The sequence below is a fragment of the Brevibacterium sp. CCUG 69071 genome (assembly GCF_021023135.1).
GTDB lineage: Bacteria > Actinomycetota > Actinomycetes > Actinomycetales > Brevibacteriaceae > Brevibacterium.
Window position 1 is genome coordinate 630,794 of record NZ_PGFV01000002.1, and the last position, 115,343, is coordinate 746,136.

At 66.6% G+C, this 115,343-nt stretch carries 104 protein-coding genes, 2 tRNA genes and 1 pseudogene (2 of these 107 running past the window's edge); 67 read left to right on the forward strand and 40 right to left on the reverse strand.

The features are described from left to right. On the reverse strand, positions 1-111 hold the beginning of the coding sequence (locus tag CV023_RS08085; protein ID WP_230744956.1) for a siderophore-interacting protein. Its footprint begins 711 nt before the window's first position; only the first 111 of its 822 coding nucleotides appear in the window; its start codon is at positions 109-111; the stop codon falls past the left edge of the window. 148 nt (positions 112-259) lie between these two features. Further along, entirely contained in the window at positions 260-1,591 is a 1,332-nt protein-coding gene (locus CV023_RS08090; RefSeq protein WP_230744957.1) for a glutaminase, read from the reverse strand. Between the two features lie 295 nt (positions 1,592-1,886). Between CV023_RS08090 and CV023_RS08095 the strand changes: the two genes are divergently transcribed. After that, positions 1,887-2,732 (forward strand): hypothetical protein, encoded by an 846-nt coding sequence (locus CV023_RS08095; RefSeq protein ID WP_230744958.1) that lies wholly within the window; start codon positions 1,887-1,889, stop codon positions 2,730-2,732. Between the two features lie 17 nt (positions 2,733-2,749). Continuing rightward, complete coding sequence (locus tag CV023_RS08100; protein ID WP_230744959.1) at positions 2,750-3,502, forward strand: hypothetical protein; 753 nt, start codon at positions 2,750-2,752, stop codon at positions 3,500-3,502. Between the two features lie 27 nt (positions 3,503-3,529). Here the strand turns inward: CV023_RS08100 and CV023_RS08105 are convergent, their stop codons facing one another. The 6 genes from CV023_RS08105 to CV023_RS08130 form a co-directional block, all read right to left on the reverse strand. Further along, entirely contained in the window at positions 3,530-3,853 is a 324-nt protein-coding gene (locus CV023_RS08105; protein ID WP_230744960.1) for an antitoxin, read from the reverse strand. Positions 3,854-3,917: 64 nt separating this feature from the next. Beyond that, positions 3,918-5,162: a M20 family metallo-hydrolase gene (locus tag CV023_RS08110; RefSeq protein ID WP_230744961.1), complete on the reverse strand. Its 1,245-nt coding sequence runs from the start codon at positions 5,160-5,162 to the stop codon at positions 3,918-3,920. After that, complete coding sequence (nhaA, locus tag CV023_RS08115) at positions 5,159-6,406, reverse strand: Na+/H+ antiporter NhaA (RefSeq protein ID WP_230745183.1); 1,248 nt, start codon at positions 6,404-6,406, stop codon at positions 5,159-5,161. Before nhaA ends, CV023_RS08110 begins: the two co-directional genes overlap by 4 nt. 143 nt (positions 6,407-6,549) lie before the next feature. After that, a complete protein-coding gene (locus CV023_RS08120; protein ID WP_230744962.1) occupies positions 6,550-6,699 on the reverse strand; it encodes a hypothetical protein in 150 nt (49 codons plus the stop codon). An 11-nt stretch (positions 6,700-6,710) separates the two neighbouring features. Continuing rightward, on the reverse strand, positions 6,711-8,222 hold the full coding sequence (locus CV023_RS08125; RefSeq protein ID WP_230744963.1) for a SulP family inorganic anion transporter: 1,512 nt from the start codon (positions 8,220-8,222) through the stop codon (positions 6,711-6,713). Positions 8,223-8,302: 80 nt separating this feature from the next. Next, the gene (locus CV023_RS08130; RefSeq protein ID WP_230744964.1) at positions 8,303-9,031 is read right to left on the reverse strand and encodes an LmeA family phospholipid-binding protein; all 729 of its coding nucleotides are present in this window, start codon (positions 9,029-9,031) and stop codon (positions 8,303-8,305) included. A gap of 164 nt (positions 9,032-9,195) precedes the next feature. On the opposite strand from CV023_RS08130, the gene CV023_RS08135 reads away from it, so the two are divergent. Next, the gene (locus CV023_RS08135; protein WP_230744965.1) at positions 9,196-10,116 is read left to right on the forward strand and encodes an SCO6745 family protein; all 921 of its coding nucleotides are present in this window, start codon (positions 9,196-9,198) and stop codon (positions 10,114-10,116) included. A 13-nt stretch (positions 10,117-10,129) separates the two neighbouring features. On the opposite strand, the gene orn is transcribed toward CV023_RS08135, so the two are convergent. Next, positions 10,130-10,735, reverse strand: coding sequence for an oligoribonuclease (gene orn / locus CV023_RS08140; protein WP_284934613.1), 606 nt, complete (start codon positions 10,733-10,735; stop codon positions 10,130-10,132). A gap of 180 nt (positions 10,736-10,915) precedes the next feature. Between orn and CV023_RS08145 the strand changes: the two genes are divergently transcribed. The 3 genes from CV023_RS08145 (at position 10,916) to CV023_RS08155 (ending at position 15,228) form a co-directional block, all read left to right on the forward strand. Next, entirely contained in the window at positions 10,916-12,535 is a 1,620-nt protein-coding gene (locus CV023_RS08145; RefSeq protein WP_230744966.1) for a hypothetical protein, read from the forward strand. A 60-nt stretch (positions 12,536-12,595) separates the two neighbouring features. Next, positions 12,596-13,555 carry a tetratricopeptide repeat protein gene (locus CV023_RS08150; protein WP_230745185.1) on the forward strand — a complete coding sequence of 320 codons (960 nt, stop codon included), beginning with the start codon at positions 12,596-12,598 and terminating at the stop codon, positions 13,553-13,555. Between the two features lie 65 nt (positions 13,556-13,620). Beyond that, a complete protein-coding gene (locus tag CV023_RS08155; protein ID WP_230744967.1) occupies positions 13,621-15,228 on the forward strand; it encodes a hypothetical protein in 1,608 nt (535 codons plus the stop codon). A gap of 81 nt (positions 15,229-15,309) precedes the next feature. On the opposite strand, the gene CV023_RS08160 is transcribed toward CV023_RS08155, so the two are convergent. Together CV023_RS08160 and CV023_RS08165 are read right to left on the reverse strand one after the other, a co-directional pair. Beyond that, positions 15,310-15,702, reverse strand: coding sequence for a hypothetical protein (locus CV023_RS08160; RefSeq protein WP_230745186.1), 393 nt, complete (start codon positions 15,700-15,702; stop codon positions 15,310-15,312). A 62-nt stretch (positions 15,703-15,764) separates the two neighbouring features. After that, the gene (locus tag CV023_RS08165; RefSeq protein WP_230744968.1) at positions 15,765-16,115 is read right to left on the reverse strand and encodes a hypothetical protein; all 351 of its coding nucleotides are present in this window, start codon (positions 16,113-16,115) and stop codon (positions 15,765-15,767) included. Between the two features lie 124 nt (positions 16,116-16,239). On the opposite strand from CV023_RS08165, the gene CV023_RS08170 reads away from it, so the two are divergent. The 10 genes from CV023_RS08170 (at position 16,240) to CV023_RS08215 (ending at position 29,620) form a co-directional block, all read left to right on the forward strand. After that, a complete protein-coding gene (locus tag CV023_RS08170) occupies positions 16,240-17,451 on the forward strand; it encodes a cysteine desulfurase family protein (RefSeq protein ID WP_230744969.1) in 1,212 nt (403 codons plus the stop codon). Next, on the forward strand, positions 17,448-18,641 hold the full coding sequence (mnmA, locus tag CV023_RS08175) for a tRNA 2-thiouridine(34) synthase MnmA (protein ID WP_230744970.1): 1,194 nt from the start codon (positions 17,448-17,450) through the stop codon (positions 18,639-18,641). The genes CV023_RS08170 and mnmA overlap by 4 nt, the downstream gene beginning before the upstream one ends. Before the next feature lie 168 nt (positions 18,642-18,809). Continuing rightward, positions 18,810-20,825, forward strand: a complete 2,016-nt coding sequence (locus CV023_RS08180) for a S9 family peptidase (RefSeq protein ID WP_230744971.1) — start codon at positions 18,810-18,812, stop codon at positions 20,823-20,825. After that, positions 20,818-21,981 (forward strand): hypothetical protein, encoded by a 1,164-nt coding sequence (locus CV023_RS08185; RefSeq protein ID WP_230744972.1) that lies wholly within the window; start codon positions 20,818-20,820, stop codon positions 21,979-21,981. Before CV023_RS08180 ends, CV023_RS08185 begins: the two co-directional genes overlap by 8 nt. Further along, the gene (ligA, locus tag CV023_RS08190; RefSeq protein WP_230744973.1) at positions 21,978-24,239 is read left to right on the forward strand and encodes an NAD-dependent DNA ligase LigA; all 2,262 of its coding nucleotides are present in this window, start codon (positions 21,978-21,980) and stop codon (positions 24,237-24,239) included. The genes CV023_RS08185 and ligA overlap by 4 nt, the downstream gene beginning before the upstream one ends. 132 nt (positions 24,240-24,371) lie before the next feature. Then, positions 24,372-24,914 (forward strand): hypothetical protein, encoded by a 543-nt coding sequence (locus tag CV023_RS08195; protein WP_230744974.1) that lies wholly within the window; start codon positions 24,372-24,374, stop codon positions 24,912-24,914. Positions 24,915-25,121: 207 nt separating this feature from the next. Then, a complete protein-coding gene (gene gatC / locus CV023_RS08200) occupies positions 25,122-25,427 on the forward strand; it encodes an Asp-tRNA(Asn)/Glu-tRNA(Gln) amidotransferase subunit GatC (RefSeq protein WP_230744975.1) in 306 nt (101 codons plus the stop codon). Then, the gene (gatA, locus tag CV023_RS08205) at positions 25,427-26,926 is read left to right on the forward strand and encodes an Asp-tRNA(Asn)/Glu-tRNA(Gln) amidotransferase subunit GatA (protein WP_230744976.1); all 1,500 of its coding nucleotides are present in this window, start codon (positions 25,427-25,429) and stop codon (positions 26,924-26,926) included. The genes gatC and gatA overlap by 1 nt, the downstream gene beginning before the upstream one ends. Next, positions 26,923-28,404 carry an Asp-tRNA(Asn)/Glu-tRNA(Gln) amidotransferase subunit GatB gene (gene gatB / locus CV023_RS08210; protein WP_230744977.1) on the forward strand — a complete coding sequence of 494 codons (1,482 nt, stop codon included), beginning with the start codon at positions 26,923-26,925 and terminating at the stop codon, positions 28,402-28,404. The genes gatA and gatB overlap by 4 nt, the downstream gene beginning before the upstream one ends. A gap of 169 nt (positions 28,405-28,573) precedes the next feature. Continuing rightward, positions 28,574-29,620, forward strand: coding sequence for a hypothetical protein (locus CV023_RS08215; protein ID WP_230744978.1), 1,047 nt, complete (start codon positions 28,574-28,576; stop codon positions 29,618-29,620). A gap of 63 nt (positions 29,621-29,683) precedes the next feature. Here the strand turns inward: CV023_RS08215 and def are convergent, their stop codons facing one another. Then, complete coding sequence (gene def / locus CV023_RS08220; RefSeq protein WP_230744979.1) at positions 29,684-30,256, reverse strand: peptide deformylase; 573 nt, start codon at positions 30,254-30,256, stop codon at positions 29,684-29,686. A gap of 445 nt (positions 30,257-30,701) precedes the next feature. Here def and cysK point away from each other — a divergent pair, with 445 nt between their 5' ends. The 7 genes from cysK (at position 30,702) to ilvD (ending at position 37,916) form a co-directional block, all read left to right on the forward strand. Beyond that, on the forward strand, positions 30,702-31,628 hold the full coding sequence (cysK, locus tag CV023_RS08225; RefSeq protein WP_230744980.1) for a cysteine synthase A: 927 nt from the start codon (positions 30,702-30,704) through the stop codon (positions 31,626-31,628). 211 nt (positions 31,629-31,839) lie between these two features. Continuing rightward, the gene (gene epsC / locus CV023_RS08230) at positions 31,840-32,511 is read left to right on the forward strand and encodes a serine O-acetyltransferase EpsC (protein ID WP_230744981.1); all 672 of its coding nucleotides are present in this window, start codon (positions 31,840-31,842) and stop codon (positions 32,509-32,511) included. 140 nt (positions 32,512-32,651) lie between these two features. Then, the gene (locus tag CV023_RS08235; RefSeq protein ID WP_230744982.1) at positions 32,652-33,830 is read left to right on the forward strand and encodes an LLM class flavin-dependent oxidoreductase; all 1,179 of its coding nucleotides are present in this window, start codon (positions 32,652-32,654) and stop codon (positions 33,828-33,830) included. Further along, positions 33,827-34,552, forward strand: a complete 726-nt coding sequence (locus CV023_RS08240; protein ID WP_230744983.1) for an NAD(P)H-dependent oxidoreductase — start codon at positions 33,827-33,829, stop codon at positions 34,550-34,552. The genes CV023_RS08235 and CV023_RS08240 overlap by 4 nt, the downstream gene beginning before the upstream one ends. A 2-nt stretch (positions 34,553-34,554) precedes the next feature. After that, on the forward strand, positions 34,555-35,019 hold the full coding sequence (locus tag CV023_RS08245) for a MarR family winged helix-turn-helix transcriptional regulator (protein ID WP_230744984.1): 465 nt from the start codon (positions 34,555-34,557) through the stop codon (positions 35,017-35,019). 111 nt (positions 35,020-35,130) lie between these two features. Continuing rightward, positions 35,131-36,072: a 2-hydroxyacid dehydrogenase gene (locus CV023_RS08250; RefSeq protein WP_230744985.1), complete on the forward strand. Its 942-nt coding sequence runs from the start codon at positions 35,131-35,133 to the stop codon at positions 36,070-36,072. A 131-nt stretch (positions 36,073-36,203) separates the two neighbouring features. Continuing rightward, the gene (gene ilvD, locus CV023_RS08255; RefSeq protein WP_230744986.1) at positions 36,204-37,916 is read left to right on the forward strand and encodes a dihydroxy-acid dehydratase; all 1,713 of its coding nucleotides are present in this window, start codon (positions 36,204-36,206) and stop codon (positions 37,914-37,916) included. Between the two features lie 188 nt (positions 37,917-38,104). Here the strand turns inward: ilvD and CV023_RS08260 are convergent, their stop codons facing one another. Further along, positions 38,105-39,562, reverse strand: coding sequence for a hypothetical protein (locus CV023_RS08260; protein ID WP_230744987.1), 1,458 nt, complete (start codon positions 39,560-39,562; stop codon positions 38,105-38,107). Between the two features lie 101 nt (positions 39,563-39,663). Here CV023_RS08260 and CV023_RS08265 point away from each other — a divergent pair, with 101 nt between their 5' ends. Then, positions 39,664-40,605 carry a D-2-hydroxyacid dehydrogenase family protein gene (locus tag CV023_RS08265; RefSeq protein WP_230744988.1) on the forward strand — a complete coding sequence of 314 codons (942 nt, stop codon included), beginning with the start codon at positions 39,664-39,666 and terminating at the stop codon, positions 40,603-40,605. A 101-nt stretch (positions 40,606-40,706) separates the two neighbouring features. Here CV023_RS08265 and CV023_RS08270 read toward each other — a convergent pair whose 3' ends face one another. Both CV023_RS08270 and CV023_RS08275 read right to left on the reverse strand, forming a co-directional pair. Next, on the reverse strand, positions 40,707-41,528 hold the full coding sequence (locus CV023_RS08270) for an aldo/keto reductase (RefSeq protein WP_230744989.1): 822 nt from the start codon (positions 41,526-41,528) through the stop codon (positions 40,707-40,709). Positions 41,529-41,736: 208 nt separating this feature from the next. After that, positions 41,737-42,255, reverse strand: a complete 519-nt coding sequence (locus CV023_RS08275) for an adenine phosphoribosyltransferase (RefSeq protein WP_230745187.1) — start codon at positions 42,253-42,255, stop codon at positions 41,737-41,739. Positions 42,256-42,388: 133 nt separating this feature from the next. Here CV023_RS08275 and CV023_RS08280 point away from each other — a divergent pair, with 133 nt between their 5' ends. Next, positions 42,389-42,952, forward strand: a complete 564-nt coding sequence (locus CV023_RS08280; protein WP_230744990.1) for a protein-L-isoaspartate O-methyltransferase family protein — start codon at positions 42,389-42,391, stop codon at positions 42,950-42,952. Here CV023_RS08280 and CV023_RS08285 read toward each other — a convergent pair. From CV023_RS08285 to CV023_RS08295, 3 genes are all read right to left on the reverse strand, one after another. Next, on the reverse strand, positions 42,939-43,427 hold the full coding sequence (locus CV023_RS08285) for a hypothetical protein (protein WP_230744991.1): 489 nt from the start codon (positions 43,425-43,427) through the stop codon (positions 42,939-42,941). The two genes, CV023_RS08280 and CV023_RS08285, sit on opposite strands and share 14 nt — an antisense overlap. A gap of 69 nt (positions 43,428-43,496) precedes the next feature. Beyond that, on the reverse strand, positions 43,497-45,305 hold the full coding sequence (locus CV023_RS08290) for an ABC transporter ATP-binding protein (protein ID WP_230744992.1): 1,809 nt from the start codon (positions 45,303-45,305) through the stop codon (positions 43,497-43,499). Continuing rightward, a complete protein-coding gene (locus CV023_RS08295) occupies positions 45,302-47,212 on the reverse strand; it encodes an ABC transporter ATP-binding protein (RefSeq protein WP_230744993.1) in 1,911 nt (636 codons plus the stop codon). The genes CV023_RS08290 and CV023_RS08295 overlap by 4 nt, the downstream gene beginning before the upstream one ends. Before the next feature lie 441 nt (positions 47,213-47,653). On the opposite strand from CV023_RS08295, the gene CV023_RS08300 reads away from it, so the two are divergent. From CV023_RS08300 to serA, 5 genes are all read left to right on the forward strand, one after another. Beyond that, positions 47,654-49,591 carry an acetolactate synthase large subunit gene (locus tag CV023_RS08300; protein ID WP_230744994.1) on the forward strand — a complete coding sequence of 646 codons (1,938 nt, stop codon included), beginning with the start codon at positions 47,654-47,656 and terminating at the stop codon, positions 49,589-49,591. After that, positions 49,588-50,100 carry an acetolactate synthase small subunit gene (gene ilvN, locus CV023_RS08305; protein WP_230744995.1) on the forward strand — a complete coding sequence of 171 codons (513 nt, stop codon included), beginning with the start codon at positions 49,588-49,590 and terminating at the stop codon, positions 50,098-50,100. The genes CV023_RS08300 and ilvN overlap by 4 nt, the downstream gene beginning before the upstream one ends. 169 nt (positions 50,101-50,269) lie before the next feature. Beyond that, positions 50,270-51,301 (forward strand): ketol-acid reductoisomerase, encoded by a 1,032-nt coding sequence (gene ilvC, locus CV023_RS08310; protein WP_230744996.1) that lies wholly within the window; start codon positions 50,270-50,272, stop codon positions 51,299-51,301. A 180-nt stretch (positions 51,302-51,481) separates the two neighbouring features. Continuing rightward, positions 51,482-52,774: a GNAT family N-acetyltransferase gene (locus CV023_RS08315; protein ID WP_230744997.1), complete on the forward strand. Its 1,293-nt coding sequence runs from the start codon at positions 51,482-51,484 to the stop codon at positions 52,772-52,774. A 132-nt stretch (positions 52,775-52,906) separates the two neighbouring features. Beyond that, entirely contained in the window at positions 52,907-54,499 is a 1,593-nt protein-coding gene (gene serA / locus CV023_RS08320) for a phosphoglycerate dehydrogenase (RefSeq protein ID WP_230744998.1), read from the forward strand. 111 nt (positions 54,500-54,610) lie between these two features. On the opposite strand, the gene CV023_RS08325 is transcribed toward serA, so the two are convergent. Next, positions 54,611-55,417, reverse strand: coding sequence for a phosphatase PAP2 family protein (locus CV023_RS08325; RefSeq protein ID WP_230744999.1), 807 nt, complete (start codon positions 55,415-55,417; stop codon positions 54,611-54,613). After that, entirely contained in the window at positions 55,414-56,265 is an 852-nt protein-coding gene (locus CV023_RS08330; protein WP_230745000.1) for an HpcH/HpaI aldolase/citrate lyase family protein, read from the reverse strand. The genes CV023_RS08325 and CV023_RS08330 overlap by 4 nt, the downstream gene beginning before the upstream one ends. A 290-nt stretch (positions 56,266-56,555) precedes the next feature. Between CV023_RS08330 and CV023_RS08335 the strand changes: the two genes are divergently transcribed. The 5 genes from CV023_RS08335 to CV023_RS08355 all read left to right on the forward strand — a co-directional run bounded on the left by CV023_RS08335 (position 56,556) and on the right by CV023_RS08355 (position 63,200). Next, complete coding sequence (locus tag CV023_RS08335) at positions 56,556-57,593, forward strand: 3-isopropylmalate dehydrogenase (RefSeq protein WP_230745001.1); 1,038 nt, start codon at positions 56,556-56,558, stop codon at positions 57,591-57,593. A gap of 265 nt (positions 57,594-57,858) precedes the next feature. Beyond that, positions 57,859-58,950, forward strand: coding sequence for a branched-chain amino acid aminotransferase (locus tag CV023_RS08340; RefSeq protein ID WP_230745002.1), 1,092 nt, complete (start codon positions 57,859-57,861; stop codon positions 58,948-58,950). A gap of 213 nt (positions 58,951-59,163) precedes the next feature. Further along, a complete protein-coding gene (locus CV023_RS08345) occupies positions 59,164-60,651 on the forward strand; it encodes an MFS transporter (RefSeq protein WP_442859929.1) in 1,488 nt (495 codons plus the stop codon). A 167-nt stretch (positions 60,652-60,818) separates the two neighbouring features. Next, positions 60,819-62,465: an HNH endonuclease gene (locus tag CV023_RS08350; RefSeq protein ID WP_230745004.1), complete on the forward strand. Its 1,647-nt coding sequence runs from the start codon at positions 60,819-60,821 to the stop codon at positions 62,463-62,465. Positions 62,466-62,561: 96 nt separating this feature from the next. Continuing rightward, positions 62,562-63,200, forward strand: coding sequence for a hypothetical protein (locus CV023_RS08355; protein WP_230745005.1), 639 nt, complete (start codon positions 62,562-62,564; stop codon positions 63,198-63,200). A 53-nt stretch (positions 63,201-63,253) separates the two neighbouring features. On the opposite strand, the gene CV023_RS08360 is transcribed toward CV023_RS08355, so the two are convergent. Continuing rightward, positions 63,254-64,051 carry a siderophore-interacting protein gene (locus CV023_RS08360; RefSeq protein ID WP_230745006.1) on the reverse strand — a complete coding sequence of 266 codons (798 nt, stop codon included), beginning with the start codon at positions 64,049-64,051 and terminating at the stop codon, positions 63,254-63,256. Between the two features lie 129 nt (positions 64,052-64,180). On the opposite strand from CV023_RS08360, the gene CV023_RS08365 reads away from it, so the two are divergent. The 6 genes from CV023_RS08365 to CV023_RS08390 all read left to right on the forward strand — a co-directional run bounded on the left by CV023_RS08365 (position 64,181) and on the right by CV023_RS08390 (position 70,299). Next, positions 64,181-66,331 carry a prolyl oligopeptidase family serine peptidase gene (locus CV023_RS08365; protein ID WP_230745007.1) on the forward strand — a complete coding sequence of 717 codons (2,151 nt, stop codon included), beginning with the start codon at positions 64,181-64,183 and terminating at the stop codon, positions 66,329-66,331. A 116-nt stretch (positions 66,332-66,447) separates the two neighbouring features. Beyond that, entirely contained in the window at positions 66,448-67,527 is a 1,080-nt protein-coding gene (locus tag CV023_RS08370; RefSeq protein WP_230745008.1) for a lipoate--protein ligase family protein, read from the forward strand. Further along, entirely contained in the window at positions 67,524-68,363 is an 840-nt protein-coding gene (locus CV023_RS08375) for a peptidase E (protein ID WP_230745009.1), read from the forward strand. Before CV023_RS08370 ends, CV023_RS08375 begins: the two co-directional genes overlap by 4 nt. Positions 68,364-68,404: 41 nt before the next feature. Continuing rightward, entirely contained in the window at positions 68,405-69,190 is a 786-nt protein-coding gene (thyX, locus tag CV023_RS08380; RefSeq protein WP_230745010.1) for an FAD-dependent thymidylate synthase, read from the forward strand. A 91-nt stretch (positions 69,191-69,281) separates the two neighbouring features. After that, positions 69,282-69,860: a CG0192-related protein gene (locus tag CV023_RS08385; protein WP_230745011.1), complete on the forward strand. Its 579-nt coding sequence runs from the start codon at positions 69,282-69,284 to the stop codon at positions 69,858-69,860. Positions 69,861-69,867: 7 nt separating this feature from the next. After that, positions 69,868-70,299 (forward strand): HIT family protein, encoded by a 432-nt coding sequence (locus CV023_RS08390; RefSeq protein WP_230745012.1) that lies wholly within the window; start codon positions 69,868-69,870, stop codon positions 70,297-70,299. A 12-nt stretch (positions 70,300-70,311) separates the two neighbouring features. On the opposite strand, the gene CV023_RS08395 is transcribed toward CV023_RS08390, so the two are convergent. The 3 genes from CV023_RS08395 to CV023_RS08405 form a co-directional block, all read right to left on the reverse strand. Then, positions 70,312-71,394, reverse strand: a complete 1,083-nt coding sequence (locus CV023_RS08395; RefSeq protein ID WP_230745013.1) for a zinc-binding dehydrogenase — start codon at positions 71,392-71,394, stop codon at positions 70,312-70,314. A gap of 64 nt (positions 71,395-71,458) precedes the next feature. Continuing rightward, positions 71,459-72,379: a 3-methyladenine DNA glycosylase gene (locus CV023_RS08400; protein WP_230745014.1), complete on the reverse strand. Its 921-nt coding sequence runs from the start codon at positions 72,377-72,379 to the stop codon at positions 71,459-71,461. Beyond that, positions 72,376-75,156 (reverse strand): ATP-dependent RNA helicase, encoded by a 2,781-nt coding sequence (locus CV023_RS08405; protein WP_230745015.1) that lies wholly within the window; start codon positions 75,154-75,156, stop codon positions 72,376-72,378. The genes CV023_RS08400 and CV023_RS08405 overlap by 4 nt, the downstream gene beginning before the upstream one ends. A gap of 73 nt (positions 75,157-75,229) precedes the next feature. Here CV023_RS08405 and CV023_RS08410 point away from each other — a divergent pair, with 73 nt between their 5' ends. From CV023_RS08410 to CV023_RS08430, 5 genes are all read left to right on the forward strand, one after another. Continuing rightward, complete coding sequence (locus CV023_RS08410; RefSeq protein ID WP_230745016.1) at positions 75,230-76,036, forward strand: fumarylacetoacetate hydrolase family protein; 807 nt, start codon at positions 75,230-75,232, stop codon at positions 76,034-76,036. A 129-nt stretch (positions 76,037-76,165) separates the two neighbouring features. Then, a complete protein-coding gene (gene gltX / locus CV023_RS08415) occupies positions 76,166-77,632 on the forward strand; it encodes a glutamate--tRNA ligase (RefSeq protein WP_284934614.1) in 1,467 nt (488 codons plus the stop codon). Then, a complete protein-coding gene (locus tag CV023_RS08420; protein WP_230745017.1) occupies positions 77,629-79,014 on the forward strand; it encodes an alpha/beta fold hydrolase in 1,386 nt (461 codons plus the stop codon). The genes gltX and CV023_RS08420 overlap by 4 nt, the downstream gene beginning before the upstream one ends. A gap of 202 nt (positions 79,015-79,216) precedes the next feature. After that, positions 79,217-79,288 (forward strand) — tRNA-Gln (locus CV023_RS08425). 37 nt (positions 79,289-79,325) lie between these two features. Next, positions 79,326-79,398 (forward strand) — tRNA-Glu (locus CV023_RS08430). Between the two features lie 239 nt (positions 79,399-79,637). Here the strand turns inward: CV023_RS08430 and CV023_RS08435 are convergent. Together CV023_RS08435 and CV023_RS08440 are read right to left on the reverse strand one after the other, a co-directional pair. Next, on the reverse strand, positions 79,638-80,390 hold the full coding sequence (locus CV023_RS08435; RefSeq protein WP_230745018.1) for a DUF4282 domain-containing protein: 753 nt from the start codon (positions 80,388-80,390) through the stop codon (positions 79,638-79,640). 115 nt (positions 80,391-80,505) lie between these two features. Beyond that, a complete protein-coding gene (locus CV023_RS08440; RefSeq protein ID WP_230745019.1) occupies positions 80,506-81,540 on the reverse strand; it encodes an aldose 1-epimerase family protein in 1,035 nt (344 codons plus the stop codon). Positions 81,541-81,658: 118 nt separating this feature from the next. Here CV023_RS08440 and galT point away from each other — a divergent pair, with 118 nt between their 5' ends. After that, positions 81,659-82,918, forward strand: a complete 1,260-nt coding sequence (gene galT, locus CV023_RS08445; protein ID WP_230745020.1) for a galactose-1-phosphate uridylyltransferase — start codon at positions 81,659-81,661, stop codon at positions 82,916-82,918. Next, complete coding sequence (galK, locus tag CV023_RS08450; protein ID WP_230745021.1) at positions 82,915-84,162, forward strand: galactokinase; 1,248 nt, start codon at positions 82,915-82,917, stop codon at positions 84,160-84,162. Before galT ends, galK begins: the two co-directional genes overlap by 4 nt. Here galK and CV023_RS08455 read toward each other — a convergent pair. The 6 genes from CV023_RS08455 to CV023_RS08480 form a co-directional block, all read right to left on the reverse strand. Continuing rightward, positions 84,150-85,271, reverse strand: a complete 1,122-nt coding sequence (locus CV023_RS08455) for an ABC transporter permease (protein WP_230745022.1) — start codon at positions 85,269-85,271, stop codon at positions 84,150-84,152. The genes galK and CV023_RS08455 overlap by 13 nt on opposite strands. Beyond that, a complete protein-coding gene (locus CV023_RS08460) occupies positions 85,268-86,236 on the reverse strand; it encodes an ABC transporter permease (protein ID WP_230745023.1) in 969 nt (322 codons plus the stop codon). Before CV023_RS08460 ends, CV023_RS08455 begins: the two co-directional genes overlap by 4 nt. Next, complete coding sequence (locus CV023_RS18995; RefSeq protein WP_230745024.1) at positions 86,233-87,750, reverse strand: sugar ABC transporter ATP-binding protein; 1,518 nt, start codon at positions 87,748-87,750, stop codon at positions 86,233-86,235. Before CV023_RS18995 ends, CV023_RS08460 begins: the two co-directional genes overlap by 4 nt. A 63-nt stretch (positions 87,751-87,813) precedes the next feature. Then, entirely contained in the window at positions 87,814-88,905 is a 1,092-nt protein-coding gene (locus tag CV023_RS08470; protein ID WP_230745025.1) for an ABC transporter substrate-binding protein, read from the reverse strand. Positions 88,906-89,070: 165 nt separating this feature from the next. Beyond that, positions 89,071-89,829, reverse strand: a complete 759-nt coding sequence (locus CV023_RS08475; protein ID WP_230745026.1) for a DeoR/GlpR family DNA-binding transcription regulator — start codon at positions 89,827-89,829, stop codon at positions 89,071-89,073. A 28-nt stretch (positions 89,830-89,857) separates the two neighbouring features. Next, positions 89,858-90,574 carry an IclR family transcriptional regulator gene (locus tag CV023_RS08480; RefSeq protein ID WP_230745027.1) on the reverse strand — a complete coding sequence of 239 codons (717 nt, stop codon included), beginning with the start codon at positions 90,572-90,574 and terminating at the stop codon, positions 89,858-89,860. 250 nt (positions 90,575-90,824) lie between these two features. Here CV023_RS08480 and leuC point away from each other — a divergent pair, with 250 nt between their 5' ends. From leuC to CV023_RS08515, 7 genes are all read left to right on the forward strand, one after another. Beyond that, positions 90,825-92,309, forward strand: coding sequence for a 3-isopropylmalate dehydratase large subunit (leuC, locus tag CV023_RS08485; protein WP_230745028.1), 1,485 nt, complete (start codon positions 90,825-90,827; stop codon positions 92,307-92,309). Positions 92,310-92,319: 10 nt separating this feature from the next. Then, positions 92,320-92,919 carry a 3-isopropylmalate dehydratase small subunit gene (gene leuD, locus CV023_RS08490; protein WP_230745029.1) on the forward strand — a complete coding sequence of 200 codons (600 nt, stop codon included), beginning with the start codon at positions 92,320-92,322 and terminating at the stop codon, positions 92,917-92,919. Positions 92,920-93,128: 209 nt separating this feature from the next. Next, the gene (gene murA / locus CV023_RS08495; RefSeq protein ID WP_230745030.1) at positions 93,129-94,445 is read left to right on the forward strand and encodes a UDP-N-acetylglucosamine 1-carboxyvinyltransferase; all 1,317 of its coding nucleotides are present in this window, start codon (positions 93,129-93,131) and stop codon (positions 94,443-94,445) included. Continuing rightward, positions 94,442-95,233 carry a lysophospholipid acyltransferase family protein gene (locus CV023_RS08500; protein ID WP_230745031.1) on the forward strand — a complete coding sequence of 264 codons (792 nt, stop codon included), beginning with the start codon at positions 94,442-94,444 and terminating at the stop codon, positions 95,231-95,233. Before murA ends, CV023_RS08500 begins: the two co-directional genes overlap by 4 nt. After that, complete coding sequence (locus CV023_RS08505) at positions 95,230-96,243, forward strand: NAD(P)H-dependent glycerol-3-phosphate dehydrogenase (protein WP_230745032.1); 1,014 nt, start codon at positions 95,230-95,232, stop codon at positions 96,241-96,243. Before CV023_RS08500 ends, CV023_RS08505 begins: the two co-directional genes overlap by 4 nt. A 9-nt stretch (positions 96,244-96,252) precedes the next feature. Beyond that, on the forward strand, positions 96,253-96,786 hold the full coding sequence (locus tag CV023_RS08510) for a YbhB/YbcL family Raf kinase inhibitor-like protein (protein WP_230745033.1): 534 nt from the start codon (positions 96,253-96,255) through the stop codon (positions 96,784-96,786). Positions 96,787-96,843: 57 nt separating this feature from the next. Further along, positions 96,844-97,959 (forward strand): D-alanine--D-alanine ligase family protein, encoded by a 1,116-nt coding sequence (locus CV023_RS08515; RefSeq protein ID WP_230745034.1) that lies wholly within the window; start codon positions 96,844-96,846, stop codon positions 97,957-97,959. Between the two features lie 85 nt (positions 97,960-98,044). Here the strand turns inward: CV023_RS08515 and CV023_RS08520 are convergent, their stop codons facing one another. Further along, complete coding sequence (locus CV023_RS08520) at positions 98,045-98,443, reverse strand: VOC family protein (protein ID WP_230745035.1); 399 nt, start codon at positions 98,441-98,443, stop codon at positions 98,045-98,047. A 103-nt stretch (positions 98,444-98,546) separates the two neighbouring features. On the opposite strand from CV023_RS08520, the gene CV023_RS08525 reads away from it, so the two are divergent. Then, positions 98,547-99,539 (forward strand): helix-turn-helix transcriptional regulator, encoded by a 993-nt coding sequence (locus CV023_RS08525; RefSeq protein WP_230745036.1) that lies wholly within the window; start codon positions 98,547-98,549, stop codon positions 99,537-99,539. Positions 99,540-99,599: 60 nt separating this feature from the next. Here the strand turns inward: CV023_RS08525 and CV023_RS08530 are convergent, their stop codons facing one another. Then, a complete protein-coding gene (locus CV023_RS08530) occupies positions 99,600-100,109 on the reverse strand; it encodes a DUF3515 domain-containing protein (RefSeq protein ID WP_230745037.1) in 510 nt (169 codons plus the stop codon). 32 nt (positions 100,110-100,141) lie between these two features. Between CV023_RS08530 and thiL the strand changes: the two genes are divergently transcribed. Genes thiL through rsmD form a run of 4 tightly spaced genes read left to right on the forward strand, consistent with a single transcriptional unit; the run spans position 100,142 to position 105,601 of the window. Then, positions 100,142-101,185 carry a thiamine-phosphate kinase gene (gene thiL, locus CV023_RS08535; protein ID WP_230745038.1) on the forward strand — a complete coding sequence of 348 codons (1,044 nt, stop codon included), beginning with the start codon at positions 100,142-100,144 and terminating at the stop codon, positions 101,183-101,185. Between the two features lies 1 nt (position 101,186). Further along, complete coding sequence (locus tag CV023_RS08540) at positions 101,187-102,845, forward strand: DAK2 domain-containing protein (protein ID WP_230745039.1); 1,659 nt, start codon at positions 101,187-101,189, stop codon at positions 102,843-102,845. Then, positions 102,842-104,989: an ATP-dependent DNA helicase RecG gene (locus CV023_RS08545; protein ID WP_230745040.1), complete on the forward strand. Its 2,148-nt coding sequence runs from the start codon at positions 102,842-102,844 to the stop codon at positions 104,987-104,989. Before CV023_RS08540 ends, CV023_RS08545 begins: the two co-directional genes overlap by 4 nt. A 6-nt stretch (positions 104,990-104,995) precedes the next feature. Beyond that, positions 104,996-105,601, forward strand: coding sequence for a 16S rRNA (guanine(966)-N(2))-methyltransferase RsmD (gene rsmD, locus CV023_RS08550; RefSeq protein WP_230745041.1), 606 nt, complete (start codon positions 104,996-104,998; stop codon positions 105,599-105,601). A 36-nt stretch (positions 105,602-105,637) separates the two neighbouring features. Here rsmD and ehuA read toward each other — a convergent pair whose 3' ends face one another. From ehuA to ehuB, 4 genes are all read right to left on the reverse strand, one after another. Next, positions 105,638-106,420 carry an ectoine/hydroxyectoine ABC transporter ATP-binding protein EhuA gene (ehuA, locus tag CV023_RS08555; RefSeq protein ID WP_284934782.1) on the reverse strand — a complete coding sequence of 261 codons (783 nt, stop codon included), beginning with the start codon at positions 106,418-106,420 and terminating at the stop codon, positions 105,638-105,640. A gap of 70 nt (positions 106,421-106,490) precedes the next feature. Next, positions 106,491-107,150 carry an ectoine/hydroxyectoine ABC transporter permease subunit EhuD gene (gene ehuD, locus CV023_RS08560; RefSeq protein ID WP_230745042.1) on the reverse strand — a complete coding sequence of 220 codons (660 nt, stop codon included), beginning with the start codon at positions 107,148-107,150 and terminating at the stop codon, positions 106,491-106,493. Beyond that, positions 107,147-107,938: an ectoine/hydroxyectoine ABC transporter permease subunit EhuC gene (gene ehuC, locus CV023_RS08565; protein ID WP_230745043.1), complete on the reverse strand. Its 792-nt coding sequence runs from the start codon at positions 107,936-107,938 to the stop codon at positions 107,147-107,149. Before ehuC ends, ehuD begins: the two co-directional genes overlap by 4 nt. A 42-nt stretch (positions 107,939-107,980) precedes the next feature. Beyond that, complete coding sequence (ehuB, locus tag CV023_RS08570; RefSeq protein ID WP_230745044.1) at positions 107,981-108,862, reverse strand: ectoine/hydroxyectoine ABC transporter substrate-binding protein EhuB; 882 nt, start codon at positions 108,860-108,862, stop codon at positions 107,981-107,983. A gap of 116 nt (positions 108,863-108,978) precedes the next feature. On the opposite strand from ehuB, the gene CV023_RS08575 reads away from it, so the two are divergent. The 7 genes from CV023_RS08575 to mutM all read left to right on the forward strand — a co-directional run bounded on the left by CV023_RS08575 (position 108,979) and on the right by mutM (position 114,018). After that, entirely contained in the window at positions 108,979-109,740 is a 762-nt protein-coding gene (locus CV023_RS08575; protein ID WP_230745045.1) for a GntR family transcriptional regulator, read from the forward strand. Then, positions 109,737-110,225, forward strand: a complete 489-nt coding sequence (gene coaD, locus CV023_RS08580; protein ID WP_230745046.1) for a pantetheine-phosphate adenylyltransferase — start codon at positions 109,737-109,739, stop codon at positions 110,223-110,225. Before CV023_RS08575 ends, coaD begins: the two co-directional genes overlap by 4 nt. After that, positions 110,222-111,409: an MFS transporter gene (locus tag CV023_RS08585; protein ID WP_230745047.1), complete on the forward strand. Its 1,188-nt coding sequence runs from the start codon at positions 110,222-110,224 to the stop codon at positions 111,407-111,409. The genes coaD and CV023_RS08585 overlap by 4 nt, the downstream gene beginning before the upstream one ends. A 187-nt stretch (positions 111,410-111,596) precedes the next feature. Next, positions 111,597-112,115 carry a YceD family protein gene (locus tag CV023_RS08590; protein ID WP_230745048.1) on the forward strand — a complete coding sequence of 173 codons (519 nt, stop codon included), beginning with the start codon at positions 111,597-111,599 and terminating at the stop codon, positions 112,113-112,115. 2 nt (positions 112,116-112,117) lie between these two features. After that, entirely contained in the window at positions 112,118-112,321 is a 204-nt protein-coding gene (gene rpmF, locus CV023_RS08595; RefSeq protein ID WP_230745049.1) for a 50S ribosomal protein L32, read from the forward strand. Between the two features lie 4 nt (positions 112,322-112,325). Continuing rightward, positions 112,326-113,030, forward strand: a complete 705-nt coding sequence (rnc, locus tag CV023_RS08600) for a ribonuclease III (protein WP_230745050.1) — start codon at positions 112,326-112,328, stop codon at positions 113,028-113,030. A 22-nt stretch (positions 113,031-113,052) separates the two neighbouring features. Further along, positions 113,053-114,018: a bifunctional DNA-formamidopyrimidine glycosylase/DNA-(apurinic or apyrimidinic site) lyase gene (gene mutM / locus CV023_RS08605; protein ID WP_230745051.1), complete on the forward strand. Its 966-nt coding sequence runs from the start codon at positions 113,053-113,055 to the stop codon at positions 114,016-114,018. Positions 114,019-114,087: 69 nt separating this feature from the next. Here mutM and CV023_RS19000 read toward each other — a convergent pair. After that, a pseudogene (locus CV023_RS19000) lies at positions 114,088-115,073 on the reverse strand (Abi family protein). A 95-nt stretch (positions 115,074-115,168) separates the two neighbouring features. Further along, positions 115,169-115,343 carry the 3' end of a hypothetical protein gene (locus CV023_RS08615; protein ID WP_230745052.1) on the reverse strand. Its footprint extends 311 nt past the window's final position, so the window shows 175 of its 486 coding nt (coding positions 312-486); its start codon lies off the right edge, out of view — the gene reads right to left on this strand; the stop codon is at positions 115,169-115,171.

Here is a 115,343-nt window from a genome sequence, read left to right on the forward strand (position 1 = left end):
GGTGATGCGGATGAGGTTCGGGGTGATCTCCTCGACCGCTTGGACGCTGAGGATGGCCTGGGGTTTCGGGGGACGAGCGGGACGCTGGTCCGGTGTGGCGGATGCCGTCATGGGGTTCCTTCCGTGGAAAAGCCCACGCCGAGGCGGTCGGAGGACCACCTCGGCGCTGAAGGGATTGTAAGGCTCACCTTATCAAAGGAATGCAACGGGATGGCGAGGGCCCGGGCAAGCATGACCCGGCGCTCACACGCTGAGGCGCTCACACGGAGCGGTCGGCCATCTCCCGCCGACGGTCGTTGCGGACCCGTTTGAGGCCTTTGACGGACTTGAGGGAATCGAGGATCTTAACGTCGGGCAGCGCCGAATCCGGGCCTTTGCACTTCATCATGTCCTCGGGATCCATGAGCACGACTCGGATGCCGTCCTCCTTGAGCCGCGACAGCGCCTCGGTGAGCATCTTGCGCGCGACCCCGTTGATCTCGTTGACTCGTCGCAGGTCGAGGATGAACACGTTCGTGCTGGTCGCGGGATCGTCCATGGCGCGGATGACGTTCTCCGACCCGCTCCACTGGATGAGTCCCTGGAGACTGCAGATGCGCACCATCTCACCGTTGTTGCCGACGAAGCGGCGGTCGCGGCGGATGATCGACCGCGCCGGTTCGGGAGCGTCCATGATGTGCAGGCTCAGCCGGTTCGACAGATCGCGGAAGATCTTCGCCCCACGCACGCTGGTCCCGTGTCGGTCCAACCTCGGCGAGAAGGTGGCGATGCCGACCTGACCGGGCATGACCCCGAATACGCCGCCGGAGACGCCGCTCTTGGCGGGAATCCCGATCTCCGTCATCCAGTCACCGGCCGCGTCGTACATTCCGCAGGTCATCATCACCGCGAGCACCTGCCGGTTGACCCGGGGTGAGAGCACCTGCTCACCGGTGATCGGGTTGAGACCGCCGCCGGCCAGGGTCGCCGCCATGATCGCAAGGTCTTTGACCGTGACGAGGACCGAGCATTGGGCGATGTATCCCTGCACCACGTCGTCCGGGTCGTCGAGGAAGACGTCGTAGGAGCGCAACATATTGGCGATGGCGATATTGCGGTACGCGGCCTCCCACTCGCCTGCGGCCGTGGATTCGTCGACCCGCAGGTCCCGGCCGGCGAAGCGGGAGAGTCCGGAGCGGGCGATCTCGGTGCGTTCGGCGAGGCTCGATCCGTCCTTTCCGAGGAGGGAGTGGATGGCCAGCGCCCCGGCGTTGATCATCGGGTTGAGCGGTTTTCCGGACTTCTTGTCGAGCGAGAGCTCGTTGAACTTCTCACCGCTGGGTTCGACTCCGACCATGTCGAGGACGGCCGGCAGTCCCGCCTGTTCGAGCGCGAGCCCGTAGATGAAGGGCTTCGACATCGATTGGATGGAGAACTCGAACTCCGAGTCCCCGGAGGTGTACTCGACCCCGTCGAGCGTGGAGATGCAGATGCCTAGCTTCTCCGGATCGGCGGCCGCCAGGTCCGGGATGTAGTCCGCATTCTCCCCGGAACGGTCGGACCGATGCCGGTTGAGGGTTTCGTCGAGGAAATCCGGGATGGGGGATCGCATTGCACCTCCTGATGTTTCGAGTGGATCTGTGGGCTCGCGTCGAGCTCTGGTCTCGCGCTGATCGTTCGGGTCGGCTGTCGGCGGTGTCGGGGGGCCGCGGAATCCGCAGGTCCCAGCTCCTGCCGCTCGGTTGCAGCCAGTGAGCTCGAAAAGCTCAGAGTGCCATTCTCACACAGACGACCGCCGAGGTCAGGCCGGTGGGTGTGCGTGGGCCCGCGCCGAACCCGTCACGCATGTTGCCGAACTGGCACGGCAGGGACGATCGCCGGACCGGGCGCGGAAATAGTCTGAGGCGATGCAGCCCAAGACCAGACTCATCCTCCTCGGCACGATCGCGGCCGCCTTGGTGATCGCAGTCGTCGTGGCCATCATGGTCAGAGATGCCGTCGAGCCGCCCTCCGGTACCAGCGAACGCCTGTCGGAGGAGGCGCTGACGCCTGAGGAGATCACCGCCGAGGTGACCCCGCATCCCGATGGCACCCTGCAGGTGCGCCAACGGCTGATCTTCGAGGCACCGCCCACCGGCGTCGCGGATCTGAGCTGGTGGGTCGGCGAAGACCAGCTCGGGTGGCGCGATGAGCCGGATCGGCCGCGCTATGTGCTCAAACCCCGGATCGTCGATATCGCCGCCGTGGAGCTGAGCACGGCGGCCGATTCGACGCAGGAGAATCCCGCCGTCAAGGTCGAACTCACGGTCGACCTCGACGATTCGAAGGCCCACGACCGTTTTCCCTCGACGAGATACATCTTCACCCGTCCGGACGTCGACGGTGGAAGTGCGACCGTCTGGGAGGCCGGACGGCACGTCATCGACTTCAGCTACACCCTCGACGAGGTGTACCTCGACATCGGCGGTCAGGCACTGTTTGTGCTGCCGCTGGGCTTTCCCGGGGAGTCCTCTCAGTCCCGAGGTGTCCGCAGCGTCACCCTCACCGACGGCGGAGAGATCCGCTGCCTGCCGTCGAATGGCACCTTCGAACCCGACGCCGACTGCGCCGGCCTCGATGACCGCAGAAGTGGACAGGACGGCCGAGAACTGACCTGGCGGCAGGAGAACGGAGTGAGGATCAAGGCGATCGGCTTCGCCCCGCCCGAGGGAATGCAGACCGCTCCGATCCCAGCACAAGAGAAGGTCAGCTGATGCCTCACACGACTCACATGTCTCACACTTCTCAACCGAAGACCCGGGCTGATGCCGCGACGAGGCGCCGCAGGGTGTCGATCGTCGCGGCGCTGTTCATCACTCTCATGATCCTCGGCGGACTCGTGATCGGCGAGGGGATGAACGCTCAGAGCGCCGACGCCGCACCCAATCCGTACCGGGGCAAGATAGCGACCCATCTCGTGACCATCGCCGCGGATGGGACCTATGACGTCGAGACGGTGCAGGTCATCGATATGGCCCTCGAGAGCGGCTATCCCTTCGGCGGGGAGATCCACGACGGCTTCCGGCTTCCCGACACCGAGGCACTGCTGCCGCCCTATCTGCGTGCCGAGTACTCTGATCCGTCGATCGTCATCGCCGGTCAACCCGCCGAGGTGGCCGTTGAGAAGGAGATCCACGCCGTCGATATCTCGGCCTTGGGCAAACTGCCGAAGGGGAAGACCGAAGGAACGGTCGACTACCGAGTCACCGGCGCCGCGGTGCCGGCCGCCAAACACGTCGACGTGTACTTCCGTCCCCTGGTCAGCGGCGACCTCATCGTGAAGTCGGAGGCCCCGATTCTGACAGCCCACTGCGAGGACTGGCCCCCGCAGGGCAGAACCTGCGGGGGCCAGGAGGGAGACGTCTGGACGTTCTCCAAGGATGAACTCAGGGCCTCCGATCGCACCGATGTCGAGGCCGTGCGGATCACGGTCGATGCGGATCCCGATGACCTGGTCGAACCGGTGATCGATACGGAGTACTGACGTCCGCGGACGCGAGATGCCCGATGCTCAGCGGTTTTCGGAGCGATCCGAATCGTTCGTGGAATTGCCCTGCTCGGGGTTGTCATTCCTGGTGGTCGAGTCGTTCCTGTTTTCTGCGTCGTTCTGATTCGGAGAATCGTTCCTGTCCGATCCGATCGCCTTGTCGGCGGCGTCGCGGGCTTTCTGGATCTTCTCCGTGTGTTTGCCGCCCGTGAGCGATTCGGCAGCTCCCGCGGCCTTGTCGAGGATCGAGTCGGTGACTTTCTCGGCCTTCTCGGAGTTGAGCTTGTCCTTGATCTTCGGGTCGTTGGCGAGGTTCTTCGCCTTGTCGAGGAATTTGTCGAATGCCATGTCGGCTCCTTCTTCGTGGGGTCTGTCGAGTCGAAGCCTAATCGCCGAGGCTGTGACCGGGCTGTCAGTGCCTCAGTGAACCGTCCAGGCGCAGCACCGTCTCCAGCAGCACCGAGATCCCCGGCAGGACGCCATCGAGTGCGGTGAACTCCTCGGGACAGTGGCTGCGCCCGTCGACGGAGGGAACGAAGATCATGCCGACCTGAGTCTTCGCGGCGATGATGCCGGCATCGTGTCCGGCGCCCGAGAACATTCTGGACCGGGACAGACCGAGCTCGGCTGCCGCCTCGGTGATGGTCGCGGTGATCGGCTGGTTTAGGGGTACGGGAGCGTCATCAGTGGTCCATTCGATCTCCATCGTGACCCCGCGCCTATCGGCCTCCTGCCCGGCGGCCTCGGTGAGCCGTCGCGCCGCTTCGTGCAGCCAGGAACCGTCGGGGCCGCGGAATTCTCCCTCGACGACAGCGTTCTCACTGACGACGTTGACGGCTTCGGGGGTGAACCTGATCTGCCCGGAAGTGCCGCGGGTGTTCGTTCCCGATTCGGCGATCGACTCCACGGCGAGGACGGTTCCGGCGGCAGCACATCCGGCATCGGCGCGGACACTCATGCTCGTCGTTCCCGCATGGTCTTGACGGCCGGTGAACAGAGCCCGGAAATGGTTGATCCCGGTGATCGTCTCGACGACTCCGATCTGGGCTCCGCCACGTTCGAGTTCGGGACCCTGCTCGATATGGAGTTCGAGGAACGCGGTGACATTCGTGAAATCGAAGCCGGAGGTCAGAAACTCCTCGGGGTCGATCCCGGAGTCCGGCAGAGCCTGGGCGAGAGTGCGACCGGTGGAGTCCGTGGCCGCCAGGGTGGAACGGTCGACCAGACCCGTCATCGCCCGAGAGCCCAAGCAGAAGAATCCGAAGTCATTGGGCTCTTCATTGAAGAACACGACGATGACGAGGTCATGGTCGAGTCGGATGTCGTTCTCGCGCAGCAGTCGGACGACCTCGATGGCGCCGAGCACGCCGGTGATCCCGTCGAAGCGGCCGCCGCCGTCGACGGTGTCGGTGTGGGAGCCGAGCATGATCTGCCGACCGCCGAGACGCCCGGGCAGCACGCCGATGACGTTGCCGGCACCGTCGACGCGGGTGGTCAGTCCCGCCTGTCTCATCAGTGAGCGAGCGAAGTCACGACCGGCGATGTCCTCCTCGCTCAGCGCCCGACGGGTCCATCCCGGCCGTGTCGAATCGGTGAGGGTGGCCAGGTGGGTGAGTTCGGCGTCGAAGCGTTCGCGGACCGGGCTGATCGTGCTCATCGGTGAGCCTCTCGTTTCAAGGACTGTCGGCGGTAGTGCCGATTCCGGATGGTCAGTACGAGCGTAGCGAGCACCGCCGCGAGGAGCGAGGCGGTGAGGATAGCGACCTTCGCATGGTCGTGCTCGGCCGAGCCGGAGGCGAAGCTGAGCTCGGCGACGAGCAGGGACACGGTGAATCCGATGCCGGCGAGCAGACCGATGCCCATGAGATCGATCCACTTGAGGCTGGGATCGAGGGATGCGCGAGTGAACTTGCTGATCAGCCACGTGGAGGAGAGAATGCCCAGCGGTTTGCCGAGAACGAGAGCGGCGATGATGGCGAAGGTCAGCGGCTGGGAGAAGGCCTCGATCAGACCGGAGCGACCTCCCACGGCCACCCCGGCGGCGAAGAACGCGAACACGGGGACGGCGAATCCGCTTGAGAGCGGACGCAGGCGATGTTCGAGGATCTCGGCGAGACCCGGTGTCGCCTCGGCGGCGATTCCCGAATTTCCCCCGTCCGAGGCGAGCGGGACGGCCCGTCTCGGTTTCCGGGCGAGTACCGGGACCGCGAAGCCGAGGATGACTCCGGCGATCGTCGCGTGCACCCCTGAGGCATGCATGAACCCCCAGGCGACCACGCCCAGCGGCAGCAGGATCAGCCACGCCGCCCAGCCGTGTCGGCGGAAGAAGTCCGTGAACCTCCAAGTCAGGGCACCGAAGACAAGAGCCGCAGCCAGGGCGGCTGCCAGAGCGAGCAGACTGATCTCTTCGGTGTAGAAGACCGCGATGATGGTGATCGCCAACAGATCGTCGACCGCGGCAAGGGTGAGAAGGAAGACCCGCAGCGCTCCGGGCAAGTGTGAGCCGGCGAGGGCGAGCACGGCCACGGCGAAGGCGATATCCGTGGCGGTCGGAATCGCCCACCCGCCCAGCAGCTCCGGACTCGCGACGAGGAGGCCGGCGTAGATGACGGCGGGGATCAGCACCCCGCCGGCCGCCGCCGAGATCGGGACGATGGCGGTCGAGAAGCTGCGCAGGCTGCCTTTGGTGAACTCGACCTTGAGTTCGAGGCCGACGAGGAAGAAGAAGATCGCGAGCAGCCCGTCGGCTGCCCACTGCCCGAGGCTGAGCTTGAGATGCCAGGGTTCGAACCCGAGCTCGAAGTCCCGGATCGAGAAGTACGAACTGGAAGCCGGGGAATTGGCCCAGATCAGGGCCGCCACTGTGGCGGCGAGCAGGAGGGCGCCGCCGACGGTGTCCATGCGCAGGACGTTGAGAAGGCGGGAGGAGTGGGGTGCAGAAGATGCAGAGGTCACAGAAAACCCATTTCGTAGTCGGTCGACGGTGGATTCCGACCCGAAATGCGTGCAGAGGTGCCTGAGCGTCCAGGGGTGCCTGGGCGTGCTCAGAGGGCGGGCCGGAGTGGAACTCCGGCCGAAAATGGTGCGGTGCCAGACAGCATCTCGCCCCATGAGGTGATGTAGCCGTTGGTGCCCGGGTGCGGCAGGACCCACACCTTGGGTGCGAAGACGGCGGCAGGGGCTGGGCGTGACATCGCTGACAAGTCTAACCCAGCCCGCCCGAGAGTCGGGCGTGGATGGCTTCGGTGTATTCGTTCATCCCGCGCAGCTCCACCAGGGCGCCTCGGGCCTCATATTTCGTCACGATCGCGTCGAGGGCTGCGACCGTCGAGGCATCCCACACATGGGAGCGGCTCATATCGATGATGATGTGATCGGGGTCGTGCGAATAGTGGAACTGTGTGGTCAGGTCATTCGAAGAGGCGAAGAACAGCTCACCGGTGACCGAGTAGTGGACGTCCTCGCCACCGGGGGAGACCGTACGTTCGACGGTGACGAAGTGAGCCACACGGCGGACGAAGAGGACGCTGGCGACGAAGACTCCGATGACCACGCCGATCGCCAGATTCTCGGTGAGGACGACGGCGGTGACGGTGATGACCATGACAGCGGTCTCCGACTTCGGCAGCATCTTCAGCGTCGCCGGGCGGATCGAATGCCAGTCGAAGGTGTCGACGCAGACCATCATCATGATCGCCGCGAGCGCGACCATCGGGATCATGCCGACGATGTCGCCGAGGACGACGACGAAGAGCAGCAGGAAGGCTCCGGCCATGAACGTCGAGATCCGAGTCCGCGCTCCCGAGGCGCGGACGTTGATCATCGTCTGCCCGATCATCGCGCAGCCGCCCATCCCGCCGAAGAGGCCCGAGAGCATGTTCGCAGCACCCTGACCCCAGGATTCGCGGGTCTTGTTCGAGTGGGTGTCGGTGATCTCGTCGACGAGTTTCGCTGTCATCAGCGACTCCATCAGACCCACAAGCGCCATCGCCAGGGAGTACGGGGCGATCGTGCGCAGGGTCTCCCAGTTCAGCGGCACGTGCGGGATGAAGAGCTCGGGCAGACTGCGCGGCAGTTCGCCCTGATCGCTGACAGTGGGCACGTCGATGGCGAAGACGACGGCGATGCCGGTGATCAGAGCGATCGTGATCAGGGGTGCTGGCACGATCTTCGTCAGCCTCGGCATGACCACGAGGACGAGGATGCCCAGCCCCAGCAGCGGGTAGACCATCCACGGCACACCGATGACATGGGGCAGCTGGGCGGCGAAGACGAGGATCGACAGCGCATTGACGAAACCGACCATGACGCTGCGGGGGATGAAGCGCATGAGCTTCGCGACCCCGCAGACGGCAAGCAGGATCTGGAACACTCCGGCGAGCATCACCGTGGCGATGAACATGTCCATCCCGTGCTCGCGGGCGACCGGGGCGATGACGAGGGCGACGGCTCCCGTGGCCGCCGAGATCATCGCCGGCCGACCGCCGAGGAAGGCGATCGAGACGGCCATGATGAAGGCCGAGAACAGCCCCACCTTCGGGTCGACCCCGGCGATGATCGAGAAGGCGATCGCCTCGGGAATGAGAGCCAATCCGACGACGAGGCCGGCGAGGACCTCACGGGTGAGCAGCCTCGGCGACCTCAGTGCCGTGAGAACGGAGGGCTCGGGTCGGTAACGGCTCGAATCGTCGGCCACGGCTGGAATGGGTGTCGTCACCCGCGGAACATTACCCCATCGCCTGCGCGTATCTCAGGGCCGCCTGCACGTATCTCAGGGCCGATCCGAATCCACCCGGGTCAGGACAGTGAGACCCCGGTCCCGTGCAGGCTGACCTTGAGTCCGGCATCGATGGCCTCGATGTCCGTGAGTTCGAGGCCGGCGGGCAGGAAGTCGAGGTCGATGACGATATCGGAGATCGCCGAGGTGAGGAACCCCGGCAGCGAGGCGACGTCGACCTCGGCGGAACCGAGGCGGATCGTCGTCGCATTGACCACGGCCTGCCGGGAATCGGCCTGCGGGTCGATGCCGATGAGCAGATCCTGACCCAGCAGGGAACCCTTGAGGTACAGCTGGCCGCCGTCCGTGGTGAAGCTCATTCCCTCCGGCAGGGAGGTATGCTCGGCGGCGAGCGAATCGAGGGTGGTCAGGGGGAGTACGGCACTCGCCTCCACCGTGCCGACCGGTCGGGAGGTGTCGACGGGGACGTCGTAGAGTCGGGCGTCGACGTTCGTGAAGTCGACGTTCTCATAGCGGGCCTTCGCTGCAGTGACGTGAACGGAGTCGAGTTTCCCTCCGGCCATCTGCGTGAGCACGGGGAAGCCCTCGACGGAGACATCGGCTTCGCCGTAGTCCGTGAGGCTCTGCTCGATCCGTCGTTCGGTCGTGAAGTCGACGATTCGGTCGGCTGCGATCGCGCCGATGAGGAGAGTGAGGACGATGATGATCGCGGCGATGATGAGCTTCGTCCGCCGCGAGGTGCGGCGCCGAGGTTCGTGTGGGTACTCCAGGGTGCGCGCGGTCGTCATGGACACCATTGTCGCTGATCACGGCCGTCGATGCTCAACCGCCCCACTCGCATCAGCGACCGGGCCCCACACGCCGCAGCGATCTGCGCCTGCACAAGGCTGCGAGTCTGATCCGATGATGCGAGAGCGTGGACGCAGTCGGCGCCTGACCCTAGGATTGCGTCATGGACTCTCACCGCACGAGCAGCATCAGGACCGTCTCCGCCCGCCTCAACTCGTTCCACGCGGCGATCTACTTCTCCGACACGGTCGGTCGCGCCTACGCTGCACGCGGGCTCGAACCCGGTGTCGAGGGAAACATGGCGGCCCGGTCGGCACCTCTGGGACGGGTCAACGCTGGTGTCGTCAGCGCCGCCTACTACAACTACTCGCCGGCGTTCGTGGCCACGCTGATCCCGAGGCTGTGGGACATCGTCTCCCCGGACGACATGGTCACCACCCGCTTCGAAGCGGTCGCCGCGTTCATGGACGAGATCTATTCGACCCGCGATGACATCGCCCTCCTCACCGAGGCGGCCACGCAGCTGTCGACGGACCTGGCCCCGGTGCTTGAGAACATGGACTTCACGGGCCGGGCGCTGGCGTCGGCGACGGCCGATGCGATCGCCGGACACGAACCGCGCACACCTTTCGAGCGACTCTGGGACACTGCGACAGTGGCCCGCGAATTCCGCGGGGACGGCCATGTGGCATCCCTGGTCACGACAGGAGTGCCCGGCATCGATGCGCTTCTGCTCGACGTCGCCACCGGCGCCTCGTTCAGGCCTCGGGCCGCCCAGAAGACCCGCGGCTACACCGATGAGGAATGGGCCGCAGCGCAGTCACGGCTGGCCGAGGCCGGTCTGATCACCATCGGCCAGGACGAGCGCGGTCACGATCTGCCGGCCATCACCGAGGCGGGACGCGAGCTCAAGGAGCAGGTCGAAGTCCTCACCGACGGCACCGTCGCGCACGCCTGGTCGGTCCTCAGCGATGAGCAGATCGAGTCGATGCTGACCCCGAGCCGGAGCCTGATCAAAGTGCTCGCCCAAGCGGGAGCCTTCCCATCGACGATCTTCGCCCACCCCGAGAAGAAGGCGGGCTAAGGGAAAGCTCGGGTCAGCGCGGAATGCTGGCGGCCACCTCGGCGGCGATGGACTTCGCCTCATCGGAACTGGGGCCCTCGGCCGAGAACACGGCCTTCCGGTAGTAGTTGAGTTCGACGATCGAGTCGAGGATGTCGCCGAGGGCGCGGTGGTTGCCGTGCTTCTCCGGGGACTGGAAGTAGGCGCGGGGGAACCACTGCTTGGACAGTTCCTTGATCGAGGAGACGTCGATGATGCGGTAGTGCAGATGGTTGACGAGTTCGGGCATCTGCTTGGACAGGAACACCTTGTCGGTGCCCACGGAATTGCCGCCCAGCGGGGCCTTCCCGGACTCGGGAACATGCTTCTTCACGTACTCGAGCACCTGCGTCTGCGCCTCGGCGACGGTGGTGCCGGCATCGAGCTCGGTGATCAGCCCCGAGTTCGTGTGCATCTTGGTGACGAACTCGTTCATGTTCTCCAGCGCCTCGGCGGAGGGCCTGATGACGATGTCGATGCCGTCGTCGAGAGGGTTGAGCTCGAAGTCGGTGACGATGGCCGCCACCTCGATGAGTTCGTCCCTGACCTCGTCGAGGCCGGTCATTTCACAGTCGATCCATACAATTCTGTCGTTGCTCACCCGCCCAGCTTAGGGCAGGTGCCTGACACGAGGACATCTGCCCTGATCGCCGAGGCGGTTCTGTGGTTCTCGACACACGCTGAGTGTGCGCACAGAGGCAATGTCAAGGCAGTGACCTAAACTTGGAGAGTCCCCGTCGTTCGGGGTGCCGTTTTGCGTTGTCGAGGAAAGGGTTCGTACGTGCGCTACACACTTGCTGTGATTCTCATGGTGGTGGGTGTCGTTGTCGGAGGCCTCGGCATCCTGCAGAAGACTGTGTGGGCACCCGACGACACGATCACCGCCACTGCGCAGATCGACGCGGATTCTCCGGCCGTCGTCGTCGACCCGGGAATGCTCAATCTCTACGAAACCCCCGCGACCCTCAAGGTCGAAGGCTCAGGAGATCTCACGATCGCTCAGGCCCCGATCGAGAACATCGACGCCTGGACGGGCGAATCCGCAGTCGACCGGGTCACCGGCCTGGCCGAGGGCGGGGAGCTGACGACCAAATCCAAGGACGGCGAGAACACCGTACCCAACCCCGCAGGCGCCGACCTGTGGGAGTCTGAGGTCACCGGCACCGATGCCGTCACCCTCGACTGGTCCGATGACGCCAACCGCACCGGATTCCTCATCGCCGGAGACGGCGAAGCAGGACAGGTCAAGACCGTGACTCTGTCCTGGCCGAACCATGCCGAGACCCCATGGGCGATTCCGCTGATGATCATCGGCGGCGCCGTCTTCCTCGGCGGCATGGTCCTCCTCATCTTCGGCCGCAGCAGCGCGAAGAAGGAAGCCAACCGGCGCAAGGCCCGCCAGGAGCGTCGTCGCAAGCTCGCCGAATTCGGCACCGCCTTCGCGATCGTCCCCGTGCTCGCGCTCAGCGCCTGCGGGCCCGAAGAGCTGCCGACACCCGAGCCGTCGGAGGCCCCGAGCTCAGCGGCCGCCGGAGTCAGCGAGGGCCAGGTCAAGAGGATCCTCGACTCCGTGGCCGAGGACGTCAAGGCCGCCGATGACAAGACGGACAAGAAGAAGCTCGAGGAACGCGCCACAGGCCCCGCCCTCAAACAGCGCGAAGACGCCTACAAGGTCAAGGAGAAGGTCGAGAAGCAGAAGCTGCCGCCGGCCGTGGCCAGCGACGACATCGTCGTCAACTACACCGCCGCCACCGACACCTGGCCGCGGATGACGAGCCTGATCACCTCGGCGGGCGACCAGACCCAACTCCTCGTGCTCACTCAGGAGGAACCGCGCGCGGACTACAAGCTGTGGTCGCAGACTCAGCTGGTCCCCGGCACCGAACTGCCCGAGATCCCCGACGCCAGGCAGGGCTCCCAGCTGCTCGACCCCGGTGCCGACGGTTTCGTCGCCACCCCGGAGAAGGCCGTGGCGAACTACGCCAAGGCGCTCGGATCCGGGGCGGACAGCAAAGAGGCCAAGGGCTTCGAATCGGACAGCTTCTCGAAGTCGATCTGGGACAACCAGAAGAAACAGAAGGAGAGCGCCGAGGACGGCAAGGCCGAGGTGAAGTACAAGTACACCCCCGGAAAGGAGATCGTCGCCCAGGGCACCGCCGGAGACGAAGCTGTCGTCACCGGAGTCATCGAAGCCGAATCGACGATCACCCCCGAGTCGACCGGCGGACGGACCGGAACCCTGACGCTCTCGACCCCGCAGAAGGAGCTGACCGGTGAGGACAGCACCCAGAAGGCCGTGACGACGAAGACCACCCAGGTGCTCACATTCATCGTGCCCAAGGACGGAAAGGTCAGGCTGATCGGCGGAACCGAGACCCTGGCCGGAGCCGAACTCGGCTGATCCGAGCACTGCACATACGGCATCGAAGCGACATCGCGCAGCAAAGGAGACCACGTGTCAATGGATCCCTCGCAGGAGAACTCGCAGCAGAATCAGGGTCTTGACCTGTCTGCGGTGCGGAGTAAGAACCTGCCGACCGAACAGCAGCCCGGCGGACAGACGGGCGGTCCGGCCGGACAGCCCGGCGGTGCGGGTCAGGACCCGAACGCCGTGAACGTGCCCGCCCTCGTCTTCGACGTCGATGAGGCCAGCTTCAACGACGTCGTCGCGATCTCCGACAGAGTGCCGGTCGTCATCGACCTGTGGGCCGAATGGTGCGAGCCGTGCAAGCAGCTGTCCCCGATCATCGAACGCCTCGTCTCCGCATACAACGGTCGACTGATCCTGGCCAAGGTCGACGTCGACGCCAACCCGCGTCTGCAGCAGGCCTTCGGGGTGCAGTCGATTCCGAACGTCGTCGCGATCGTCAAGGGCCAGCCGGTGCCGCTGTTCCAGAGTGCGCTGCCCGAACCGCAGGTCAAGGCCTATCTCGACGAGCTGCTCAAGCTCGCCGGTGAGAACGGCGTGACCGGGCATGCCGTGGTCGCCGGCGCCGAACCCGAACCCGCGGGCCCCGCCCACCCGGAGGCCGAAGAGGCCCTGAGCAAGGGCGACTTCGACACCGCCGAGTCCCTGTTCAAGGCGGCACTGGCCGCATCGCCGGCCGATGACGAGGCGAAGTTCGGCCTCGCGCGCGCCGGCCTCGGCCGTCGCCTCATCGATCAGGACCCCGCACAGCTCATCGCCGCAGCCGATGCGAACCCGCAGGACGTCGAGGCCGCGAAGGCCGCCGCCGATGCCGAGGTCGTCGGCGGTGATCCCGCACATGCCTTCACCCGGCTGATCGCGCTGATCCGCACCTCCGCCGGAGACGAGAAGGAATCGTTGCGCCTGCGGGTCCTCGAACTCTTCGAAGTCCTCGGCGCCGATGATCCGGCCGTGGCCAAGGCACGCACCGCACTGATGAGGGCATTGTTCTGATCCAGATAGTCCGTCTCACCACAGCCATCCTGTTCGCGGTCGCGGCCATCGCGATCGGCGTTCTGGTGGGCTCGGCCCTGTCCGTCGTCGGCACCGACGAGGTGACCGAGACCGAGGCCTTCAAGGTCAAGGACGGCTCCTATGCGGTTGTCCTCGATGAGGCCATCGTCCCATACTCGGGGACGAACGTGACGGTCGAGGCCGAGAACACCGAAGGCAAGGAACTCTTCGTCGGGACGGCGAACGGCGTCGACGCTGACAGCTATCTCGACGGTGTCGCCCAGGAGCAGATCAGCGACGTGTCATTCCCCAATGAGGTCGTCCACCGGTCCATCCCCGGGGACCCGAAGCCCGAGACCGACATCGCCGACCGCGACTGGTGGATCAGCCAGGACACCGGCGAGAAGGTGACGAAGACCTTCGATCTCGACGCCGATCCGCAGGTGCTCGTGATCGCTCCCGCGAATGCCGATGACAACCTCGACGGCACCACCGTGGCGCTGAAGATGCGCGTGGCCGGTGTCTTCGGACTCAGCCTGCTCGGCATCGCCCTCGGCGTGATCCTCGCCGGCTTCGCCGTGTTCTTCTTCCTCCGCTGGTGGAGCGGACGCATCCGACCGCGGAAGAAGGATGCCTACCACGGTGACGAGAAGTCTCCGGAACCGCCTCGGCGCAGGGACGAGCGAAAGGCACGGTCGATGCGCATCGCCACGGCCGCGACACTGGGCTCCGGTCTGGCGCTGAGCGGCTGTTCGGCTCTGCCGGTCGCGCAGCCGCACACCCCGGAGAACACGCCCTATGAGCGCACGGCGATGCGCCCGGGTGAGGCCGGGAAGTTCATGACCGGATACACCGAGTCGCTGGACAAGATCCTCGGCGACGGCGGTACGGATCTCGACAAGATCCAGGGCGCGCCCCTGATCGACCGGACCCGGGCGCAGATCCAGATCGCGGACAAGGCCAAGCAGAAGCTGCGGGCACCCGACTTCACCGAGGTCGTCGCCGGCAGCCCGAGCTTCGAGGCGTACCCAATGTGGTTCTACGCCTTCGGCACCGCCGCGGAGGACTCCACCGAGGGTGATGAGCAGATGACGCAGGTGCAGCTGGTGACCCGCGAATCGGCTTCGGCCGAACCGATCGTGCGCAGCGCCTCCTATATCCCCAGTGACCAGATGCCCACGCTCATGGCCGACGGCAAGGGCGCAGTGGAGACCGCACCCGAGTCATTCGACGAGGAGCTCTCGACCACGGCGGACCAGGTCTCGTCCTACCTCGTCGACGGCAAGGATGAAGGCAAGGACGCCGAAGGACTCGGCGAGGGTGGTTTCAAGGGATTCCGCGACTATTTGGGCGACCTGCGGGACAAGGACTCCGGCTTCGACAAGGTCGATGTCGAGTGCAAACCGTATGAGGACCTCGACTTCGCGACGATGGCGCTGTCGACCGAGCACGGTGCGATCGGCATGGGCGAGGTGCGCTGCACCCTGACGATCAAAGTCCCCGACGACTACTCACTCGACCTCGGCGACACCGTCGAAGCGGTGAAGACGAACGACAAGGACGGCGACACCGTCAAGGTCGAGACCGCGCATCCCTATGTGCTGCTGAAGACCGACGACAAACTCAGCGCGGTCGCCACCGACTGGAATGTGCTGACCTCGCGCATCGAGTGACGCGCGGCGTCAGGGTGTTCGGTCCCGCGGCTCAGCCTCGGGGCCGGGGCCGGGACCCGAGGCTCAGCCTCGGTGACCTGCTCAGCCTCGGCGGACCCGCTTGTCGACGCGAGCGAGCCACCACAGGCCGATGAGCGGCAGGATCAGCGGAATGAACCCGTAGCCGATTCCGAAGCTCGACCACACGGACGGCTTCGCGAAGTCCTCCGGATGGGTGAAGCTGAGGATGCCGACGACGATGACGCCGACGAACTCGATCACGCAGGAGGCGATCGCGATCCGGTGCGAGGTCCGGTTGCCGATGACCAAGCAGATCGTCGCGAGAATGTAGATGACGGCGGCGATGACCGAGAGCGAGTACGCGATCGGGGCGACGTCGAACTCGCGGATCACCTGATAGCCGGCACGAGCCGTGGCCGAGAGCGCGAAGATCGCATAGACCGCGGTCAGGGCGCGGCCCGGCCCGGTGTGCATCGCGGAATAGGGGGAGCGGATCCCGATCGCCGCATCCTTCTTCTTCGCCCGTGAGCGTCCGTTCACTGCCAAATCTGGTCCATTCTCTCGATCATCACGATCACCGTCAGTCCACCCGCGGCGAGCACTCCCGGACCCCAGCGGCTGAGTTCTGCGAACGCCCAGAAGCCGGCGAGTCCGACCACGAGGATCGCGGTGAGGACATAGCCGAAGAACAGCAGGGGGTCGACATTCTCAGACGACCCGAATGCGGCGATCGAGACGATCAGCTGCGCGATGAGCAGCAGCAGGAGCAGCGCGGTGACACCGAGGAGCAGTCTGCCGGCCGGACGGTTGCGGATGGTTTCGACGATCGACCACACGCTGAGCACGGCTGAGACGGCATAGAGCACGAAGGTGAAAACGGTGAACACCCGGCCCAGTTTAGTCCGCCCGCACCGCCGTGGGGGATCCGGGCACCGTCGTGACCGGCGGGAACCGGGTGAGATGCGGCACTGCTCCTGGCCGAAGTCGGCCACACGGCCTAAAATCGAAAGGGTGCCCATCTATCTCGATCATGCCGCCACCTCGCCGATGCCCGCCGAGGTGCTCGACGTGTACACCGCGGAACTGGCCAGGCGCGCCAACCCCTCGGCCCTGCACGCCGTCGGACAGGCCGCTCGGATGCGCATCGAACAGGCTCGTGAGGACATCGCCGACGCGGTCGGCGCCGCCACCTCCTCGGAGGTCATCTTCACCTCCGGAGGCACCGAGGCCGACAACTTCGCACTCAAAGGCCTCTACCTGGCCCGCAACGGCGGCAGCTTCGACGCCCCCGCCCGGCCCCGCGTGCTCACCTCGACGATCGAACACCACGCGATCCTCGACTCCGTGGAATGGCTCGAGACCCAAGGCGCCGAGGTCGTCTCGCTCGATGTCGACGCCGAGGGCAGGCTCGATCTCGATGCCGCCCTGGCCGAACTGCGCCGCGAGCCCGAGCGCACCGCCGTGATCAGCATCATGGCCGCGAACAACGAGATCGGCACCATCCAGCCGATCGCCGAGATCGGAGCTGCGGCCAAGGAGCTCGGCGTGCCCTTCCACATCGACGCCGTCCAGGCTCTCGGGCAGATCCCGTTGGACTTCGCCGCACTCGGCGCCACCGCGATGACCATCACCGCCCACAAGATCGGCGGACCCGTGGGCATCGGCGCCCTCCTCCTCGACCGGGCCGCAGCGCCGGCCCCGATCCTCCACGGCGGAGGGCAGGAGCGCGGCGTCCGGTCGGGCACCCTCGACGTCGCGGGGGCCGTGGCCTTCGCCAAGGCCGTTGAACTGTCCACCGGAGATCTCGAGCACCGGGCCGCGGGATTCACAGCACTGCGTGATCGTCTCATCGACGGAATCGAATCGACGATCGACGGTGCCCGTCTCTCCGGTCGCCGAGGCAGGGGCCGGCTTCCCGCGAACGCGCACTTCACCTTCACCGGGTGTGAGGGAGATTCGCTGCTCTTCGGACTCGATGCCAGAGGCCTGGCCACCTCGACGGGATCGGCCTGCTCTGCCGGAGTCTCCCGGCCCTCCCACGTGCTGCTGGCCTGCGGCATGGATGAGGACACGGCCCGCTCAGCTCAGCGCTTCAGCCTCGGCCATGACACCATCGAAGCCGAGGTCGACGCCCTCCTCGAAGTGCTGCCGGCCGTCGTCGATCAGGCTCGCCGGGCCGGAATGGTCTCGGCCACCCCACGTTGGATGCAAGGAGCATCATGAGAATTCTCGTCGCCATGTCCGGCGGGGTCGACTCCTCGGTCGCCGCCGCCCGCGCCGTCGATGCCGGACACGAGGTCGTCGGCGTCCATCTGGCGCTGTCCCGCATGCCCGGAACCCTGCGCACGGGTTCGCGGGGCTGCTGCACGATCGAGGACTCCCGCGACGCCCACCGGGTGGCGGGCATGCTCGGCATCCCCTTCTACGTGTGGGACTTCTCCGAGCGGTTCAAGGAGGACATCGTCGATGACTTCATTGCCGAATACGCCGCCGGCCGCACCCCCAATCCGTGCATGCGCTGCAATGAGCGGATCAAGTTCGCCGCTCTCCTCGACCGTGCCCTGGCTCTGGGCTTCGACGCCATCGCCACCGGCCACTATGCCGAGGTGATCCGCGATTCCGAGGGCAACCCCGAACTCCACCGCGGCGAGGACCTGGCCAAGGACCAGTCCTATGTCCTCGGTGTGCTCACCGGTGAGCAGCTCGAACACTGCTACTTCCCGATCGGTGCCACCGCTTCGAAAGCCGAAGTCCGCGCCGAGGCGGCCGAACGCGGATTCTCCGTGGCCAACAAGCCGGACTCCTATGACATCTGCTTCATTCCCGACGGAGACACGAAGGCCTGGTTGGCCGACAAGATCCCGATGCGCCCCGGCCTGATCAAGGACGCCGAGGGCGAGGTCCTCGGGCAGCACGACGGTGCGATGACCTACACGATCGGGCAGCGCAAGGGCCTGGGCATCCAGAAGCCGGCCGCCGACGGCAAGCCGCGATTCGTCACCGGCCTCGACCCCGCCTCGAACACCGTGACCGTGGGTTCGCGGGCCGACCTCTCGGTCTCCCATCTCACCGGCATCCGCACCTCCTGGTGCGGTCCGGTCCCGGCCGACATCGGCGCCGAACCGGGCACCGCGATCGACTGCGAGGTCCAGATCCGGGCTCACAGTGACCCGGTCCCGGCCCGCGCCTGGCTCGGAGACTTCGTCGCCGAGGCACCCGAGCACGAAGTCAGCCCCATCGTCGACGAGGTCGAGGTGCCGGCGGCACGCCCCGCCGGCCAGCTCATGCACATCGACGTCGACGAAGAGCTCTCCGGCGTCGCCCCCGGCCAGACCATGGTCATCTACCGGGGCAGCCGAGTCCTCGGTCAGGCCACGATCGACCGCACCGCCAAGGACCGCCTCGGCGTCTGAGCAGCGTCTCCGATCGTGAGCCGCCCGGCGAGCGCAGGGCGGAGCATCGAGAGCCGACGTTGTGCAGTCTGCGCTCGACGCCCGGCTCTGCGCTCGAGGCTTGGCCCTTCGCTCGACGCCCGGTTGCGCGTTCGGGCCCGCGGTATCGGGGCGCGATAGTCTGGGAGTATGAAGGAATCTCCCCAGGATGTCGTCACGGCGCCGTACGGGACCTGGTCGTCGCCGTTGAGTGCCGCCGAGGTGGCCGCGGGTGCCGCGCCCATCTTCGATGCCGCCTTCCGCGGGGACGAGATCTTCTATTCGACGAAGGTCCCGGCCGAGAACTCGCGGACCGGACTGATGCGGACCTCGCTGTCGCACCCGGGGCTTTCGGAACAGGTGCTGCCGGCGGAGTTCAACATCCGCTCGGCCGTCCACGAATACGGGGGAGGGGCATGGGCTCTCGACCCCCGCAGTGAGGTCATCTACTTCGTCAACGCCCCGGATCAGCGGATCTGGCAGATCATTCCGGGACGCTCACCTCATGCGCTGACTCCGGACACCTCGGGGCGGATCCGCTACGGAGATCTGCACATGACTCCGTGGGGTCTGCTGTGTGTGCGCGAAGACTGCCGGTCGACTCAGCGGGAGCGGGCGATCGTCCTCATCACCCGGCACGGGACGACGAATGTGCTCTCCTGCAGGGCCCACTTCATGGCCTGGCCGAGGCTGAGCCCGGACGGCAGCACCCTGGCCTTCATCGGCTGGGAGCACCCGAACATGCCCTGGGATGCGACCACGCTGTGGCTCATCGACGTCCGCACCCCGGCCACGCCCATCCGCGCGAAGCTCTCCGGCGAAGAGGAGCACGCCGGTCAGAGAGTCTCCCTGCAACAGCCCGAGTTTTCCTCCGACTCCTCGCTCATCCTCGGCTCCGACCACGACGGCCGCTGGGCTCTCTACTCCCTCGACTTCTCTCCGGTCGCCGACACCGAGGCGGTTCGCGAGCCGGGGATTCAGCCGCTGTACCCCGAACTCGGGATCTCCAAGCTGCGGCCCGTCCTCGACACCGGTGCCGAGATCGGCGGGGCACTGTGGCAGCTCGGCGCCCGGTGGTATCTCAGGGATGCAGAGGAGATCTGGGCCCACTCACAGTCCGCGACGGCGACGCTGGTGCGCACGCCCGCCTCGTCGGAAGGAGCCGCCTCGTCGGAAGGGGCCGGCGGATTCGAAGAGGTCAACTCGACCGGGGAGACCTTCGGCAGCCTCGAACTCCATGACCTCGGTCGCACGCATCTGCTGCTGACGGCGAAATCGAGCGACCGCACCGGGGTGCTCTACGCCGTCGACCGGGCCACAGGACTCTACTCGGAGATCGCGCGGGAGCGTCTCGACGCCCACCACGACTACTACACACACCCCTACGCGACCGAACTCGGCGGGGTGCCCGTGGTGATCAACCCGCCGCACAATCCGCGCTTCGCCGCCCTCGACCGTGAACTCCCGCCCTTCCTCGTCTCGATCCACGGCGGTCCCACCGGCCAGGCCACCCCGGAGATGGCGGCGCGCACCAGCTACTTCACCTCCCGGGGAATCGGTGTGCTCGAGGTCAACTACGGCGGTTCGACCGGCTTCGGACGGCGCTGGCGTGAGCGCCTGGAAGGACAGTGGGGCATCGTCGACGTCGATGACACCGTCGCCGCCGTCGCCGGCCTCGTGGAGGCGGGTCTGGCCGATCCGAAGCGGATCGCGATCACCGGAGCCTCCTCCGGCGGATGGACGGTGCTCTCGGCACTGGCCTCGACCGATGTCTTCGCCTGCGGCACCTCGTACTTCGGAGTCACCGACCTCATGCGCTTCGTCGTCGACACTCACGACTTCGAGGCCCACTACATCGACGGCCTCGTGGGCCGCTGGCCCGACGCCCACGACGAATACATCACACGCTCTCCGGTCAGACGGGTCACCGAGATCAGCGTCCCAGTGGCCGTCATGCAGGGCGACCGCGACCCGATCGTCCCGCCCACTCAGGCCAAGGACTTCGTCGATGCCCTCGACTACGCCGGAGTGGAGTACATTTACCGTCTGTACAAGGGCGAATCCCATGGCTTCGTCCGGGCCGAGACCATCATCGATTCCCTGGAAAGCGAGTTCGGATTCTATGTCGACGTCTTCGGAATCCCGCGCAGCCGCCGTCATGTCTGAGGCGCTCCGCGGATCTGCCGGTTCGCAGCTTGGCGAGGCGGACGCGAGCGAGTCCGACCCGCAGACGCCGTCCCGAGTGCTCCCCGCGGCGACGACGACCGGCATCTGGATCCCCGGCCAGACCACGACCAATCCCGGCTACGACCACGCCACCAGCCCGGTCAGGCAGGCGGCCGCAACCGCATTCGACATCCTCGGCGATCAGCTCCCGCCCGTGCCGTTGAGCGCCCACCGCGCCGAGGACCGCTGGGGCGCCGATGCGATCGGTCGTGCCGTGAGTCTGCTCAGCGAACTCCACGTCGACCGGACCTCCTTCGGCTGGCGTCTGACCGCCTCGGCGGGCAAGGACGAACGTCTCGAGGACTCGGCCCTCGGCGAGGCCTTCGACGCGATCGCCGAATACGCCGAAGGCTTCACCGGTCAGATCCAACTCTCTCTGCCCGGGCCGTGGACGCTCGTGACCGCACTCAATCTCAGCTCGGGTTCCGCGGTGCTCGCCGACCACGGGGCACGCCGCGACGTCATTCAGGCCTACGCGTACGGCATCTCGGGCTTCGCCGAGAAGCTGCGCCGACTGGGAGTCCAGCCGACCGTCCGTCTCGTCGAGTCGCGGCTCCACCCCGTGCTCACCGGCACCTGGCCCACCGTCTCCGGATGGCGCACCTTGCCGGCCGTCGCCGAATCTCAGGTCTACGCCGCCCTCCAATCGACCCTGCGCCACCTGCCGCCGACCGTGCTGGCCTTGCCCGACCTGCGGTCCGTGCACCTGCGAGGCAAGGAGATCCCCGCCGCCGAGGTGGTCCGATCCACCGGTGCGAACGCCGTGTCAGTGCCGTTGGCTACCCTGAAAGCACATGGATGGGAGCAACTGGCCATGATCGCCGAGGCGGGGCTCGGGACCTGGCTGCACCTGCCCGTCGGAGCCGGATCGAGACCGCAGGAGGTGAAGCACTGGACGCAGCGCATCACCCAGCCGTGGACGCGCATCGGCATGGGGGCCGCCACCCTGCGCGATTTCGGGATGGTCTCCGGTCCGGAGCTGCCGCTGGGCCACCCGCCGCTGCTGGACGAGCACGCACCGACCACGAGCGACAGCAGCCAGGCCACGATGATGATCGCCGCTGGAGTGCGGCGTGCCCTTGAGGAGACCGAATGACCACGAAACCTGAGGACTCGGAACAGTCAGCCGCCGAGGCCGTCGCCGATGCGGATGGGCCGGACAAGGATCTCTCTGCAGCGGATTTCTCCGGCGCGGACTTCTCCGACACAGACCTCTCCGATGCCACCGCACGTGCCCAGGCCCACGCCGGGCTCGTCGAGCAGATCGAGAAGTACCGCGAAGCGTACTATCAGGATTCCCTGCTCGTCGCCGACGCCGAATACGATGACCTCGTCCACCGCCTCGAAGACCTCGAACAGGCCTATCCCGAGCTCGTCACCGACTCCTCACCGACGCAGACAGTCGGCGGAGTCGTCGACACCTCGACCTTCGACCCCGTCGAGCACATCGGACGGATGTACAGTCTCGACAACGTCTTCGACTTCGAGGAGCTGCGGGCCTGGTACGAGCGGACGCGGTCGGCGGTCTCGGCACGATCGAAGTTCCTCTGCGAACTCAAGATCGACGGACTGGCCGTCAACCTTCTCTACCGCGACGGCGAACTCGTCCGCGCGGCCACTCGCGGGGATGGCCGCATCGGTGAGGACATCACCGCCAACGTCCGCACCATCGCCGACATCCCGACCCGGCTCGACACGGACTACCCTCCGGCCGAGGTCGAGATCCGCGGAGAGGTGTTCTTCCCGCTGGAGAAGTTCACCGAACTCAACGCCTCCCTCGTCGCCGAGGGCAAGGCCCCCTTCGCGAACCCCCGCAACTCCGCGGCAGGATCCCTGCGCCAGAAAGACCCGGCGGTCACTGCCAGGCGGCCGCTGCACATGCTCGTCCACGGCATCGCCGTATGGACCCCAGCCGATGATTCGCATCCGGAGCCGGCCCACCAGTCGGAGGTCTACGAGGCCTTCCGCGACTGGGGCCTGCCGATCAGCGAGTACTACAAGGTGTTCGAGACCGTCGACGAGATCGAGGATTTCGTCGCCTACTACGGCGAGCACCGCCACGACGTGACCCACGAGATCGACGGCATCGTCATCAAGGTCGATGACATCGCCGTCCAGGAGACCCTCGGGTATACCTCCCGGGCGCCGAGGTGGGCGACCGCCTACAAATACCCGCCCGAGGAGGTCACTACGAAGCTGCTCGACATCCAGGTTCAGGTCGGTCGCACCGGGCGGGTGACTCCGTTCGCGGTGATGGAGCCGGTGACCGTGGCCGGTTCGACCGTGGAGAGGGCGACCCTGCACAACGGATACGAGGTCAAACGCAAGGGCGTGCTCATCGGCGATACCGTCACCCTGCGCAAGGCCGGTGACGTCATTCCCGAGGTGCTCGGACCGGTGGTGGCCCAGCGCGACGGCAGCGAGCACGAATTCGTCATGCCCACTGACTGTCCCTCGTGCGGAACGAAGCTCGGTGAGCAGAAGGAGGGCGACAAGGATCTGCGCTGCCCGAACTCGCGGTCGTGCCCTGCACAGTTGGCCAACCGCATCTTCTACCTCGCCTCCCGGGCCGCCTTCGACATCGAAGCGCTCGGTGAGGAGGCGGCACTGGCGCTGACTGCGCCGGCCGAACCCGAGCAGCCGCCGCTGACCTCGGAGGCCTACCTGTTCGATCTCACTGCCGACGACCTCGCCGAGGTCAAGATCTGGCGGAACAAGAAGGTCAAGGGAGTCGAAACGGGGGAGCGGGAACTTGTTCCCTACTTCTACACGCGCGGGACCGCGAAGAAGCCGAGCGCACCGAGTGCGAACACGAAGAAGCTCTTCGAGGAGCTGGAGAAGGCGCGTGATCAGGACCTGTGGCGGGTTCTCGTGGCTCTGTCGATACGGCACGTCGGACCGACGGCCGCGCGGACCCTGGCCGCACGCTTCCGCACTCTCGAGGCGATCCGCGCGGCCGACCTCGAGGAGCTCTCTGCCGTCGACGGGATCGGCTCGACGATCGCCGCGAGCCTGCGCGAGTGGTTCGCCGTCGATTGGCATATCGAGATCATCGAGGCTTGGGCCGCCGCCGGGGTCCGAATGGAGGACGAGGAGCAGGAAGCCGGGGCGCAGACCCTCGAGGGCCTGACGATCGTCGCCACCGGGTCGCTGTCCACCTTTACCCGCGACGGCATCAAGGAGGCGATCCTCGGGGCCGGAGGCAAGGCAGCGAGTTCGGTGTCGAAGAAGACCGACTATGTCGTCGCCGGTGAGAACGCGGGATCGAAGCTCGAGAAGGCCGAGTCCCTGGGCGTGCCGGTCCTCGACGAGGACGAGTTCCGGACCCTGCTGGAGACCGGCAGCCTCGGCTGAAGCAGCGGGTCCGGCCGGCGGCCGGCGGTCGGTGACCGGGCTCACGCTTCGCACCGACCCGTCACCGAACATCAAGCTGCGTCACAGCCGGAATCAAGTCGGGGGACAGTTTGCGGTGGGAGAGTGGAGGGCATGAAGTCGATTCCCCGGCTGATCGCCGGAACAGCCGTGGTTCTCGCCGCCGTCCTCACCGCCGCACCCGTGACCGCGGGCATCGCCGACCTCGTTCTCAATCCGGGCCAGCAGCCCGCCAAACGTGCGGCACCGTCGGCACTGCCCGGGGCGTCGACCGCCCCGACGGTGCTGAGCCGATACCGTGACGACGATGCCGACGAGGATACCGAGGGCGGATCCGGCACGTTCACGATCGTCTCCGATCGCGACTCTTCGGCTGAGCCGACCGCTGCCACCGAGCACACCGCCGCTACCGGCGCCACCGACGATTCTGCCGCTTCCGGCGCTCCCCTTGCACCTGTCGCCTCCTCGGCGCGGGCCGCCGGACTCGTCGCGCTCACCGCCGCCGACGCGAACTCCCGGGTCAGTGAACTCGCCGGCGACCTGCAGGCCGGAGTCGCGGCCGGGGAATTCTCCCAGGCCGACGCCGACCGTGTCCTCGGCGACCTCTCGAGCTACATCCGCGGCGAACGCACCTGGCCAGAGCGCACCGTCGCCTGACCAGCAGTCGCGGCACCACCTCGGCGAACGCCTGCCCGCGCTCTGCCCGCCTTGACGCCCTTCCGGCCTGACCTTGGCCCTGCCTCCCTGTCCCTGCCACACCGCCCCAGCACCGCCTCGGCGCAGCTCACATCGGACCGCCCCGAACCCGGCCGCGGGACGGACTAGACTGGGGGGCGAGCAAACAGAGACGATGAAAGGCAGGGAATGACGGAGTCCTCCGCAATCACCCCCGAGCAGGTCGAGCATTTGGCTTCGCTGTCTCGGATCGCCATGGGCGAGGACGAGCTGAACGCGCTCGCCGGTGATCTGACCACAATTCTTAAGAACGTCGCCAGGGTCAACGAAGTGGCCGGCGATGATGTGCCCGCAACGAGCCACCCGATCGCACTGACGAACGTGCTGCGCCCCGATGTCGTCGGTGAGACGCTGACCAGCGAACAGGCCCTGGCCTCGGCTCCGGCAGCGGCCGACGACAAGTTCCTCGTCCCCCAGATCCTCGGGGAGGAATGATGAGCGAACTGACCTCCAAGAGCGCCCTCGAACTCGCCGCAGGACTGAAATCCGGCGAGTTCTCCTCCGTCGACGTCACCCGGGCCCACCTCGACCGCATCCACGCCACCGAGGAGGACTTCCACTCCTTCATCACCGTCACCGATGAGCTCGCGCTCGAGACCGCGCAGGCCGTCGACGCCCAGCGTGCCGCCGGTGCCGAGGTCCACGCCCTGGCCGGAGTGCCCGTGGCACTCAAGGACCTCGTCGTCACCGAGGGCGTGCGCACGACCGCAGGCTCGAAGATGCTCGAGAACTGGGTGCCGCCCTACGAATCCACCGTGCACAAGAAGGTCAAGGCCGCCGGCCTGCCGGTGCTCGGCAAGACCAACCTCGACGAGTTCGCGATGGGGTCGACCACCGAGCACTCGGCCTTCGGCGACACCCGCAACCCGTGGAACCTCGAACACGTGCCCGGAGGCTCCTCCGGCGGTGCCGCTGCGGCCCTCGCCGGCTTCCAGGCGCCGCTGTCGGTGGGCACCGACACGGGCGGCTCCGTCCGCCAGCCTGCCGCCTTCACCGGCACCGTCGGCGTCAAACCGACCTACGGTTCGATCTCCCGCTTCGGCATCATCGCGATGGCCTCGAGCCTCGACCAGGTCGGCCCGATGGGCCGATCTGTCGCCGATGCCGCGGCCCTGCACGAACTGCTGGCCGGCCACGATCCGCTCGACTCGACCTCGCTGCCCGACGAGGTGGCAGGCTTCCTCAGCGCCGCCCAGACCTCTGATCTCAAGGGCAAGAAGCTCGGTGTGATCAAGCAGCTGCGCGGCGAGGGCTACCAGGACGGGGTTCGCGACGCGTTCTCCGCGGCCCTCGAGACCGCCGCGGCCGCAGGTGCCGAGATCGTCGAGGTCGACTGCCCGGCGATCTCCTATGCCCTCGACGCCTACTACCTGATCATGCCCTCCGAGGTGTCCTCGAACCTGGCCCGCTACGACGGCATGCGCTACGGCCTGCGCGTCGAACCCGAGTCCGGTCCCGTCACCGCTGAGACCGTCATGGCCGCCACTCGTGCCGCCGGCTTCGGCTCCGAGGCCAAACGCCGCATCATCCTCGGCACCTACGCCCTCTCGGCCGGCTACTACGACGCCTACTACGGTTCGGCGCAGAAGATCCGCACCTTGGTCCAGAACGACTTCGCCAAGGCCTTCGAATCATGCGACGTCCTCGTGTCCCCGACGGCACCGACGACCGCACTGAAGTTCGGCGCCGAGGCGGATGCCGATCCCATGGCCCTCTACCTCGGGGACGTCGCCACCATCCCGGCGAACCTCGCCGGCATCCCGGGGCTGTCCCTGCCCGCAGGTCTGGCCGACGGCCTGCCCGTCGGATTCCAGATCCTCGCTCCGGCCCGTGAAGACGTGAAGCTCTACGAGGTGGCCGGACCGCTCGAGGCGGCACTGGAATCGGCCGGCGGACGAGTGCTCGACACCCTCGCGGAAGGACTGCGGAAGTGAAATACGAAGAGGCGATCAAGAAGTACGATCCGGTCATCGGCATCGAGGTCCACGTCGAGCTCGGCACCGCGACCAAGATGTTCGACGCCGCCCCCAACACCTTCGGCGGCGGACCGAACTCGAACATCACCCCCACCTCCCTCGGCCTGCCGGGTTCCCTTCCCGTGGTCAACGAGAAGGGTGTGGAGTATGCGATCAAGATCGGCCTGGCCATGGGCTGCGAGATCGCCGAGACCTGCCGCTTCGCCCGGAAGAACTACTTCTACCCGGACGTGCCCAAGGACTTCCAGACCAGCCAGTCCGATGAGCCCATCGCCGCCGAGGGACAGGTCGAGGTCGAACTCGAGGACGGAACCCTCGTCACGGTTCCCGTCGAGCGCGCCCATATGGAAGAAGACGCCGGGAAGAACACCCACATCGGCGGTGCGACCGGACGCATCCACGGTGCCGACCACTCCCTGGTCGACTACAACCGGGCCGGGGTACCCCTCGTCGAGATCGTGACCCACCCGATCACCGGGACAGGGGAGCGGGCCCCCGAGGTGGCCGCCGCCTACGTTCGCACACTGCGTGACATCTTCCGTGCCCTCGGCGTCTCCGAGGCTCGCATGGAGCAGGGCAATGTCCGTGCCGACGTCAACGTGTCCCTGCGGGAGAGCCCCGAAGCACCTCTGGGCACCCGCACGGAGACGAAGAACGTCAACTCCTTCCGCTCGATCGAACGTGCCGTCCGCTTCGAGATCGCCCGCCAGGCGACCCGCCTCGAGGCCGGCGTATCGATCGTCCAGGAGACCCGGCACTTCCACGAGGACACCGGGGAGACCACCTCGGGGCGTCCGAAATCCGATGCCGATGACTACCGGTACTTCCCGGAGCCGGACCTCGTGCCGCTGACGCCCAGCCGCGAATGGGTCGAGGAGCTGCGGGCGAGTCTGCCCGAGCTGCCCGCGCAGAAGCGCCGCCGCCTCATTGCGGAATGGAGCTTCAGCGACCTCGAGATGCGCGATATCGTCAATGCCGGTCTGCTCGAAGCCATCGAGGACACCGTCAGCGCCGGAGCCAAACCGGCTGCGGCTCGCAAATGGTGGACCGGTGAGGTCGCCCGCCTGGCCAATCAGGAGGACAAGCACCCCACCGAGCTCGTCACCCCGGCCCAGATCGCGAGCCTGACGGGACTCATCGATGAGGGCAAACTCAACGACAAGCTCGCCAAGGACGTGCTCTCCGGCGTCGTCGCAGGCGAAGGCGAGCCCGCCGAGGTGATGAGTGCCCGCGGTCTCGAGATCGTCGAGGACACCGGTGCTCTGGAAGCCGCCGTCGACGAGGCGATCGCAGCGAACCCGGACGTGGTCGAGAAGATCAAGGGCGGGAAGATGCAGGCCATCGGCGCGCTCATGGGTCCGATCATGAAGGCCACCCGCGGTCAGGCCGACGCCGGAAAGGCCAAGGACCTCATCCTCGCGAAGCTGGGCGGCTGAGGACGACTCAGGATTGATCCAGCCACACCCTCTAGACTGTGCCACCAAGAGACTCATTCGAGTCTCAGGTACAGCGGGAGGGTGTGGCTGTTCGCATTCTTCCCGAGAATCGGCGTCGAGGTCGGCAGCCTCGAGGTGAGCGTGCACCACACGCGTGGAGGTGAGAGCCGTGGCTCAGTCGTGGAAGTCGCTGTGGAAGAGCGAGTGCGGGAAATCAGTCCCGATCTATCGCGTCCTCGTGCCCGAGAGCGTCAACGAGGACATCATTCGAGCCTGGAACGCCCGCGGCTACCGGTACACGGCCGGATCGCCGAGCGCGATCATGCTCACCGGCGGCATGAGCCGGAACTTCTTCCGCTCGAGCGTGATGTTCAAGGGCGGGACGGCCGCCGGCACCGCGGTGACCGCGGGCTTCGCCGCCCCCAGTGGTCTCGCCCTGCTGTCGGGCTTCGCCGATGCCGCACTGACCTTCGGCGCTCTCGGCGGAACCGCTGCAGTGGGCACGGGAGTCTTCGCTGCGGTCACGGCCCCGAAGTACCTGCGCGATCCGAAACGGCTGAGCCGGAAGAACCGTTCGAAGGTCTCACAGGCGAAGTGGATCACCCCCGCGAGCCTCGGCTTCCAACCCGGTCGCAAAGAGGGACGCGACACCGATGAGCAGCGTCTCTTCCACCTCGCCGTGACGATCGCCCGCAAGATCGTGAGGACACGGGCCTGGACCCATCCGATCCTGACAGAGCATGTCTCCCGCGTCGACCTCGACCACGCGGTGGCCTCGATCGGCATGCGCCTGCAGGAGCTGGTGCGCCTGCGCGAGGAAATCGAGAGCATCCGCGATGCGGGCACAGCGAAGTCCGTCGAAACCTACCTGTCCAAGCTCGCGGTGGCCTTCACCTCGATGGCCAATCGGGTGCGTTCGATGCACGAGTACTACGAGCGGCTGACCGAACTCGACCAGCAGCTCATGCTGCTGCACAATTCGGAGCGCTCCCGTGAACTCGGCGATCGCGTGCTCGACGTGCTCTCACGGACAGCGGCCGACGACTCGGCCGACTGGCAGTTCAGAGAACTGCGCATCGACGCCGAATCGCAGTCGTCGATCATCTCCGGTCTGGTCGCCGAACTCGATCAGACCGCCGATGACTTCGAGGACTTCGACACCCGCCTGGCCGCAGCCCAGCAATCCATCGAAAGCGCTCAGAAGTCCATCGAGTGATCACCGTCTGAGGCGGATGACCATCTGATACGGACGCAGGGTGTCTGTGTCCGAAGTCGGGTGTCAGTGACCGAAGGGATCCGGGTCGACTCCGGGCATCCACGACCGTCCCGGTTCGTTGTAGCCGTTCTCCGCCTGCGCCTTCTTCCACTTCTTCGACCAGCGCTTGTCGAGCCGATCGACATACAGCGTTCCCTGCAGATGGTCGTATTCGTGCTGCATGATGCGGGCGAACCACCCCTCGGCGCTCAGCGTCACCGGTGCGCCGGTCTCATCGACTCCGTTGACCGTGACGCGATCGGCCCGCTTGAGCGGGAAGTCGAGGCTCGGCACCGACAGGCACCCCTCGGTCTCCTCATCCGGGTCCGGGCGAGTGTCCGGGATCTTCGAGGCGATGAGCACCGGATTGACGAACGTGCCGCGCCGGCGCACTCCCGAATCGTCCTCGGCGTTGAAGACGAACATGGCTTTCCCGACCCCGATCTGCGGGGCGGCGAGGCCGACTCCATTGCTCGCATCGAGGGTCTCGTGCATATCGGCGACGAGGGCGGCGAGCTCCTCGTCGAAGTCGGTGATCTTCTCAGCTCGCCGGTGGAGGACGGGTTCGCCGCAGATGACGATGGGATGAATGGTCATGCGGACAATCGTATCGTTCTCCGCACCCGCGGCAGGAGCGTCCCCGGTGGTCAGAGACCGGCGGAGACCCGCCTCGGCGTCTCAGATCCGAAGTCACCGTCACCGGCGCCGAGGTGGGAGCCGGCACCCGGTTCTCGTGCGGGCTGAATCGCGACCGAGTCATATTGCTCAGCGGTTGAGCGTCGATTCCGGTCCCAGCACCGAGGCCCAACCGACGCCCTGTCAGCATATGACCTCATATGACCGGATATTTCGCCCCCAGCGAACAGTGATTGTTGAGCAACCGCCTGAGGAACATGCTCGGGGCTCGGGTGGTTATGATGGGTGCGAAGCGTCTCGTTTCACGAGATGAGATCAGCTGTTGAACCCTCCAGCTGGTGTTTGGGTGACGGTTGCGTCACAGCCTGCTGCGGCGGGCGAGCACAGAAGCGTGAAAGGACATATCTTGACCATCTTCAACAATGTCTCCGAACTGGTCGGCCGCACACCGCTGGTCCGCGTCAACAAGGCCAGCGAGCGCTCGGGCGCCGAGATCGTAGCCAAGCTCGAATCGTCCAACCCCGGCAACTCGGTCAAGGACCGCATCGGCGTGGCCATGATCGACGCAGCAGAGCAGTCCGGTGAGCTCAAGCCCGGCGGAACGATCGTCGAGGCCACCTCCGGCAACACCGGCATCGCGCTGGCGATGGTCGGCACCTCGCGCGGTTACAAGGTCGTCCTCACCATGCCCGAGTCGATGTCGAAGGAGCGCCGGGCCCTCCTGCGTGCCTTCGGTGCCGAACTCGTCCTCACGGACAAGGCTGCCGGGATGAAGGGCGCTGTGGAGAAGGCCGAAGAGGTCGCCGCCGAAGGCGCCGTGCTCGTGCGCCAGTTCGAGAACCAGGCCAATGTCGCCATCCACAAGGCCACCACCGGCCCCGAGATCCTCGCCGACACCGACGGCAAGGTCGACATCTTTGTTGCGGGAATCGGGACGGGCGGCACCATCTCCGGCGCCGGCGCGGCCCTGCGTGAGGCGAACCCCGATATCAAGATCGTCGCCGTCGAGCCCGCCGCATCGCCGCTGCTGACCGAGGGCAAAGCGGGCCCGCACATGATCCAGGGCCTCGGCGCGAACTTCATCCCCGGCATCCTCGACACCGAAATCTACGATGAGGTCGTCGATGTCGACAACGAGGTGGCCATCGAGCGCGCCCGCGAAGTTGCCAAGGAAGAGGGCCTGTTGGTCGGAATCTCCTCGGGTGCCGCCCTTTTCGCTGCAGAGAAGGTCGGAGCGCGTCCGGAGAACGCTGGCAAGCGAATCGTCGTCATCATCCCGAGCTATGGCGAGCGCTACCTGTCGACTCCGCTGTTCTCCGAATACCTCGACTGATCACAGCAGCACCGGTCGGTCGCCTGCGAGGTTGACCGATGAGTGGGTGAGGGCGTCAAACTTGTGTTTGACGCCCTCACGCTGTTGACGAGGCCGACACCGGCACCGGGATCGGTCGGGCTGGGCCTGGCCGGGTTGGGTCGGGCCGGGCTGGCCCGGCGAGCCGACGAGACGAATACCGCAACGAACCGAATGAGCGAGGACTGAACAGATGAAGGCACTGTGGACCGTGGCGGCAGCGGCAGTGGGGGCGGCAGCCTACGGGCTGAGCCGAAAGGACTTCCGGGCGGCGCTGCGCGAGGACCTCGACACCGTTCAGCGGCGCGATCCCGCGGCATCGAACGACTTCGTCTCCATCCTCTCCTACCCCGGCATGCATGCGATCTGGGCTCACCGCGGTCTCCACCGACTCTGGCAGCATGACGCAGGCAAAGTGCCCGCGCGGCTGATGTCCCAAGCGGTGCGTACGCTCACCGGTGTCGAGATCCACCCGGGCGCGCAGATCGGACGCCGCTTCTTCATCGACCACGCCAACGGAGTCGTCATCGGCGAGACCTCGGAGATCGGCGACGACGTCATGCTCTACCACCAGGTCACCCTGGGTGGGACCTCGATGGAGAAGACCAAGCGCCACCCGACGTTGGGCAATCACGTGCTCGTCGGGGCGGGCGCGAAGATCCTCGGCCCTGTCGTCGTCGGCGACAACTCCTCCGTCGGAGCCAACGCGGTCGTCGTCAAGGACGTGCCCAGCGATTCGAGCGCGGTGGGCATCCCCGCCAAGGTCCGCGAGAAGAAGTCGGACGCCCCGGCCAGCGTGGACGAGAAGAAGACCGCATCGCCCGAGGCGGATTTCCAGCTCATCGATCCCGCGATCTGGATCTGAGCACCTTCTGAGGCCCGGCGCAGGCCGCCGGGAATACTTTCACCGCCGTGTCTGTTAAAATTTCAACTAATTACTTCAAAACTGAAGCATTGGTTCGAAGGGAGCTCGCTCGCAACGGGCTCGGAGCAGAAGGAGCAGCCATGGAATTCGGAATCTTCACCATCGGGGATGTCACCACGGACCCCACCGACGGCACCAGCGTGTCGGAGCATCAGCGGATCAAGAACACGGTCGAGATCGCGAAGAAGGCCGAAGAGGTCGGACTCGATGTCTTCGCCACCGGTCAACATCACAACCCGCCCTTCGTCGCCCCCGCCAACCCGCCGGTTCTGCTGGCGAACATCGCCGCGCAGACGGAGAAGCTGAGGCTCTCGACGGCGACCACACTCATCACCACCACCGATCCCGTGCGCATCGCCGAAGACTACTCCTACGCGCAGCATCTCTCGGAGGGCCGTATCAGCCTGATCATGGGCCGCGGCAACACCGGGCCGGTCTACCCCTGGTTCGGCAAGGACATCCGTTCGGGCATTCCGCTGGCCGTCGAGAACTACAACCTCCTCTACCGCCTCTGGCGCGAGAAGAACCTCGACTGGGAGGGCAAGTTCCGCACACCTCTCAACGGCTTCACGGTCACGCCGACGCCGCTCGACGAGGTCCCTCCCTTCGTCTGGCACGGGTCGATTCGCAGCCCTGAGATCGCCGAACAGGCCGCGTACTACGGAGACGGCTTCTTCCACAACAACATCTTCTGGCCGACCTCGCACACCGCGCGCATGGTCCAGCTCTACCGCCAGCGCTACGAATACTACGGCCACGGCACTGCCAGCCAGGCCATCGTCGGACTCGGCGGTCAGGTCTTCATGCGCAAGAACTCGCAGGATGCGGTCAAGGAGTTCCGTCCCTACTTCGACAACGCCCCGGTCTACGGCCACGGACCCAGCCTCGAGGACTTCTCGACGCAGACTCCGCTGACCGTCGGCTCACCGCAGCAGGTCATCGAACGCACCCTGGGCTTCCGCGACTGGGCAGGCGACTATCAGCGTCAGCTCTTCCTCGTCGACCACGCGGGGCTGCCGCAGAAGACCGTGCTCGAGCAGCTCGACCTGCTCGGCGAAGAGGTCATCCCGGTGCTGCGCGAAGAGTTCGCCAAAAACCGTCCCGCCGAGGTGCCCGACGCCCCGACCCACGAGTCACTCGTCCTCCGCCACCGTGAGGGCAGGGACCCGATCCCCGGAGGCGGAGAGGGATCGCGCGCATTCGCCGATCGGCAGGCCCGCGCCGCCGAGGCCCAGGAAACAGGAGCAGAACGAGCATGAGTACACGCACCATCACCGTCCTCGCCGTCACCACCTCGCTGAGCGAAGACTCGAGCACGCTGAAGCTCTCAGACCGAATCCTCGCCGAGGCGGTCTCGGTGGGGGAGTCGACCGGCGTCACCGTGAGGACCGAGACCATCAATATCCGCAGTCTCGCCTCGGCGCTCACCGACATGGCGCTGACCGGGTTCCGGTCCGAGGCGCTCGAAGAGGCCTACTCCCGGGTCGCCGCGGCGGATGCGATCGTCACCGTCACACCCGTGTACAAGGTGGCTCCGGTCGGTCTGCACACGCTGTTCTGGCAGCTCATCGACGAGAAGTCCCTCGTCGGCAAGGCCGTGCTCATCGCCTCCACCGGCGGCACCCCGCGTCACTCCCAGGCCGGCGAGACCGCGCTGCGACCGATGCTGTCCTACCTCAAGGGCATCGTCGTCCCGACCACGGTCTTCGCGGCCACGGACGACTGGGGCAGCATCGAGGGCGGGCGCAGCCTCACCGCTCGAATCCGGCAGGCCGGCGAGGAGCTCATCGGCCTTGCCGGCGACCTGAGCGGGATCGCCGGTGCCTCGGGCCCAGCTCGCGCCGATGCCGCGGCTCGCGCCGACGCCACGGCGACCTCGACCGGCGAGTTCGGGCGAGCGACCGGTCGCCGTGCTCCCAGCATCGACGAGGAGTTCGACCCTGAGCGCATCACCCCCTTCGCCCAGTTGCTCGAGGGCTAATCATGACCGAGATCAGACTCGGCTTCGGCCGTGACGCCCTGGCGCAGCAGGCCTGGCGAACGTACTTCGAGACTTCCCAGCGCATCCGCCAGAACCTCGAGACCGAGCTCAAGGAGGACAGCGGGCTGGCCGTCAGCGACTACAACACGCTGCTCCTGCTTTGGGAAGCCCCCGAGCGGACGCTGACGATGAGTGCCCTGGCCAAGCGGCTCGTGTTCTCACCGTCTCGGCTCAACTACCGGATCAAGGTGCTCGAGGACGCCGGGCTGGTGACGAAGACCGAGTGTCCAGACGACAGGCGCGCCCACGATATCGCGCTCACTGACAGCGGTGCCGAGGCCTTCCTCACCGCCGGCCGGCGGCATCGGCAGACCATCGACGAGGTCTTCCTCTCCCATGTCAGCGACGAGGAACTCGAGGTGATCGGGCGGGTGTTCGCGCGAATCGGCAAGGCGCTTCCGGAGTAGGAGTGGAGTAGGACGCGGAGGCGTCTGCCGCCCGGGCCGCGAATGCGATCCATTCGTCTCACAGTGTCATGAGCCTCGAACACGGCCTGAGACTCATGACACAATGTGATCATGTCGATCAAGACCATTGCCTTTCCCAATTCCGAACTCCGCAATCGCGTCATCGCCCGGATTCCGGCACATCAGCGCGCCAATGTCGACCTGGTCGTCTACTCGGACACCGAGAAGTCGGCGAAACTGAGCAAGGATGACGTCGATGTCGTCATCCTGCCCTATATGGGTTCGGCGAAATCGATCGAGATCCTCGACGAGCTGCCCAACCTCAAGCTCGTCATCACCCAGACCACCGGCTACGATCCCGTGGCGCATCTGCCCGAGAAGGGCATCGAGATCGCGACCGCCTCGGGAGTGCACACCGGAGGCACCGCGGAGCTCGCTCTCGCCCTGACCCTGGCCAGCCTGCGCGGCATCGACGACGCGGTGCGCTCGCAGGTCTCGCGCACCTGGGACCATCGCCGCCACCGTTCCCTGCAGGACCGACGCGTGATGATCATCGGCGCCGGCGAGATCGGCGGGGCGATCGCCGACCGCTTCGCGCCCTTCGAGGTCGAGCTGACCCGGGTCGCCACCACCGCCCGCGAGGACGAGCGCGGCCAGGTGCACGGCATCGACGAACTGCCGCAGCTCCTTCCCCACACCGAGGTGGTCGTGCTCATCACGCCGCTGACCGAGGGGACGCACCACCTCGTCGACGCCGACTTCCTCGGCCGACTCCCCGACAACGCCCTCATCGTCAACGTCGCCCGCGGCAAGGTCGTCGATACTGATGCGCTGGTGGCCGAGCTGAGCACCGGTCGACTCCACGCCGCGCTCGATGTCATGGACCCCGAACCGCTGCCGGAGAGTCATCCGCTGTGGGGCACCCCGAACACGCTGATCACCCCGCACGTGGGAGGCGACACCTCGGCGTTCGAACCACGGGTCGTGCAGATCCTCGCCGAGCAGGTCCGCCGTCTCAACGACGGGGAGCAGCCGGTCAACCTCGTCAAATAGGTCACACGCGGATCACCTAATGCGGTCGGCCGTCGTCGTCTCGGCGGCCGGTCCTGCGACTGCTCTCAGCTGGGGTTCCACCATGCGAGAGTTTGGCATGCGAATGCTGACAGCGGGCGTAGAGTGCCTGCATGAGCATCGATACAGACACCGCCGCACCAGACATCAAACCCCGTTCTCGCGACGTCACCGACGGCCTCGAGGCCACCGCCGCCCGCGGCATGCTGCGGGCCGTAGGCATGGGCGACGATGACTGGGTGAAGCCCCAGATCGCGATCGCGACCTCGTGGAACGAGATCACCCCCTGCAACATGTCCCTGCAGCGTCTCGGCCAGGCCTCCAAAGAGGGAGTCCACGAGGCGGGAGGGTTCCCGCTCGAGTTCGGCACCATCTCCGTCTCCGACGGCATCTCGATGGGCCACGAGGGCATGCACTACTCCCTGGTCTCACGTGAGGTCATCACCGACTCCGTCGAGACCGTGATGAGCGCTGAGCGCCTCGACGGATCGGTCCTCATGGCCGGCTGCGACAAGTCGATCCCGGGCATGCTCATGGCCTCCGCCCGCCTCGGCCTCTCCAGCGTGTTCCTCTACAACGGCTCGATCATGCCGGGCACGGCGAAGCTCTCCGACGGCACGGAGAAGGAAGTCACCCTCATCGACGCCTTCGAAGCCGTCGGCGCCTGCCGCGCCGGCACCATGTCCCAGAGCGACGTCGACGCCATCGAACGGGCAGTGTGCCCCGGTGAGGGCGCCTGCGGCGGCATGTACACGGCGAACACCATGGCATCGGCCGCCGAGGCGATGGGCATGTCCCTGCCCGGCTCGGCCGCCCCGCCGGCCATCCACCGCAACCGCACGATGTTCGCTCGGAAGTCCGGCGAAGCCGTGGTCAACCTGCTCCGTCAGGGCATCACCACCAAGGACATCATCACGCGCGAATCGCTGCACAATGCGATCGCCGTGGTCATGGCCTTCGGCGGATCGACCAACGCAGTGCTCCATCTGCTCGCGATCGCTCACGAAGCCGGCGTCGAGCTGCAGCTCGATGACTTCAACCGGATCGGCGACAAAGTCCCGCACTTGGGCAACGTCAAGCCCTTCGGTCAGTACGTGATGAACGACGTGTTCAAGATCGGCGGCGTGCCGGTGATCATGAAGGCCCTCCTCGACGCGGGTCTGCTCAACGGCGACTGCCTGACCGTGACCGGAAAGACAGTGGCCGAGAACCTCGAGTCGATCAACCCGCCGGACCCCGACGGCAAGATCCTCCGGGCGCTGAACAACCCGATCCACGCCACCGGTGGTCTCACCGTGCTGCGCGGATCGCTCGCCCCCGAAGGTGCGGTCGTGAAGTCGGCCGGCTTCGACGCCGACGTCTTCGAGGGCACCGCCCGGGTCTTCGACCAGGAGCAGCCGGCCATGGACGCCGTACTGAACGGAGAGCTGAAGAAGGGCGACGTCGTCGTCATCCGCTATGAAGGCCCCAAAGGCGGTCCCGGCATGCGTGAGATGCTCGCGATCACCGGTGCCATCAAGGGTGCGGGAATCGGCAAGGACGTTCTGCTGCTCACCGACGGTCGCTTCTCCGGCGGCTCGACCGGTCTGTGCATCGGACACATCGCCCCCGAGGCCGTCGACGGCGGGCCGATCGCGTTCGTCGAGGACGGGGACAAGATCACCGTCGACATCGCCGCCCGCTCGATCGAACTCCATGTCGACGAGGAGGTGCTGGCCGAGCGCCGGACGACCTGGACGATCCCGGAGAACCACCGCCTGACCGGCGTGCTCGGCAAGTACGCGAAGCTCGTGCAGTCAGCTTCGACCGGAGCGGTCTGCTTCTGAGTCCAACCGGCCCCGTAAGGCCCGATGACACCGGTATGACCGGCTGATTCGGGCCACAGATCTCCGCCGAGGTGGTGCAGTCGAAGAGGCTGCACCACCTCGGCGTTTCTGTGCCCGTGTGCCGACCGGTAGATCGTCCGAGGCCGAGTGATCGGCCGAAGCCTAGGGATCGGCCAGGACCGGCGGACTCAGCCGGCCCTGACCGGCGCCGCGGCCGAGCCGTCCCGGATCCACCGCCTGGTCGGACGGACCATGAACCCCATGAAGACGAGTCGGATGACGACCATCCACGCCCACACGGTGACGGCCTCGCCGTGCCCGGTCAGGTCGATGACGAGGAGGCCGAGCACTCCGAGTCCGAGATAGGAGACGACCAGCGCGGACAGTCCCAGCTTCGGGCCGGAGGCGACCTTGAGGAACGAGAACAGGATCCCCGCCCACGGTTCGCACAGCACCTGCGCCGTGACGAGGAGCATGAGCGGCAGCGGGGAGATGTGGATGACCCCGGTGAGCATGAGGATGAGGGCGAGCACCCCCGCCGAGGTGGTCACCACCGAGGAGGAGAACGTGACCACCCGCAGGTCGGTGCGTCGTACGAGGCTCCCGGTCGCCTCGGCGGACCCAGTGACCTCGGTCGCCTCGGCGGGGGCGAGTCGGCTCTGCCGGCTCATCCGGCCGCCCACGATCCCGAGCTGCTTGATCGGGACGATGAGGGCGCGCATGAGGGAGACGATGAGGGCGACCATCGCCCCGTCGGCGGGGGAGTGGTGGGAGGCCACGGAGATCGCAACGGTGTAGGTGAGCAGGAAGACGAAGCCGTCGATGGTCGTGAGGAAGGCCGAGAGCGGGGAGAAGTCCCTCCAGCCCCGAGCGCGGCCGGGCCGGGCCGCCTGCCACAGGCCGGCCACGATGCCGATGCGGAATTCGCGCAGTCGACTCAGTCGCATGGCGACCGTGAGCAGTCGGACTGCCACGCTCGTGACGCCGATGAGGGCAAGCGCGATGTGGGCGTCGAGTCCGATGACGATGCCGACGATCGCCGAGGCGACCGTGAGTCCCGTGCTCAGCACCGAGACCCACAGTCCGAACCCATCCTGTGCAGCCGACTGGGTGAGTCCGGCGATGACCGCGGTCAGCGGACCGAGGAGGAGAACGACGAGGTAGGGCCACCAGTAGGGATAGAAATACTCGGGGGAGACGCCGAAGATGTGTGGTCCCCACAGGCTCAGGGCCAGGGCGGCCACGGCGACGATGGCCGTCATCGTCAGTGCCGGCCGGAATTCCGCAACGACGAGTGAACGGAGTTCGGCTCGGTCGGAGTCCACTTCTGACGGCTCCGAAACATCCACGCTCGCCTGCACCGACTCAGCCGATCCAGCCGACCCGTCCGATCCAGCCGACTCCCTCGTGGCCCGCAGCGCCCCGAAGGGCTTCGCGCTGCTCATGAGCGTGTGCACGGTGAATCCCGCCGAGGCGACCGAGATGAGCCCGAACACCGACCCCACCGCGCCGATCGTGATCGCGAAGTCCGTACCGTAGTGCGCGCGGGTGACGAGCAGGACGAAGAAGGCCGCGGAGAAGGAGATGAAGGACGAGAGTGCCGCGGTGAAGGAGCGGGCGACGTAGTTCGGGGCGAAGTACCGCATCTCAGCCGCGGCCGCGTCTCAGAGTGGTCGGTGGTCGCACACTCTCACCCTAACGGCTCTACGCTGGAGTGAACCCGAGAGCACCCGAGAAGAGGAGTGACATGCGCATCGTCGTTCTCGATGACTATCAGCAGGTGGCCGGCGGCTTCGCCGACTGGTCGCAGCTCGACGCCGAGGTCGAATTCGTCTCCCGCCCGATGGTCGATGACGATGACCTCGTACGGACCCTATCCGGCGCCGAGGTAGTCGTGGCCATGCGTGAGAGGACGGCGTTCACCGCCGCCCGGCTCGCCCGCCTTCCCGATCTGCGACTGCTCGTGACCACCGGACGGGTCAACGCCTCGATCGACCTCGACGCGGCCAGATCCCAGGGGGTCGTCGTCTGCGGAACCGAGTCGACGATCACCGCGACCCCGGAGCTGACCTGGGGGCTCATCCTCTCCGTGCTGCGCAGCATTCCTCTAGAGGATGCCGCGATGCGCACCGGAGGGTGGCAGTCCACGGTCGGTGGGGACCTCTTCGGGCACCGCCTCGGCGTGGTCGGTCTCGGTCGTCTGGGAACGCAGGTGGCCAGGGTCGGGGCGGCATTCGGGATGGACGTCGTGGCTTGGAGTCAGAACCTCGAGCAGGAACGGGCCGCCGACGTCGGGGCACATGCGGTGAGCAAAGAGGAGCTCTTCGCCACCTCCGATGTCGTCACCGTGCACTACAAGCTCAGCGAACGCAGCCGCAGCCTCGTCTCGAGTGCCGAATTCTCAGCCATGAAGCCGACGAGCATCTTCGTCAACACCTCGCGGGCCGGACTCGTGGACACCGATGCGCTCGTCGGCGCTCTGGAGACCGGGCAGATTCGCGGAGCCGGCATCGACGTCTACGACGAGGAGCCGCTGCCGGTCGACCACCCGCTGCGCTCGGCACCCCGCACGGTGCTCACCCCGCACCTCGGCTACGTCACCGCGGACACGTACTGCATCTTCTTCACCCAGGCGATCGAGGACATCGCCGCCTGGGCGGCGGGGGAGCCGGTCCGGGTGCTGGGCTGATCAGAGACGACGAAGCCGCCGGAGAGACTCTGCTCTCCGACGGCTTCGCTGTGGTTTGAGACCGAGGCTCAGTTCACCTCGGCTCAGGTCACTTCGGTGGTTCAGTTCACCTCAGCGGGGTCGGCCGACACACGTCCGCCGTTCTCGAGACCATCGATGGCGTTCACCTCGGCGTCGGTGAGTTCGAAGTCGAAGACGTCGAAGTTCTGGGCCATGCGCTCGCGGCTGTTCGACTTGGGGAAGACGACATGGCCCTTCTGCAGGTGCCAGCGGATGATGGCCTGCGCCCAGGACTTGCCGTGGGCGGAGGCGATCTCACCGATGACGGTGTCCGCGTAGTCGACCTTGCCCTGGCCCAGCGGACCCCAGGCTTCGATCTTGATGTCGTGTTCGGCCAGCAGCGGGCGGGTATCGACCTGCTGGAACTGCGGGTGGACCTCGATCTGATCGACGGCAGGGATGATCCCGGTGTTCAGAATCTCGGGCAGGAAGCGGTGGTCGAAGTTCGACACGCCGATCGAGGTCGTCAGGCCCTCATCGCGGTAGCCGGGGAAGGCTTCCCAGGTCTCAACAGAGTTCTTGTTCTCCGGGGTCGGCCAGTGGATGAGGTAGAGGTCGACGTGATCGAGGCCGAGCTTCTCGAGGCTCTCGCCCAGAGCTCGCTTCGACTCCTCGGCACCGTGGCGGTCGTTCCAGAGCTTCGTGGTCACGAAGAGCTCATCGCGGGCGATGCCGGACTTCGCGATCGCGCGGCCCACGCCCTCTTCGTTGCCGTAGACGGCGGCCGTGTCGATGTGGCGGTAGCCGACCTCGAGGGCGTCGGTGACGATGCGCTCGGTCTCCTCGGGATCGACCTTGAAGACGCCGAAGCCCAGCTGGGGGATCGTCTTGCCGTCATTGAGTGTGAGTGTGGGAACCGTCAAGGTGTACGCCTTTCGTCACGATTGTTCTGGTCCGGTCGGCGTCCGATATGGACGCCGCTGGTGAGCCAGGCGCCGAATCGGACGCCTGAACGAGAATATAACGCCGAGGTGGTGACTCCGTATTCCCGAGCGCTGGGACGAGTACCGTCCCTGCTCATCGGGACCTGTGAGCGAAGTACGAGACCTGCGGCTGAGCTGCGTGAACCGTTCAGTCGGTGAAGAGGGCGTGGACGTCGCCGGTGAGCTCTCGACCGCCGAGGTCGGTGAGTTCGAGGACGACGGCCGATCCGACGACCTCGGCGCCGAGGTCGGCCACCAGTGACTGGGCGGCGGTGAGCGTGCCGCCGGTGGCGAGGATGTCGTCGACGAGGAGGACGCGTTCGCCCTTCTCGAGCACATCGGGGCCTTCGATCGTGGCCGTGCCGTATTCGAGCGAGTAGGACACCGCTGCTGCGGGCTTCGGCAGCTTGCCGGCCTTGCGGATGGGCAGGATGCCCACACCGGTCATCGCGGCGATCGTTCCGGCGAAGAGGAACCCACGTGCCTCGAGGCCTCCGACGATGTCGAACTTGCCTGCGAAGGGAGCGATGAGCGCCTCGCTGACGGCACGGAGCGCGGGACCGTCGGCGAGCAGCGGTGAGATGTCGCGGAAGTTCACTCCCGGCTGAGGGTAATCAGGAATCGAGGTGATGAGGGTCTGCGCGCGGTCGAGTTCGGTTTTCGTCACGGGCCAACGATACCCGGTGGTGTAGGTGGGTTCGCGCTCGGCCTTGATATCCGGGGCGCAGACGCGCACGCTGTCGTACAGGGAACTCAATGCGACCGGATCGAGAATGGAGGGCGCGACCGTGGAGACCACGTTGGTCGAAGCACTGTCACGCATACCCAGAGCGCTGTTCCTGCCGGCCGGCGAACGCAGCCATGCCGGTGACGATGTGCCGCTGCCCATCGGGCTGGGTCAGACGAACTCACAGCCGAGCACCGTTGCCGACATGCTCGAGCTGCTGGATCCGCAGCCCGGAGAGCGGATTCTCGATCTGGGGTCAGGCTCCGGCTGGACGACGGCGCTGCTGGGTAGCCGTGTCGGAGAGCACGGGAACGTGATCGGTGTTGAGCGGCATGAAGAGCTGATACGACGCTCGCGGGAGGCTCTGACCGATCACGGGGTTGCGAATGCGAGGATCGAGGCGGCGACTCCCGGACGATTGGGGCTGCCGGAGTCGGGTCCCTTCGATCGCATCCTCGTCTCCGCCGGCGCCGAGACGCTGCCGACCGAACTGATCGAGCAGCTGAGGGTCGGGGGAGTCATGGTCATCCCTGTCGCCGGTGAGATGCTGCGAATCGTGCGCACCGGAACCCGCGGCGATGAGTACGCATCTACGAAGCACGGCAGATATCGCTTCGTTCCGCTCATCCGCGACTGATTCGAGATGCCCTCTGCCGTCGGACGAACCAGGTGATCGTCGAGACCAGCGCGACAAAGGCGATCGGAATGACCATGTAGAGACCTGATACCTCCCACTGCTTCGTCTTCCATGACCACGGCAGCAACGGGTGTCCGAGAGTCGCTTCGGCCACGACGAGTCCGCAGACAGCTGGAATGAAGACAGCGGCGAGCACCAGCCCCGACAGCGAGGTCTTCTCTGTGGTCTGGGCAGACGGAACCCTCAATTCGACGCCTCGCTTCCGTGCATAGCGCTGAGTCACGAAGCGGGGAATCTCGAACGAGGTCAAGACCACCACCAGGAGCCCCGCCCACCACAGCCCAGAGGCGATGAATAGCAGTGCGAGGGCGAAGGCCATCCATCTAGTCGCCGTATATCCGCGGGCCATCGCGGCCTCGATGATCCGACGTTCCTCGATTTCGTGTTCGACATCATTGTCGGACTCGGTATCCACGTGTGACCTCCTCATGGCCTCGATTCCTCCGCTGAACAACAACATACATTGCTGGGAAGCGCGAGTCGATCAGACCAACGAGTCCTTCCACGCCCGGTGGAGCTGGGCGAAGCGGCCGGTGCCGGAGATGAGCTCATTCGGTGTGCCGTCCTCGATGATCCGACCGGCATCCATGACGAGCACCCGGTCGGCGATCTCCACGGTCGAGAGTCGGTGGGCGATGATGATCGCGGTCCGCCCCTCGAGCACGGTGGCAAGAGCATTCTGGACCAGCCTCTCGGACGGGATGTCGAGGTGCGCGGTCGCCTCGTCGAGGACGACGACGGCAGGATCGGCCAGGAACACGCGAGCGAAGGACACGAGCTGCCGCTGCCCGGAGCTCAGCCGCCCGCCGCGCTTCTTCACATCGGTGTCGTAGCCGTTCGGCAGATTGCGGATATAGGCATCGAGACCCACCGCCGTGGCCGCGGCGACCACGGCCTCGTCATCGGCGTCCGGGTTGCCGATCCGGATGTTGTCCGCGATCGTGCCGGCGAACAGGAAGGACTCCTGCGTGACCATGACGACGTTGGCCCGCAGCTCGGCGTCGTCGAGATCCCGCAGGTCCACCTCGTCAATGGTGATCCGGCCCTCCGAAGGATCGTAGAACCGGGTGACGAGCTTGACGAGGGTCGATTTGCCGGCACCGGTGGCACCAACCAGCGCAACGATCTGCCCGGCAGGGATCCGCAGGTCGAAGCGGGGGAGCACGTCTTCGCCGTCGCCGTATGAGAAGCGGACATGGGTGAGATCGACCGAGCGGCCGGCGCCCTGCTCCCGGATCGGAAGGTGCGTGGGCTGGGATGGAGGAACCACCTCGGGGTCGGTATCGAGGACCGCTGCGATCTTCTCCAAGGCCGCCGAAGCGGACTGATAGAGGTTGAACGCCTGCACCAGTTCGTCGAGCGGTCCGTAGAAGCGGCGCAGGTAGAGGATGAACGCGGCGAGCACCCCGACCTGGGTCCAGCCCTCGATGACGAGCCACGCGCCGACGACGATGATCACCGTCTGGGTGACATTGCCGACCAGCCGGGTCCACCCGGCGAACCAGGCGACGCCGCGCAGCGCATCGGTATTCGCGTCGCGGTACTGCGAATCCTGCCGACGTAGGGTGCCGCGGCGATCGGGCTGACGGCGGTAGGCCTGCACCGCGCGGATCCCGCCCATCGTCTCGACGAAGTGGACGATGACCTTCGCGATCGATGTCCTCGTCCGCCGATAGGCGTTGCGCTGCGTCGAATGCGCGGCCTTCGTGATGAAGAACAGCGGGATGAACCCGACGAAGACGACGATCGCCAACGGCACATCGAGAACGACGAGGGTGACCGCGATGAAGACCATCTGCAGCAGCGCCAGTGCGGTCTCGAACAGGGAATAGGAGAGGAACTGTTGGACCGACTCCATGTCCGAGGTCTGCCGGGAGACCAGGCGGCCCGAGGTCGACTTCTCGTGATAGCCCAGGTCAAGGCGCTGCACGTGTGCGAACACGCGGGCGCGGAGAGTGAAGAGGATCTTCTGCGCCGTGATCCCGACCAGGCGCGTCGAGGTGAACGCCAGAATAGCCGAAGCCACTGCCGAGGCGATGAATGCGGCGATCGCGCCGATGAGCGGGCCCTTGTCACCGTCCACGGCGCGGGGAACCCCGTCATCGAGGGCAGCGGCGATGAACACCGGACCGATGACCATGGCCAGGGCGGTGAGGACGACGATGACGGCGAGGAAGATCGCCATCCCCAGGTGCGGGCGGACCATCGACTTCAGCAGTGCCCGGGCCTTGAGGGCGATGTCCGGAGGCAGCTGCTCGACCTCGTCGTCGCGATCCAGACGCGGCGTGCTCATTCGTCTCCTCCGTCCCTCGTATGGGCTTCCGTCATGCTGAGATCGCGGGACCCGCCGTCCCCGGCCTCCCGGATCACCTCGACCCGGTTGGTCGTGGCGGATGCGCTCGCCGAGGCGGTCCGTCCAGATCCTTCGACCGCGGATCCAGCCCGTCCCGGCTCCTCAGCTGCGGAGGCGACGGCGCTCGCCCCCATCAGCTCGCGATAGAGCGGAGAGGAGAGGAGCAGCTCCTCATGCGTGCCCTGTGCTGCGATCCGCCCGCCGTCGAGGACCGCGACGACGTCGGCGAGAGCCGCGGTCGAGGGACGGTGGGCGATGATGAGCGTCGTCGAATCGGGCAGGATCTCGCGCAGGGCCAGCTGCACCCGATCCTCGGTGTCGACGTCCACGGCCGAGAGCGGGTCGTCGAGGACGAGGATTCGCGGCTTGCCGATGACCGCGCGGGCCAGGGCCAGTCGCTGCCGCTGACCGCCGGAGAGCGAGAGTCCCTGTTCTCCGACCTGAGTATCCAGGCCTTCGGGCAGGTGGGAGACGAAGTCCTTCGCGGCGGCGATCTCGAGGGCCTGCCAGATCGCCTCGTCGTCGGAGCCCGGGGCACCCATCTCCACGTTCTCGGCCACCGAGGTGGAGAACAGGATCGGGTCCTCGAAGGACACCGAGACGAGGTGGCGCAGTTCGTTGACCGGCAGGTTCCGGATGTCGACGCCGTCGATGCGCACGACACCTCCGGTGACGTCCTGCAGGCGCGGTACGAGAGAGGCCAGAGTGGTCTTCCCCGACCCTGTCGCCCCAACGATGGCCATGGTCTGGCCGGGCTCGATGCGCAGGTCGAGACCGGACAGGGTCTCACGTTCGGTATCCGAGAAATGGAAGTCGACATCGTCGAAGACGAGCTCGCCGCGGTACTTCCCGACATCGGGGTCATCGACGAACCGACCGTCGGCGTCGGTGATGTCGCGCCTGATGTCGATGACCTCCCAATAGCGGGCCGCGGCCGTGAGCGACATGAGCGCATCGGCGAGGAGGAAGCCGAGCATCTCGATCGGCATTCGCAGCACCATCGAGATCGTCACTCCGGCCACCACGGTGCCCACTGTCGTCCATCCGGCGACGACGCCCCAGGTGCCGATCGCCACGATCGCCGCCTGGGCCAGGGTGGGCAGGAAGATGAGGACGGACCAGAACCACGAGTCGAGCTTGGCCTTGCGGACCTCCAGATCTTGGAACTTCGTCGAGACGAGGCCGAAGCGTGCAGCCGCCCAGGGGGAGCGGCCGAAGGATTTGAGGATGCGGATGCTCTGGATCGACTCCTCGACCTCGGTGGTGATCTCGCCGATCGTGTCCTGCGACCGGCGGGAGGCATCCCGATACTTCTTCTCGAAAATCGACACCGACACGATGGTCGGCACCGCCATGACGATCATGATGAGGCCGAAGACCGGCTGCAGGGAGGTGAGCATGATCGTGCCGACGAGGATGACGATCGGGGTCGAGGCGAGGAAGGGCAGACCGAAGGCGAAGAAGCGGCGCAGCTGCGAGAGATCGTTGGTCGCGCGCGAGAGCAGCTGGCCCGATTCCCAGGAGTCGTGGATGGCCACCGAGGTGTACTGCAGTCGATCGAACAGACGTGCCCGCCAGGTGATCTCCCAGGTCGAGACCACGGGCGCGACGATCATCCGTCTGGCCCACATGCCCACCGCCTCGACGATGCCGATGGCGAGGACGCCGAGCACCGGCCACCACAGTGCGGAGAAGTCACGCTCGGCGATCGGTCCGTCGATGATGTATCCGGTGATCATCGGCACGACCAGCTGGATCCCGTTGGCCAGCAGGGTGAGTACGAGCACGAAGGCGTACACCCCGATGCGAGAGCGGAGATCGGGCCAGAAGCGGAGGAGGGGGCGCACGAGACAAGAGCCTAGTGCGACGGCGTGTCGGAGTCTACGGATCGCACAATCGGGCTTCCCTTTTCTCTGACCGCTGAATCGCCGGGCCACGGACCGCCGTGCGGCAGGGCCAAGAGCCGCCGGACTGCTGGGCCACGGACCGTCAGACCGGCGGGCCCCGAACCGGTCACTCGCGGTCGCCGGCGAACCCCCGCCTCGGCGCCGGTCTCACCGATCAAGTATCCCTCATCCCGATATTCGAGACGATCGATTGCGAGGTTTGACACCCCGAACACGCGCGGTGAACTATTGAGCCATGAACAACCTTCTTGTCGTCGTCATTACCCAGCGCGCGGATCATCCGTAGCCTGTCGACACGACACGTTCCGCGCGCCCCTACCGAAACCGGAGGGGCTTTTTTCATGCGGGGACGAGAAGGAAAACCAGGAAGGATAGGAAACGATGGCAGCCACGCCCTCGGCCAAGGCGGCATCCGGGACTTCGCCCGGCGCCACCCCGGTCACCGCCACACCGTCCAGCATTCGGCGCACCACGACGCCGGAGGTCCTCACCGGCGCGCAGGCAATCGTCCGCAGCCTTGAGAAGCTCGAGGTCGAAACGGTCTTCGGACTGCCCGGCGGCACCATCCTCCCGACCTACGATCCCCTCTTCGAGACCGACAAGATCCGCCACATCCTTGTCCGCCACGAACAGGGCGCCGGCCACGCGGCCGAAGGATACGCGGCCGCCTCGGGCAAGCTCGGCGTATGCATCGCCACCTCCGGTCCCGGTGCGACCAACCTCATCACGGCCCTGGCCGATGCGCACATGGACTCGGTTCCGGTGCTCGCGATCACCGGCCAGCAGAGCTCGAAGCTACTCGGCACCGACGCCTTCCAGGAGGCCGACATCGTCGGCATGACGATGCCGGTGACCAAGCACAGCTTCCTCGTCACCCGGGCCGAGGACATTCCCGAGGCCATCATCAATGCCCACCACATCGCCACCACCGGGCGCCCCGGCCCCGTCCTCGTCGACATCACCAAGGATGCGCAGACCGGGACGGCGCCGTTCGTCTGGCCCGAGGAGCCGCAGCTGCCCGGCTACCGGCCCGTGCTCAAACCCCACGCGAAGCAGATCCGGGAGGCCGCGCGCCTGATCTCGGAAGCTCAGCGCCCGGTGTTCTACATCGGCGGCGGCGTCATCCGCTCGCAGGCGGAGAAGGAGCTGCTCAAACTCGCCGAGGCGACGAAGATTCCCGTGGCCACGACCCTGATGGCTCGGGGTGCGTTCCCCGATTCGCACCCCCAGCACCTGGGCATGCCCGGCATGCACGGCAGTGTGCCCGCTGTGACCTCGTTCCAGAAGTCGGATCTGCTCATCGCCATCGGCGCCCGCTTCGATGACCGGGTGACCGGCAATCTCGATTCCTTCGCGCCGAATGCGAAGGTCATCCACGCCGACATCGACCCGGCCGAGATCGGGAAGAACCGTGAGGTCGAGGTCGCCATCGTCGGTGACGCCCGCGAGGTGCTCTCCGAGATGCTCGTCGAGCTCAAGGGCAAGTTCCCCAAGGCCCTCGAGCGGGAGCGCGAGCCCTGGTGGCGCTTCATCGACCGGCTCAAGACGACCTACCCGCTGGGCTACTCCTCGCATGGTGAGCTGTGCGATCCGCAGTACGTGATCTCCCGGATCTCCGCACTCACCGGCCCCGAGGCGGTCTATGCCGCAGGCGTCGGCCAGCACCAGATGTGGGCCGCCCAGTTCGTCGAGTTCGAACGTCCGAAGTCGTGGCTGAACTCCGGAGGGCTGGGCACCATGGGCTACTCCGTACCCGCGGCCATGGGCGCCAAGGTCGCCGAACCCGACCGGGTCGTGTGGGCGATCGACGGCGACGGCTGCTTCCAGATGACGAACCAGGAACTGGCGACCTGCGCTCTCAACAACATCCCGATCAAGGTCGCGATCATCAACAACTCCTCCCTCGGTATGGTCCGCCAGTGGCAGACCCTGTTCTACGACGGCCGGTATTCCAACACCGACCTCAACACGGGCCATGAGACGATCCGGATCCCCGATTTCGTCAAACTCGCCGAAGCGTACGGCTGCGAGGCGCTGCGCGTCGATCGCAATGAGGACGTCGACTCGGCGATCGAGAAGGCGCTGTCGATCAACGACCGTCCGGTCGTCCTCGACTTCACGGTTCCGCCGGATGCGATGGTCTGGCCGATGGTCGCCGCCGGAGTCTCGAACGACGAGATCGAATACGCCCGCGGCGTCCGCCCCGAGTTCGACGGCGAGGGCGATGAGCAGGCCGAGGAGCAGATCATCGCCGAAGCCGGCGCAGAAGAAGACGGCACGGTTCGCTCCGTGGCTCAGATCGAAGGAGGCCTGGAATGAACAGCCGACACACACTCTCGGTCCTGGTCGAGAACAAACCGGGCGTGCTGGCCCGCCTGACCGGACTCATCGCCCGCCGCGGATTCAACATCCACAGCCTCGCCGTGGGTGTGACCGAACACGAGGGGCTCTCACGCATCACCGTCGTCGTCGACGTCGAGGATGTGCCCCTCGAGCAGGTGACGAAGCAGCTGAACAAGCTCGTCAACGTCATCAAGATCGTCGAGCTCGAGGCCGAGAGCTCGGTGCGCCGGGCCCACGTCATTTACAAGGTCAAGGCCAACGCCTCGACCCGACCCCAGGTGGCGTCCGCTGTGGACATGTTCCGGGCGAAGATCGTCGACGTCTCGACCGACTCGGTCAGCGTCGAGGTCACCGGTGAGCAGGGCAAGGTCGACGCTCTCCGCGACGTCCTCGAGCCCTTCGGGATCAAGGAGATCGTCCAGTCGGGCATGGTGGCCATCGGCCGCGGTTCGAAGTCGATCACCGATCGTGCCCTGCGGGGCTGAGCCGATAGGAGCCCCGCCGAGGCTTGGTCTTCCTCGCCGAGGCGGGGGCGACGGTCCGCGATCCGCGTTCCATTTCGTGGAACGGCAAGAATCTCAATAAATGAACTGCAGTACCGAACTGTGAAACAATGGGGGAGTACCCCCGAACTCTTGAAGGAGCTAAGAAACCATGGCAGCAGAACGCTATTACGACGACGATGCCGACCTGTCCGTCATCCAGGGCAAGAAGGTCGCCGTCATCGGCTACGGCAGCCAGGGCCACGCGCACTCGCTGAGCCTGCGCGACTCGGGCGTCGAGGTCCGCATCGGCCTCAAGGAAGGTTCCTCGAGCCGCGACAAGGCCGCTGCCGAAGGCCTTGAGGTCGGCACCCCCGCCGAGGTGTCCGCATGGGCCGATGTCATCACCATCGCCGCCCCCGACCAGGTCCAGGCCGAGATCTTCAACAACGAGATCAAGGATCAGCTGGCACCGGGCAAGACCCTCGTGTTCATCCACGGCTTCAACATCCGCTTCGACTACATCCAGGCACCCGAGGGCGTCGACGTCATCATGGTCGCACCGAAGGGGCCCGGTCACGTCGTTCGCCGCGAATACGTCGACGGACGTGGTGTGCCCGTGCTCGTCGCCGTCGAGGTCGACGCCTCCGGCAAGGCCTGGGACACCGTGCTCTCCTACGCGAAGGGCATCGGCGGCCTGCGCGCCGGCGGCATCAAGACCACCTTCACAGAGGAGACCGAAACCGACCTGTTCGGTGAGCAGACCGTCCTCTGCGGCGGCGTCTCCCACCTCGTGCAGTACGGCTTCGAGACCCTGACCGAGGCCGGCTACCAGCCCGAGATCGCCTACTTCGAGGTCCTCCACGAGCTCAAGCTCATCGTCGACCTGATGGTCGAGGGCGGCATCGCCAAGCAGCGTTGGTCCTGCTCCGACACCGCCGAGTACGGCGACTACGTCTCCGGCCCGCGGGTCATCACCCCCGAGGTGAAGGAGAACATGAAGGGCGTCCTCGACGACATCCAGAACGGCAAGTTCGCCGAGCGCTTCATGAACGACCAGAAGAACGGTGCGGCAGAGTTCAACGAGCTGCGCGCCAAGGAAGAGAAGCACCCGATCGAGTCGACCGGCCGCGAACTGCGCAAGATGTTCGCCTGGCTCAAGGACTCCGAGGACGACTACACCGAGGGCACTGCCGCTCGCTGATCAGTCGGGAGTTTGCGTACGCGGAGCACCGATCGCACCGAGACCCCGGGAGTCACACGATTCCCGGGGTCCCGCTTTGCCCTGTCACGGCCATGGCCGACCGGCCGGTCGGTGCCGCTCAGGCGCCGAACTCTGTGATGTGAACTATTCGCAGGGGTTGAAGTGGATTACTGTTGAGGGGTGACGAATTACAGATTCGAGAACTTCCAGCCAGCTTTCGACAAGACCACCGGGCAACCCGATGAGCGCACGAAGGGCTATTTCGCCTCGACGAGCGTGGGCTTCCACGATGTTCGGTCGACCGATCCCGCGCTGAAGAATCGTGTCGAACGCGCCATCGCCGACGGTCGCAACCTCACCGCGGTCTACGCCGATCAGGAATACGAGCACGCCCTCGACTCCTCGATTCCGGTCGCGACCTTCGCGTGGTTCGAGAAGCTCGTCAACGTCGGCGGCGGCCGGCTCGTCCCCGGTCACCTCATCACCTGGGTGACCGTCCGCCCCACCCATCGCCGGCGCGGCCTGCTGCGCTCGCTGATGACGACCGACCTCGCCGAGGCGAAGGCCGAGGGCTACCCGTTCGCCGCGCTGACCGCGACCGAGGGCGGAATCTACTCCCGGTTCGGCTTCGGGGTCGCCACCTGGGCGCACTCGATCGAGGTCGACACCTCCCCGGGCTTCAAGATGGTCCACGAACCCGACCGGCGCGTCGAGATGTGCCTGCCGAGCGAGCTGCGTGAACTCGCGCCGAAGATCTACGGCGAGTTCATGCGCACCTCACCCGGGGCGATGGAGCGCCAGCAGACCTACGTCGAACGCGCCACCGGTGCGCTCAACACCGACACCGGTGAAGAGGACCGCGGCGTGCGCGCCGCCCTGCACTTCGACGAGTCCGGTGAGCCCGACGGCTACGTGTCCTACAAGTTCGCAGGCTGGTCGAAGAACCCGCCGACGATCGACCTCATCGACTTCGTCGCCGTCACCGACGCCGCATACTCCTCACTGTGGTCGTTCCTCGCCGCCATCGACCTCTCGACGAAGGTGACCTTCGGCGAATCGGCCGAAGACTCGCCGCTGCCCTGGCTGCTCACCGACTCCCGCCGGGTCAAGACCGTGTCCACCGAGGACAACATCTGGATCCGCATCCTCGACGTCAAGGCCGCCCTCGAGGCCCGGCCCTGGTACGTGCCGGGAATGCTGACGCTTGAGATCGACGACTCGCTCGACCTCGCCGGCGGCCGCTACACGATCACCTCCGACGGTGAGAACGCCGTGGTCGAGAAGGCCCCGGACTCGGCTCAGGCCGACCTGTCACTGGGCATCGCCGAGCTCGCTTCCCTCTACCTCGGGGGAGCCGACCCGGTGATCCTCGTCCGGGCCGGTCGCATCGACGAGAACGTCCCCGGTGCGGCCGTGCGGGCCAGTGCCCTGTTCAGCCTCGGGCGGATGCCCTACTCGCCCAACGGGTTCTGAGGCGGGGTTCGCATCTGAGTCCCGGTCGGGCCCGTCTGCTGTCGCGGCGGGTTCCCAGATTCTGAGACTTTGTGAAAGCATTCACAAGGTCTCATAAGATGGACGCGTCCCGGACGCAACAGGAGGAATTCAGTGCCCAAGCCCATCGTGCTCATCGCCGAAGAACTGTCACCGGCCACGATCGATGCCCTCGGAGGAGACTTCGAGATCCGCCACACCGAAGGTGCTGACCGCTCCCAGCTGCTCGAGGCCATCGTCGACGCCGATGCGATCCTCGTCCGCTCGGCCACTCAGGTCGACGCCGAGGCGATCGGGGCGGCCAAGAGCCTCAAGGTCATCGCCCGCGCCGGAGTCGGACTCGACAATGTCGACGTCCCGGCAGCCACCTCGGCGGGTGTGATGGTCGTCAACGCACCGACCTCGAACATCGTCTCCGCGGCCGAGCTGACGATGGCCCACATCCTCGGCTCCGCACGCTACTTCGGTGCCGGCAACACCTCGCTCAAGGCGGGGGAGTGGAACCGTAAGAAGTACACCGGCGTCGAACTCTACGAGAAGACTCTGGGCATCGTCGGACTCGGCCGGATCGGCGGCCTCGTCGCCGAACGCGCGAAGGCCTTCGGCATGCGCCTGGTCGGCTACGACCCCTACATCACCCAGTCGCGCGCCGCGCAGATGGGCGTCGAGGTCATGGACCTGCCGGGACTGCTCGCGGTGTCCGACTTCGTCACCGTCCACATGCCCAAGACCCCGGAGACCATCGGCATGATCGGTGCCGAGGAGTTCAAGACCGCCAAGCCGGGCGCCCGGTTCATCAACGTCGCCCGCGGCGGCATCATCGATGAGGCAGCCCTCGCCGAGGCGGTCGCGAACGGCGAGGTCGGCGGCGCCGGCATCGACGTGTGGAGCACCGAACCCCCGGAGCACTCGGCACTCATGGAACTCGACGCCGTCAACGTCACGCCCCACCTCGGCGCCTCCACCGAAGAGGCCCAGGAGAAGGCCGGCGTGGCCGTCGCGAAGTCCGTGCGCAAGGCCCTGGCCGGGGAACTCGTCCCCGATGCGGTCAACGTCGCCGGCGGGGCCATCCACGAGGATGTGCGCCCGGGCATCCCCCTGGCAGAGCGCCTGGGACGGGTCGTCAACTCCCTCGCCGACTCCTCGGTCACCCACTTCAAGGTCGAGGTCAACGGCGAGATCGCCGACAAGGACGTCTCCGTCCTCAAGCTCTCGGCACTCAAAGGCCTGTTCAAGGACGTCGTGTCCGACCAGGTCTCCTACGTCAATGCCCCGCTGCTGGCTGAGGAGCGGGGGATCGGCGTCGAACTCAGCACCGATCCGTACTGCGAGTCCTTCCGCAACATCACCCGTCTGACCGCGACCACGAGCTCCGGGCAGCGGATCTCGGTGTCCGGCACCGTGACCGGGCCGAAGCTCGTGCAGAAGCTCACCGAGGTCAACGGCTACGATCTCGAGATCGAGCTCACCGACAACCTGCTCATCTTCCTCTACGAGGATCGTCCGGGCATCATCGGACAGCTGGGGCTCGCGCTCGGCGCCAATGAGATCAACATCGCGGGCATGCAGGTCTCGCCGTCCTCCGAGGGCAGCCAGGCGCTGTCGGTGCTCGCGGTCGACTCGGCGGTCTCCGAGGAGGTCGTCAAGGCCGTCGCCGGTGCGGTCAACGCCTCCGCGTTCAGCGCGGTGTCACTGACCGAGGACTGACCTCGGATATACCCGGTCGGGTCGGCCTCGGTTCGCGACCCGATCGGCGGCTTGATCGTCACGGTCAGATCTTCAAGCTTCGATCGTCAAGGCCCGGTCATCTCTGCAGAGTCATCTCTGCTGCGGAGATGGCCGGGCCTTCGCGTTCTGGGACTTCGCCGTCATCCACGTCCAGAGCTCATCGGCGAGCACGGCCGCCGAGATCCCGATGAGGGCGCCCGCGATCGTGTCCGAGAGCCAATGGACCTGCAGTGCGGTGCGCGACCACATCATGACAAGCACCCAGGCCAGCGCCAGAAGCATCGACCAGTGGAAGCGCAGGCGCGGCAGCGCGCCGTCACCGGGCTCATCGTGCGAGGTGAGTGTGAGCATGCGCGAGCGTGCGACGATGATCGCAAGGCTCACCGCCAGTGCCGCGGCGCCCATCGAATGCCCCGAGGGGTAGGACCAGCCGAGGGAGTCGTAGAGCTGATCGGTGGGTCTGATCCGGGTGACGAGCGCCTTGAGCAGCTCAGAGAGCCCGATGCCGATGAGCATCGCCGAGGCGAGGAATCCCGCGGTTCTGAAACGTCGGCATAGGACGAAGACGGCGGTCAGCAGACCGGTGCAGATCACGGCCCCGGTGCCCCCGCCGACCACGGCGAGGATCACCGCCAGATGGTAGGGGACGGTGCCGGGAGTGAGGCCGACGAGATCCAGCCACGTCCGGTCGACCGGTGTCGGGCCGACGACCTCGAGGTGCAGCCAGAGCCCGAAAGCGGCGACGAGCAGGATCGCGGGCAGTGTGGACAGGAGCAGCCACGTGGGCTGTCGGATCGTCTGCTGTGGCCGGTGTGCTGGTCCGACCGGCTCAGGCGGTTCGACCTGTTCGCCTGGTTCGTCCGGTTCGTTCGAGTCGGACGAACCTTCCGGACTCAAGCGTTCCAGAGGCCGTAGGTGTCGGCCAGGGAAGCGATCTTCTTCGCACGGGCCAGACGCGGCAGGTACGAGCCGTCGGTGATCTCCGAGCCGCCCTCGGCGGCCGCGAGCATCTGGCGGGCCCAGTGGCGTTCGTCCTCGCTCGGGCTCATCGAATCGTTGAGGGTGTTGACCTGGTCGACGGTGAGGACGAGCTTGCCGGTCATGCCCATCATGTGGGTCACCTCGGCGTCCTTGCGGACCTGCTCGTCATCGGCGTCGGCGGCCGAAGGACCGTCGATGGCACCGGGCAGCCCGCCCATGCGGGAGGCGATGGTCAGCCGCGAACGGGCGTAGGCCAGGGCCATGGGGTCACCGGAGAAACCGGTGTCCTTGCGGAAGTCATTCGTGCCGAAGGCGATGCGGAAGGTGCCGGGGGCCTCGGCGATCTTGGTCGCGTTCTCGACTCCGTGCGCGGATTCGAGGAGGGCGATGACGGGCAGGCCTGCCTTGGCGCGCATGGCGGTGTATGAGACCTGCTCCGGACGCTCGGTCTCGGGCAGCATGACTCCGCGCAGGCCGGGCAGCATGGCGACCGCAGCGAGATCGTCGTCCCAGAACTCCGAACCCATCTTGTTGATGCGCACCCACGCGGACATGCCGTTCTCGAGGGCACGGACGACGTTGTCGCGGGCTTCGAGCTTCTTGTCATCGGCCACGGAGGCTTCGAGATCGAAGATGACGGAATCCGCTTCGGAGGTCTGTGCAGGGGTGAACAGCTCCTCCTTCGCCGCATTGACGAGCAGCCAGGAGCGAGAGAGTTTGGCGGGAAGGGCTGCGGCTCGGGCGTTGCGGATGGTGTCTGTCAATGATCGACTTTCTCTCGGGAGACTGAAATTGCCGCCCCTGCGGGGTTTGTCGGGGTGCTATCTCCATCTTCGACTCTTCTGCGACGATTGTGTAGTCCGGAGCCGGGTTTGCGGCGTGAAATTGTTCATGTTCTCACTGTGCGTGGACCGTGCACCCACCGCGCCGCACCGTTCCCCGCGCAGATCCCCTTGCTGGCGGCCGTTCGGCCGCGGCTGGGCACAGCCCGACGGTGGTGTCCGAATAGTAGGACGTGCTAGTTGTATCGTGAGATGAGTTCTAGTCTGTGACCATGAAGTTCTCAATCGCAGTCATGCCCGGTGATGGAATCGGCAACGAAGTCGTCCCCGAAGGTCTCAAGGCCCTCCAGCGTGCCATCGAGGTCTCCGGCGACCCCGTGGAGCTCGAACTCACCGACTACACCGTCGGCGCCAAGCGCTGGCATGAGACCGGTGAGACGCTCACCGACGAGGAGCTCGAATCCCTGCGGGGCCACGACGCCATCTTCTTCGGCGCCTGCGGTGACCCGAGCGTACCGTCGGGAGTGCTCGAGCGCGGGGTCATCCTGAAGATGCGCTTCGGCCTCGGCCACGCGGTCAACCTGCGTCCCTCGAAGCTCTTCTCCGGTGTGACCAGCCCCCTGGCGAACCCCGGCGCGATCGACTTCGTCGTCGTCCGCGAGGGCACCGAGGGCTCGTACACCGGAATGGGCGGGTCGGTGCGGACCGACACCCCCAACGAGGTGGCCACCGAGGTGTCCGTGAACACCTGGTACGGCGTCGAGCGGGTCGTGCGCGACGCCTTCGAGCGCGCGCAGTCGCGGAACAAGAAGCTGACCTATGTGCACAAGCACAATGTCATGGTCCACGCCGGACACTTGTGGCGCCGCGTCGTCGAGAAGGTCGGCGCGGAGTACCCCGAGGTCGCCGTCAACTACGAGCACACCGACGCCTGCACGATCTACATGGTCACCGACCCCACCCGCTACGACGTCATCGTCACCGACAACCTGTTCGGCGACATCCTCACCGACCTCGCGGCAGCGGTCACCGGCGGCATCGGCCTGGCCGCCTCCGGCAACCTCAATGTCGAAGGCACCGCGCCGAGCCTGTTCGAGCCCATCCACGGCTCAGCTCCCGACATCGCCGGCAAGCAGATCGCCGATCCCACAGCCTCGATACTCTCGGCCTCGCTCATGGCCTCTCACCTCGGCCTCGACGTGGTCTCGAAGTCGATCGAGGCCGCAGTGGAAGCCGACCTCGCGGACCGCGACGGCACCAAGCGATCCACCGCCGAGGTGGGCGACGCGATCGCCGCCCGCTTGGGCTGAGGTCACTTCAGCTGAGCCCACTCGGGCCGAGCCTGGTTGGGCAGGGCCCAACTGGGCAGGGCTCAATTGGACCGAGCTCACGTGAGCCGAGCCCGGTTGAGAACCGGGGCCGAGCCTCTCTGTCGGTGACGACGGAACGTGGGGCCGCCTCGGCGAACGAACACACCCGACCGAACGGTCAGGAGCCATAACCCCGGTGCGACGTGCACCGGGGTGATGGACTACCCTGGCAGTGTCACTCATCACACATGAGAAAAGAGTTCCGATGACTGAATTTGTCGTTCTTAAGAATCTCCAGCCGCAACCCGAGCTGGTGCGCGAGAACATCAAGAAGGACCCCGGATTCGGGAAGTACTTCACCGATCACATGGCTCACATCCGTTACACGATCGACGATGGTTGGCAGGCTCACGAGGTCAAGCCATACGGTCCGCTCGTGCTCGACCCCGCGGCCGCGGTCTTCCACTACGCGCAGGAGATCTTCGAGGGCCTCAAGGCCTACCGTCACGCCGACGGCTCGGTATGGACCTTCCGTCCCGAACGCAACGCCGCGCGCATCAACCGTTCGGCCGAACGCCTCGCGCTGCCGCAGCTGAGCGAAGAGGACTTCATCAACTCGCTCAAGGCGCTGGTCTCGCTCGACCAGGCCTGGGTGCCGACGCCGGAGTCGGAAGCCGATGAGTCGAGCCTGTACCTGCGTCCGTTCATGATCGCCACGGAGCGATTCCTTGGCGTGAGGGCCAGCCACGAAGTCGATTACTACGTCATCGCCTCGCCTGCGGGACCGTACTTCGCCGGTGGCATCAAGCCGCTGTCGATCTGGCTCTCGACCACGCTCAAGCGGGCCGGTGCCGGCGGTACCGGCTTCGCCAAGTGCGGCGGCAACTACGCCTCCTCGCTGGTGCCGACCAACGAGGCCGCGGCCAAGGGCTGCCAGCAGGTGCTCTTCACCGATGCCGAGGAAAACAAGTACATCGACGAGCTCGGCGGCATGAACCTCATGCTCGTGACGAAGGATGGGAAGCTGCTCACCCCGGGCCTGAGCGACACGATCCTCGACGGGGTGACCCGTCGTTCGCTGCTCGATCTGGCACCGCAGCTCGGTCTCGAACCGGTGGAGCGGAAGATCGAGGTCGAGGAGTGGCGTGAAGGAGCGGCCAGCGGCGAGATCGTCGAGGCCTTCGCCTGCGGCACCGCCGCCGTGATCACCCCGATCAGCAAGCTCGTCAGCGAGGACTTCACCATCGACCATGGTGAGACCGCCGGCGAGAAGACCATGGAGCTGCGCAAGACGCTGCTCGACATCCAGTACGGTCGCGCCGAGGACACGAACAACTGGCTGGTGCGCCTGGCCTGAGGCTCGGACCTCGCGCTCTGAGCCGAGTTCGGAGCAGAGTTCTGGCGGGCACCGCTGACTGGGCAGACGCCGCTGACGGGGCGGGCATTGCGACATTGATCGCGGTGCCCGCCTTCGTCACATTCTGGCCACTGCACCCGCTCCGTGATCTCGGGCGGTCTCGACCGGCCTCCCATTTACTCAATTCTGCGTTAAATGGGGTACTGTGTGGTCGTGTCCACCACCACCTCGGCGTCTGTGCCGACCGCCTCCGAAGTCATCGCCCACCTGCCGTGGAAATGGCGCACCCAAGGTGCCATCTTCCTCATCGGCGGTCTGGGATTCATGTTCGACGCCTGGGACGTCGCGCTCAACGGATTCCTCATTCCGCTGCTCAGCGACCATTGGGACCTCAGCGTCGGCCAGGCCGCATGGATCGCCACAGCCAATCTCATCGGCATGGCCTTGGGCGCTTTCATCTGGGGAGGCGTCGCCGACGTCATCGGCCGGAAGAAGGCCTTCACTCTCACCCTCCTCGTCTTCTCGATCTTCACGATCGCCGGCGCGTTCTCTCCGGCCTTCGGGTGGTTCATCCTCTTCCGCTTCCTCGCCGGTTTCGGGCTCGGCGGATGCATCCCCGTCGACTACGCCCTCGTCGGCGAGTTCACGCCCAGCCGTCACCGTGGGCGGGTGCTGACCGCGATGGACGGCTGGTGGCCGATCGGTGCCTCGCTGTGCGCCTTCGTCTCCGCGTGGCTGCTCGGCTTCGGCGACTGGAGGCTGATCATGCTCGTTATGATCGTGCCTGCCCTGCTCACCGTCGCGGTGCGCTTCGGAATCCCAGAATCACCTCTCTATCTGGCCTCGGTCGGCCGTTATGCCGAGGCCGACGCCGTCATCGCCCGCCTGGTGAAGCGCACCGGCGCCGAGGTGAGCGAGTGGACCCATGACGCGCCCGGTGTCGCTGGTGGCATCGGTTCTGCTGGTGCCGGTGCTGCGGGCGCCGGCGGAGCTGCTGGTGCTGTCGGCGCCGCTGGTACCGCGAGTGCTGCGGGCGCCGGTCAATCTCCGTCTGCCGCCCCGGTCAGCAGGCATCTCCGAGCCGCCACCGGGCAGTTGGTCCAACTCTGGCAGCACTCGGCCAAGACGACTCTCGTCTCGTGGGCACTCTTCGTGTCCGTTCTTCTTGTCTACTACGCGGCACTGACATGGCTTCCCGGGATCCTCAAGAAACAGGGGTTGGCAGACCAGGCGGCGTTCCTGGTGACCGGTTCGATGACCGCGGTCGGCATCCTCGGCGTCGTGGTCTCTGCGCTCATCGTCGAGCGCTTCGGACGCAAGTGGGTGCTGGGTGTGACGTCGATCGTCGCGGCCGTGCTGCTCGTCGTCTCGGCGATGTTCATCGAGGCCTCCGGTGCCGAACTCACGTGGAGCGCGAGGGCAGCCATCATCGGCTTCGGCTTCGTCGTGCAGATCGCGATTCCGACGCTCTACACCTACGTCTCCGAGCTCTATCCGACGCGGCTGCGCGGTTCCGGCTTCGGCTGGGCCTCCGCCGCGTCGCGAGTGGCGACGGGCATCGCTCCGCTCGTATTCGGCGCCTTCATGTGGCCGGTGCTCGGACTGACGCTGACATTCGTCCTCACCGGACTGCTCGTCGTAGTCGCGGTCGTCCTCATGGGACTGCTTGCGCGTGAGACCACGGGGGAGCGGCTGAGCTGAGGTTCCCCGACTTCGCTCGGTCGGAATGGGAGGGCCGGCGGTGCCCTGTCGGAACGGGACTCTCCGCGCTCGTCCGCGCTGACCGGTTGTCCCCACTTTCGGCCCACTGACCTCGGGCGATGCTCGCCAGAAAAGTCATGTCAGTGCCGAGGTCTAGTCTGGTGGGCATGGAAGCAGAGACGGTTTCAGATACAGTCGCCGAGATACATCGGTGGCGTGAAGAACTGTCCTCTCTGCCGCCGGCGGCGACCGAGGCCGAGGCCATCGACCGGATCACCGCACTCGAGGAACTGAACTCGACAAGTGCCGCTATCCAAGCACGAGAAGCACTCACCCTCGACATGCTGCGCAGAAATCGCGAATCCGTGGACGGGATGCCGAGTATGAAGCAAGGGCGTGGGCTTGGGGCCGAGGTCGCCCTGGCCCGCCGGGTCTCACGGGCACGAGGCAGCGCCCTGCTCGGCTTCTCCCGCACCTTGATCATGGATATGCCCAACACCTTCGCCGCGCTGAAGAGCGGGACCATCTCGGAGGAGAAGGCGCGCATCGTGGTCAAGGAGACCACCTGGCTGCCCCGCGAGAAGCGACAGGAAGTCGACGAGCGGATGAGAGAGCGCCTCGCCGAAGTGGGTATCCGTCGTCTCGGCAACGAAGTCCGTGCGCTGGCGCAGAAGCTCGATCAGGAGGCGGCGGTCGATCATCTCGAACGACGCACCGAAGAGCGTACTGTGACCGTGCGTCCGGCACCGGGGAACATGGCCTACCTGACCGCGCTTCTGCCCATGCCGCAGGCGGTTGCGGCCTATGCGAACCTGAGCAGGTCGGCGCAATCCCTGATCGGGACCGGCCAGGCCGAGGGCAACTCGCAGTCCCAGCTCATGGCAGATCTGCTCGTTCAGCGTTTGACAGGGCAAGAGGGCGCCGAGGCGATTCCGACCGAGGTACATGTCGTGATGAACGAGAGCAGCCTCTTTGCAGCGGGTGAGGACCCTGCCTGGTTCCCCGGGTTCGGGCCGATACCCGCAGAGTCGGCCAGGAACTTCGTGGCCGCGAACGAAGCAGAGGTGTTTCTCCGCAGGCTCTACACGAGGCCCACTGACGGCCAGCTCGTCCGCATGGACTCGAGGCGCCGCGAGTTCACCGGACTGCTTCGACGTATGGTCATCATCCGCGACGATGTCTGCAGATCACCCTGGTGTGAGGCGCAGATCAAGCACGCCGATCATGTCGATTCCTTCGCCGGTGGGGGAGCGACCGGGTGGGACAACGCGTCAGGTCTGTGCGCAGCCTGCAACTACGCGAAGGAACTCACCGGCTGGCGCCACGAGGCAGCTGCCGACAGGCTGGTGGTCACCACACCCACCGGACACAAATATGGGGCCGGGACCCATGCGATCGCACCGCCGGATCCCAAATACGTCGAAGGCGAGGTAGTCGATGAGTTCGTCGTCGAGAGTTCGACCGGACCGCCGGGGCCGGAATCGACCGGACCGCCGGAGCCAGGTGCGACCGGCGCACGGGAGGTGGAACCACCTGGTCCGCCGGGGCCGGAAGCGCACGGGCCACCGGGACCAGAATCCGCCGGGCCGAAGAATTCGAATGTGCCCGACCAGCGCGATTCGGAAGCCATCCCGAGGTGGCTGACGATTCCCCGGTTCGGCAGGAAGCAGAGCTCGACTGTCGAAATCCTCGGTCGGACCATCGGCGTAGATATGTGGTTCAGGGAGGAATTGCGTCCTCGCCCCGACGGAGGACCGAGTCCGGCCGAGCGACTCCTCACCAGGCGATTGCAGGAAGCCGGACACCGAGAGTGATCAGGTCAGCAGCGAGAGAGACCAGGGCAGCGGGATGTGACGGAATGTCACCTCGAGTTCAATCAGCTGACCTTGGACATGGCTAGTGTGGGAGTTATGAACGATGTGTCCGCGACGGGGTCGTCCGGGATTCAGCCTGATCTCCCGGTCGAGCTCGTGTGGGGACTCCCCGGCGGACTGGGGCCGCATTGGGACCCTGTGAGTTCGACTGCCGAAATTCCAGGAGTGCTGCCGCCACCGAGCGAGGTCGAGTCACTCTATGGCGCCGCTGCCGCACTGCCGCCGCTGAATGAGGACCCGAAGTACGCGGCCCTGTTTGCCGACGTCTACGAGGTCTCGGTCCGCAACGGTCAAGTCCTCGCCGCTCTCACACGGTCGAACGGCCACCTGAGATCGTTCGCCTACGGACATTTCTGGTCCTGGCAGGAACAGAACTACTCATGGGCCTATGAATTGAACGAGAGCCTGGGCGATGCCGCCCCTCACCTCGAATGGACCTATGCGCTCAACCTGCTGGCGCGCGATCCCGACTGGAAGTCGACCGGGATCGGACGGCGCACCCTGGAAGGATGGCTCGGGGGTGTCAGCGGATACGCCTGCTGGCTGCAGACCGACGACATCGATTCGCCCGCTCGGCGAATCTACAGCAGCCTCGGGTTCGTCGAACTCGGACACGGACCGCAGGCACCGAACGGACAGCCGGGGCTCGTGATGTTCCGTCCGCCTGTACTCTGAATCGTGCTCTTGAATGCTGAACGCTGAACGCCGAACGCAGACCCGGCACCTGCTCAGCTCGGTGAGGCTTTGCCTACGCGCCAGTACCCGCAGAAGGTGATGTTCGACTTCGGGATGCCACGGTCGTTGACCAGGTGCCGCCGTGTGCCGGTGGCCAGAGCAGACTCCCCGACGGCGAAGGCATAGAGGCTCTCGGCAAGAGGAAGCCCACGCAGCGTGGGCAGGGCCTGCGAACCGGGGGGCGCGTCCGGATCGCGAATCACCCATCGGACGTCCATCCCGTCGGGTGCCTCGACGTCCTGCTTGTCACGTTCGTCGAAGATCTCGATGATGGCGTCGCCGACGGCCTCGCGAGGCATGTCCCGCAGAATTCCCAAGGCCGCCGGCATACCGCTCTCATCGGCGACGATGAGCGACTTCTCGGCCGGCAAGGGAGACCAGCCGCAGCCCTGATCGATCAGGGCGACCGGTGAGCCGGGTTGGGCAGTGGACGCCCACGGCCCCGCCACGCCCTCCGTGCCGTGGACGACGAAGTCGATATCGAGCTCGCCGGTGCCTTCGTGGAATTGACGGACGGTGTAATTGCGAATGACCGGGCGGGTGCCCTTGGGCAGAGTCAGGAACTTCAGCAGACCGCCGAATCCGAATCGCTGCGGCAGATTGTCGAGTCTGTCATTCGTCCGGACCGGGAGAGCCAGACGGAACCACTGATCGAAGCCTCTGTACGCAAAGCTGCCCAGATCTCCACCGGCCAGAGTCACACGGATGATATGCGGACTCACACGATCCGTCCGTTTCACCTCGGCGAGGATGAGCCCCGAATCGGAACGGGTGACGGAGACGGTGGGCATGATCGGTTCCCTTCGCTGCCGCAGAAGGTCCGACGGCAGAGATGAATAGGTGAGGCTTACCTTATGGACAGTAGGCAAAGCCGGTTTGAGAAGTCAACAGGGCCGACGATCAACCGATAGCATGACTCCATGCGCAACGATGGAGCACAGGACCTCAGCCCAGAACCCGAGGATGAGAACCTCTGGCTCGAAGATATCCACGGCGAGAAGCAGCTCGCATGGGTCAAAGAGCAGAATGCGAAGACGCTCGACCGCTTCCGCGACGGATTGTTCGACTCGCTCGCCGGTGACCTCCGCACGGCTTTGGACTCCGATGACCGGATCCCGATGGTCGCCAAACGCGGCGACCACTACTTCAACTTCTGGCGCGACAAGACCAACCCCAAGGGGTTGTGGCGTCGCACCACGTGGGAGAGCTACCTCACCGGTTCACCCGACTGGGAGATCCTGCTCGATCTCGACGAGCTCGGCCGCGTCGAAGAGACGCCGTGGGTGTGGGCCGGTGCCATGGTCCGACGCAGCGACCGCCGCAGGGCGCTCGTCCTTCTCTCACCCGACGGCGGGGACGCCCACCGGGTGCGCGAGTTCGATCTTCAGTCGAAGACCTTCGTCGACGGCGGGTTCGACATCCCTTCCGCCAAGACGCGTCTGGCCTGGCTCGACGACGACACTCTCCTCGTCGCCACCGAGACCGACGAAGACTCATTGACCACCTCCTCCTACCCGCGCCAGGCCCGGGCACTCAAGCGCGGACAGGACGTGAGCGAAGCGCAGATCGTCGCCGAGGTGCCCCGCGATCACGTTGCCATCTTCCTCGGCAGCGACATCGATCCCGGCAGCGACAACAGCGACCGAGCGGTCATCATCGACGCCATCGACTTCTTCAATACTTCAACGAGCGTCCTCGACATCGACGAACTCCGACTCATGGACGGCAGCACCACGGTCGAGCCATCGGCATGGGAGAAGGCACTGACCACCGTCGACGTGCCCACCGACGTGGAAGTCGGTGTCGAACGCGACTTCGTGCTCTTCCGCCCTCAGTCGGAGTGGAACAGTGAGACCGTCACGGTGCCCGCCGGAGGACTCGCGATCGCCGACATCGCCGAGGTGCGCGCAGGCACCATCGCCCCGCGCGTGATCTTCGCACCCGATGCTCACACCGCGCTGCAGTCCTTCACCTGGACCAGGGACTTCCTCGTCCTCGAACTGCTCTCCGATGTGCAGTCGGAGCTGGTCGTCCTCGACCCGAACGACGATTTCTCCGCCCGGCACCTGTCCGGAGTCCCCGCCAACCACATGGTCGGGCTCGGTGCCGTGGATCGACACGACGGGTCGACCGCCAACGACGTCTGGCTGATCAGCACCGGATTCCTCACACCGTCGACGCTGTCCCACGGCCGCCTCGGCGAGGACGGCTTCGACGCCGAGGTGATCAAGTCCGCCCCGGCGCTGTTCCCGGACGAGGGCCTCAGCGTCGAACAGCACTTCGCCACCAGCGCCGACGGCACGAAGGTGCCCTATTTCCAGATCGGGGCCGAAGGCCTCGAACTCGACGGTGCCAATCCCACCCTCCTCGACGGTTACGGCGGCTTCGAACTCAGCAGAACCCCCGCTTACTCGCCCGTCGTCGGCATCGGATGGCTCGGTCGAACCACCTCGGCGGGTCGACGCGGCGTCTACGTGCTCGCCAACATCCGCGGCGGTGGGGAATACGGGCCGGCATGGCACACCTCGGCGATGCGGGAGAACCGGATGCGCTGCTACGAGGACTACGCGGCAGTCGCCCGCGACCTCATCGACCGGGGCGTGACGAGTCCGACGAGCCTGGCCTGCGCCGGCGGATCGAACGGGGGACTGCTGGTGGGCAACATGCTCACCCAATATCCGCAGCTCTTCGGCGCAATCTCCTGCGGAGTTCCGCTGCTCGACATGCGCCGCTACACGAAGCTCAGCGCCGGCTACTCGTGGAAGGCCGAATACGGGGATCCGGACGTGGCCGAGGACTGGGAATTCATCCGCGCCTTCTCGCCCTACCACCTGCTCGCAGACGGCACCGACTACCCGCCCGTGCTGTTCTGGACGGCCACTTCGGATGACCGAGTCGGACCCGTGCAGGCGCGGAAGATGGCTGCCCGGATGCAGTCGAAGGGGATCGCGGACGTGTGGTTCTACGAAGACACCCAGGGTGGGCACGCGGCGGCCTCGGACAATGAGCAGACCGCATTCACGCGAGCATTGAGCTACCGCTTCCTGTGGAACACGCTGACAGGCGAGTGAGCAGGGGAGTGCCGGGAGGAATGGTCAGGGCGTGAGCGGGGAGTGGGCAGGACAGTGACGGCGCGAGTGAGCGATTTCACAGCCTCCGGGCGCCGCCCGAGCGTAGCGTTGGCATCATGACGAACGAGAATCAGCGCTTTCACGGCGAGTACAAGGTCATCGGCGGCAAACTCGTGGTCGCCGATGTGGAGACCGACGGCACGGTCATCACCGGGGTGAAGATCTCCGGCGACTTCTTCCTCGAACCCGAGGAGGCCTACTTCGATCTGGCCCCGGCACTCGTGGGGGCCAGCGTCACTGCGGACAACGCGGCCCTGCGTCAGCGTCTCGACGCCGCGCTTGCAGGCTATGGATCAGAGCTGGCCATGCACGGATTCTCCACCTCCGACATCGCCACGGTCGTCCGCCGTGCGCTCGGCTCGGCGGCGAACTTCACCGACTTCGACTGGCAGGTCATCCGCGGTGAAGTCCTGCCCACCCAGCTCAACGTCGCCCTCGACCAGGTGCTCCTCGAAGAGGTGGCCGCCGGCCGACGCAAGCCGACCCTGCGGTTCTGGGAATGGGAGGACACCGCCACCGTCATCGGCGCCTTCCAGTCCTACGTCAACGAACTGCGCCCCGAAGGCGTGGAGAAGCACGGAGTGCAGGTTGTGCGCCGCATCTCCGGCGGCGGAGCCATGTTCATGGAGGGCGGCAACTGCATCACCTACTCGATGTTCGTCCCACCAGCACTCGTCGCCGGGCTCGACTATGAGGAGTCCTACGTCTTCCTCGACCAGTGGGTGCTCGCGGCGCTGAAGAGCCTCGGTGTCGAAGCCTTCTACAAACCCATCAACGACATCTCGTCGACCGGGGGCAAGATCGGCGGCGCCGCCCAGAAGCGGCTGCGTGATGGGACTCTGCTCCACCACGCGACGATGAGCTATGACATCGACGCCGACAAGATGGTCGAGGTTCTGCGCATCGGGGAAGCGAAGATCTCCGACAAGGGCGTCTCGAGCGCGAAGAAGCGCGTCGACCCCCTGCGCAGCCAGACCGGTGAGGCCCGCAAGGACATCATCGACGTCATGGCCGCCACCTTCGCCGACCGCTACGGTGCGCACTACGACACCTACACCGAGGCGGAGCTGGAGAAGGCGCGCACCCTCGTGGCCGAGAAGTTCGGCACCGAGAAGTGGACGCTCAGGGTCCCGTGAGTCGACCCCACCCCGCCGAGGCGGTCGTGACCTCCGGCTCAGGGTTTCGCGGCAGGATCGTCGCCCTCGGCGGAGGTGGGTTCTCGATGTCGGTGACCGGGGAATCGGCGATCGATGATTGGCTGCTGGCGGCGGCAAACAGGCCTTTGCCCCTCGTCTGCTTCGTGCCCACCGCCTCGGGCGACAGCCCCGATTACACCCGCCGTTTCGAAGCCGCCTTCGCCGATCGTGCCGAGGCCCATGTGCTCTCACTGTTCGGGCAGAGCCCCTGGGACTACCAAGACCCGCGGATGCTGCTCGACATGGACCTCGTCTACGTCGGCGGCGGCTCGACGGTGAACCTGCTGGCACTCTGGCGTCGTCACGGCGTCGTCGAGATCATGCGCGAGGCCGCCGCCTCGGGCACGATTCTCGCCGGCATCAGCGCCGGAGCCAACTGCTGGTTCGAAGGCTCCTCCACCGATTCCTTCGGGCCTCTTGCCCCGCTCACAGACGGCCTGGGCTTCCTGCCCGGCAGCGTCTGTCCGCATTTCCACGGTGAAGCCGGACGGGCGGAGAGCTTCCGCACCTGGATCGCAGAACAGGCACTGCCGGGCCCCGGCCTCGGCATCGACGATGGTGCCGCCGTGGTCTTTGACGACGGGGTGGCCACCTCGGTGATCACGGAGTCCCCGGACGCACAGGCGCACTGGATCACGAGTCCGGGCCAGCCGATCGAGCCGGGCCAGCCGCCAGGGCCCGGTCAGCCGACTGCCTCCGACCGCATCACCGGACCGGACGAAACGATTGACCCGCAATTGCGGAATCACCTCGGCGAGCGGAGCCCTGAACTGTAGGATTGGGAGTCAACCACGTCGTCCCCTGCACGAGGAGAACCATGCGCCAGGTCGAACCGTCCGTAGAACTGCTCGCGAAGCCCAGCATCGACTGGGAGTCGATGAGGACATACCTCGACGAGGTGGGCGGAACGTCCTGGGCGGATCGAGTCGAAGAGGCCGATTCCCCCGACGCCGAGGATCTCCTCGAGTTCTCCGGACGCATGTGCTACCGGTCCTGGGAGCCCGGACTCAACCCGAACGTGTCCCGTGTGCGCACCGATTCCGCCCAGTACCTGGGTAATGTCATCGCCTCGCAGCACGGTTCCGTCCTCGAGCACGCGAACTTCACCTTCGTCCTCCACAACGTCTCCCGCGTCCTCACGCATGAGCTCATCCGCCACCGCGCCGGCTCCGCGTTCTCACAGGAGTCCCTGCGCTATGTGCGCCTGGCCGACATTCCGTTCTGGTTCCCCGAATGGGCCCGCGAAGACTCCGAGCTGATGGAGCGCAGCCTCAAGGTCCTCGATACCCTCGAGGAGCACCAGAAGTGGATGGCCGAGCACTTCGAACTCGACGAGGAGGGCACCAAGTTCTCCCACAAGAAGCACATGACCTCCTTCATGCGCCGCTTCGCGCCCGAGGGCCTGGCCACCGGCATCGTCTACACCGCGAACCTCCGCTCCCTGCGCCACGTCATCGAGATGCGCACCGCGAAGGGCGCTGAGGAGGAGATCCGGCTCGTCTTCAACAAGATCGGTGAGGCCATGCTCGAAGAGGCCCCGGCGATCTTCAGCGACTACGAAGTCGTCGACGGGGAATGGATCCCCGGCACCCGCAAGGCCTGAGCCCGGCACCAGCAGGGCTCGAACTCCAGCTGCAGGGCCCCAACTCCACCCGCAAGCCCCGAACGAAGCAAATACTGAGAAGGATCACGTCATGGCTGACATCCACACGGCACAGCTCGACCCGGGAAAGCTCGAGATCATCACCGAATGGGTGGCCGAGCAGGACTGGGCCGCTGGGCTCGATCTCGACGCCGCACCGCTGGAGAAGGTCAGCGCCTATCGGTTCGACGACCCGGCAGGCAAGGTCGGCCTCGAGGTCCACATCGTGCGCAGCGGCGACCGGACGCTCCAGGTGCCGTTGAGCTATCGCGAAGCCCCGCTCGAGGGCGCCGAAGAGCACCTCATCACGACCATGGAGCACTCGGTCCTCGGCACGCGCTGGGTCTACGCGGGAATGGGCGACCCGCTCTTCCGGCAGCGTCTCGACCACGCGATCGCCACCGCCGAGACCTCGGCGAAGCAGTACCGGGTCGACGCGGAGGGCAACAAGCTCGAAGAGATCACCGAGGTGGCCCACGCCTTCGGCACAGGCCCCCTGCCCGGAGCCGGCGACGTCGACCTGCTCCACGAACTCACCCTCGACTCTCCGCTCGAAGCCACCGAGGCAGGACTCCTGCTGGGCCGCTGGGAGGGCCAGCCGCATTCGGTCGTCCTCGCCGTGATGGTCTGAGGTCCGGGTGGCCGAGAACTGCATCTTCTGCCAGGTCGTCGCAGGTGAGGCACCGAGCGCGCCGATCGCCGAGACCGAGACGACCTTCGCGTTCATGGACATCCAGCCTGCCTCCGACGGGCATCTGCTCGTCATCCCGAAGGCCCACAGCACGGATCTGCTCGACATCCCGGCCCAGGATCTCGCCGAGGTGGCCCTCGAGTCCCAGCGGATCGCCCGATCCGTCGTCGAAATCTGGGGTGCCGACGGGGTCAACCTGCTCAACTGCTGCGGGGCCGATGCGTGGCAGTCGGTGTTCCACTTCCACATGCACGTCATCCCGCGCTACCGGGATCAGACGAAGGACCGGCTGCGCCTGCCCTTCGAACCCGGTGTGCCCGGCGACCACGAAACCATCAAGGCGCTGGCAGCCTCGCTGCGACCCGCGCTGGAGACGTGACCGCGACGACCATCACCGACCGAGGTCGATGATCGTCATCCCGGCCGCCGGACCCGCCACCGGACCGGCCGCGGGGCCGGCATTGTGGCCCATCGCCTCCATCGCGGCGGGCGCCTCATCGAGGCCGATGATGTGCGTGACCAGATCCTGAGGACGCAGGCTGCCGGCCATGACGAGCTCGAGGAGCTCCGGATACTCGGCCGCAGCCATCCCGTGTGAACCGAGGACGCTGAGTTCGAGCCCGATCACCCGCGGCATGTCGAACACCGGGGGACCGGCCAGCAGACCGATCTGCACGTGCCTGCCCAAAGGCGCCAGGGACCCGATGGCCGCCCGGATCGTGTCCTCCCGACCCAGCGCATCGACCGTCACGGCCACACCGTCGGGACAGTCAGCGGAGTACTGGGCGACCACCTCGGCGGACAGCTCGTCCGGGCTCAGGTCCGATGCGTTCACGGTCCTGCTCGCCCCGAGCCGGCGAGCCCGGTCGAGGGCGGCATCATTGACGTCGACGGCCACCACCTCGGCGCCGATCGCCCGCGCGATCATGATCGCCGAGAGTCCGACCCCGCCGCAGCCGAACACCGCGACAGTCTCACCGGCGTTGAGCTCGGCGCGCACCCGCAGCCCGTGGAAGGCGGTGGCGAACCGGCATCCCAACCCGACGACGCTCGCGGCGGGCAGATCTTCGGGCACTGCGACGAGGTTGACGTCGGCGTGGTGGATGACGACCTGATCGGCCCAGGAGCCGAAATGAGTGAACCCCGGCTGGGTCTGGTTCGGGCACACCTGCGCATTTCCGGACTCACACCATTGGCACGCCCCGCAGCCGCAGACGAAGGGCACGGTCACCCGCTGACCGACGTGGAAATCGCTGACGGACGATCCCGCCGAGGCGATCCGACCGACCAGCTCATGCCCGGGAACATGGGGCAGGGCGATCGTCGAATCATGACCTGACCAGGCATGATGATCGCTGCGGCAGACTCCGGTGGCTTCGACGTCGATGATGACGCCGGAATCGGGAGCCGTGGGGGAGGCGATCTCCCGGAGCTCGGGACGGACGGAGAACTCTTCGAAGACGATGGCACGCATAGCGACGATCGTAGACATGCTCACCCGGCGACGGCGAGCGCGTCCACGACGTGGTTGAGCCGCCTCAGCGCGGGTGCATTCCGGCTCCCGCGAGCGCATCGAGCAGACGCTGCCGCAGCGCTTGGGCCCGCGCGGAGAATTCGCGCTGCCGGGTCATGTATTCGGCCTTGCCCGCCGCGGTCTCGATGGCGACGACGCCGTAGCCCCAGCCGCGCAGGTCATAGGGGGAGGCCTCCATGTCGAGGGTCCGGATGTCGAGTGCCAGATCGAAGCAGTCGATGACGAGGGCCGACGGGGCGATCGGTCCGATCTTCATCGCCCACTTGTAGAGGTCCATTCCGGCGTGCAGACAGCCTGGCTGTTCGTTGGCGACCATGCCCTGTCTGCTCGGCTGCAGGGTGTTGAGCGGTCGGGCCGGTTCGGTGAAGAAGCGGAAGGCATCGTGGTGCGAGCACTGGATGCGATGGCCCTCGACCACAGCGTCGGTCTCGGCGGGACTCAGTCGCAGCGGCACCTGCTGATGCCGACGTTCCTCCTCGCTCAGCCGGTAGACCATCGCCCATTCGTGGATGCCGAAGCAGCCGAAGTTCGCCTCCCGGTGCAGGGTCGAGGCCAGCAGCGAGGCGATGAACTTCGCCCCATCGCCCCGGTCGGTGCGCCAGGACTCGAGGTCCACCTCGGCGAAGTCGCCTCTCGGGTCGGTCCGGTACCAGCGGCGGTCGAAGGCGGCGTGGTCATCCTCGGTCTCGAGTTCGAGGCGGACCCCGACGCCGGGATTCCACTTCGCCAGCTGCCCGACCTTGAACGGATAGTAGGTGAAGAGGAAATCCTCGACCGGGTGCTTCTCCCCGTTCATGCGGCGGGCGATGTGCGCCTCCGTGCGCGCGCTGACTTCGGCCTCGTGGTCATCGCGCAGGCTTCGCCACTCAGAAGCGGGCAGCACAGAACCGGCGCCGAGGCGGTCGAGGACAGATGCGGAAGTCACCGCTTCATTGTCCCAGACCGTTTGGTCCCGCGCATGGCGGGTGCGGTCAGAGGATCCTCCGGCCACGGGTGCTTCGGATAGCGACCGCGGTTCTCGGCCCTGACCTGGGCGTATGCATTGGCCCAGAAGGAGGCGAGGTCACTGGTCACCGCGAGAGGGCGGCGTGCGGGGGAGAGGAGGTGGAGGATGACCGGCACCCGGCCTTCGCACACGCTCGGCGTGGTCTGCCAGCCGAAGCACTCCTGGAGTTTGACCGCGAGCACCGGGCTCTCCGGGGCGGTGGCGCTGGCAGGGTCTCCGTCCTCGGTGTCGTCATCGGCGGGGTCGCCACCGCTATCGGTGTCGTTTCCGCCGGCGCTGCCATTGGTCACGGCCTGATCGGGATCCGGGTAGTCGAGGCGGATCCGCGACCCGGTGGGCACCGCGATCTCGGACGGGGCGAGCTCGTCGAGCCGGGCAGCCTCGGGCCAAGGCAGCAGGGTCCGCAGCGCGGAGACGAGATCGACCTTGGCCGGGTCAGACCCTTTCGCGATCCGGTCGAGTGCCGCCGGGCACCAGTCGGTCAGTGTTCGCGAGAGATGCGTCCACCGCACATCCGGCCACGGATCACCGTAGACGGCATGGAGGAGACCCATCCGGGCGCGCAGCGATTCGAAGGCCTCGGACGGTCGCAGCACTTCCCGGGCACCGCGTTCGGCGACCGAGGTGGCGATGGCCTCCCGCGCGAGCTCCGGTGTGGGCGTGATCGGGGTGGCCGTGAGTTCGATCCCGCCGAGGCGGCTGCGGCGGACCGCTCTCACCTTCCCTTTGGCGAAACTTGCGGACTCCTCGGTGACGAGCAGTCCGGCACCGGCGAGTTCGGCGGTGTCCTGGTCGATGACCGCGGCCGCCCTGATCACGGCTCGGTCGCCGGCGAGGCCGACCTCGGAGATCGCCAGCCACTCACTGCCCTGCAGCGAAGAGTCGCGGGGCAGCGTGGCCGCGGTTCCCGAGGCGAGCAGGTACTCCGACGCAGAGGAGCTGCGCAGCCTGGCGATCTGCAGCGGGAAGGACAGCGCGGCGACGAGGCCGAGATCGTCGGCGCGCAGAGACCGGTGCTCCGAGGTCGTGCGCCCCGAGTCGGAATCCCCGAACTCGGCGGCGAGTCCCGCGAACCGCTTGACGTCCTGGCCGAAGCGCGGGTCTCTGCTGCGCCGCAGAGACCTGAGCAGAGCGAGGAGGTCGGCCCCGGGAGCGCGCTGTTCGGATTCCATCACCGCGATCGCCTCGGCGGCTTCATGCGCGGACAGCATCGCCGCTCCGTCGAGGAGTCCCCGAGCCGACCACACGGAAGCCGGGATCCGCGCGATGGCACGCCCGAGTTCGGTGGGGGTCAGGCGCTCGCCGGCCTCAGGCTCGGGAGTCGCAAACCCGGCAGCCTCGGGCTCGACCGCGCCGAGCGCGCGCAGATTCTCCACGGCCAGCCGGTACGGTGCCACGGGCATCGGATCCGGCAGCAGGTTCGGATCTCCGCCCCACACGGTGACCGCGAGCACCGCCGCGGTGAGATCGCTCGTCGCGATCTCCGGCGGGGTGTGCTCGGGCAGACTCGCCCAGTCCGCTTCCGAGAGGCACCGGTAGGCGATGCCCGGGCCCAGACGTGCGGCGCGACCGGCCCGCTGCGTCCCCGAGGCCTTGGACTCCCGCTGCGTGACCAGGCCGGACATTCTCCGCCGCGTGTCCAGTCGGGGGCCGCGGGAGAGTCCGGAATCGACGACGATGCTCACGCCGGGCACGGTCAGTGCCGACTCCGCGACCGAGGTCGAGACGATCACACGACGACCGGCCGCCTCGGCGTGGGGTCGGAGGATCGCGTCCTGCTCCTTGGCCGGGGTGCGCCCGGTGAGGGTGTGGACGACAGGTCCGTCCGACCCGCCGTGCGACCCGTCCGACCCGCCGTTCGACCCGCCCGACCCGCCGCCTGGCCCGCCCGACGAACCGAACATCCGCGAGCGGACTCGGGACGCGATCTCCTCGACCTCCCGGGCGCCGGGGGCGAAGACGAGGACATCGCCCTCGGGGTGCGCGCCCACGGCGTCGACCGTCGTCGAGGCCACATGGTCGAGGAAATCCCTGGTCACCCCGCGGGCATCGAGACCTCGCCGCTGCGGAGGTGCCCAGCGCACCTCCAAGGGGTGGACTTCGGCAGTCACCGACAGATGGGTCGCGGGCGATTCCGGGGTGCCCAGACGCCGTGCCCAAAGTGCGGCGTCGAGGGTCGCCGACATCACCACGAGGCCGAGGTCCTCGCGCAGATCGATCATCTCCCGACACATCGCGAAGGTGAGGTCGGTGTCGAGCTGCCGTTCGTGCACCTCATCGAGGACGACGGCACCGACACCGGCCAGCTCGGGATCGCGCAGCAGGCGGCCCAGCAGCACGCCGGTGGTGACGAATTCGATGCGTGTGCGCGCCGATGTCCGCGCTTCGCCGCGAACCGTGAACCCGATGTCCTCGCCGAGGCGGGCCCCCGTCAGTCCCGCCAGCCGCCTGGCCGCGGCGCGGGCGGCCATCCGCCGCGGCTGGGTGACGACGACGCGACCGGGGCGCCGCTCGGCCACCAGCGGCGGCACCAGGGTCGTCTTGCCTGAACCGGGAGGGGCTTCGATGACCATGCGGGGGAAACGGCCCACCTCGGCGATTCTCATCTGATCGATGAGCGCGGCGGCCGGCAGACCGGATCCGATGCTCTCGAGATCGAAGGATCGCGGGCCTGGTGCGGATGGCGGATGGGACATGCACCCAGTCTCTCAGCTCGAGGCGGAAATCCCCGCGCGCGGACACCGGGGAGCACTGACTAGACTGGGGCACATGCGTATTGCCAGATTTGTGCACCAGGACGAACCCAAATACGGCGTCGTCGAAGGCGAAGTCCCTGCGATCGAGAACGGAGACTGGGACACAACGGGTCTCGAAATCGCCGTCCTCGACTCAGACCCCTTCTTCACTCCGGCTCAATCAACGGGTGAGAGGCTGAAGTTCGATGACGTCCGCCTGGTCTCACCGATCCTCCCGCGGTCGAAGATCATCGGCGTCGGACGCAACTTCGCCGACCACGCGGCCGAACTCGGCAACGAGGTGCCGGTGTCCCCGCTCTCATTCTTCAAACCGAACACCTCGGTGATCGGCCCCGGCGATCCCATCCGACTGCCCGCGATCAGCGAATACGTCTCCTACGAGGCCGAACTCGCCGTCATCATCGGCCGCGTCGCCAAGGGAGTGAAGGCCGAGAACGCCTTCGACCATGTCCTCGGCTACACCGCGAGCAACGATGTGACCCTGCGCGACATTCAGCGCTCGGACAAGCAGTGGACCCGGGCCAAGGGCTTCGACACCTCGAGCCCGCTGGGTCCGTGGATCGAGACCTCGCTCGAGGTCGACGACCTCGGGATCCGCTCCTGGGTCGACGGCGAACTCAAGCAGGACGGCACCACTGCGGACTTCATCTTCGACATTCCCACGCTCATCGAGCACCTGTCCGAGACGATCACACTGCTGCCCGGCGACGTCATCCTCACCGGCACCCCGGCAGGGGTCGGCCAGATCGTGGCCGGCAACCGCGTCGACATCGCCATCGAAGGCCTCGGCGTGCTCTCCAATCCCGTCATGGACGCCTGAGGAGACCCCCGCAGAACCGCCGGTCCCGGGCCGACCCCGGCATCGGCACCACAGCCACCGTCTTCCATCACCGCCACCGACTCACACCACTGCCACCGACTCGCACCACCCGAACACAGAAGGACAATCGTGAGCGTCAAAGTTCGTTTCTGCCCATCACCGACAGGCACCCCGCACGTCGGCATGGTCCGCACCGCCCTGTTCAACTGGGCCTATGCCAAGCACACCGGCGGCAAGTTCGTCTTCCGCATCGAGGACACCGACGCCGCCCGCGACTCCGAGGAGAGCTTCGGGCAGGTCCTCGAGGCGATGAAGTGGCTCGGCCTCGACTGGGATGAAGGCATCGACGTCGGCGGCCCCGACGGCCCCTACCGCCAGTCCCAGCGCGGTGAGATCTACGCCGACGTCATCGAGAAGCTCAAGGCCGGCGGTCACATCTACGAGTCCTACTCGACCAACGAGGAGGTCGAAGCCCGGCACAAGGCCGCCGGACGCGACCCCAAGCTCGGCTACGACGGCTACGACCGCGACCTCACCGAGGAACAGATCGCCGGCTTCCGAGCCGAAGGCCGCGAACCGGTGTGGCGCGTGCGCATGCCCGCCGAGGACATCACCTTCACCGACCTCGTCCGCGGGGAGATCACCTTCCGCGCGGGTACGATCCCCGACTTCGTCGTCGTCCGGGCCAACGGGCAGCCCCTGTACACCCTGGTCAACCCCGTCGACGATGCGCTGATGGGCATCACGCACGTGCTGCGCGGCGAGGATCTGCTGTCGTCGACTCCACGTCAGATCGCGCTCTATGAGGCGCTCAAGGCCATCGGAATCGCCGCGGCGACCCCCGAGTTCGGACACCTGCCCTACGTCATGGGCGAGGGCAACAAGAAGCTGTCCAAGCGCGACCCGGAGTCGAACCTGTTCCTCCATCGCGACAACGGCTTCATCCCCGAGGGCATGATCAACTACCTCGGCCTGCTCGGCTGGTCCATCGCACCGGACCGGGACGTGTTCAGCGTCAAGGAGTTCGTCGAGGCCTTCGACATCCACGACGTCCTGCCCAACCCGGCCCGCTTCGACGTGAAGAAGGCCACAGCCATCAACGCCGACCACATCCGCCTCCTCGACGCCGACGACTTCCGTGACCGCCTGGTGCCCTATCTCCAGGCCGCCGAGGTGCTGCCCGAGTCTCCGACGGACGCGCAGCTGGCGATCCTCGACCAGGCTGCGCCGCTCGTGCAGACGAGGATGAACCTCCTCGCCGAGGCCCCGAACCTGCTCGCGTTCCTCTTCACTCCCGACGCGGAGCTGACGATGGCCGAGGACGGGCTGAAGACGCTCAAGGACTCCGCACCCGAGGTGCTGGCCGCGTCCCTCGAGGTGCTCGACGGGCTCGAGGACTGGACGACCGACACCCTGCACTCGACGCTGCAGGCCAAGCTCGTCGACGAGATGGAGATCAAACCGCGCCTGGCCTTCGGGCCGCTGCGGGTGGCCGTCTCCGGACGCAAGGTCTCCCCGCCGCTGTTCGAGTCGATGGAGATCCTGGGCAAGGACTCGTCTCTGACGCGCCTGCGGGCACTGGCCGCGCAGCTGTGACCGGACCCGACCCGACACGGAGTGGGAAGCAGGGGACGAATCTGACCCAGGAGACCTGGACCCGTGGGGGACTGCACCTGCGGGACGTAAGCGTCGACGTTCCCTTCGACCACTTCGGCAGGGGCGGGGCGCGGTCTGCGGCCGCCTCTCTGGCGGCGCCGGTCTCGGCGAAACCGGTCGGTGCCTCCTCGACCGTCGGGCCGGGGACCATCGAGGTCTTCGCCCGGATCGTCGCCGCTGAGGCCGAGAGCACCAAGCCCTACCTCGTCTACCTCCAGGGCGGTCCCGGGGTCGAGGCGCCTCGGCCGACCACTCCTGTCGGCAAGGGCTCGTGGTTGGCGCGGGCACTCGAGGACTTCCAGGTCGTCATGTTCGACCAGCGGGGGACCGGGAAGTCGAGTCCGATCGGTTGCCTCGAGGGTCGAATCACCGGTCTCGACTGGGCGGGCGAAGAGCCTGCCGACATCGCCGAGGCGCTCGGACGCTACCGTGCCGATTCGATCGTCGAAGACGCCGAGGTCCTGCGCGCGGCTCTCGAGATCGATTCCTGGTCCCTGCTCGGACAGTCGTTCGGCGGCTTCACCGCACTGCGCTACGTCTCAGCCCATTCGGAGTCGCTGGACGAGGTGTACTTCACCGGGGGACTGCCCGCGATCGGCGTCGACCCGGCAGAGATCTACGCGCGGACCTGGGCGGGCATGCAGCGGAAGTCCGAGCAGTTCTATCGGGACTTCCCGGGTGACCGGGAGAAGCTGTCCCGCCTCGTCGATCTCGCCGAGACCGAGGGCGGACTCGCCCTGCCGAGCGGGGCACGCGCGAGCCGGGAACGGCTGCGTCTCCTCGGCCATTTCCTCGGCGCCTCCGACGGGCCCGAGAAGCTGCACTATCTGCTCGACCTCGACCCCGCCTCGGCGGCCTTCCGTCATGACCTGGCTGCGGCACTGCCGTTCTCCGGGCGGAACCCGCTCTATGCCGTGGTCCACGAATCCTGTTGGGCCGACGGCACGGTGACGAACTGGGCAGCCAGGCGTGCCATGCCCGCCGAGGTGCGTGCCGATCCGACCCTGCTGGCCGGCGAGCACGCGGGGCCGGAATCCCTGCAGGAGGATCCGGAGCTCACGCCCTTCGCCGAGGTGGCCGAGCTCGTCGCCGGACGGCAGTGGCCGAGGCTCTACGACGTCTCTGCGCTGCAGGCCTCTCCGGTCCGTGGTGCGGCCGCGGTGTACTTCGAGGACGCGTATGTGCCGGTGGAACATTCGCTGGCCACCGCCGAGCACCTCGGCGGGGTCAAGCCCTGGGTGACGAACGAATACGAGCACAACGGCCTGCGCGCCGACGGCTACCGGGTGCTCGACCGCCTGATCTCCCTGGCACGGGACTGAGGCGGGGCGCGGAGCCCGTGCCGCGAGGAGAAGTGCGGTGGGGGCTGCGCGCGGAACTGGCAGGAGCTCGGGGAAGGGGCCCGCGATGTTAAGAACGTCACAGGAAAATGAGCCTCGCAGATTTGTCCCCGGGCGGTCGGCTTGTGTAGAGTTATATCTCGTTGCTCAGGGAAATCCCTCCGGGGAAAGCCTTGAAAAACATTGGGGTATGGTGTAATTGGCAGCACGAGTGTTTCTGGTACATTTAGTCTAGGTTCAAGTCCTGGTACCCCAGCGGACAGCATCGGGAATGAAATCCTGATGAGTCTTACGCCCCCGTCGTCTAGTGGCCTAGGACGCCGCCCTCTCAAGGCGGTAACGGCAGTTCGAATCTGCTCGGGGGTACGGCAGAGCCCGGCATCGAATCAATCGGTGCGGGGCTCGCTCTAATTCACAGAGAAGTTGTCACGGCGAGCGTCCTGCCGCCTGAACCCCTACGGGATCGCACCCCGTCCATGCAGAGCCCAGAGCTCCCGACTACCCGAACGAATCGGTCACAGAACCGAGGAGAACGGCGTTCCGGCCTCGGTTCTGTGACCAGCTGCTGGCGAGTATGGCCACGCGCGCAGGCAAACGTCGTGCTCTCAGCGACCGACCGAGTCGGCGATCTTCCTCGTGTTCTCCGCGGTCTTGATGTTCGCGACGATGAGCTCGAGGCAGAGTCGCACGAAGATCACCCACAGCGCAGGAATGATCCAGCCGAAGATGATCGCAAGGATGATCGGCAGGATGCTGAAGCTCGGGCCGCTGGAATAGTAGCTCGCGACGCTCGAAGCCGCGGTGCTCGTGACGATCGCGCCGATGATGGTTCCCAGGTAGGACAGTGCGGCGACGACGATCGCGATGATGTAGATGAATCCGGACCACTTCACGGAGATGAAGTTGTCGAAGCGGATGTCGAAGAGTGACTTGAAGAAGCCCTTCTCTCCGGAGCCGGAGCGCTGTGGGTAGCCACCGGTCTGCGGATAGGCCACGCCCTGCTGTTGGTAGGCGCTCTGCTGCTGGTACGCGTCGGCCTGCTGCTGGTATGCGCCCTGCTGATACGGGTCAGCCCGCTGCGGGTACGCCCCACCGGTCTGCTGGTACGCGTGGTCCGGCTGGGAGTAGCCGGCGTTCTGCTGGTAGGTGCCGCCCTGCTGGTTCTGCGAGCCGGAGTATCCCGGCTGGGCCTGGCCGTCATGGCCGGCCTGGGCTTCGCGACCGCTTTGGCCATCATGACTGCTCTGTGCATCATGAGCGGTCTGGCCATCGTGACCGCCCTGAGGGTTGGCGACCGTCTGACCGTCGTTCGGGTTCTGGTTGTTCTCTGCGTCGTTCGGGTGCTGCGGTGTCGACATCCTCTTCCCTCTCACGAGTTGACTGGCTGTCTTCGCAACATATCAGGGTGGGCTGTCATTGGCGTGGGAGAGCGTCTCGGTACCGTCACACTCGGCGCCGTCGCACGTGAAGACGTCACACCAGGGCGATGCTCCACTCCACGGCGAACTCGGCGCCCGGAGCGATGACTTCGTAGCCTTCGCCGGCACCGAAGGCGTTCGGCGCGCAGGTCATCGGCTCGATCGCGATCGCCCGCCGCGCATGGTCGGGGTCCAAGCCGTCGCCGGTGCACGCCTGCCAGGCACGGAAGCTCTCATCCATGCCGATGACGATCTCACGGTCGTCCGCTCCCCGCAGCCGCGCGTAGCACCAGCCGCCTAGGGCCCCAGCTTCGTCGCTTGCCCCCGGGCGATCCTCGTCCCTAGTCGGCTCGCGTTCGGCTTCGGCCCGCGATCGCTCATCGCCGCCGAGCCTGGCCCGATCGCCTGCGCTGCGACTCGGCGAGCCGAAGGCGTCATCGAGGACCGTGCCGTCGAGCGCGCGCAGGGCCCGGAAGTCCTTGCAGACGATGCAGGCCGAATCGTCGCGCACATGATCGGCGGGGATGAGCGAACCGTCGTCGAAGGGGCGGACCTCCGTGGGGATGAGCCGCTCATCGGTCGCGTACCACGTCCCCGCGGGGACGAGCAGCGCGGCATCGTCGACGCGGTCGCCTCCCGGGTGGAACCACGGATGGAAGCCGAAGCCGAAAGGAACGGGGCCCGTTCCCAGATTCCGTGCCGCGGCACGGATGGCGAGCCCGCCGGCGGTGAGCTCGTACCGCACCGACAGAGCCAAGGTATGCGGGTATCCTTCTGACTCCGCAAGCACCGTGTCCAACCTCGCCGAGGTGGCCGTGCGTTCGGCGATCTCCCATTCGATCCCGGCGACGAGGCCGTGGAGGGCGGTGCCGCGCTCCGGTTCCGTGATCGGCAGCCGTCGGTCCTCTCCGGCGAAGCGATAGCGGCCATCGGCGATGCGGTTGGGCCAGGGCGCGAGAACGGCCCCGTCGAAGGCGCCCATGGGCACGACCACGGGGCGACCGGCAGCCGTATAGCCGCGCAGGCTCGCACCGATGGGGGAGATGACCGCAGTGTCCTCGTCGAGGGCGAGTTCGATGCTGGCGGTCATGCGGCTCCGGGAAGGTCGGTGGGTAAAGGATTCGGTGTGTGAATTCTACGCTCAATCCGCAGGGAACGTCCGCAAGGTGTTAGCATTATGATCGAAAATGATCACTTTTGGGAGGGTGATGATCGTGCATCGTCGGACGCGGCTCGCCGACGGCCGGGAGGCCGTCTTCTTTCAGGACTCCGAGGAGTCGCGAGCACCGATCGATATCGATCAGCGCCCCGTGGAGCCACGGCCGGACAGCGGCCATCTCCGCTTCGACCTGCTCACCGGCGAATGGGTGGCCGTGGCCACGCACCGGCAGTCGCGGACGCATCTGCCCGCCGCCGCCGAATGCCCACTGTGCCCCTCACAGCCGGGACGCCCCACCGAGGTGCCCGCGGCCGACTACGATGTCGTCGTGTTCGAGAATCGCTTCCCATCACTGGGCCCAGGGCTCGGCGAGGTGATCCCCGATCCCGGGCAGGTCCTCGCCGAGGCGGCCCCCGCCCTCGGCGCGGAACCGGGCTTCAGCCAGGCGGCAGAGACCTTCGCACCCGCCCGCACCGTCGAGGCAGGACTCTCGGCACCGGGGTCCGGTCGCTGTGAGGTCGTCGTCTTCAGCTCCGACCACAGCGGGTCCTTTGCCGGACTCGAGACCACCCGCGTGCGCACCGTCATCGAAGCCTGGGCGCATCGGACCGCGGAGCTCTCGGCCCTGCCCGGCATTGCGGAGGTCTTCGTCTTCGAGAACAGGGGAGAGGAGATCGGCGTGACGATGAACCATCCCCACGGCCAGATCTACGCCTATCCCTACACGACCCCGCACACCGCGCGCGCCAGTGCTCGGGCGGACCGGTATCAGCAGGAGACCGGTCGGGCCCTGATGGGTGACATCCTCGCCTTCGAACGCGGCAGCGGAGAGCGGATCGTGATCGAATCTGAGCACTTCTCGGCCTTCGTGCCCTTCGCCGCCCGCTGGCCGATCGAAGTCCATCTCGTCCCTCATCGTCAGGTGCTCAATCTCGCCGACCTCGATGCCGCCGAGCGCGATGACCTCGCCCGCATCTATCCGGAGATCCTCCGGCGCATCGACGCCCTGTACACGACCCCCACGCCGTATATCGCTGCTTGGCACCAGGCGCCGGTCAACAGCGAGAATCCGGACGCACAGTGGCTGCGTCTCGAGATCACCAGCCCCAGGCGGGCGGAGAACAAGCTGAAGTTCCTCGCCGGATCCGAATCGGCCATGGGTGCCTTCGTCAGCGATGTCTCCGCCGAGGAGACGGCCCGGCGCCTGCGCTCGGCGGGAGCCGCCGACTGGAACGCGGAGCCGGGAGAGGATCCGGCCAAAGCTTCGGCAGCCGGAACGGTGCCCGACCGTACGGGAGCCGGCCGATGAGCGGCGCGGGAGGCGTCTCCGCGGCAGGATTGAGCGCCGATTTCGCGGCGCTCTTCGGATACGCCCCGCTCGGCTGCTTCCGGGCTCCGGGACGCGTCAACCTCATCGGCGAGCACACGGACTACAACAACGGGTTCGTCCTCCCGATCGCCATTGACAGGGCCGTGCACGTCGCCATCGGCAGGCGAGGTCCTGCCGGGGGCAGCGAAGCTGTCTCCAGCAGCGCCACCGCGGCCACAGGCACTGCAGCACAGCCGCAGCAGGACTCGAGCATCCGGATCGTCTCGAATCACCGCGACGAGAACGGCCGTCGCCTCGAGGGTCAGTTCACGGCCGAGGAGCTCGTTCCCGGCCGGATGCAGGGCTGGCTCAGCCACGCGGCCGGGGTGGTCTTCGAAATCGCGCGCACAACTGGCACCAACGTCAGCGGAATCGACCTCTTCATCGACTCCACCGTCCCCGTCGGCGCAGGACTCTCCTCCTCCCACGCCCTCGAGGTCGCCGTGCTCATCGCCCTCGACGAGGTCTTCGAACTCGGACTCGGCGAGAAGGAGAAGGCGCTGCTGACCCAGCGCGCGGAGAACGACTTCGTCGGGGCACCGACGGGCATCGTCGACCAGGCGGCCTCGATCATGTCCCACGCCGGCCACGCCCTGTTCCTCGACTGCCAGGACCTGAGCCACAGTCAGATCCCCTTCGACCTCACCGCGCACGGCCTGCGCCTCATGGTCATCGACACCCGGGTCTCCCACTCCCACAGCGAGAGCGGCTACGGCGACCGACGGCGCAGCTGCGAAGCCGCGGCCCACGCCCTCGGCGTAACCAGCCTGCGCGAGTCGATCCCGACCGACAACCAGGCTCTCCTCACGCCCGAACAGCTCAAGCGCGTCAGGCACGTGATCACCGAGAACGCCCGCGTCCATGCGACCGTCGCAGCCCTCGAGGCCGGAGACCTCGACGGCATCGGCGAGCTCCTGCTGGCCTCGCACGAATCACTTGCCCACGACTACGAAGTCTCCTGCCCCGAGCTCGACCTCGCGGTCGCGACCGCCATGGATGCAGGTGCACTCGGCGCGCGGATGACCGGTGGAGGATTCGGCGGGTCGGCGATCGCAATGGTCGCAGAGGACCGGATCGACATCGTGAGCGCGGCGGTGACACGCGCCTTCGCCGCAGCCGGCCACCGCGAGCCGCACATCTTCATCGTCACCGCCGCAGCCGGCGCGGGACGCTACGAGGACTGAGCCCCGGCCCCGCCGACCTCGTCAACCTCGCCGGCCCCATCACCTTTAGCAGCCCTATCAGCCCCATCGGCCTCGGCAGACTCACCGCCCCGCCGACGTTCGCGCTCCCTGGCCTGAACCCGTGAGAGCAGCACCTGGGCGACAGCGACGACGAGGAGCACGGCACCGTTGACCACGGCCTGCCAATTCGAGTTCGTCAGCCCGAGCCTGTTGATGAGGTTCGCCACCACCTGCAGCAGCACCACGCCGACGAGCGAACCGACGACCGTGCCGGCACCACCGGTGAGCAGGGTGCCTCCCAACACCACCGAGGCGATGGCCGTGAGCTCGAGGCCCACGCCCAGGGTCGTCACCCCTGACGCCGTGTAGGACGCGGTCAGCGCCCCGGCCAGCCCCGCCATCGTCCCGGACACGGAGTAGACGATGAGGGTCGAGCGCAGCACCGGCAGACCCATCAGCCTCGCCGCATCGGGCTGCCCGCCGATCGCCAGCAGCGTCGACCCGTAGGAGGTGCGGTGGAGGACCACGACGCCGACGGCGAAGAGGATGAGAACGATCCACACGGGCACACCCAACCCCAGGAACGAGCCCCGGGAGAGCTGGAGGAAGGCCGCCTCGGCGGGGACTTTGTAGGTCTCGGACCCCTCCTGGGTCAGGGCGAGCAGCAGCCCCCTGGCGAAGAGGAGCCCGGCGAGGGTGACGATGAACGCCGGGATCGAGGTGCCGGCGATGATCGCCCCCTGGATCAGGCCGATGAGCGTGCACACGATGAGCGGGACGAGCAGCGCCGCGAGGAACCCGTACTGCGAGGCCCAGGCCGCGAGCACCCCGCCGAGGGCGAAGACCGACCCGACGGACAGGTCGATCCCGCCGGTGAAGATCACGAAGGTCAGCCCGAGCGCCAGCGGAGCGAGGAACGCGGCCTGCAGTGCGATCTGGCTCAGATTGCCCGCCGAGGCGAACGACGGGTAGGCGATCGACGAAACCGCGATGAGGGCGAGCAGGATGACCAGCGCCCCATTGCGCTGAGTCAGCCTGGCCAGCTGCTCGACGCGGGAACGGGAGGTGCCGGCGATGGCGACGACCTCGACCTCGGTGCGATCGGTCATGACTTCCTCCTGCCCACCTGGAGCGCGACCGCGACGACGATGACCACGGCCTGAACCATCTGTGAGATCGAATCGGCGACGTTGTGGGACACGAGCGTGGACACGATGAGCTGCATGAGCAGGGCACCGCCGACGGTGCCGAGCACGCGCACCCGCCCACCTGAGAGCGAGGTGCCGCCGATGACCACGGCCGCGATCGCGGAGAGCTCCATGAGCAGGCCCAGCGTCCGCGGGTCGCTGGCCTGGGAGCGGGCGGCCACGAGCACTCCGGCATAGGCGGCGAGCACACCGGAGAGCACATAGACGGTGACAAGCACTGACCTGATGCGGATGCCGGCGAGCTCCGCCGCGCGCCGGTTCCCGCCGATCGCCTCGACCATCACCCCGAAGGTGGTCCGGCGCATGAGGAAAGCGACGACGATGACGAGGAGGACCGCGCTGAGCACCGAATAGGGCACACCGAGCACGGATCCGGTGCCGAGGCTGACGAGACCCGGATCCGAGAGGTTCTTGATCTCCCCGCCGATGACATTGGCCAGCCCGCGCCCGCCGATGAGCACGGCCAGGGTCGCGACGATGGGTTGGAGGCCGAAGGAGGACACGAGCACACCGATCATCAGCCCGCTCAAGGCCCCGGCGACGATGCCGACGAGGATCGCCGGCAGCGTGCCGTACCCGATGTAGAGCGGCATGATCGCCGCCGACAGGGCCATCACGCTGCCCACGGAGAGATCGATGCCTTTGGTGCCGATGACCATGGCCATGCCCAGGGCGACGATGAGCACGGGGGCGGTCTGGATGAGCTGAAGACGCAGGTTCGCGACAGTGAGGAAGTGCGGGGTGATGACGATGTTGACGAGGACGAGCAGGGCCAGGGCGACGTAGACGCCGTAGTCGGCGATCCACTTCCTCAGCGAGGTCGATCGTTTCACCGGCGCCGAGGCGGTTGCGGCGGTGGCCTTCATGCGCGGTCTCCAGCGTCGTCGGGGCAGGGGGCGCCCTCCGCGGAAGGGGCGTCCGAAGCAGCGCCGCCGTCGACGAGGGCGGCCAGCAGCCGGGAGTTCTCGACCTCGTAGCCGGTCAGGGTCTCGCTGATCTCCCCGTCGCGGAGGACGACGATCCGTGCCGAACCGGCGACGAGCTCCTCGGTCTCCGAGGAGATGAGGACGACGGCCAGGCCCTTCTCCGCGAGCTCGTCGATGAGCGCCTGGACCTCCTGCTTCGCCCCGACGTCGATGCCGCGGGTGGGTTCGTCGAGGAGGAACACCGAGGGTTCGGTGGCCAGCCAGCGGGCGATGAGCACCTTCTGCTGATTGCCCCCGGAGAGTTCGGAGACCAGTTGGGTGGGGGAGGAGAGCTTGATGCCCAGCCGGTCGATGTAGCGATCGACGAGGGCGTCGACTCTGCGGCGGGAGAGCACGCCGCCCCGGGAGACGCGGGAGAGGACGGCGAGGACGATGTTGTCGCGCACGGAGAGTTCGGGCACGATGCCTTCGGACTTGCGGTCCTCGGACAGCAGCGCCACACCGGCACCCAGGGCCGCGGGCACCGACTGCCGCCGGATCCGCGAGCCCCTGACCGTGATCTGCCCGGCCGAGGTGTCCAAGGCTCCGTAGACGGCCTTGACGGTTTCGCTGCGCCCCGAGCCGAGCAGCCCGGCGAGGCCGAGGATCTCCCCGGCATGGACGGTGATCCCGACATCGTGGAGACGTCCGGGAGCGCGCAGGCCCGTGGCCTCGAGCACCACCTCGGCGGTCGTGGACTCAGTCTCCGGCGCCTCGCTGAAGGAGGTGGCACCGTGTTCGGCGATGTCGCGACCGAGCATCGCCGAGATCAGCGAACGCCGGTCGAGCTCGGCCATGGATCCGGTGCGGACGACGGCACCGTCGCGGAGGATGGTGACCTCATCGCAGAGCTCCCACAGTTCGTCGAGGCGGTGGGAGACGAAGACGATGCCCGCACCCTGATCGCGCAGCCGGCGGGCGACGCCGAAGAGGACGTCGACCTCGCGACGTTCGAGCGAAGAGGTGGGTTCGTCCATGATCACCACCGTCGCCTCGGTGGTCACGGCCCTGGCCAGGGCGATCATCTGCTGGACGCCGATGCCGAGGGCACCGAGCTCCGTGGCCACGTCGACATCGATGCCGAGTTCGGCGACCACCTCGGCGGCCCGGGAATTCAGGGTCCCCAGGTCGATGAGACCGAACCGCGTCCGGGGCTCGCGACCGAGGAAGATGTTGCGGGCCACCGAGAGCAGGGGGACGAGATTGACCTCCTGGTAGACCGTGGAGATTCCGGCGTCCTGGGCCTGGGAGGGGTGGTCGAACGAGACGCGCTCGCCGGCGAGTTCGATGGTTCCCGACTCGGCTTGGTAGACCCCGGTCAGGGCCTTGATCAGCGTCGACTTCCCGGCACCGTTCTCACCGACGATCGTGTGGATGGTTCCGGGCCGGAGCACGAAGTCGACGTCGCGGAGCACTGGCCGCCCGAGAACGATTTGTGCAGTCCTCGGGCGGCCAGTGCCGGGGCGGTGGCAGTCACCTCAGAACGCCTGACCGACCTGCTCTTCGGCATTGTCGGGGGTGTACTCGCCGTCCTTGATGATGATGTCCTCGGGGATCTCCTCACCGCCGTAGAACTTGCTCAGGGTGTCGAAGACGAGCGGGCCGAAGCGCGGATTGGATTCGATGACGGCATTGTAGTTGCCGGCCACGATGGCCTCGACGGCGTTCTTGGTGCCGTCGATGGACACGATCTTGACGTCGCTGCCCGGTTCCTTCCCGGCCTCTTGGATCGCGGCCATGGCGCCGAGGCCCTCCTCGTCGTTGAAGGCGTAGACGGCGTCGATGTCGGGGTTCGACTGGAGCAGCTGAGCGGTGACCTCCTGGCCTTCGGAGCGAGAGGCGTTGGCGGTCTGCTCGGCGACGATCTCGATATCGGGGTAGTCGGCCTTGACCTTGTCCTTGGACCCCTTCTGCCGACCGTCGGTGACGTTGTTGCCCGAGGGGCCCAGCAGCACTGCGACCTTCGCCTTCGAGTCCGTGGCATTCGCCAGGGCGTCCGCGGCGCGTTCGCCCTGTTTGACGAAGTCCGAGCCGATGAAGGTGAGGTAGTCGTCGCAGGAGTCGTTCGTGACCTTCCTGTCGATGGTCACGACGGGGACCTTCTTCTCCTTGGCCGCGCTCAGGGCCGAGTCGAGGCCGTCGGAGTTGACCGGGGCGATGACGAGGATGTCGATGTCCTGACTGAGCAGATTCTCGATGTCGCTGATCTGCTTGGGCAGTTCGTTGTTGGCGTTGGTGACGACGAGATCGGCTCCGGCATCGGCTGCGGCGTCCTTGAGCGACTGGGTCTCCGCGGCGCGGAAGCTCGCAGAGTCCGGTTCGGATTGGGAGAAGCCGACCTTCGCTCCGTCGATCTCGACCTTCTCGGCCCCGTAGTCCTCCATCGTGCAGGTCGGTCCCGAGGAGCCCGCACTGTCGGCGGCCTGCGCTGCCTCACCGCCGCTGCCGGAGGACTCCTTGCTCGTGCCTTCGTTGGTGCAGCCAGAGAGCAGCAGTGCTCCCGCGGCTGCGGCCGCGCAGACGCGGACGGCGGTGGTCTGGAGGAACGTACGCGAAACTGTGGATGTCATGATCCCTCTTCTGTCCGACACGGCCCCATCGCCGTGATGGATCAAAAGTTATCAGAATCACAACAAAACAATCAAGAAGCGACACCCGGATGGTGTCGAATCGAGATGATTCACGCCCCGCCCTAGGCGAGTCGAGTCAGACGAGTCGAGGCGAATCGAGTCGTGTCAGACGACTTCGACCTCGACGCCCGCGGTGCGCAGGGCCTCGAGCTCCCCGGTCTCGCTCTTGGCGTCCGTGATGAGGTGGTTGATCGCCTCGGTGGGCACGGTGAGCACCGAGGAGCGCAGGCCGACTTTCGTGTGATCGACGAGCGCGGTGACCCGTCCGGCCCCGCGGGCCATCGCCCGATCCGTGTCGGCCACGGGGAAGGCCGGGGTCGAGAGGCCGAAGTCCGCGGCCAGACCGTTGCCGGAGAGGAAGACCGTATCGGCGCGCAGCTCGAGCAGCTGGGAGACCGTGCCCCCGCCGACGAAGGCGCGGATCGAATGACGGAGGATCCCGCCGACGACGATGACTTCGTTGTCAGGGGAGGCGACCAGCGCCTCGGCGACGAGGAGGGAGTTCGTGACCACACGCAGGCCCGAGTGAGAGCTGAGCTCCTTGGCAAGCAGTTCGGTGGTGGTGCCGGGGCCCAAGGCCACGACGTCGCCGTTGCGCACGTGCTTGGCCGCGGCGCGGGCGATCGCGGTCTTCTCGGCCAAGGCCTGCTCGAGCTTCTCCGCATAGGTCGATTCGCGGGAACTGGAGAAGGCCACCGCGCCGCCGTGGGTGCGGGTCAGGCGGCCTTCCTCGGCGAGTTGGTCGAGGTCGCGGCGGATCGTCACCGCCGAGGTGGTGAGCTTCTCCGACAGTGCGGAGATGGAGACGGCGCCGTCTCGCTCGATCGTCTCGATGATGACGTTGCGTCTCTGGGCGGCGATCATGGAGTCATCTTACTCACGGTGGCGAGGCTCAGCCGCGGATGAGCGCCTCGGTCAGGGTCCGGGCGGCATCGATGACGGACTTCGCGTGCAGGCGACCCGGCTGCCGGGTGAGGCGGTCCACGGGCCCGGAGATCGAGACGGCGGCGACGACGCGATTGCTCGGTCCCCGCACGGGTGCCGAGACCGAGGCGACGCCGCGCTCACGTTCGGCGATCGACTGGGCCCAGCCTCGGCGGCGGACTCCCGAGAGCATGGTCGCGGAGAACCGGGCCCCGCGCAGGCCGGTGTGCAGGCGGTCGGGCTCCTCCCAGGCCAGGAGCACCTGGGCGGCCGATCCTGCGCGCATCGACAGGGTCGCCCCGATCGGCACCGAGTCGCGCAGGCCCACGGGACGTTCGGCGGCGGCCACGCACAGGCGCAGATCGCCCTGGCGGCGGAACAGCTGGGCCGACTCCCCGGTCTGATCGCGCAGCGCCCCGAGCACCGGTCCGGCCGCGGCCAGCAGGCGATCCTCGCCGGCGGCCGAGGACAGCTCGGCCAGGCGCGGGCCGAGCACGAAGCGGCCCTGCAGATCCCGGCCGACGATGCGGTGGAATTCGAGCGCCACGGCCAGGCGGTGAGCGGTGGGCCTGGCCAGTCCGGTCAGTGAGACCAGTTCGGCCAGTGAAGCGGGTCCGGCCTCAAGGGCGGAGAGAACCATTGCGGCCTTGTCGATGACTCCGACGCCGCTACCATTGCTTGTCATAGACACCATTGTGCGCGTCTCAGTGGGCGAGATGCAAGTTCGAAATGCGATACGGACGAGTAGATTCTCTTCTACACACCGCTTCGTCGCCGTCCGGCGTCAGCTTCTCGGCAGAAGGCCCGGCGTCCTCGGACGTCTCGCCGCCGTCCGGAAGCCAGGCGGTGGACACACCGAAAGTCACGCGACGCACCGCACATCGGGCGTCAGCAGCAAGCGCGTACAGGCAATCCCTGTACCGGCAGGAGGAATCATGCCACGCACCTTGGCCGAGAAGGTCTGGGCCGATCACGTCGTCGCGCGCGGCGAGGACGGTGCCCCCGACCTCATCTACATCGACCTCCACCTCGTTCACGAGGTCACGAGCCCACAGGCCTTCGATGGACTCCGACTTGCCGGGCGCCCCGTGCGCCGCCCCGACCTCACGATCGCCACTGAGGACCACAACACCCCGACCTGGGACATCGACAAGCCGATCGCCGAACCCACCTCGCGCACGCAGATCGATACCCTGCGCAAGAACACCGAGGAGTTCGGGATCCGCCTGCACAGCCTCGGCGATGCCGATCAGGGGATCGTCCACGTAGTCGGTCCCCAGCTCGGGCTGACCCAGCCGGGCACCACGGTCGTCTGCGGCGACTCGCACACCTCGACCCACGGGGCCTTCGGGGCACTGGCCCTGGGCATCGGCACTTCCGAGGTCGAACACGTGCTGGCCACTCAGACGCTGAGCCTCAAGGCCTTCAAGACCATGTCGATCACCGTCGACGGCGAGCTGCCCGAAGGCTCGAGCGCGAAGGACATCATCCTCGCGATCATCGCGAAGATCGGCACCGGCGGGGGACAGGGCTACGTCCTCGAATACCGCGGCGAGGCGATCCGGAAGCTGTCGATGGAAGCGCGGATGACCATCTGCAACATGTCCATCGAGGCCGGTGCCCGCGCCGGAATGGTCGCCCCCGACGAGACCACCTTCGAGTACGTCAAAGGCCGCCCCCACGCCCCGGAGGGCGAGGACTGGGACGCCGCCGTCGAGTACTGGAAGACCCTCTACACCGATGAGGGCGCGGAATTCGACCGCGAGGTGGTGCTGGGGGCCGAAGACATCGAGCCCTTCGTCACCTGGGGAACCAACCCCGGCCAGGGCCTGCCGCTCTCGGCCTCGGTGCCCAGCCCCGATGACTTCACCGACGAGAACGACAAGGCCGCCGCGGCCAACGCCCTGGCCTATATGGGTCTGACCCCGGGCACTCCGCTGCGCGAGATCGAGGTCGACACCGTCTTCCTCGGCTCCTGCACGAACTCGCGCATCGAGGACCTCCGTGCCGCCGCCGAGATCGTGCGCGGACGCAAGAAGGCCGAGAACGTCCGCTTCATGGTCGTCCCCGGTTCCGCGAAGGTCCGCCTGCAGGCCGAATCCGAAGGACTCGACCGGATCTTCAAGGACTTCGGCGGGGAATGGCGCTTCGCCGGCTGTTCGATGTGCCTGGGCATGAACCCCGACCAGCTGGCCGAGGGCGAACGCTGCGCCTCGACCTCGAACCGCAACTTCGAGGGCCGTCAGGGCAAGGGCGGACGCACTCACCTCGTGTCCCCGCTGGTCGCCGCGGCCACCGCGGTGCGCGGAACCCTGTCCTCACCGGGCGACGTCAAGGATCTGCCCCGCGACGCCGAACCCGTCGACTGGGCCGACGATCGGCTCAGCCTGACCTTGACACCCACCTCGGCGAGCGCCTAAGGAGCCCACGATGGAAGCATTCAGCACCCACACCGGCATCGGCGTGCCCCTGCGCCGATCCAACATCGACACCGACCAGATCATCCCCGCGAAGTTCCTCAAGCGGGTCACCCGGACCGGATTCGAAGACGCCCTGTTCTACCGGTGGCGGACCAATGACGACTTCGTGCTCAACGACCCCGATTTCTCGGCCGGCTCCGTGCTCGTGGCCGGGCCCGACTTCGGCACCGGATCCTCGCGCGAACACGCCGTCTGGGCGCTCAAGGACTACGGCTTCCGGGTCGTGCTGTCCTCGCGCTTCGGCGACATCTTCCGCGGCAACTCCGGCAAGGAGGGTCTGCTGGCCGCTCAGCTCGAGCAGGACGACATCGAGCTGATCTGGAAGATTCTCGAGAACCATCCGGGCACCCCGATCTCGGTCGACCTCAATGAGAAGACCGTGACCTGCGACTCGGTCACCGTGACCTTCCAGATCGACGACTACACCCGATGGCGTCTGCTCGAAGGCCACGATGACATCTCGCTGACCCTGGCCAAGGAGGACGACATCGTCGCCTACGAGTCCAGCCGGTTCGCGTTCAAGCCGAAGACCCTGCCCGCAAAGGTCTGAGCGCCTGGCCGGAGAGGTCTGCGATTCCCGCGGCCTGGGTGGTGTCGGAATTCCAGCGCCGAGGTGCGTCTGCGTTAGTCTAGGACGGTGCCCGAGCAGGTCTCGGGCACCGTCCTCACCGCCGCCGACTCACCGGTCGACCGAGCGGTGACAGGCTGGTCGGCAGCACAGATCCGAGCCGGGACGCAGAGCACGACGCAGGGAGGAACATGCTCGAAGTACGCGGGGGAAATCCGCTCGATGGCACCGTCCATGTCAGGGGAGCGAAGAACCTGGTCCCCAAGGCGATGGTCGCCTCACTGCTGGGAGAGACCCCATCCGTGCTCCGAGGTGTGCCCCAGATCCGCGACGTCGAGATCGTCACCGGACTGCTCGAACTCCACGGCGTGCGTGTAAGCCCCGCCCCCGACGGCGATCTGTCCGACGGCGAACTCCACCTCGATCCTGCCGATGTCGCGCAGGGATCGATCGTCGACATCGACGCCCACGCCGGATCATCGCGGATCCCGATCCTCTTCTGCGGACCTCTCCTGCACAGCCTCGGGCAGGCCTTCATCCCCGACCTCGGCGGCTGCCACATCGGCGACCGGCCGATCAACTTCCACCTCGACGTGCTCCGCAAGTTCGGCGCCGAGGTCGACAAGACCCCCGGCGGGATCATGCTCCAGGCCAAGAGCCGGCTGCAGGGCACGAAGGTCGAACTGCCCTACCCCTCGGTCGGCGCCACCGAGCAGGTGCTGCTCACCGCTGTCCGCGCCGAAGGGGTGACCGAACTGCGCAATGCCGCGATCGAGCCCGAGATCATGGACCTCATCGCGCTGCTGCAGAAGATGGGCGCGATCATCACCGTCGACACCGACCGGGTGGTGCGCATCGAAGGCGTCGAATCCCTGCGCGGGTTCATCCACCGGGCCCTGCCCGACCGCAATGAGACCGCCTCCTGGGCCTCGGCGGCCCTGGCCACCGGCGGTGACATCTTCGTCGCCGGCGCTTCCCAGCCCGAACTCATCACCTTCCTCAACATCTTCCGCAAGATCGGCGGGGAGTTCGAGGTCGAGGAGTCCGGCATCCGCTTCCGTCACCCCGGCGGCAGGCTCACCTCCTTCGCCCTCGAGACCGACGTCCACCCGGGCTTCATGACCGACTGGCAGCAGCCGCTCGTCGTCGCGATGACCCAGGCAGAGGGTCTGTCGATCATCCACGAGACCGTGTATGAGAACCGCTTCGGCTTCACCGAGGCGCTGCGAGACATGGGTGCGAAGATCCAGCTCTACCGCGAATGCCTCGGCGGCACCCCCTGCCGGTTCGGCCGCCGGAACTACCAGCACTCGGCCGTGGTCTCCGGTCCCACTGAGCTGACGGGCACCCGCATCGACGTGCCCGATCTGCGCGGCGGCTTCAGCCACCTCATCGCCGCACTGGCCGCGCAGGGCACCAGCGAAGTCCACGGCATCGAACTGATCAACCGCGGATACGAGAACTTCCTTGACAAGCTCATCGGCCTCGGCGCCGAGGTGGCTGCATGAGCGCGAAGGCCGAGAAACCCTCCGCGGCCGATATGCCTCCCGAGGAGGAGAAGGTCCTCGTCTCCTTCGATCCCGCCTCGGTGCGCAAGCAGAACCGGGCCGGCACCCTCGCCGCGACGACGGCCTACGGGCTCATGCGCACCGCCACCCGGATGAGCGTGCGCGGGCTCGAGCACCTCCCGCCGAAAGGCACCGGCATCATCATCGCCGCCTACCACGCGAATCACCTCGACCCGATCCTCGTGGGCCTCGCACTCGAGCGCAACGGCCGGATGCCGCACTTCCTCGCGAAGTCGACACTGTTCTCCGGTGCCCTCGGCGCGATCCTCAAGTCGATCGGCCAGATCCCCGTGCTGCGGGCGTCCGCCTCGGCGGGTGATTCCCTCGAATACGCGAAGGACGCCCTGGCCAACGGGCAGACCGTCGTCATCTACCCCGAAGGCACGCTGACGAAGGACCCCGAGTTCTGGCCTCAGCACTTCAAGACCGGCACCGCCCGCCTGGCCCTGGAGACCGGAGCCCCGATCATCCCGCTGGCCCACTGGGGACTGGACACGATCTACCCGCGCGGGGGCAGGAAGCGTCTGCGGTTCAAGCCCTTCAGCCACGAGTCGATCGTGGAGTTCGGGCCCGCCGTCGACTATTCGGACATCTGGGCCCACCGGGATGAGAAGTCGACCATGGGGGAGCTGTCCCGCCGGCTGAAGAACACGATTGCGGCCATGGTCGCCGACCTCTCCCGCCGTGAGCTTCCGACCCGATTCGCAGAGAAGGAGACGGACGAATGAGCGTGGACAGGATTGCGGTCCTCGGAGCCGGTTCATGGGGTACGACCTATGCGGCGGTCATCGCCGATGCCGGATTCCCCGTCACCCTGTGGGCCCGTCGGCCCGAGGTCGCCGAGGAGATCAACACTGCACACACCAATGAGCGTTACCTCGGTAAGCGGGTCCTGCCGGAGCTGCTGGTCGCCACCGACGACGACATCGCCGCTGTCACCGACGCCGAGGTCATCGTCCTCGCCGTGCCCGCGCAGACCCTGCGGGAGAACCTCGGCCGGTGGAAGGCTCAGCTGAGCCCCGAGGTTCGACTAGTCAGCCTGATGAAGGGCATCGAGGTCGACACCGGCAAACGCATGTCCGAGGTCATCGCCGAGGTCGCCGAGGTCGACCCCGCGCAGATCGCCGTCGTCTCCGGTCCGAACCTCGCCCGGGAGATCGCCGACCAGCAGCCCACCGCCACAGTGGTGGCCGCGGAGAGCATCGAGACCGCCGAGGTGGTCGCCGAGATCAGCGCGAACTCCTACTTCCGGCCCTATACGAACACCGATGTCATCGGCGTGGAGATGGGCGGAGCGGTGAAGAACGTCATCGCCCTGGCGGTCGGCATCGCCGACGGGCAGAAGCTCGGGGACAACTCGAAGGCCTCGATCATCACCCGCGGGCTGGCCGAGACCTCACGTCTGGCCGCGGCCATGGGCGCCGAGGCGCACACGCTCTCCGGACTCGCCGGACTCGGCGATCTCGTCGCCACCTGTGCCTCCCCGCTCTCGCGCAATCGGACCTTCGGTCGCCACCTCGGCGAGGGGATGAGCCTCGAGGAGACCATCGCCCACACCTCGCAGACCGCGGAAGGGGTGAAGTCGTCTCCGGCCGTCCTCGCCCTCGGACGCCGGTACGGGGTCGACCTGCCGATCACCGAGGCGGTATGTGCGGTGCTCGCGGGCAAGCTGCGGGTTGACGAACTCTCCGGATTGCTGTTGTCTCGGAAACGTAAGCACGAAGGACCGCCCGCCTGAGGAGGCACCATGAGCGTCAATTCACCGTTCTACAACCTGTCCGATCTTCCCACCTTCACGCTGACCAGCACGGATATCGAGAACGGCACGGAACTGTCCGGGCCGCAGCTCTCCGGCGCGATGGGCATCGACGGCGGGCAGGATCAGTCCCCGCAGCTGTCCTGGTCCGGCTTCCCGGACGAGACCAAGGCCTTCGCCGTGACCTGCTTCGATCCCGATGCGCCCACCGGTTCCGGTTTCTGGCACTGGGTCGTCACCGACCTGGATGCCTCGGTGACCTCTCTGCCCACGGATGCCGGCAACCCGGAGTCCGACGGTCTTCCCGCCGGTGCAGTGACCCTGCGCAACGATGCCGGTGAACCCCGTTTCGTCGGTGCCGCCCCACCGGCCGGACACGGACCCCACCGCTACTACTTCATCGTCACCGCGCTGTCCGAGCCGCTGGGCATCGATGAATCGGCTTCGCCGGCCTTCGCCGGTTTCAACATGTTCTTCAAGGGCATCGCACGGGCGTGGCTGGAGTGCACGTTCGAACTCAAGTGAGCTAGAGTTCTTCCGGCTGTGTGACTCTCGCAGGCGCCGAAACGAGCAAGGAAACCTATGCCAGACACCGATCACCGCCCCCTCGTCGCCGTCCTCTTCGGCGGACGATCGAGCGAACATTCCGTCAGTTGCGTGACCGCGGCCGGAGTGATCAAGGCCATCGATTCCGAGGCTTACCGCGTGCTGCCGATCGGCATCACGAAGACCGGTGTGTGGCGCATCGTCGAGGACTGGGAGGCCATGCGCTTCGACCCGGCGAACATGCCGGAGGTGATCGACGACGGCACCGAGGTGATCCCGCCGATCTCCGCACAGGGTTCGTCCCTGCTGCACCGGGATGCCGAGGGAGTCCTCAGCGAACTCGGCTCCGTCGACGTCTACTTCCCGCTGCTCCATGGCCGGTTCGGGGAGGATGGGACTCTGCAGGGTCTGTTCGAGCTCAGCGACACCGCGTTCGTCGGCTCCGGGGTGTTCTCTTCGGCGGCGAGCATGGACAAGCACTATACGAAGTCGCTGATGGCCCATGCCGGGATCCCGACCTGCCCGTGGGAGCTCGTCACCGAGACCATGTGGACTACAGACCGGGCCGAGGCCGAGTCCCGGGTCGCCGGACTCGGCCTGCCCGTGTTCGTCAAACCCGCCCGCGCGGGATCGTCGATGGGGGTCAGCCGGGTGACCTCGGCCGAAGGGCTGGAGGCGGCTCTGCTCGAGGCCTTCGTCCACGACACGAAGGTCATCGTCGAACCCCAGGTGGTCGGCCGTGAGGTCGAATGCGCGGTCCTCGGCTCGATCCACGACTCGCAGCTGCGGACCTCGCATCCCGGAGAGATCGCTGTGACCGGGGATCATGCCTTCTACGACTTCAACGCCAAATACCTCGACCTCGCCGACGCCGAGGTGACCTGCCCGGCCCGCGTGGACGAGGCGACCACGGCCCGGATCCAGGAACTCGCCGCCCAGGTCTTCCGTCTCTTCGACTGCACCGGGCTGGCCCGCGTCGACACCTTCGTCACGGACACCGGCGAGGTGCTCATCAACGAACTCAACACTCTTCCGGGCTTCACCCCCACCTCGGCGTACCCGTTCATGTGGGCGAACTCCGGGCTCGACTACTCGGAGCTGATCTCCGAACTCATCGGCATCGCCCTGGTCGACCACGCCCGCACGAGCTGAGATCCCTCGCCGACCGCACACGTTCGCGTCGCTGTATCAGCGTGTGATGCGTGCTCTCGACGCCACCTTGTGCGGTCGGCGAATCTCAGCTCGCGGCCCGCTCGCCGGCTTCCGCGCTCTGCGGGGTGAATACGTTGATGAGATTGCCGTCGGGATCGCGCAGCAGCAGTGAGCGATTGCCCCACGGCATGTCGGTCGGTTCGTTGACGAACGTGCCGATCCACTCCTGCAGCCTGGGATAGAGCTCATCGACATCAGCGACGAGCAGGTCGAGGATGACGGAGCGGTTGGCTCCCGCCTCTGCGGCATTCTCGCCGAGGAGCGGGACCGTCTGCGAACTGGCGATGGCCAGCGTGCCGCGCGGGGTGCGGACCTCGGCGAACAGCGTGTGTGCCCGCACCGCCTCGTGGCCGGTGAGTCGTTCGTAGAAGCCGACCAGTCGGTCGATATCGTCGGTGATGATCCTGGTTGCCGCGAATTCCATTGTGGTCTCCTTCGTTGAGCGCAAGTGCGCCGGTTCTGACGCGTCAACCACGCTACGTGCAATACCGGTCGATACCTGTCCGGTATCTATGGAGAATGGCTTCATGACCGGATCGACTCAGCGGGTGCTGCGGCTTCTCGAACTGCTCCAGTCGGCTGACGTCCGCAGCGTCGCCGAACTCGCCGAGAGACTCGATGTCGATGAGCGCACGGTGCGACGCTATGCCGCACAGCTCACGGAGTTCGGCGTCCCAGTCGAATCCGTGCGCGGGCGCTACGGCGGCTACCGGCTCGCAGCGGGATTCCGCACACATCCGCTGATGCTCAGCGACGAGGAAGCCGCCGCCGTGGTGCTCGGACTGGTCCGGTCCTCCGGGGAGTCCGGAGTCGAGACCGCCACGGTCAGGACCGCCCTGGCGAAGCTGCGCCGGGCGCTGCCGGAGCACGTTGCCGCCCGGGTCGACGCCCTCGAACACGCCTTGACGCCGGCCGGCCGAGAGCCGTCCGCCGGTGCCGCCGCCCGAGCCATCCTCGCAGCGGCGGAGGCGATCAGGACCCGGCACCCCCTGGAGATCCGCTACGTCGACGCCGAGGACGTGCCGTCCCGCCGCCTCATCCATCCTGCAGAGCTCGCGCAGCATGCGGGTCGGTGGTACATCCGCGGGATCGATGCCGGCAAGAACGAGGAGAGGGTCTTCCGGGCCGACCGCGTCCGCTCAGCACGACTTCTGCCGGGGACCTTCGATCCGCCCAACGATTCTCGCGATGATGCCGACCTGGGACTCCGCTTCGCGAATGCCGACTACCCGTGGCGAGTGGTCCTCCGTGTCCACGCGGTCAGCGAGCTTGTTCGCACGCGCCTGCCTGAGAGTGTGGCGACGGTGGAGCCCCTTGCCGAGGTCGGGCACCATTCCGCATGGCAGCGGGTGACGATCAGGGCAAAGAGCCTTGAGTGGCTGCCTGCGGTGATCCTTGACCTGGGCAGCGAGGTCGTCATCGAGGAGCCGGAGGAGCTTCGCTCGCTCGTCCGGGCCGCCGCCCGGCGACTGGCTGGGATCGCCGAGGATACGCCGCCGTATCACGATGATGAGCTCTGAGACCGGCCGCGCAGCTTCGCGTCGCCGCAGCTTCGCGTCGCTGCAGCCCGCGGTCGGAAGTCAGCCCTCGAGGTCCTCGGCGCCGACGCATTCGGCCTCGGGTTTGATCGCGCTCAGCGAGGGCGAGACGGCGGCGAGCACATCATTGCCCGACTCGGCCTTGCGGTTGACGAGGACTTCGACGGCGGGCGTGCGGCCGTAGCTCGTGAACACCCAGGTGTCATCGTCGTCATCGGCGGCCTTCGAGATCCAGTCGACCCCGCTCACGCTCACACACTGATCGGTCGTGGGCCCCGGGGGAGTGACACCGCAGCGCATCACGGCGATGTTCGGGTCGCCCCAGGCCTTCGTGCCCTGCGAGGAGGTCTTGCGCTCCTGCTCTCCGGAGATCTGATCGGGCAGCCGGAGCATGACGTCCGCGCACTTCGGGTCCGCGGCATCCTGCGCGGGATCGACGATCACCGTGCGCGCACACCCGGCCAGGCTCAGCCCGACCAGCACCGTGGCCACTGCCGCCGTCGCAGAAGTGCGGGTGAGGCGGCGCGACGGGCGGTGACTCTGAGTTCTCATACAACTACCGTATCTCCCGATAACCTTGGGGAATGACCCGACTGTCCGAACTTGGCGAATCACACGTTCTCGACCGCATCCTGACCGGCAACGGCGGCGGCGCGCAGGTGATCGTCGGACCCGGGGACGATGCCGCGGTCACCCGGGTCACCGGCGATCTCGTGTCGACGGCGGACATGCTCGTCGAGGGCGAGGACTTCACTCGGGACTGGCTCGACTGGCACCGGCTGGGCCGGAAGGCCGCCGCACAGAACCTCGCCGACGTCTGTGTGATGGGGGCGAAGCCGCACGGTCTCCTCGTGTCCCTGGCCGTTCCGAACTCCACCGACATCGCCGATCTCGAGGCCCTCTACTCCGGCATCCGCGCCGAGGCGGAACGGGCGGGAGCAGCCCTCGACACGGAGATCCCGATCATCGGCGGCGACTTGTCCTCGGCGGGCCTCATCGTCATCGCGATCACCGCTCTGGGCACGCTGGAACCCGGACGTGCGGCGATCACCCGCGCCGGTGCTCGAGCCGGGGATGCGATCCACCTGGCCGGCACCATCGGCCGTGCCGCGGCGGGCCTCGACCTGCTCTTCGCCGGACACCGGCTGGAGTCCGCCGCCCCGGAACTGGCCGAACTCATCGAGACCCAACTCGCTCCGCGCCCGGACTACGCGGCTCTGCGAGAGGCCACGGCGTCGGGGGGCGATACGCGGAGGGACGAGACCGCCTCGGCGGACGGGCAGCGGCCCTACACCGCGATGATCGACATCTCGGACGGACTGAGCACGGATCTCGGACGCATCGCCTCGGCGTCGGGGGTCGCCGCGGACATCGACCGCGCGGCCCTCGACGAACTCATCGACCCGCTGCTGCCGGCCGCACGGATCCTGCAGCCCTCGGCACCGACCGAACTCGCCCTGACATGGGTGCTCGGCGGAGGAGAGGACCACGGCTTCGCCGCGTCGTCCGCCGAGCGGTCAGAGCCTGGAGTAGGCTGGCGAAGAATCGGAGAGATGAGAGCCGGAGACGGGGTCAGCCTCGACGGAACCCCGGTGCCGACCAGCGGCTTCAGCCATTTCGGGAAGTGACATGACCACCGCCAATCACGCCATCGGCCTCAACGGGCGCCTGGCCGCCAGATGGGCCCGCCGGGCCGTCGACCGTCTGCGCAAGGAGCGCGGCGAGATCGACGAGCTCAATGTCTTTCCCGTTCCCGACGGGGACACCGGCACGAACATGTACCACACCCTGCGCAGCGCCTACCTCGCCGTCGAAGAGCTCACCGGCCCCGTCACCCTGCCCGAGGTCGTCGCCGCCCTCGCCGCCGGGGCGCGCAGGGGAGCGCGCGGCAACTCCGGTCTCATCCTCGCCGTGGCCCTGCAGGGAGTCGCCGACGCCCTGCACCAGGTCACGGTCGCCACCCCCGACGCCATGGCCGCAGCCCTCGAGCTCGCCTCCGCCCGGGCCCGGGAAGCCGTGGCCCGGCCCGTGGACGGGACCATGCTCACCGTGCTCGACGCCATGGCCACCGAGGCCAGGGAGAAGGCCGAGTCCGGGGCCGATCTCATCGACCTCATCTCCGCGGTGCGGCTGCGCTCCCGGGAGGCCCTGCGGGAGACGACCGGTCAGCTTCCCGTGCTCCGCGAAGCCGAGGTCGTCGACGCCGGGTCGACCGGCATCGTCGAACTCTTCGACCTCCTCTACGCGACCGTGACCGGACGGACCCCGCAGGACTCGATGCTCACCGAGGTGGCCCGCGCCCCGAAGGTCCTCCACGAGGCCACGGCCGAGGAGCTCGAGATCGTGGCGATCCTCGCCCGCAACCCCGACCGGGACCTCGCCGAGGCGCTCGATCGCCTCGGCGGGACCTCGATCGTCATCAACGGACCGAAGGTCCACGTCCACGTCGTCGACGAAACCAGGGCGACGAAAGTGCTCGACCACCTCGGCGACTACGGCATCGCCCGCCTGGACATGGAAGACCTCCGACTCCACGAGGAGGAGGGGGAGACGCGGCTGATCGCCCTCGTCCAGGGCACCGGGCTGCTCATGCACTGCGCGCTCAACGGAGCCACCGCGATCACTCCGGCGGCGCTGGGAGGCTCTGCGGCGCTGGGAGGCTCCGCGGCTGTGCGGACGGGCGCCGAGACCAAGGGCGAGGGCATCGCCACGATCGTCGAGGAACTCATCGCCGGTGAGGACCGCACGGTCATCGTCGTCCCCAGCTCCACCTCGGCGCTGCGGTCTCTGTCCGGGCTGCGCGGGGGACAGGTCGTGCGTTCGCGCAATGTCGCGACCCTGCTCTCGGCGCTCGCCGTCTACGATCCCTTCGCCCCCGCGGGAGAGATCCTCGCGGACATGACCGAGGCCGCGGCCGGCACCCGGGTGGGCACCATCGTCTCCGCCGAACAGCTCGCACTCAACCCGCCCACCGGCGCACTGCCGATCATCGAGGAGGGGGCGTCGGCCGCGGACGCACCGGCCGGGCCGGGAACGCAGTTCTACCGGATCTACATCGACGGCAAGGCGAAGACGCAGAGCACGGAGCTCACGACCTTGGTCGAGAAGCTCGCCGACCGACTCCTCGGCGCCGGAGGAGAGCTGCTCACCGTCGTCCACGGACCCGGTTGCGCCCCCGAGGTGCTCAGGCATCTGCGGACATGGATCACCAAATCGCACTCGCAGGTGCGCTTCCAGGACATCGATGCGAGGGACCCGGGGACCCTGCTGATCATGGGGGTCGAATGAACACCCGCCTCGAGGACAACTTCAGCAAGCGCGACCGCAACGCCTTGGCCGCACGGGGAGTGCACTCGGTGGCCGATCTGTTTCGGTTCTTCCCCCGTCGGTATCTCGTCCCCGGGGAGCACACCCACCTCGGCGATCTGCCTCTGGGTGAGAACGCGATCATCCAGGCCGAGGTCGTCTCCGTCGACACCCGGAAGATGCAGCGGCGCAGGGGAACGATCACCGATGTCGTCGTCCACGACGGTGAGACGTCGATGACGATCGCCTTCTTCAACCAGCACTGGCTGGGCGCCCACCTCAAGCCGGGGCTCACCGTCGTCTTCAGCGGGAAGGTCGAGTCCTATCGGGGGCAGCTGACCTTGGGCTCTCCGGTGTGGCTCAACCGGACAGAAGACGATCACGAATGGACCCCTGACGACCTCAACTCGCCCTTCCCGATCTACCCGAAGGTCAAGCAGATCGCGCAGTCGCGGCTGTGGAATGCGATCAAGACGCTGATGCGGGTGGCCGGCTCCGAGCAGTTCGAGGATCCGCTGCCGAAGGGGATGCGCGAGAAGTTCGACATTCCGGACCTGCGCACGGCATTCGAGGACATGCACAAGCCCCGCCGCATCGAGGACGTCGAACGGGCCAAACTGCGCTGGAAGTGGGAGGAGGCCCTGGCCCTGCAGACCGACTTCGCGACCCGCAAGGCCGCCTATGCGACGGTCCAGGCCAACCCGCTGCTCGAGGTGGGGGCGAAGAGCCGACGCTTCGACGAGTCCCTCCCCTTCCAGCTCACGCCCTCCCAGGTCAGGACCGGTGAGGAGATCGCAGCGGACCTGGGGCAGAGCCGGCCGATGCATCGGCTGCTCCACGGCGACGTCGGCTCCGGCAAGACCCTGGTGGCGCTGCGGGCAATGCTCATCGCGGCCGACTCGGGGGTGCAGGCGGCGATGCTCGCCCCCACCGAAGTGCTCGCGACTCAGCATTTCCACTCGGTCGAGAAGCTCCTCGGCGAGCAGATGGCGCTCTCACCGCTGCTCTCCGATGACGATCAGGTGCGGGTGGCGCTGATGACCGGGTCGATGTCGGCCAAGGAGCGGCGGATGCTCTCCCTCGATCTGGCGACCGGTCAGATCGACATCGTCATCGGCACGCATGCGCTGCTCTCGGATTCGACGATCTTCGAGAACCTCGGCCTCCTCGTCGTCGACGAGCAGCACCGCTTCGGCGTCGAGCAGCGGGAGGCGATGCGCGCCAAGGGCGGTCTGACCGCACCACACACCCTCGTGATGTCGGCGACCCCGATCCCGCGCACCGTGGCCATGACGGTCTTCGCCGACCTCGACGTCTCGACCCTGACCGAGATGCCGAACGGTCCGAAGGACATCACCACCCACGCGGTGTCGGTGGGGGAGCACCCTGCCTGGTTCTCGCGGGTGCGCGAGCTGATGAACTCGACGGTCGACGCCGGGCGCGGGGTCTTCGTCGTCTTCCCCCGCGTCGAACCCATCGACATCGAGGATCCCGAATCCGGTGAGGTGATCGATCACAGGCAGGGCATCGAGGACATCCGCGACAAGCTCGAGGGTTCGGCGGAGCTGGCCGGACGACGCTTCGCGCTGCTGTACGGGAAGATGACGACGAAGGAGAAGGACCGGGTGATGGCCGATTTCGTGGCCGGCGACATCGACATCCTCGTCTCGACCACGGTCATCGAGGTCGGAGTCGACGTGCCCAGGGCGACGATGATGGTCGTCATCGAGGCCGAGAACTTCGGGGTCGCTCAGCTTCACCAGCTGCGCGGACGCGTGGGTCGTGACGGCAGCCACGGCACCTGCTTCCTGCTCACCGAGGCTGGCGAGGCCGATGAGTCCTTCGAGCGGCTGCGGGCCGTGGCCGGCACACTCGACGGCTTCGAACTCGCCGACTACGACCTCGAGAGCCGCGGCGAAGGCGACGTGCTGGGTGCCTCCCAGTGGGGCGGCTCCTCGCTGCGGCATCTGTCGATCCTGCGGGATTCGGAGATCGTCGCCGAGGCGAAGCAGGTCGCCGAACAGATCGTCGAGGTCGATCCGGAGTTGGAGTCCGTGCCGGCCCTCTACGCTTTCATCAAACGGGTGCTGCCCGACGACGTCGGCCATTTCATCGAGGCGAGCTGAGGGATCATGAGGATCATTGCAGGAACGTACAAAGGCTCGCGCCTGGCCTCGCCCGGAGGGTCGAACACCAGGCCGACCTCCGACCGGGTGAAGGAATCCCTGTTCTCGATGCTCGACGGCTACGGCGTGCTGCCGGCGGCGAATGTGCTCGACCTCTTCGCCGGCTCCGGCGGGCTCGGCTTCGAGGCGATGTCGCGGGGCGCCGCGCAGGTCGACTTCGTCGATTCGTCCCTGGCCTCGGTCCGTTCGCTCGAGTCAAATATCGACAAGCTCGGCATCGACCATTCGGCCTCGGTCCACGTCGGGGACGTGCTCCAGTACCTCGGCAACCTCACCGGTCCCGAGGATCCCGAGTCGCGGATCTTCGATCTCGTGTTCATGGACCCGCCCTACCCGCTGGGGGAGGACGCGGTGTCGCAGGTGCTCGGGCGGCTCGCGCCTCACCTGGACATGGAGTCCATCGTCGTCCTCGAACGCGCCGCGCGCTCGCCGGAGCCGACGATGCCCGCCGGCCTCGAGGTCTTCCGCTCGAAGAGCTTCGGGGAGACCGCCATCCACTTCATCCAACTCGAGGGCGAGCCGGACGCCGAGGACGGTGCGGGCGGTGCCTGAGCGGCTCCTACCGCGGGCGCGGAGAGCGCCTCAGCCTCAGAGCACGCTGGAGAGGAACGAACGGGTGCGCTCGTGGCTCGGGTTGTTGAAGATCTGGTCCGGCGTGCCCTCCTCGAGCACCTGACCGCCGTCGAACATCATCACCCGGTGGGAGACATCGCGAGCGAACTGCATCTCGTGGGTGACCAGCAGCATCGTGATGTCCGTGGTCTCCGCGATGTCGCGCAGCACCGCGAGCACATCGCCGACGAGCTCCGGGTCGAGCGCTGAGGTGACCTCATCGAGGAGAAGGATCTCGGGACTCATCGCCAACGCCCGGGCGATCGCCACACGCTGCTGCTGACCGCCGGAGAGCCGGGTCGGGTGCGCATCGGCTTTTTCGCCGAGTCCCACCTTCTCCAGCAGCGCCTTCGCCTCCTTGACCGCCTCGTCCTTGGACTTGCCGAGCACGTGGATCGGGGCCTCGATGATGTTATCGAGCACCGTCATATTGGGGAATAGGTTGAATTGCTGGAAGACCATGCCGATGCGGGTGGTCATGGCGCGCGTCTGCTTCTTCGGCAGCTCGACCCGCTTGCCGTCGCGCTCTTCGAAGGTCAGCGGTTTGCCGTCGACGAAGATGTAGCCGCCGGTCAGCTCTTCGAGAGTCATGACCAGACGCAGGATCGTCGTCTTTCCTGAACCGCTGGGGCCGATGAGCGTCACACGCTCGCCGGGAGCGACCGTGAAGTTGAGGTTCTTGAGCACGGTGGTCGACCCGAAGCTCTTCTCCACGTCTTTGAACTCGATGGCCGGCGGTGCGGAGGACGACGGGGCCACCGACGCCGAGGCGGTCGAAGGTGCGGTGGTGCCCGCGGTCTCGTACGGGGACGGATTGGTCGGGGTGTTCTCAGTAGGTGGCAAGGCGTCGGTCCAATCTCTGGATGAGCAATGAGGTCGGGTAGCTGGCGAGCAGGAAGATGATGCCGGCCAGGGTGAAGGCTTCCGTGTACGCGAACTTCGCGGCACCGAACTGCTGCGCCGAGGTGACGAGCTCAACAACGGAGATTGCGAACAGGAACGGGGTGTCCTTGAACATCGCGACCGCGTAGTTTCCCAACGACGGGATCGTGGCGCGCAGCGCCTGCGGAAGCACGACGGCGGTGAAGGTGCGCACAGGTGGCAGCGACAGGGCGGTGGCTGCCTCGTGCTGTCCGGGAGGCACCGAGTCGATGCCGGCTCGGTAGCTCTCGGACATGTAGGTCGAGTAGTGGATGCCGATGACGATGAAGCCGATGACCAGCGCCGGTACGTCGACCAACCCGGGGATGCCCGCGAAGATGTAGTAGACGAAGATCAGCTGCACGACCAAAGGCGTGTTGCGGATGAACGCGACGATCAGGCGCACCAGCCAGTTAATCCATCGCGGCAGGCCGCGAATGGCGACGGCGATGATGAGGCCGAGGATCGCGGCGATGATCGTGCCGACGACGGTGGCGATGAGGGTGTTGACGAAACCGCGGAGGAGAAGCGGCAGCGCCTCGGCGGCGAATTCCCAGTTCCAGATCACAGGGGGCCTCCATATCCGATATTGCCGGAGTTCGGGCCGGCGATGGATGTGGAGCCTGGGTCGGTGGACTTGCTCATCCGGGCGTCGCGGCGAGCCTGGCGCCGGTCGTTCCGCGAGTTCGGCCGACTGCGTCCCAGTGCCGCGGTGGCTCTGCGTTCGAGGAAGTTCATGAGTTCCTGGATCAGCCACGCGATCACGAAGTAGATGATGAGACCGACCGTGAACGCGAAGTAGGTTTCATTGGTCGACTGGCGCAATTGGGTGATCTTGTCGGTGAGGTCGCTGAGCGTGATAAATGAGACGACCGCGGTTCCTTTGAGGAGCTGGATGAGCAGGGTCGCCAGTGAGGGGATCATCAGTGCCCACGCCTGGGGGAAGATCACCCGGATCATGCGTCGGCTCGGTGAAAGGCTGAGCGCGATGGCAGCTTCCCACTGGCCAGGTGCCACGGTCTTGATCGAGGACCGGACCACCTCGGCGGAGTAGGCGCCGTAGTTGAGCGCCAGGGCACCGATGCCGCAGGCCATCGGCTCGAGATCGACGCCGAGGAGCGGGAAGACGTAGAAGAGCCAGAAGAGCTGGACCAGCAGCGAGGTGCCGCGGAAGAATTCGACGACGATCCGGGCCGGGATGCGGACCCAGCCGTGCTCGGACGTCATCGCGAGTCCGAGAATGAGCGCGATGATCACGGCGCCGATGCTGCCGACGATCGTGAGGATGAGCGTCGTCTGAACTCCCTCCCACAGCTGTGGGAGGAAGCTCAGCAACGATGTGAAGTTATCGGTCATGACTGAGCGCGGTCTCCGTTGGGGATGGGGCCGCGGCGGAGATCAGGAATCAGCACCGGGAAGGTCACCCGCACACAGCTGATCGGTCGTAATCTCACCGTCGGGACGCTCTTCGGCCGTGAAGCCGTAGTCGCCGACGATGCCCAGGTAGGAGTCCTCGTCGGAGACGATCTTGTCGAGTTCCTCGTTCCACTTGTCGCGCAGCTCCGTGTCATCCGAACGGAACACGGTGGCGCCGGCGCCGATCTGCGGGACGCCGTCGAGCTCCTGGACGAAGGATTCGCTGACCTCGACGCCTGCGTCCTCGTTGTTCTGAGCCATCCAGTTGAGCGAGATGCCGGTGAGTGCGAAGACGTCGGCGCGACCGGTGGTCACGGCGTCCATGCCGTCCTGCGGGGTGCCAACCTGCTGCGCCTTGATACCGAGAGTCTCGGCGTAGTCGGATTCGATGGCTCCGGTCATGGTGGCGAGCTTGAGGCCCTTCTCCTTGACGTCGTCGAGGTTCTTCATCCCGTCCTGCTTTCCCTCCTTGGTCATCAGGGCGGTGGTGTACATGAACTCGGGGTCGCCGAAGGCGGCCTGTTCGCAGCGTTCGGGCAGAATCGACATTCCGGCGGAGATCGCGTCGAAGCGTTCGGCATTGACACCGGGGATGAGGGAGCCGAACTCGGTGTTGACACCTTCCACGTCATCGACGCCGAGGTTCTTGAAGACCTCTTTGGCCAGTGCCACGGATGCTCCCTGCAGCTCTCCGCCGTCTTCGAAGCTGTAAGGGGCCTCACCGGCGAAGCCCACGGTGATCTTGCCGTCGTCGATGGCCTTCTGCAGGGTGCTCTTGTCGGAGTCGCTTCCGCCGCAGGCGCCCAAAGCGAGCGTGAGAGCGAGGATCGAGGTGGCGGCGGCCAGTCCCTTGACGGATTTCATAGCTGTCCCTTTCGTTGAACGTCGACACACCATCGTGACGTGCGTCTCATGGACAGTATTCAATACTGATGTTGTCCGGATGTCACACTGTCTGACAACGTTATATGATCGTGATCGTGACGAATCCACCGACTTCGGAGCTCCCGGTCCTGCGCAAGGTCATCCGATCATCGACGATCGACCTCATCGCCGACCAGATCCGCAATGCCATCTACAGCGGTTCGCTGGAGCCGGGGCAGTCGATCAATGAGGTGCGCACGGCACAGATGCTCGCGGTCTCCAGACCTTCGCTGCGGGAGGCGCTGCAGCGCCTGGTCAGCGAGGGCATCATGAGTCACGCTCCCGGCCGGGGAGCGTGGGTCAAGCTCATGACGCCGGAGGATATCGATGACATCTACGCCGTGCGTGAGGCGATCGAGGCGCAGGCCGTGAAGATCGTCATCCGCTCAGCGAAGCCGACCGCACGCATCTCGCAGGCTCTGACCGACCTCGAGGCGGCGATCGCAGGCAACACCGCCCGCGTCATCGGTGATGCCGACCTCGACTTCCATCACGCGATCGTCGCCTGTTCGGGCTCGGCGAGGCTGAGCGACCTGATGAAGGTCTCGATGGTCCACACCCGGCTGCTGTCCCTGTCCGATCGCCGCGGCTATGAGGTCCGCTGCGACCTCATCGAGTCCCACCGGCAACTCGCCGATGCGGTCGCCGCCGGAGATGAGTCCGCTTCCCTGGGCCTCGTCGCCCGGATCATGGCCGAGGCCGCCGCACGCCTGCACGACCCCGGCCTCGGGTCGGGAGCGGTGACCGTGCGGGCCGGTGACCACGATGCGCCCGCCGACGATCAGTGGTCGCGCCTGCGGGATACGATGAAGCCATGAAGGTTGTCTGTCCCGGTTCCTACGACCCGATCACCATGGGTCATCTCGACGTCATCGCCCGCAGCACCAGGCTCTTCGACGAGGTGGTCGTCGCGGTCGTCCACAATCCCGCGAAGTCGGGGCGTTTCGACCCCGAGGTCCGGACCGACCTCATCCGCGCCTCCCTCACCGAGGACGAGCGGACGAAGACGGCAGATAACATCACGATCGACACCGTTGCCGGCGGCCTCCTCGTCGACTACTGCAGCCGCATCGGTGCACCTGCCGTGGTCAAAGGGCTGCGCTCGGGCACGGATTTCGCCTACGAGCTGCCGATGGCACTGATGAACAAGCACCTGAGCGAACTCGAGACGATCTTCGTCCCCGGCAACCCCGAGTTCGAACACGTCTCCTCCTCCCTAATCAAAGAGGTTCACGCGAACGGCGGAGACATCAGCGGCCTCGTGCCGGCCTGCGTCCTTCAGGCACTGAACACCGAGGCATGAACCCAACGGCTTCCCCGAACCGGGCCTGGTTCACAGGCCTCGTCCTCCACACCGTCATCGCCCACGCCACCTACAACGGCGTGCGCGTCCTCATCTCCTATCGCACCCTCGAACTCGGGGGCACCGGAGTCGTCCTCGGTCTGATGACCGCCTGCTACTCCCTCGTTCCCTTACTCACCGCGCTGTTCGTCGGCCGCCTCGTCGATCGGGGCTACGCCACGGTCGTCCTGTGGACGGGAACCGTGCTCTCGATCATCCCTGTCGGACTCGCGGCCCTGGCGCCCAACCTCGGCGTGCTCCTCATCGCCACGATGAGCCTGGGCTTCGGTCAGCTGCTCACCACGGTCGCCTCCCAGGCGCTCATCCCGCAGAGCTTCTCGGCCTCCCAGCTGACCGCGAAGTTCGGGCATCTGACCCTCGGTGTCTCGATCGGGCAGACGATCGGCCTGCCGCTGGCCGGCATGGTCGCCGATGCCACGGCCGGCCAGGCGCACATCACCAACGCCCTGTGGTTCATGACCGGGGTCTCCGCCCTGACCCTGATCGCCGCCGTCATCGTCATGCTCCGGGGGCGCACCCCGCACGTCTCCCGCGCCGAGGCGGCCAAGGGAGTCCTCACCCCGTGGACGCTTCTGGCGACGAGGGGGATGAAACCGGCGATCTTCGCCTCGATGGCCACGTTGGCCGCCGTCGACCTGATGACGGCCTACCTGCCGCTCATCGGCGAGGAGAACGGACTCTCGGTCACCCTCGTGACCTGGCTGCTGGCGCTGCGGACCCTGGCCTCGGTGATCTCCCGGCTCTTCATCGGCACCCTGACCAGGCGGTGGAAGAATCTCTCCCTGCTGTGGACCGCCTCGGCGACGGCGGGGCTGTGCGTCGTGCTCATCCCCGTGTTCAGCGCACCGTGGACCCTTGCGATCCTGCTCATCATCGCCGGGTTCTGCTTCGGCCTGACCCAGCCGCTGACGATGACCTGGGTCTCCACCCTCGCCGACGCCTCGAACCGGGCCGCGGTGCTCTCGATCCGACTGGCCGGCAACCGGCTGAGCCAGGTCGCGATCCCCTCGGCCGCCTCGGTGCTCACCCTCGTCGCCGGCTCCGGTATCGTGTTCACGATCTCCGGTGCCCTCCTCGTCCTCGCCGGGGGAGTGACCTGGCGCAATCACCACGAGAAATGGTGACGGCGGACCGCGGCGGCACCCGCGCGGCCACCTCGGCGGGTGACCAGCGACACCTCGGCGGGTGCAGTGATGAGGAACACCGCCTGGGCGCGAAGGCCCCGATTGGCAATGATCGCCGGGGATGACTAGAATGGTGAGTCGCGTGTGAACGCAGGAGCGACATCCTCACACACTAAGGAGGTCTGGCATGAAGAACCGATCTGAATACGTCTTTGACATCAGGTCAATGGGATTGCTCGATCATCCGGGTGAGTGGGAACGGGTGAACACCACCCTGTCCGCTCCAGCGGATCTCAAGATCGAAGTGATCGGGGTCGCTGAGGGTTCACCGATGACACTCGAGCTGATGTTCGAGAGTGTGTCGGAGGGAATCTACGTGTCGGGAACTGTCTCGGCCGTGGCCCGCGGCGAGGACGTGAGGACGCTCGAAGCTATCGAGCTGCCTATAGATGTCGACATCAACGAGATGTACGTCTATGAGCAGGCCGAGGGCGACGAGGACTCCTACGTCATCGACCGGGATCAGCTCGACCTCGAGCCCGCGATCAGAGACGCCGTCGTGATGGCTCTGCCCTTCAGTCCTTCCGAGGACCGGAGCGAAGAGTTCAGCTACACCGTGGGTGAAGACCTCGAGGTCGACGACGGCGAATCCGAATCGCCGTTCGCATCATTGCAGAGTTTGTTGGATGAGAAGAAAGAGAGCTAGACGTGGCTGTTCCGAAGCGTAAATTGTCGCGCAGCAACACCCGCCACCGTCGTTCGCAGTGGAAGGCCAAGGCTCCGAACCTGGTCAAGACTGTGGAGAACGGTCGCGTTGTGTACTCGCGCCCTCACCAGGCCAAGGTCGTCGAAGACGCAGCAGGCACCCCGCTGTTCCTTGAATACAAGGGACGCAAGGTCGCTGACGTCTGACACTGTGGACACTGACACCACAGCAGCACTGAAGGAGAGTCTCGGGATCGACATCGATCCCGAGACTTTTCGTCTGGCACTGACACACCGCTCCTTCGCCTTCGAAGCCGGCGGCATCCCCACCAACGAGCGCCTCGAGTTCCTCGGCGACTCCGTGCTGGGCCTCGTCGCGACCGAATCGCTCTACTACGACAACCCGGATCTGGCCGAGGGGTCGCTGGCGAAGATGCGCTCCGCCGTCGTCAACACCCGTGCACTGGCGCAGATAGCCCGCAGGCACGGAATCGGGCAGCATATCCTGCTCGGCAAGGGCGAAGAGCTGACCGGCGGTCGGAACAAGGACTCGATCCTCGCCGACACCGTCGAGGCCCTCATCGGCGCCACCTTCGTCTCGAACGGCCGCGAAGCCGCCTTCGCCTTCGTCCACCGTCTCATCGACTCGATGCTCGACGACGCGGTCAACCTCGGCGCCGGAATGGATTACAAGACGACGCTGCAGGAAGCCGCGGCCGACCTCGAACTCGGCGCCGTGAGCTACGAGATCACCTCCTCGGGACCCGACCATGCGATGGTCTTCACCGCGGCGGCGATGCTCGGTCAGAACGCCTGGGGAAGCGGCGACGGCTCCTCGAAGAAGGCCGCCGAGGCGGCCGCAGCAGAGGTTGCCGTCAAGGCCATTCGCACGATCTACCCGGACTACCAGCGCTGAGCGCTTCCGAGCCGAACCGCTGATGCCCGAGCTTCCCGAGGTTGAGAGCGTCCGCCGCGGCGTCCATGAATGGACCGCGGGAACGACCATCACCGACGCCGAGGTGATCGACGCCCGAATCCTGGGCACGACGTCCCAGCGACGCATCGATGCCTCGGCTGTCTCGGGTTTTGTCTCAGCGGTTGCCGAGCGCCGGATCATCGGCGCCGAACGGCGGGGGAAGTTCATGTGGCTGAGCCTAGGGGAGGGGCCTGCGCTTGAGTCGTCAACGTCGGTTGCTCCGGACTCCCCGCCCGAGTTCAGCCTGCTCGTCCACCTCGGCATGAGCGGACAGCTGCGCATCCACTCGGCCGCCGACCCGGTCCACAAGCACACCCGCGCGATCCTGCGGCTGGGTGCCGGTGGCGGAGCTGGATCAAGCACCGTTGACGGTGACGGGCAGCCGCGCGAACTGCGGTTCGTCGATCAGCGGATCTTCGGTCACCTCGGCGTCCAACCTCTTGTGCACGGCTACGGCCGGCTCGTGCCCGCCTCGGCGATCCACATCGCTGCCGATCCGCTCGAGGATGCCTTCGACCTCGACCTGGTGGTGGGGGAGCTGGGGAAGAAGCGCACGGCGATCAAGGCCGCGCTGCTCGATCAGACCCTGGTCAGCGGAATCGGCAACATCTACGCCGATGAGGCTCTGTTCCGGGCCGGCATCCACCCGCTGGCCATTCCTGCCCGGACCCGCAGATCGCGTCTGGTGGCCGTGCTCGAATCCGCGGCACAAGTGATGAGCGATGCCCTGGCCGTGGGCGGAACGAGCTTCGATGCGCTCTATGTCAACGTCAACGGGGAATCCGGCTACTTCGACCGGGCGCTGCTCGTCTACGGTCGCGGGGGACAGGAATGTGTGCGTTGCGGGACGGCGATTGCGAAGATGACGATCGGCGGCCGCGGCAGCCACTTCTGCCCGCAGTGTCAGAAGCCTCCCCGGTATCGGTGAAATTACGCTGTCGCTGACACCGACCTCCGTCGGCGACGGCGATGAGGTGTGGTCGGCACGGGCGCGAGTTCAACTGCGCCAAAGGTCGAGCGACGCCCAGTCGAGGGGCGCACCCATAGACTCGACCCTCAGGGCCTGCGATGCTGGGAATTCTCGCAAGAGCGCAGCCAGTTGCTGCGACCAGTCGGTACCCGGGTCAATGGACGGCAGGAGATACGCGATGACGGCGAGGGCCTTGTCGGTGCCGAAGCCTCCTTTCGCCGCTGGTTCTTCGCGCAGGTGGTCAAGGACTGAGATCTGTCCTGCCTTCGGTCGGGCCGGTGCGTACTGGAGCTTCCTATTGAACAGTCGAGCGTGATGGGCCGCGACGTTGCGTACGTAGTTCAGGCTGGCCAGCCAACTGGTCATGATCCTCTTAGTTGGGACTCCGAACGCCAGGGCGATCTCCTCAGCGTCCTGCTGGTTCATGCCCCGATAGAGGACGGACAGATGGCCCAGCTCAAGAATCTCGGTCAGAGCCCAAACCGGCATCCGGTCGTCGTAGTCTGGCGGAAGTGCTCGACGAATTGCTCATCAGAGTTCCTCTTTCTCTCCTTGACACGTCGGAGCCACTGCACGTGCCTGCTTGGTGCGGGATCCCGGGCGTCGATGTTCTCAGCGATGAAGCTCTCGGTGAAGCTCGCCGAGTCCTCGTAGGCGAAGGGTGACCTTCTGCCGAGTACATAGCCGATTCGCATTCGGACTGCGACCTCGATGCGCTCGACGCCGTCCATGACCAGCATGCGCAGCCGCCGGTCGAAGTCGATGATGTCATCGGCGTGCTGCAGCGTCGTGCCCTGTCTGTAACTGCTGAGCACGCGAATCCCTGCGCGGTTTTCGTCGTCGACGTACGGCTCGGACTCACGGAATGGGTAGAGGTAGCCGGTGAGGCGGTAATAGCCAACCGCCTGCAGCATCGTCACGGCTCGGCCGCGATCTTCGATCTCAACTCCGTGTCTCGCCAGACGATCGATCTGCTCGTCGACGGACAGCCACGGTTTCGCGTACTCCGCCATGGTCCTCCCCGGAAAGAAAATCAGCCCGCGCCTTACGGCAACGGGCTGATCATGATGCTACGAGTATATCACTGCCTGCAGACAGCAGAGCCGCCCTACCGCCGATACCCCGCTGCGCGGGCCAGGAAGGCCTTGTGTCCCTCGATGAGCGCATGCTGGGCCTCTCGATGGTCGGGCGTGGTGAGGAGGTTCGCCGGTGAGGTGGGTGAGAGCCACAGGGCGTCGATCTCCACGTGCTGCCCGTTCCGCAGCCGTGCGACCGCGGCCAGA

What these genes read in the sequence shown, in the direction of transcription:
- CV023_RS08090 (WP_230744957.1), bottom strand. Translation starts at nt 1,591, where the DNA reads ATGCGATCCCCCATCCCGGATTTCCTCGACGAAACCCTCAACCGGCAT.
- CV023_RS08095 (WP_230744958.1), top strand. Translation starts at nt 1,887, where the DNA reads ATGCAGCCCAAGACCAGACTCATCCTCCTCGGCACGATCGCGGCCGCC.
- CV023_RS08100 (WP_230744959.1), top strand. Translation starts at nt 2,750, where the DNA reads ATGTCTCACACTTCTCAACCGAAGACCCGGGCTGATGCCGCGACGAGG.
- CV023_RS08105 (WP_230744960.1), bottom strand. Translation starts at nt 3,853, where the DNA reads ATGGCATTCGACAAATTCCTCGACAAGGCGAAGAACCTCGCCAACGAC.
- CV023_RS08110 (WP_230744961.1), bottom strand. Translation starts at nt 5,162, where the DNA reads ATGAGCACGATCAGCCCGGTCCGCGAACGCTTCGACGCCGAACTCACC.
- nhaA (WP_230745183.1), bottom strand. Translation starts at nt 6,406, where the DNA reads ATGGACACCGTCGGCGGCGCCCTCCTGCTCGCCGCCACAGTGGCGGCC.
- CV023_RS08120 (WP_230744962.1), bottom strand. Translation starts at nt 6,699, where the DNA reads ATGTCACGCCCAGCCCCTGCCGCCGTCTTCGCACCCAAGGTGTGGGTC.
- CV023_RS08130 (WP_230744964.1), bottom strand. Translation starts at nt 9,031, where the DNA reads ATGACGACCGCGCGCACCCTGGAGTACCCACACGAACCTCGGCGCCGC.
- CV023_RS08135 (WP_230744965.1), top strand. Translation starts at nt 9,196, where the DNA reads ATGGACTCTCACCGCACGAGCAGCATCAGGACCGTCTCCGCCCGCCTC.
- CV023_RS08150 (WP_230745185.1), top strand. Translation starts at nt 12,596, where the DNA reads ATGGATCCCTCGCAGGAGAACTCGCAGCAGAATCAGGGTCTTGACCTG.
- CV023_RS08160 (WP_230745186.1), bottom strand. Translation starts at nt 15,702, where the DNA reads ATGCACACCGGGCCGGGCCGCGCCCTGACCGCGGTCTATGCGATCTTC.
- mnmA (WP_230744970.1), top strand. Translation starts at nt 17,448, where the DNA reads ATGAGAATTCTCGTCGCCATGTCCGGCGGGGTCGACTCCTCGGTCGCC.
- CV023_RS08180 (WP_230744971.1), top strand. Translation starts at nt 18,810, where the DNA reads ATGAAGGAATCTCCCCAGGATGTCGTCACGGCGCCGTACGGGACCTGG.
- CV023_RS08185 (WP_230744972.1), top strand. Translation starts at nt 20,818, where the DNA reads ATGTCTGAGGCGCTCCGCGGATCTGCCGGTTCGCAGCTTGGCGAGGCG.
- ligA (WP_230744973.1), top strand. Translation starts at nt 21,978, where the DNA reads ATGACCACGAAACCTGAGGACTCGGAACAGTCAGCCGCCGAGGCCGTC.
- CV023_RS08195 (WP_230744974.1), top strand. Translation starts at nt 24,372, where the DNA reads ATGAAGTCGATTCCCCGGCTGATCGCCGGAACAGCCGTGGTTCTCGCC.
- gatC (WP_230744975.1), top strand. Translation starts at nt 25,122, where the DNA reads ATGACGGAGTCCTCCGCAATCACCCCCGAGCAGGTCGAGCATTTGGCT.
- gatA (WP_230744976.1), top strand. Translation starts at nt 25,427, where the DNA reads ATGAGCGAACTGACCTCCAAGAGCGCCCTCGAACTCGCCGCAGGACTG.
- def (WP_230744979.1), bottom strand. Translation starts at nt 30,256, where the DNA reads ATGACCATTCATCCCATCGTCATCTGCGGCGAACCCGTCCTCCACCGG.
- epsC (WP_230744981.1), top strand. Translation starts at nt 31,840, where the DNA reads ATGAAGGCACTGTGGACCGTGGCGGCAGCGGCAGTGGGGGCGGCAGCC.
- CV023_RS08235 (WP_230744982.1), top strand. Translation starts at nt 32,652, where the DNA reads ATGGAATTCGGAATCTTCACCATCGGGGATGTCACCACGGACCCCACC.
- CV023_RS08240 (WP_230744983.1), top strand. Translation starts at nt 33,827, where the DNA reads ATGAGTACACGCACCATCACCGTCCTCGCCGTCACCACCTCGCTGAGC.
- CV023_RS08245 (WP_230744984.1), top strand. Translation starts at nt 34,555, where the DNA reads ATGACCGAGATCAGACTCGGCTTCGGCCGTGACGCCCTGGCGCAGCAG.
- CV023_RS08250 (WP_230744985.1), top strand. Translation starts at nt 35,131, where the DNA reads ATGTCGATCAAGACCATTGCCTTTCCCAATTCCGAACTCCGCAATCGC.
- ilvD (WP_230744986.1), top strand. Translation starts at nt 36,204, where the DNA reads ATGAGCATCGATACAGACACCGCCGCACCAGACATCAAACCCCGTTCT.
- CV023_RS08260 (WP_230744987.1), bottom strand. Translation starts at nt 39,562, where the DNA reads ATGCGGTACTTCGCCCCGAACTACGTCGCCCGCTCCTTCACCGCGGCA.
- CV023_RS08265 (WP_230744988.1), top strand. Translation starts at nt 39,664, where the DNA reads ATGCGCATCGTCGTTCTCGATGACTATCAGCAGGTGGCCGGCGGCTTC.
- CV023_RS08290 (WP_230744992.1), bottom strand. Translation starts at nt 45,305, where the DNA reads ATGAGCACGCCGCGTCTGGATCGCGACGACGAGGTCGAGCAGCTGCCT.
- CV023_RS08300 (WP_230744994.1), top strand. Translation starts at nt 47,654, where the DNA reads ATGGCAGCCACGCCCTCGGCCAAGGCGGCATCCGGGACTTCGCCCGGC.
- ilvN (WP_230744995.1), top strand. Translation starts at nt 49,588, where the DNA reads ATGAACAGCCGACACACACTCTCGGTCCTGGTCGAGAACAAACCGGGC.
- ilvC (WP_230744996.1), top strand. Translation starts at nt 50,270, where the DNA reads ATGGCAGCAGAACGCTATTACGACGACGATGCCGACCTGTCCGTCATC.
- CV023_RS08335 (WP_230745001.1), top strand. Translation starts at nt 56,556, where the DNA reads ATGAAGTTCTCAATCGCAGTCATGCCCGGTGATGGAATCGGCAACGAA.
- CV023_RS08340 (WP_230745002.1), top strand. Translation starts at nt 57,859, where the DNA reads ATGACTGAATTTGTCGTTCTTAAGAATCTCCAGCCGCAACCCGAGCTG.
- CV023_RS08350 (WP_230745004.1), top strand. Translation starts at nt 60,819, where the DNA reads ATGGAAGCAGAGACGGTTTCAGATACAGTCGCCGAGATACATCGGTGG.
- CV023_RS08355 (WP_230745005.1), top strand. Translation starts at nt 62,562, where the DNA reads ATGAACGATGTGTCCGCGACGGGGTCGTCCGGGATTCAGCCTGATCTC.
- CV023_RS08360 (WP_230745006.1), bottom strand. Translation starts at nt 64,051, where the DNA reads ATGCCCACCGTCTCCGTCACCCGTTCCGATTCGGGGCTCATCCTCGCC.
- CV023_RS08365 (WP_230745007.1), top strand. Translation starts at nt 64,181, where the DNA reads ATGCGCAACGATGGAGCACAGGACCTCAGCCCAGAACCCGAGGATGAG.
- CV023_RS08370 (WP_230745008.1), top strand. Translation starts at nt 66,448, where the DNA reads ATGACGAACGAGAATCAGCGCTTTCACGGCGAGTACAAGGTCATCGGC.
- thyX (WP_230745010.1), top strand. Translation starts at nt 68,405, where the DNA reads ATGCGCCAGGTCGAACCGTCCGTAGAACTGCTCGCGAAGCCCAGCATC.
- CV023_RS08385 (WP_230745011.1), top strand. Translation starts at nt 69,282, where the DNA reads ATGGCTGACATCCACACGGCACAGCTCGACCCGGGAAAGCTCGAGATC.
- CV023_RS08395 (WP_230745013.1), bottom strand. Translation starts at nt 71,394, where the DNA reads ATGCGTGCCATCGTCTTCGAAGAGTTCTCCGTCCGTCCCGAGCTCCGG.
- CV023_RS08405 (WP_230745015.1), bottom strand. Translation starts at nt 75,156, where the DNA reads ATGTCCCATCCGCCATCCGCACCAGGCCCGCGATCCTTCGATCTCGAG.
- CV023_RS08410 (WP_230745016.1), top strand. Translation starts at nt 75,230, where the DNA reads ATGCGTATTGCCAGATTTGTGCACCAGGACGAACCCAAATACGGCGTC.
- CV023_RS08435 (WP_230745018.1), bottom strand. Translation starts at nt 80,390, where the DNA reads ATGTCGACACCGCAGCACCCGAACGACGCAGAGAACAACCAGAACCCG.
- CV023_RS08440 (WP_230745019.1), bottom strand. Translation starts at nt 81,540, where the DNA reads ATGACCGCCAGCATCGAACTCGCCCTCGACGAGGACACTGCGGTCATC.
- galT (WP_230745020.1), top strand. Translation starts at nt 81,659, where the DNA reads ATGATCGTGCATCGTCGGACGCGGCTCGCCGACGGCCGGGAGGCCGTC.
- galK (WP_230745021.1), top strand. Translation starts at nt 82,915, where the DNA reads ATGAGCGGCGCGGGAGGCGTCTCCGCGGCAGGATTGAGCGCCGATTTC.
- CV023_RS08455 (WP_230745022.1), bottom strand. Translation starts at nt 85,271, where the DNA reads ATGACCGATCGCACCGAGGTCGAGGTCGTCGCCATCGCCGGCACCTCC.
- CV023_RS08460 (WP_230745023.1), bottom strand. Translation starts at nt 86,236, where the DNA reads ATGAAGGCCACCGCCGCAACCGCCTCGGCGCCGGTGAAACGATCGACC.
- CV023_RS08470 (WP_230745025.1), bottom strand. Translation starts at nt 88,905, where the DNA reads ATGACATCCACAGTTTCGCGTACGTTCCTCCAGACCACCGCCGTCCGC.
- CV023_RS08475 (WP_230745026.1), bottom strand. Translation starts at nt 89,829, where the DNA reads ATGATCGCCGCCCAGAGACGCAACGTCATCATCGAGACGATCGAGCGA.
- CV023_RS08480 (WP_230745027.1), bottom strand. Translation starts at nt 90,574, where the DNA reads ATGACAAGCAATGGTAGCGGCGTCGGAGTCATCGACAAGGCCGCAATG.
- leuC (WP_230745028.1), top strand. Translation starts at nt 90,825, where the DNA reads ATGCCACGCACCTTGGCCGAGAAGGTCTGGGCCGATCACGTCGTCGCG.
- leuD (WP_230745029.1), top strand. Translation starts at nt 92,320, where the DNA reads ATGGAAGCATTCAGCACCCACACCGGCATCGGCGTGCCCCTGCGCCGA.
- murA (WP_230745030.1), top strand. Translation starts at nt 93,129, where the DNA reads ATGCTCGAAGTACGCGGGGGAAATCCGCTCGATGGCACCGTCCATGTC.
- CV023_RS08500 (WP_230745031.1), top strand. Translation starts at nt 94,442, where the DNA reads ATGAGCGCGAAGGCCGAGAAACCCTCCGCGGCCGATATGCCTCCCGAG.
- CV023_RS08505 (WP_230745032.1), top strand. Translation starts at nt 95,230, where the DNA reads ATGAGCGTGGACAGGATTGCGGTCCTCGGAGCCGGTTCATGGGGTACG.
- CV023_RS08510 (WP_230745033.1), top strand. Translation starts at nt 96,253, where the DNA reads ATGAGCGTCAATTCACCGTTCTACAACCTGTCCGATCTTCCCACCTTC.
- CV023_RS08515 (WP_230745034.1), top strand. Translation starts at nt 96,844, where the DNA reads ATGCCAGACACCGATCACCGCCCCCTCGTCGCCGTCCTCTTCGGCGGA.
- CV023_RS08520 (WP_230745035.1), bottom strand. Translation starts at nt 98,443, where the DNA reads ATGGAATTCGCGGCAACCAGGATCATCACCGACGATATCGACCGACTG.
- CV023_RS08525 (WP_230745036.1), top strand. Translation starts at nt 98,547, where the DNA reads ATGACCGGATCGACTCAGCGGGTGCTGCGGCTTCTCGAACTGCTCCAG.
- CV023_RS08530 (WP_230745037.1), bottom strand. Translation starts at nt 100,109, where the DNA reads ATGAGAACTCAGAGTCACCGCCCGTCGCGCCGCCTCACCCGCACTTCT.
- thiL (WP_230745038.1), top strand. Translation starts at nt 100,142, where the DNA reads ATGACCCGACTGTCCGAACTTGGCGAATCACACGTTCTCGACCGCATC.
- CV023_RS08540 (WP_230745039.1), top strand. Translation starts at nt 101,187, where the DNA reads ATGACCACCGCCAATCACGCCATCGGCCTCAACGGGCGCCTGGCCGCC.
- CV023_RS08545 (WP_230745040.1), top strand. Translation starts at nt 102,842, where the DNA reads ATGAACACCCGCCTCGAGGACAACTTCAGCAAGCGCGACCGCAACGCC.
- rsmD (WP_230745041.1), top strand. Translation starts at nt 104,996, where the DNA reads ATGAGGATCATTGCAGGAACGTACAAAGGCTCGCGCCTGGCCTCGCCC.
- ehuC (WP_230745043.1), bottom strand. Translation starts at nt 107,938, where the DNA reads ATGACCGATAACTTCACATCGTTGCTGAGCTTCCTCCCACAGCTGTGG.
- ehuB (WP_230745044.1), bottom strand. Translation starts at nt 108,862, where the DNA reads ATGAAATCCGTCAAGGGACTGGCCGCCGCCACCTCGATCCTCGCTCTC.
- coaD (WP_230745046.1), top strand. Translation starts at nt 109,737, where the DNA reads ATGAAGGTTGTCTGTCCCGGTTCCTACGACCCGATCACCATGGGTCAT.
- CV023_RS08585 (WP_230745047.1), top strand. Translation starts at nt 110,222, where the DNA reads ATGAACCCAACGGCTTCCCCGAACCGGGCCTGGTTCACAGGCCTCGTC.
- CV023_RS08590 (WP_230745048.1), top strand. Translation starts at nt 111,597, where the DNA reads ATGAAGAACCGATCTGAATACGTCTTTGACATCAGGTCAATGGGATTG.
- mutM (WP_230745051.1), top strand. Translation starts at nt 113,053, where the DNA reads ATGCCCGAGCTTCCCGAGGTTGAGAGCGTCCGCCGCGGCGTCCATGAA.